General features: G+C 61.9%; 100 protein-coding genes (1 of these 100 cut by a window edge). 69 read left to right on the top strand and 31 right to left on the bottom strand.

Annotated features, from left to right (window positions below):
* Together BCL93_RS07180 and BCL93_RS07175 are read right to left on the bottom strand one after the other, a co-directional pair.
* Positions 1 to 391 carry the 5' portion of a CBS domain-containing protein gene (locus tag BCL93_RS07180; RefSeq protein WP_112054570.1) on the bottom strand. It extends 23 nt beyond the left edge of the window, so only the first 391 of its 414 coding nucleotides appear in the window; the start codon lies at positions 389 to 391; its stop codon lies off the left edge, out of view.
* A gap of 58 nt (positions 392 to 449) precedes the next feature.
* Positions 450 to 1,919: a dihydrolipoyl dehydrogenase gene (locus BCL93_RS07175; RefSeq protein WP_112054569.1), complete on the bottom strand. Its 1,470-nt coding sequence runs from the start codon at positions 1,917 to 1,919 to the stop codon at positions 450 to 452.
* A gap of 341 nt (positions 1,920 to 2,260) precedes the next feature.
* On the opposite strand from BCL93_RS07175, the gene BCL93_RS17625 reads away from it, so the two are divergent.
* Entirely contained in the window at positions 2,261 to 2,617 is a 357-nt protein-coding gene (locus tag BCL93_RS17625; RefSeq protein ID WP_181463052.1) for a hypothetical protein, read from the top strand.
* Positions 2,618 to 2,662: 45 nt separating this feature from the next.
* Here the strand turns inward: BCL93_RS17625 and BCL93_RS17095 are convergent, their stop codons facing one another.
* Complete coding sequence (locus BCL93_RS17095; RefSeq protein WP_146742467.1) at positions 2,663 to 2,950, bottom strand: hypothetical protein; 288 nt, start codon at positions 2,948 to 2,950, stop codon at positions 2,663 to 2,665.
* Between the two features lie 188 nt (positions 2,951 to 3,138).
* Here BCL93_RS17095 and BCL93_RS07165 point away from each other — a divergent pair, with 188 nt between their 5' ends.
* The 8 genes from BCL93_RS07165 (at position 3,139) to BCL93_RS07130 (ending at position 12,643) form a co-directional block, all read left to right on the top strand.
* Entirely contained in the window at positions 3,139 to 4,227 is a 1,089-nt protein-coding gene (locus tag BCL93_RS07165; protein WP_112054567.1) for an ABC transporter ATP-binding protein, read from the top strand.
* A gap of 1 nt (position 4,228) precedes the next feature.
* Positions 4,229 to 5,329, top strand: coding sequence for an ABC transporter ATP-binding protein (locus tag BCL93_RS07160; RefSeq protein ID WP_112054565.1), 1,101 nt, complete (start codon positions 4,229 to 4,231; stop codon positions 5,327 to 5,329).
* A complete protein-coding gene (locus BCL93_RS07155) occupies positions 5,322 to 6,200 on the top strand; it encodes a carbohydrate ABC transporter permease (RefSeq protein ID WP_112054563.1) in 879 nt (292 codons plus the stop codon). Before BCL93_RS07160 ends, BCL93_RS07155 begins: the two co-directional genes overlap by 8 nt.
* Position 6,201: 1 nt before the next feature.
* Positions 6,202 to 7,095 (top strand): carbohydrate ABC transporter permease, encoded by an 894-nt coding sequence (locus tag BCL93_RS07150; protein ID WP_112054561.1) that lies wholly within the window; start codon positions 6,202 to 6,204, stop codon positions 7,093 to 7,095.
* Between the two features lie 12 nt (positions 7,096 to 7,107).
* Positions 7,108 to 7,380 carry a DUF2160 domain-containing protein gene (locus BCL93_RS07145; RefSeq protein WP_112054559.1) on the top strand — a complete coding sequence of 91 codons (273 nt, stop codon included), beginning with the start codon at positions 7,108 to 7,110 and terminating at the stop codon, positions 7,378 to 7,380.
* A 70-nt stretch (positions 7,381 to 7,450) separates the two neighbouring features.
* Entirely contained in the window at positions 7,451 to 9,163 is a 1,713-nt protein-coding gene (locus tag BCL93_RS07140; RefSeq protein WP_369700285.1) for an ABC transporter substrate-binding protein, read from the top strand.
* A 111-nt stretch (positions 9,164 to 9,274) separates the two neighbouring features.
* On the top strand, positions 9,275 to 10,783 hold the full coding sequence (gene glpK, locus BCL93_RS07135) for a glycerol kinase GlpK (RefSeq protein WP_112054556.1): 1,509 nt from the start codon (positions 9,275 to 9,277) through the stop codon (positions 10,781 to 10,783).
* Between the two features lie 177 nt (positions 10,784 to 10,960).
* Complete coding sequence (locus tag BCL93_RS07130) at positions 10,961 to 12,643, top strand: glycerol-3-phosphate dehydrogenase/oxidase (protein ID WP_112054554.1); 1,683 nt, start codon at positions 10,961 to 10,963, stop codon at positions 12,641 to 12,643.
* A gap of 120 nt (positions 12,644 to 12,763) precedes the next feature.
* Here BCL93_RS07130 and BCL93_RS07125 read toward each other — a convergent pair whose 3' ends face one another.
* A complete protein-coding gene (locus BCL93_RS07125; protein ID WP_146742466.1) occupies positions 12,764 to 13,237 on the bottom strand; it encodes a DUF6314 family protein in 474 nt (157 codons plus the stop codon).
* Between the two features lie 25 nt (positions 13,238 to 13,262).
* On the opposite strand from BCL93_RS07125, the gene BCL93_RS07120 reads away from it, so the two are divergent.
* From BCL93_RS07120 to BCL93_RS07095, 6 genes are all read left to right on the top strand, one after another.
* Positions 13,263 to 14,141, top strand: a complete 879-nt coding sequence (locus BCL93_RS07120; protein WP_112054550.1) for a carboxylate/amino acid/amine transporter — start codon at positions 13,263 to 13,265, stop codon at positions 14,139 to 14,141.
* Positions 14,142 to 14,213: 72 nt separating this feature from the next.
* Positions 14,214 to 15,095, top strand: coding sequence for an NAD(+) kinase (locus BCL93_RS07115; RefSeq protein ID WP_112054548.1), 882 nt, complete (start codon positions 14,214 to 14,216; stop codon positions 15,093 to 15,095).
* 1 nt (position 15,096) lies between these two features.
* A complete protein-coding gene (locus BCL93_RS07110) occupies positions 15,097 to 16,092 on the top strand; it encodes a metallophosphoesterase (protein WP_181463051.1) in 996 nt (331 codons plus the stop codon).
* Between the two features lie 245 nt (positions 16,093 to 16,337).
* Positions 16,338 to 17,189, top strand: coding sequence for a rhomboid family intramembrane serine protease (locus BCL93_RS07105; protein WP_112054546.1), 852 nt, complete (start codon positions 16,338 to 16,340; stop codon positions 17,187 to 17,189).
* A 42-nt stretch (positions 17,190 to 17,231) separates the two neighbouring features.
* The gene (locus BCL93_RS07100) at positions 17,232 to 17,543 is read left to right on the top strand and encodes a YeaC family protein (RefSeq protein WP_112054544.1); all 312 of its coding nucleotides are present in this window, start codon (positions 17,232 to 17,234) and stop codon (positions 17,541 to 17,543) included.
* 32 nt (positions 17,544 to 17,575) lie between these two features.
* Positions 17,576 to 18,373, top strand: coding sequence for a DUF2797 domain-containing protein (locus BCL93_RS07095; RefSeq protein ID WP_112054746.1), 798 nt, complete (start codon positions 17,576 to 17,578; stop codon positions 18,371 to 18,373).
* Between the two features lie 97 nt (positions 18,374 to 18,470).
* Here BCL93_RS07095 and BCL93_RS07090 read toward each other — a convergent pair whose 3' ends face one another.
* Together BCL93_RS07090 and BCL93_RS07085 are read right to left on the bottom strand one after the other, a co-directional pair.
* Positions 18,471 to 18,887 carry a hypothetical protein gene (locus tag BCL93_RS07090; protein WP_112054543.1) on the bottom strand — a complete coding sequence of 139 codons (417 nt, stop codon included), beginning with the start codon at positions 18,885 to 18,887 and terminating at the stop codon, positions 18,471 to 18,473.
* 74 nt (positions 18,888 to 18,961) lie between these two features.
* A complete protein-coding gene (locus BCL93_RS07085; RefSeq protein ID WP_112054541.1) occupies positions 18,962 to 20,464 on the bottom strand; it encodes a RimK family protein in 1,503 nt (500 codons plus the stop codon).
* A 171-nt stretch (positions 20,465 to 20,635) separates the two neighbouring features.
* Between BCL93_RS07085 and rimI the strand changes: the two genes are divergently transcribed.
* The 4 genes from rimI to pepN all read left to right on the top strand — a co-directional run bounded on the left by rimI (position 20,636) and on the right by pepN (position 25,029).
* Positions 20,636 to 21,118: a ribosomal protein S18-alanine N-acetyltransferase gene (gene rimI, locus BCL93_RS07080; protein ID WP_112054539.1), complete on the top strand. Its 483-nt coding sequence runs from the start codon at positions 20,636 to 20,638 to the stop codon at positions 21,116 to 21,118.
* 84 nt (positions 21,119 to 21,202) lie between these two features.
* On the top strand, positions 21,203 to 21,688 hold the full coding sequence (locus tag BCL93_RS07075; RefSeq protein WP_112054538.1) for a YajQ family cyclic di-GMP-binding protein: 486 nt from the start codon (positions 21,203 to 21,205) through the stop codon (positions 21,686 to 21,688).
* A 196-nt stretch (positions 21,689 to 21,884) separates the two neighbouring features.
* The gene (locus tag BCL93_RS07070) at positions 21,885 to 22,331 is read left to right on the top strand and encodes a YbaN family protein (RefSeq protein WP_112054536.1); all 447 of its coding nucleotides are present in this window, start codon (positions 21,885 to 21,887) and stop codon (positions 22,329 to 22,331) included.
* A gap of 58 nt (positions 22,332 to 22,389) precedes the next feature.
* Entirely contained in the window at positions 22,390 to 25,029 is a 2,640-nt protein-coding gene (pepN, locus tag BCL93_RS07065; RefSeq protein ID WP_112054535.1) for an aminopeptidase N, read from the top strand.
* A gap of 223 nt (positions 25,030 to 25,252) precedes the next feature.
* Here pepN and BCL93_RS07060 read toward each other — a convergent pair whose 3' ends face one another.
* The gene (locus BCL93_RS07060) at positions 25,253 to 26,854 is read right to left on the bottom strand and encodes a cation:proton antiporter family protein (RefSeq protein WP_181463050.1); all 1,602 of its coding nucleotides are present in this window, start codon (positions 26,852 to 26,854) and stop codon (positions 25,253 to 25,255) included.
* Between the two features lie 153 nt (positions 26,855 to 27,007).
* Here BCL93_RS07060 and yegS point away from each other — a divergent pair, with 153 nt between their 5' ends.
* The 4 genes from yegS (at position 27,008) to BCL93_RS07040 (ending at position 29,630) form a co-directional block, all read left to right on the top strand.
* Complete coding sequence (yegS, locus tag BCL93_RS07055) at positions 27,008 to 27,937, top strand: lipid kinase YegS (protein WP_112054533.1); 930 nt, start codon at positions 27,008 to 27,010, stop codon at positions 27,935 to 27,937.
* Positions 27,938 to 28,037: 100 nt separating this feature from the next.
* Positions 28,038 to 28,457: a VOC family protein gene (locus BCL93_RS07050; RefSeq protein WP_112054531.1), complete on the top strand. Its 420-nt coding sequence runs from the start codon at positions 28,038 to 28,040 to the stop codon at positions 28,455 to 28,457.
* A 40-nt stretch (positions 28,458 to 28,497) separates the two neighbouring features.
* Positions 28,498 to 28,935: a nucleoside deaminase gene (locus tag BCL93_RS07045; RefSeq protein WP_112054529.1), complete on the top strand. Its 438-nt coding sequence runs from the start codon at positions 28,498 to 28,500 to the stop codon at positions 28,933 to 28,935.
* A 68-nt stretch (positions 28,936 to 29,003) separates the two neighbouring features.
* Positions 29,004 to 29,630, top strand: coding sequence for a hypothetical protein (locus tag BCL93_RS07040; protein ID WP_112054527.1), 627 nt, complete (start codon positions 29,004 to 29,006; stop codon positions 29,628 to 29,630).
* A 274-nt stretch (positions 29,631 to 29,904) separates the two neighbouring features.
* On the opposite strand, the gene BCL93_RS07035 is transcribed toward BCL93_RS07040, so the two are convergent.
* Positions 29,905 to 30,111, bottom strand: a complete 207-nt coding sequence (locus tag BCL93_RS07035; protein WP_092522637.1) for a cold-shock protein — start codon at positions 30,109 to 30,111, stop codon at positions 29,905 to 29,907.
* Between the two features lie 253 nt (positions 30,112 to 30,364).
* Between BCL93_RS07035 and BCL93_RS07030 the strand changes: the two genes are divergently transcribed.
* The 3 genes from BCL93_RS07030 to BCL93_RS07020 all read left to right on the top strand — a co-directional run bounded on the left by BCL93_RS07030 (position 30,365) and on the right by BCL93_RS07020 (position 32,424).
* Entirely contained in the window at positions 30,365 to 31,204 is an 840-nt protein-coding gene (locus tag BCL93_RS07030) for an isopenicillin N synthase family dioxygenase (protein ID WP_112054525.1), read from the top strand.
* Positions 31,205 to 31,288: 84 nt separating this feature from the next.
* Entirely contained in the window at positions 31,289 to 31,702 is a 414-nt protein-coding gene (locus BCL93_RS07025; protein WP_112054523.1) for an NINE protein, read from the top strand.
* Positions 31,703 to 31,779: 77 nt separating this feature from the next.
* Positions 31,780 to 32,424, top strand: coding sequence for a LysE family translocator (locus tag BCL93_RS07020; RefSeq protein ID WP_112054521.1), 645 nt, complete (start codon positions 31,780 to 31,782; stop codon positions 32,422 to 32,424).
* Positions 32,425 to 32,599: 175 nt separating this feature from the next.
* Here the strand turns inward: BCL93_RS07020 and BCL93_RS07015 are convergent, their stop codons facing one another.
* A complete protein-coding gene (locus tag BCL93_RS07015; RefSeq protein ID WP_112054519.1) occupies positions 32,600 to 34,570 on the bottom strand; it encodes a transglycosylase SLT domain-containing protein in 1,971 nt (656 codons plus the stop codon).
* A 264-nt stretch (positions 34,571 to 34,834) separates the two neighbouring features.
* Here BCL93_RS07015 and BCL93_RS07010 point away from each other — a divergent pair, with 264 nt between their 5' ends.
* The 9 genes from BCL93_RS07010 (at position 34,835) to BCL93_RS06970 (ending at position 44,865) form a co-directional block, all read left to right on the top strand.
* Positions 34,835 to 35,152 (top strand): YkvA family protein, encoded by a 318-nt coding sequence (locus BCL93_RS07010; RefSeq protein ID WP_112054517.1) that lies wholly within the window; start codon positions 34,835 to 34,837, stop codon positions 35,150 to 35,152.
* Positions 35,153 to 35,338: 186 nt separating this feature from the next.
* On the top strand, positions 35,339 to 37,243 hold the full coding sequence (gene htpG, locus BCL93_RS07005; RefSeq protein WP_112054515.1) for a molecular chaperone HtpG: 1,905 nt from the start codon (positions 35,339 to 35,341) through the stop codon (positions 37,241 to 37,243).
* A 281-nt stretch (positions 37,244 to 37,524) separates the two neighbouring features.
* Entirely contained in the window at positions 37,525 to 38,313 is a 789-nt protein-coding gene (locus BCL93_RS07000) for a glucosaminidase domain-containing protein (RefSeq protein ID WP_112054513.1), read from the top strand.
* A gap of 420 nt (positions 38,314 to 38,733) precedes the next feature.
* A complete protein-coding gene (locus BCL93_RS06995) occupies positions 38,734 to 39,333 on the top strand; it encodes an isochorismatase family protein (RefSeq protein WP_181463049.1) in 600 nt (199 codons plus the stop codon).
* Positions 39,334 to 39,724: 391 nt separating this feature from the next.
* Positions 39,725 to 41,296, top strand: coding sequence for a Re/Si-specific NAD(P)(+) transhydrogenase subunit alpha (locus tag BCL93_RS06990; protein WP_112054509.1), 1,572 nt, complete (start codon positions 39,725 to 39,727; stop codon positions 41,294 to 41,296).
* Positions 41,297 to 41,312: 16 nt separating this feature from the next.
* Positions 41,313 to 42,755 (top strand): NAD(P)(+) transhydrogenase (Re/Si-specific) subunit beta, encoded by a 1,443-nt coding sequence (locus BCL93_RS06985; protein ID WP_112054507.1) that lies wholly within the window; start codon positions 41,313 to 41,315, stop codon positions 42,753 to 42,755.
* 128 nt (positions 42,756 to 42,883) lie between these two features.
* On the top strand, positions 42,884 to 43,939 hold the full coding sequence (locus tag BCL93_RS06980; protein ID WP_112054505.1) for an NAD(P)H-dependent glycerol-3-phosphate dehydrogenase: 1,056 nt from the start codon (positions 42,884 to 42,886) through the stop codon (positions 43,937 to 43,939).
* A gap of 5 nt (positions 43,940 to 43,944) precedes the next feature.
* Positions 43,945 to 44,433, top strand: coding sequence for a phosphohistidine phosphatase SixA (gene sixA / locus BCL93_RS06975; RefSeq protein WP_112054503.1), 489 nt, complete (start codon positions 43,945 to 43,947; stop codon positions 44,431 to 44,433).
* A gap of 120 nt (positions 44,434 to 44,553) precedes the next feature.
* On the top strand, positions 44,554 to 44,865 hold the full coding sequence (locus tag BCL93_RS06970) for an antibiotic biosynthesis monooxygenase family protein (protein ID WP_112054501.1): 312 nt from the start codon (positions 44,554 to 44,556) through the stop codon (positions 44,863 to 44,865).
* 47 nt (positions 44,866 to 44,912) lie between these two features.
* On the opposite strand, the gene BCL93_RS06965 is transcribed toward BCL93_RS06970, so the two are convergent.
* Entirely contained in the window at positions 44,913 to 45,860 is a 948-nt protein-coding gene (locus BCL93_RS06965) for an AEC family transporter (protein WP_112054499.1), read from the bottom strand.
* 284 nt (positions 45,861 to 46,144) lie between these two features.
* Here BCL93_RS06965 and BCL93_RS06960 point away from each other — a divergent pair, with 284 nt between their 5' ends.
* Genes BCL93_RS06960 through BCL93_RS06950 form a run of 3 tightly spaced genes read left to right on the top strand, consistent with a single transcriptional unit; the run spans position 46,145 to position 49,051 of the window.
* Entirely contained in the window at positions 46,145 to 47,002 is an 858-nt protein-coding gene (locus BCL93_RS06960; RefSeq protein ID WP_112054497.1) for an alpha/beta fold hydrolase, read from the top strand.
* A complete protein-coding gene (locus tag BCL93_RS06955) occupies positions 47,002 to 47,886 on the top strand; it encodes an alpha/beta fold hydrolase (protein ID WP_112054496.1) in 885 nt (294 codons plus the stop codon). The genes BCL93_RS06960 and BCL93_RS06955 overlap by 1 nt, the downstream gene beginning before the upstream one ends.
* 37 nt (positions 47,887 to 47,923) lie before the next feature.
* Positions 47,924 to 49,051: a patatin-like phospholipase family protein gene (locus BCL93_RS06950; RefSeq protein WP_112054494.1), complete on the top strand. Its 1,128-nt coding sequence runs from the start codon at positions 47,924 to 47,926 to the stop codon at positions 49,049 to 49,051.
* Positions 49,052 to 49,139: 88 nt separating this feature from the next.
* Here BCL93_RS06950 and BCL93_RS06945 read toward each other — a convergent pair whose 3' ends face one another.
* Entirely contained in the window at positions 49,140 to 49,724 is a 585-nt protein-coding gene (locus BCL93_RS06945) for a Smr/MutS family protein (RefSeq protein WP_112054492.1), read from the bottom strand.
* Positions 49,725 to 49,858: 134 nt separating this feature from the next.
* Between BCL93_RS06945 and prmB the strand changes: the two genes are divergently transcribed.
* From prmB to phaC, 5 genes are all read left to right on the top strand, one after another.
* A complete protein-coding gene (gene prmB / locus BCL93_RS06940) occupies positions 49,859 to 50,812 on the top strand; it encodes a 50S ribosomal protein L3 N(5)-glutamine methyltransferase (protein ID WP_112054490.1) in 954 nt (317 codons plus the stop codon).
* A gap of 31 nt (positions 50,813 to 50,843) precedes the next feature.
* On the top strand, positions 50,844 to 51,929 hold the full coding sequence (gene aroC / locus BCL93_RS06935) for a chorismate synthase (protein ID WP_112054488.1): 1,086 nt from the start codon (positions 50,844 to 50,846) through the stop codon (positions 51,927 to 51,929).
* 70 nt (positions 51,930 to 51,999) lie between these two features.
* Entirely contained in the window at positions 52,000 to 52,398 is a 399-nt protein-coding gene (locus tag BCL93_RS06930; protein ID WP_112054486.1) for a hypothetical protein, read from the top strand.
* 97 nt (positions 52,399 to 52,495) lie between these two features.
* Complete coding sequence (locus tag BCL93_RS17620) at positions 52,496 to 53,113, top strand: phasin family protein (RefSeq protein ID WP_112054744.1); 618 nt, start codon at positions 52,496 to 52,498, stop codon at positions 53,111 to 53,113.
* A gap of 286 nt (positions 53,114 to 53,399) precedes the next feature.
* Entirely contained in the window at positions 53,400 to 55,247 is a 1,848-nt protein-coding gene (phaC, locus tag BCL93_RS06920) for a class I poly(R)-hydroxyalkanoic acid synthase (RefSeq protein WP_112054484.1), read from the top strand.
* A gap of 220 nt (positions 55,248 to 55,467) precedes the next feature.
* On the opposite strand, the gene lnt is transcribed toward phaC, so the two are convergent.
* From lnt to miaB, 5 genes are all read right to left on the bottom strand, one after another.
* Positions 55,468 to 56,946, bottom strand: a complete 1,479-nt coding sequence (gene lnt, locus BCL93_RS06915; RefSeq protein WP_112054482.1) for an apolipoprotein N-acyltransferase — start codon at positions 56,944 to 56,946, stop codon at positions 55,468 to 55,470.
* Positions 56,947 to 57,000: 54 nt separating this feature from the next.
* The gene (locus BCL93_RS06910; RefSeq protein ID WP_112054481.1) at positions 57,001 to 57,882 is read right to left on the bottom strand and encodes an HlyC/CorC family transporter; all 882 of its coding nucleotides are present in this window, start codon (positions 57,880 to 57,882) and stop codon (positions 57,001 to 57,003) included.
* On the bottom strand, positions 57,879 to 58,409 hold the full coding sequence (gene ybeY, locus BCL93_RS06905) for an rRNA maturation RNase YbeY (RefSeq protein ID WP_112054479.1): 531 nt from the start codon (positions 58,407 to 58,409) through the stop codon (positions 57,879 to 57,881). The genes BCL93_RS06910 and ybeY overlap by 4 nt, the downstream gene beginning before the upstream one ends.
* Entirely contained in the window at positions 58,406 to 59,503 is a 1,098-nt protein-coding gene (locus BCL93_RS06900) for a PhoH family protein (protein WP_112054477.1), read from the bottom strand. Before BCL93_RS06900 ends, ybeY begins: the two co-directional genes overlap by 4 nt.
* Positions 59,504 to 59,647: 144 nt before the next feature.
* Positions 59,648 to 60,997 (bottom strand): tRNA (N6-isopentenyl adenosine(37)-C2)-methylthiotransferase MiaB, encoded by a 1,350-nt coding sequence (gene miaB / locus BCL93_RS06895; protein WP_112054475.1) that lies wholly within the window; start codon positions 60,995 to 60,997, stop codon positions 59,648 to 59,650.
* 423 nt (positions 60,998 to 61,420) lie between these two features.
* Between miaB and BCL93_RS06890 the strand changes: the two genes are divergently transcribed.
* Together BCL93_RS06890 and BCL93_RS06885 are read left to right on the top strand one after the other, a co-directional pair.
* Positions 61,421 to 62,044 carry a TIGR04211 family SH3 domain-containing protein gene (locus BCL93_RS06890; protein WP_112054473.1) on the top strand — a complete coding sequence of 208 codons (624 nt, stop codon included), beginning with the start codon at positions 61,421 to 61,423 and terminating at the stop codon, positions 62,042 to 62,044.
* Between the two features lie 72 nt (positions 62,045 to 62,116).
* Positions 62,117 to 62,767 (top strand): thiopurine S-methyltransferase, encoded by a 651-nt coding sequence (locus tag BCL93_RS06885; RefSeq protein WP_112054471.1) that lies wholly within the window; start codon positions 62,117 to 62,119, stop codon positions 62,765 to 62,767.
* Positions 62,768 to 62,959: 192 nt separating this feature from the next.
* On the opposite strand, the gene BCL93_RS06880 is transcribed toward BCL93_RS06885, so the two are convergent.
* From BCL93_RS06880 to BCL93_RS06865, 4 genes are all read right to left on the bottom strand, one after another.
* Positions 62,960 to 63,586 carry a YajG family lipoprotein gene (locus BCL93_RS06880; protein ID WP_112054470.1) on the bottom strand — a complete coding sequence of 209 codons (627 nt, stop codon included), beginning with the start codon at positions 63,584 to 63,586 and terminating at the stop codon, positions 62,960 to 62,962.
* Positions 63,587 to 63,745: 159 nt separating this feature from the next.
* Positions 63,746 to 65,077, bottom strand: coding sequence for a HAMP domain-containing sensor histidine kinase (locus BCL93_RS06875; protein ID WP_112054468.1), 1,332 nt, complete (start codon positions 65,075 to 65,077; stop codon positions 63,746 to 63,748).
* A complete protein-coding gene (locus tag BCL93_RS06870) occupies positions 65,074 to 65,745 on the bottom strand; it encodes a response regulator transcription factor (RefSeq protein ID WP_112054466.1) in 672 nt (223 codons plus the stop codon). Before BCL93_RS06870 ends, BCL93_RS06875 begins: the two co-directional genes overlap by 4 nt.
* Before the next feature lie 354 nt (positions 65,746 to 66,099).
* A complete protein-coding gene (locus tag BCL93_RS06865; protein ID WP_112054464.1) occupies positions 66,100 to 66,384 on the bottom strand; it encodes a hypothetical protein in 285 nt (94 codons plus the stop codon).
* 214 nt (positions 66,385 to 66,598) lie between these two features.
* Here BCL93_RS06865 and BCL93_RS17345 point away from each other — a divergent pair, with 214 nt between their 5' ends.
* The gene (locus BCL93_RS17345) at positions 66,599 to 67,231 is read left to right on the top strand and encodes a hypothetical protein (protein ID WP_112054463.1); all 633 of its coding nucleotides are present in this window, start codon (positions 66,599 to 66,601) and stop codon (positions 67,229 to 67,231) included.
* A 16-nt stretch (positions 67,232 to 67,247) separates the two neighbouring features.
* Positions 67,248 to 68,045: a hypothetical protein gene (locus tag BCL93_RS06855; RefSeq protein ID WP_220086247.1), complete on the top strand. Its 798-nt coding sequence runs from the start codon at positions 67,248 to 67,250 to the stop codon at positions 68,043 to 68,045.
* A gap of 147 nt (positions 68,046 to 68,192) precedes the next feature.
* Here BCL93_RS06855 and BCL93_RS06850 read toward each other — a convergent pair whose 3' ends face one another.
* Complete coding sequence (locus BCL93_RS06850) at positions 68,193 to 69,386, bottom strand: MFS transporter (RefSeq protein WP_112054743.1); 1,194 nt, start codon at positions 69,384 to 69,386, stop codon at positions 68,193 to 68,195.
* Positions 69,387 to 69,480: 94 nt separating this feature from the next.
* Complete coding sequence (gene ggt, locus BCL93_RS06845; protein WP_112054459.1) at positions 69,481 to 71,211, bottom strand: gamma-glutamyltransferase; 1,731 nt, start codon at positions 71,209 to 71,211, stop codon at positions 69,481 to 69,483.
* 217 nt (positions 71,212 to 71,428) lie between these two features.
* Between ggt and rpe the strand changes: the two genes are divergently transcribed.
* The 3 genes from rpe to BCL93_RS06830 all read left to right on the top strand — a co-directional run bounded on the left by rpe (position 71,429) and on the right by BCL93_RS06830 (position 73,387).
* Positions 71,429 to 72,127 carry a ribulose-phosphate 3-epimerase gene (gene rpe, locus BCL93_RS06840; protein WP_112054457.1) on the top strand — a complete coding sequence of 233 codons (699 nt, stop codon included), beginning with the start codon at positions 71,429 to 71,431 and terminating at the stop codon, positions 72,125 to 72,127.
* A 5-nt stretch (positions 72,128 to 72,132) separates the two neighbouring features.
* The gene (locus tag BCL93_RS06835; protein WP_112054456.1) at positions 72,133 to 72,432 is read left to right on the top strand and encodes a GIY-YIG nuclease family protein; all 300 of its coding nucleotides are present in this window, start codon (positions 72,133 to 72,135) and stop codon (positions 72,430 to 72,432) included.
* Positions 72,433 to 72,544: 112 nt separating this feature from the next.
* Positions 72,545 to 73,387 carry a mechanosensitive ion channel family protein gene (locus BCL93_RS06830; protein ID WP_112054454.1) on the top strand — a complete coding sequence of 281 codons (843 nt, stop codon included), beginning with the start codon at positions 72,545 to 72,547 and terminating at the stop codon, positions 73,385 to 73,387.
* Positions 73,388 to 73,549: 162 nt separating this feature from the next.
* Here the strand turns inward: BCL93_RS06830 and BCL93_RS06825 are convergent, their stop codons facing one another.
* Complete coding sequence (locus tag BCL93_RS06825; RefSeq protein WP_112054452.1) at positions 73,550 to 75,211, bottom strand: dihydroxyacetone kinase subunit DhaK; 1,662 nt, start codon at positions 75,209 to 75,211, stop codon at positions 73,550 to 73,552.
* A 105-nt stretch (positions 75,212 to 75,316) separates the two neighbouring features.
* Positions 75,317 to 76,618, bottom strand: coding sequence for an NAD(P)/FAD-dependent oxidoreductase (locus BCL93_RS06820; protein WP_112054451.1), 1,302 nt, complete (start codon positions 76,616 to 76,618; stop codon positions 75,317 to 75,319).
* A 282-nt stretch (positions 76,619 to 76,900) separates the two neighbouring features.
* On the opposite strand from BCL93_RS06820, the gene BCL93_RS06815 reads away from it, so the two are divergent.
* The 7 genes from BCL93_RS06815 (at position 76,901) to trpC (ending at position 86,352) form a co-directional block, all read left to right on the top strand.
* Positions 76,901 to 77,566 carry a phosphoglycolate phosphatase gene (locus BCL93_RS06815; RefSeq protein ID WP_112054449.1) on the top strand — a complete coding sequence of 222 codons (666 nt, stop codon included), beginning with the start codon at positions 76,901 to 76,903 and terminating at the stop codon, positions 77,564 to 77,566.
* 312 nt (positions 77,567 to 77,878) lie between these two features.
* Entirely contained in the window at positions 77,879 to 79,366 is a 1,488-nt protein-coding gene (gene trpE, locus BCL93_RS06810) for an anthranilate synthase component I (RefSeq protein WP_112054742.1), read from the top strand.
* Positions 79,367 to 79,684: 318 nt separating this feature from the next.
* Complete coding sequence (locus BCL93_RS06805) at positions 79,685 to 81,157, top strand: ATPase domain-containing protein (protein WP_112054448.1); 1,473 nt, start codon at positions 79,685 to 79,687, stop codon at positions 81,155 to 81,157.
* Positions 81,147 to 83,465 carry a putative bifunctional diguanylate cyclase/phosphodiesterase gene (locus BCL93_RS06800; RefSeq protein ID WP_112054446.1) on the top strand — a complete coding sequence of 773 codons (2,319 nt, stop codon included), beginning with the start codon at positions 81,147 to 81,149 and terminating at the stop codon, positions 83,463 to 83,465. Before BCL93_RS06805 ends, BCL93_RS06800 begins: the two co-directional genes overlap by 11 nt.
* Positions 83,466 to 83,746: 281 nt before the next feature.
* Positions 83,747 to 84,331, top strand: a complete 585-nt coding sequence (locus tag BCL93_RS06795; RefSeq protein WP_112054444.1) for an anthranilate synthase component II — start codon at positions 83,747 to 83,749, stop codon at positions 84,329 to 84,331.
* A 44-nt stretch (positions 84,332 to 84,375) separates the two neighbouring features.
* Positions 84,376 to 85,395, top strand: a complete 1,020-nt coding sequence (trpD, locus tag BCL93_RS06790) for an anthranilate phosphoribosyltransferase (protein ID WP_112054442.1) — start codon at positions 84,376 to 84,378, stop codon at positions 85,393 to 85,395.
* A 57-nt stretch (positions 85,396 to 85,452) separates the two neighbouring features.
* Positions 85,453 to 86,352: an indole-3-glycerol phosphate synthase TrpC gene (gene trpC / locus BCL93_RS06785; RefSeq protein ID WP_112054440.1), complete on the top strand. Its 900-nt coding sequence runs from the start codon at positions 85,453 to 85,455 to the stop codon at positions 86,350 to 86,352.
* Between the two features lie 168 nt (positions 86,353 to 86,520).
* On the opposite strand, the gene BCL93_RS06780 is transcribed toward trpC, so the two are convergent.
* Entirely contained in the window at positions 86,521 to 87,471 is a 951-nt protein-coding gene (locus BCL93_RS06780; protein ID WP_112054438.1) for a helix-turn-helix domain-containing protein, read from the bottom strand.
* A 205-nt stretch (positions 87,472 to 87,676) separates the two neighbouring features.
* On the opposite strand from BCL93_RS06780, the gene BCL93_RS06775 reads away from it, so the two are divergent.
* The 3 genes from BCL93_RS06775 to eat are packed head-to-tail and all read left to right on the top strand — an operon-like array spanning position 87,677 to position 91,404.
* Positions 87,677 to 89,089, top strand: coding sequence for an ethanolamine ammonia-lyase subunit EutB (locus tag BCL93_RS06775; protein ID WP_112054436.1), 1,413 nt, complete (start codon positions 87,677 to 87,679; stop codon positions 89,087 to 89,089).
* Complete coding sequence (eutC, locus tag BCL93_RS06770; RefSeq protein WP_112054434.1) at positions 89,086 to 89,919, top strand: ethanolamine ammonia-lyase subunit EutC; 834 nt, start codon at positions 89,086 to 89,088, stop codon at positions 89,917 to 89,919. The genes BCL93_RS06775 and eutC overlap by 4 nt, the downstream gene beginning before the upstream one ends.
* Before the next feature lie 57 nt (positions 89,920 to 89,976).
* The gene (gene eat / locus BCL93_RS06765; protein WP_112054432.1) at positions 89,977 to 91,404 is read left to right on the top strand and encodes an ethanolamine permease; all 1,428 of its coding nucleotides are present in this window, start codon (positions 89,977 to 89,979) and stop codon (positions 91,402 to 91,404) included.
* A gap of 121 nt (positions 91,405 to 91,525) precedes the next feature.
* Here eat and BCL93_RS06760 read toward each other — a convergent pair whose 3' ends face one another.
* Both BCL93_RS06760 and BCL93_RS06755 read right to left on the bottom strand, forming a co-directional pair.
* Positions 91,526 to 93,376, bottom strand: a complete 1,851-nt coding sequence (locus BCL93_RS06760) for a cation:proton antiporter (RefSeq protein ID WP_112054430.1) — start codon at positions 93,374 to 93,376, stop codon at positions 91,526 to 91,528.
* A gap of 348 nt (positions 93,377 to 93,724) precedes the next feature.
* Positions 93,725 to 97,057 (bottom strand): FAD-binding and (Fe-S)-binding domain-containing protein, encoded by a 3,333-nt coding sequence (locus tag BCL93_RS06755; protein ID WP_112054428.1) that lies wholly within the window; start codon positions 97,055 to 97,057, stop codon positions 93,725 to 93,727.
* Between the two features lie 212 nt (positions 97,058 to 97,269).
* Between BCL93_RS06755 and serS the strand changes: the two genes are divergently transcribed.
* Complete coding sequence (gene serS, locus BCL93_RS06750; protein WP_112054427.1) at positions 97,270 to 98,547, top strand: serine--tRNA ligase; 1,278 nt, start codon at positions 97,270 to 97,272, stop codon at positions 98,545 to 98,547.
* 185 nt (positions 98,548 to 98,732) lie between these two features.
* Here the strand turns inward: serS and BCL93_RS06745 are convergent, their stop codons facing one another.
* Complete coding sequence (locus tag BCL93_RS06745; protein WP_258396056.1) at positions 98,733 to 99,467, bottom strand: SIMPL domain-containing protein; 735 nt, start codon at positions 99,465 to 99,467, stop codon at positions 98,733 to 98,735.
* 227 nt (positions 99,468 to 99,694) lie between these two features.
* Between BCL93_RS06745 and BCL93_RS06740 the strand changes: the two genes are divergently transcribed.
* Positions 99,695 to 100,792 carry an AI-2E family transporter gene (locus tag BCL93_RS06740; protein ID WP_112054423.1) on the top strand — a complete coding sequence of 366 codons (1,098 nt, stop codon included), beginning with the start codon at positions 99,695 to 99,697 and terminating at the stop codon, positions 100,790 to 100,792.
* Positions 100,793 to 100,890: 98 nt separating this feature from the next.
* On the opposite strand, the gene trxA is transcribed toward BCL93_RS06740, so the two are convergent.
* Complete coding sequence (gene trxA, locus BCL93_RS06735) at positions 100,891 to 101,214, bottom strand: thioredoxin (protein ID WP_112054421.1); 324 nt, start codon at positions 101,212 to 101,214, stop codon at positions 100,891 to 100,893.
* Between the two features lie 311 nt (positions 101,215 to 101,525).
* Between trxA and cysB the strand changes: the two genes are divergently transcribed.
* Positions 101,526 to 102,497 (top strand): HTH-type transcriptional regulator CysB, encoded by a 972-nt coding sequence (gene cysB, locus BCL93_RS06730; protein WP_112054420.1) that lies wholly within the window; start codon positions 101,526 to 101,528, stop codon positions 102,495 to 102,497.
* Positions 102,498 to 102,722: 225 nt separating this feature from the next.
* On the opposite strand, the gene BCL93_RS06725 is transcribed toward cysB, so the two are convergent.
* Both BCL93_RS06725 and pabB read right to left on the bottom strand, forming a co-directional pair.
* Complete coding sequence (locus BCL93_RS06725; protein WP_112054418.1) at positions 102,723 to 103,343, bottom strand: phosphoadenosine phosphosulfate reductase family protein; 621 nt, start codon at positions 103,341 to 103,343, stop codon at positions 102,723 to 102,725.
* Between the two features lie 218 nt (positions 103,344 to 103,561).
* Positions 103,562 to 104,914: an aminodeoxychorismate synthase component I gene (gene pabB, locus BCL93_RS06720; protein WP_112054417.1), complete on the bottom strand. Its 1,353-nt coding sequence runs from the start codon at positions 104,912 to 104,914 to the stop codon at positions 103,562 to 103,564.
* A 258-nt stretch (positions 104,915 to 105,172) separates the two neighbouring features.
* On the opposite strand from pabB, the gene BCL93_RS06715 reads away from it, so the two are divergent.
* The 6 genes from BCL93_RS06715 to prpD all read left to right on the top strand — a co-directional run bounded on the left by BCL93_RS06715 (position 105,173) and on the right by prpD (position 113,646).
* Positions 105,173 to 105,883: a GntR family transcriptional regulator gene (locus tag BCL93_RS06715; RefSeq protein ID WP_112054415.1), complete on the top strand. Its 711-nt coding sequence runs from the start codon at positions 105,173 to 105,175 to the stop codon at positions 105,881 to 105,883.
* 40 nt (positions 105,884 to 105,923) lie between these two features.
* The gene (gene prpB / locus BCL93_RS06710; protein ID WP_112054413.1) at positions 105,924 to 106,811 is read left to right on the top strand and encodes a methylisocitrate lyase; all 888 of its coding nucleotides are present in this window, start codon (positions 105,924 to 105,926) and stop codon (positions 106,809 to 106,811) included.
* A 111-nt stretch (positions 106,812 to 106,922) separates the two neighbouring features.
* The gene (gene prpC / locus BCL93_RS06705) at positions 106,923 to 108,050 is read left to right on the top strand and encodes a bifunctional 2-methylcitrate synthase/citrate synthase (RefSeq protein ID WP_112054411.1); all 1,128 of its coding nucleotides are present in this window, start codon (positions 106,923 to 106,925) and stop codon (positions 108,048 to 108,050) included.
* A 123-nt stretch (positions 108,051 to 108,173) separates the two neighbouring features.
* Positions 108,174 to 110,792, top strand: coding sequence for a Fe/S-dependent 2-methylisocitrate dehydratase AcnD (gene acnD / locus BCL93_RS06700; protein ID WP_112054741.1), 2,619 nt, complete (start codon positions 108,174 to 108,176; stop codon positions 110,790 to 110,792).
* Positions 110,789 to 111,970 carry a 2-methylaconitate cis-trans isomerase PrpF gene (gene prpF, locus BCL93_RS06695; RefSeq protein ID WP_112054409.1) on the top strand — a complete coding sequence of 394 codons (1,182 nt, stop codon included), beginning with the start codon at positions 110,789 to 110,791 and terminating at the stop codon, positions 111,968 to 111,970. The genes acnD and prpF overlap by 4 nt, the downstream gene beginning before the upstream one ends.
* Positions 111,971 to 112,161: 191 nt before the next feature.
* Positions 112,162 to 113,646, top strand: coding sequence for a 2-methylcitrate dehydratase (gene prpD / locus BCL93_RS06690; protein WP_112054407.1), 1,485 nt, complete (start codon positions 112,162 to 112,164; stop codon positions 113,644 to 113,646).
* Positions 113,647 to 114,523 lie beyond the last annotated feature (877 nt).

Here is a 114,523-nt window from a genome sequence, read left to right as displayed (position 1 = left end):
GCAGAATGGCGCTGAGGATGTCGCGACGCGTCACGATACCCACCAGACGCTCCTGTTCCACGACCGGGTAAACCTTTGGCTTGGTGCCGAGCATTTCCTGGGCAAGGTCGGTGATGCTCTTGGCAGGCGCCACCGACAGTACTTCGTGGCGCATCAGTTCCCTGACCAGTGGCGCCTCGTCGTTGAGGTAGGCGCTCTGAAGCAACTTGCCAAGCACGTCCTGCTCGGAGATGAAGCCGATCAGATGATCTCGGTCATCGACAACCGGCACGCCTGGCAGCCGGTGCAGCCCAAGGCCCTTGACCAGTTGGGTGATCGAGGTATTACTGGTCACCCTATAGCAATCGCGGGACATGATATCGCGTACGATACTGGGAGCGGTCTGTGGCATCGTCAGTCTCCTTGCTTCAACGGTAGTGACCCGTTGCGTCGCTTGGCCCCGGGTTGGGTCAGTCGCCCGGTCCGCATTCCATGCAGCGCTCAACGATCCGAGAACCGAGCTGCAGATTGGCGTTCAGGTCGCGAAGGGCGGTACGTAGACCTTCTTCGATGACCGGGTGATAGAACGGCATCTCCAGCATCTGGGCGACCGTCATGCGCTGTTGCTGTGCCCAGGCCAGCAAGTGCGCCAGGTGCTCGGCGCGCGGGCCAAATATCTCAGCGCCAAGGAAGAGCCCGCTGCCCTGCTCGGCATAGACCCGCATCAGCCCCTTGTTGACTCGCATCACTCGTGAGCGGCCTTGGCCTTCGAAAGACACCTCGCCGCTGGCCAGGCAGTCACATCCGCCGTAGCGCCTTTCGAGTTCAGCATAGCTGAGCCCCACCGTTGCCATCTGTGGATCGCTAAACACTACCGCCAACGGTGTGCGGCGCTGGCCGGCGCGCATTTCGGGGTAGCGCCCGGCGTTGTCGCCGGCGATGCGCCCTTCGTCGCTGGCTTCATGCAGCAGAGGCAGGTCCTGGTCGGCGTCTCCAGCGATGAAAATATGACTGGGGCCGCCTTCGGCATTGCGACACTGCAGGGTAAAGGTGTTGTAGGTCGGCACGCCCTTGTCGTTAAGCGTCAGATTGGCGTTCTCGATCGAGAGCCGGTCGACGTTAGGGCGACGCCCGGTGGCGGCGAGCAGGTAGTCGAAGCGCTCGGTCAGGCGCTGGCCACTGTCGCGCTCGAGGAAGGTCACCACCACGCTGTCGCCGTCTCGCTCGATGGCCTCTACTTGGGCATCGGGGTCGACGTAGAACTCCTGGTTGAAGGTGCGATCCGCGACGTCACGCACGGCGTCATCCTGAAGAGGGCCTAGGGCGCCGCCGACGCCAAACACTCTCAGCCGCACGCCGAGGCGGTGCAATGCCTGGCCAAGCTCGAGGCCGATAACGCCGGGGCCGAATACAGCAACCGACTCCGGCAGGTTGTCCCATTCGAAAACGTCGTCGTTGATGATCAGTCTGTCGCCGGCAGCCTCGAAGAAACCGGGGTAGCTGGGCCGTGAACCGCTGGCGATCACTACCCGCTTGGCGTGTACGCGGGTGTGATCATCAACGAGCAGGGTGTTGGGGCCTTCAAAGCGGGCATAGCCGTGTAGCTTGTCGTCGGCGGGAATGCGCTCGACCGATTCGAGCACGAAACCGACGAAACGGTCACGTTCACGTTTCACGCGCGCCATCACCGCTGCACCATTGACTTCGATCTCGCCATTGAGGCGGATGCCGAAGGCCTCGGTATCAGCGGCTTGGTGGGCGGCCTCGGCAGCGGCGATCAAGAGCTTCGAGGGCATGCAGCCCACCCGGGCGCAGGTGGTACCGTAAGGGCCACCCTCGATCATGACCACGGAATCGGTGTGCTGTTTAGCGGCGCGGTAGGCGCCGAGACCGGCGGTACCGGCACCGATGATGGCGACATCAACCTGACGTTCTTGCATATCCAGTTCCATATCCGAATGAGTGAGCGGGCAGCGGCGTGTATGAGACGCGGTCCTGACCGCATTTGCCCAGAGGTATGTCGACAACATCGATGCTATCTCAGACCTAAGGCGACGCTGCCTAGCGTAAAACGCCTACGAGTATCCCGGTACGTCAGTGAGAGAGGAATTTGATTGATTTGAACTCAGCGATAGCTTTCGCTGATGAAACACCCATCACCGACCTGAGTCATGAAGAGTAGAATGGTGATGGAACAGCCGGTTTCGGAGCAGGTTTGGCTAGTTTGCCGGCGCTGGCCCCGAAAGTCGCAACACCGACAAGAGCCTAGAGGAGAGTCCTTATGGATGCTCGCCAATATCTCGCCAAGAAAGGCATCGACCTGGACAAGGAAGAGGAAAAACCGCATACCCTTGAGGAGCTGGCCTGGTCCAGAGCCATCGAGGCAGGACAGCATCGCCCCCGCAGTGGCACGCCCCACGACTGGGAAGACTGGTCTCGCTATCACGAATCCTTGGCCGACGGCGCCGAGCGACTCGAACAGAAAATAGATCCTAAGGCACATGGCGGTAGGGTATCGGCGTGCGACAACCAGTCGAAACCGTCAGGCGACCATGGTGATGAGAAAGCCGGGAGCGGACGTCAGGCCGGTGAAGGTAAGGGTGACGAGCCAAGATCCGGTGAGAAAGGCAATTCCTGAGGCGACGCAATCCAGCGCAATCCACTCGCCTCAATTCAACCCGGTTCAATCCAGCTCGACTAAATCCAACCCCAGCCGCATCCCGCCTTCTTTCCCTGATGTTATGTTCCCCATCAACCCTTCGGCGGCGCTGTGATGTGCCGTCGAATGTTCGGTTGGGCTTTCTTTCCATGATCGAAAGCGAAAATGTCGTGCCGCCTTCCTGTTATTTTCGCATTTTTCGATCATTTTACTGATTTTTAGGGCCTTGTAGACCAAGGTATAAGCTAGAAACGCCCAGTTTGCGTTGCCGCCATACCCCCTCTCGACTAGTCTGAGCACTGAAACGAACATCTGTGAGTGTTCGTATGTTTGCAAGCGAACATCAAGATGCGCTGATGTGCACTTGTCCTCCTGAATCGCTTCTTACAACAACAAACAGGAGCTCGCCTAGTGTTACTGATCTCTCCGCTGCCATGTCGCGCGACGTCTGCTTGCAGGTTGTCTCGCGCTGATTCACCCATGCTGCCCATGAGAACGACATGTCCCTGATCCTTGAGAACATCGACCACGTGGTCAACGGCGCCACCCATATCGAAGGCGTGAATATGGAATTAGCCCCGGGGTCGTTCAACGTGCTGCTGGGGCGCACCCTGGCAGGCAAGACAACGCTGATGCGCCTGATGGCGGGGCTCGAAGTTCCGACCCGTGGGCGCATCATGATGGACGGTCGCGACGTGACCGGCGTTTCGGTGCGTCGTCGCAATGTCTCGATGGTGTACCAGCAGTTCATCAACTATCCGGCGCTGAGCGTCTTTGAGAACATCGCCTCGCCGCTCAGGCTGGCCAAGGTCGCCAGCGCCGATATCGATCGTCGCGTGCGCGAGACCGCCGAGATGCTGCGCATCGACCATCTGCTGGACCGCTTTCCTCTGGAACTGTCCGGTGGCCAGCAGCAGCGAACCGCCATGGGGCGAGCGCTGGTCAAGGAAGCCGACGTCATTCTCTTCGACGAACCGCTGGTCAACCTGGATTACAAGCTGCGTGAAGAGCTGCGCGACGAACTGCGCACCCTGTTCAGCGAGCGCCATTGCATCGCGGTCTATGCCACCACCGAGCCCGGCGAGGCGCTGGCGCTGGGCGGCAATACCGCCGTGCTGCATGAGGGAAGACTGCTGCAGTACGGGCCCACCGAAGAGGTGTATCACCGTCCCCAGGACATCCTTGCCGCCGAGATGTTCTCGGAGCCGCCGATCAATATCGTCGATGGCCGCATCACCGGGCGCGAGGTGCATCTCGATGGTGGCATCCAGTTCCCCCTCAATGATGACCTGCGTCCGCTGGGCGAGGGGGACTTCCGTTTCGGCATCCGCGCCTCGCATATCGCGCTGCACCCTCAGGCGGCGGACGATCTATCGCTCGAGATGCGCGTCGACCTGGCCGAGCTAAGTGGCTCGGAAACCTTCCTTCACGTACATAACGAGCGCTTCGAGATGACGGTGCTGCTGGAAGGCGTTCACGAGTTCGATCCTGACGACCCCGTCACTCTCTACGTGCCGACGCACAAGGTCTATGCCTTCGATCGGCAGGGCGGCGTGGTTCATATTCCGGCGCATTTGGGAGGCCTCTAAGATGGCGGAAATTACCCTGCGGCAACTCGCCCATTCCTATCTGCCGTCGCCGTCCGGGCCAGAAGATTATGCGATTCGCGAGATGGATCATGTCTGGCACCAGGGCGGCGCCTATGCCTTGCTGGGGCCGTCCGGCTGTGGCAAGTCGACCTTGCTCAACATCATCTCCGGGCTGCTGGAGCCCTCAAGCGGGGAAGTGCTGTTCGATGGCGAGCGCGTCAACTCGCTACCTCCCGAGCAGCGCAACATCGCCCAGGTTTTCCAGTTCCCGGTGGTGTACGACACCATGACGGTATTCGACAACCTGGCTTTTCCGCTGCGTAACGCCGGTATGGGCGAGACGCAGATCCGCGAGAAGGTGCTCGAAGTGGCCGACGTGCTGGAGCTGACCCCCCAGCTCAAGCGCAAGGCCAAGAACCTGACCGCCGACGAAAAGCAGAAGGTCTCCATGGGCCGCGGCCTGGTCCGCGAAGACGTCTCGGCGATTCTCTTCGACGAGCCGCTGACCGTGATCGACCCGCAGCTCAAGTGGAAGCTGCGCCGTAAGCTCAAGGAGATCCACCGGCGCTTCAACATCACCATGGTCTATGTGACCCACGATCAGCTGGAAGCCTCGACGTTCGCTGACAAGATCGCGGTCATGTACCAGGGCCAGGTAGTGCAGTTCGGCACCCCTCGTGAGCTTTATGAGCGCCCGGCTCATACCTTCGTAGGCTATTTCATCGGCAGCCCCGGCATGAACCTGCTCGATATCTCGGTGAAAGATGACCAGGTTCGCTGCGGTGAGGTGGTGATTCCGGTCGCGCCCAAGATGCGGGACATGATCGCCCGCAGTTCCTCGGACAACATTCGCCTCGGTATCCGTCCCGACTTCGTGGAGGTCTTCGAGACCGCCGAGGAAGACTCGCTGGCAGTCGATGTGGTGAACGCTCAGGACTTGGGGACCTATTCGATCCTGACGCTGGCGCTTGGCGACGTGACCCTCAAGGCGCGTATCGATGAGGACCAGGTCACGCCCAAGGGCAAGGCCTACATCCGCTTCCCCCAGGGGCGCCTGGGCGTCTATATCGACGAATACCGTGTGGAGACCGACCATGAATAAGGTCTACGACAACAAGGCCTGGCTGCTGATCCTGCCGATGCTGGCGCTGGTGGCCTTCTCGGCGATCATTCCGTTGATGACCGTCGTCAACTATTCGGTGCAGGACGTGTTCGATGCCAACACCCGCTTTTTCACCGGCACCGAATGGTTCGTGCAAATGCTCAACGATCCGACCCTGCAGTCGGCGTTGCTGCGCCAGTTCGCCTTTTCGCTGACGGTGCTCTGCATTCAGGTGCCGCTGGGTATCGGCATTGCCCTGCTGATGCCCAAGAAGGGCTGGCAGGCTTCGGCGGTACTGATCCTGGTGACGCTGCCGCTGCTGATTCCCTGGAACGTGGTGGGCAGCATCTGGCAGATCTTTACCCGTGGCGACATCGGCCTGATGGGCTGGGGGCTTCGCGAGCTGGGCTACGAGTACAACATCACCCGCAGCGCGGTGGATGCGTGGGGCACCATCATCATCATGGACGTCTGGCACTGGACGCCGCTGATCGCGCTTTTGTGCTATAGCGGTCTGCGCTCGATTCCCGAAGCCTACTACCAGGCGGCACGTATCGATCGCGCCTCGCGCTGGGCGGTGTTCCGCTTCATTCAACTGCCCAAGCTGACCAACGTGCTGGTGATCGGGGTGCTGCTGCGCTTCATGCACTCTTTCATGATCTACGCCGAGCCCTTCGTGCTGACCGGTGGCGGGCCAGGCAGTTCGACCACCTTCCTGAGTCAGTCACTGACCACCATGGCAATCGGCCAGCAGGATCTCGGTCCTTCTGCCGCCTTCTCGCTGATCTACTTCCTGATCATCCTGCTGGTCAGTTGGGTGTTCTACACCGCGATCATGAATATGCAGAAAGACAAAGAGGGGGGCGCCTGAGATGAGCCAGTCCAAGCCTACGACTCCCGCAGAAGTGCGCCAGCGGGCAGCCGTCGAAGACAAGCGGCGCCGCCGCAAGGCACGGGCCGTGCCGGGCCGCCTGCGGCCCAAGCTCCTGCTGGGACTCTATTTGCTGTTCGTCCTGCTGCCGATCTACTGGCTGATGAACATGTCGTTCCAGTCCAACACCGAGATTCTCGGTGGCTTAACCCTGTGGCCGGACAACTTCACCCTTGAGCACTACACCAAGATCTTTACCACTGAGACTTGGTATATGGGCTATGTGAACTCGATCACCTATGTGGTGATGAACATGGTGATCAGTATTCTGGTTGCCTTGCCTGCGGCCTATGCGTTCAGTCGCTATCATTTCATTGGCGATAAGCACCTGTTCTTCTGGCTGCTGACCAACCTGATGGCGCCGCCCGCCGTCTTCCTGCTGCCGTACTTCCAGCTCTATTACACCGTGGGGCTGTTCGATACCCATATCGCGGTGGCGCTGGCGCACTGCCTGTTCAATATCCCTCTGGCGATCTGGATTCTCGAGGGCTTCATGAGCAGCGTGCCCAAGGAAATCGACGAGACCGCCTTCATCGATGGCTATAGTTTCCCGCGCTTCTTCGTGCGGATCTTCATCCCGATGATTCGCTCGGGGATCGGCGTGACGCTGTTCTTCCTGTTCATGTTCTCGTGGGTCGAGCTGCTGCTGGCCAGCACCCTGACCTCGACCAATGCGCAGCCGATTGCCTCGGTGATGACCAGTACCTCCACGGCCTCAGGCATCGACTGGGGGACGCTGGCCGCCGCCGGTGTGCTGACCATCGTGCCCGGCATCCTGGTGGTCTACTTCGTTCGCAATCACATCGCCAAGGGCTTCGCCCTGGGCCGCACCTGAGGAGGGCGCGTCATGGAATGGATGGTATGGACGCTGCCGACCACTGTCTTCTTTTCCGTTATTGCGGCGATGCTCGCCGGCATGACGGTCTGGGAGGTCGTGCAGCCAACGGTCGAGCGTAAGGGCTTTCTGCCGATCTCGACCACGCGCGGTGATCGTCTCTTTATCGGGCTGTTGTCCGCCGCCTATCTGCATCTGATGGTGGTGGGCTTCACGCCCCTGAGTATCTGGTGGGCCCTTGCGGGTTCGGTACTGTGGTTGCTGGTACTGATCCGTTGGGGGTGATCTGGGTGGAAGGAGTCACTCCTTCAAGTAAGCACTTCAATAAGAAGAGGTCATTATGATACCGACAAGAATGCGACTCTCTGTGCTGGCGGCTGGCGTGATGCTGGCCAGCGGCTCAGTGCACGCCGACAATCATGACACTCAGGCCGTTATCGACCGGCTGATCGACGAGAACTTCCAGCACTCGACGCTGAGCCGCGAGCAGCAGGCTGCCGAGCTCGAGTGGTTCGCCAAGGCCGCCGAACCCTTCCGTGGCATGGAGATCAACGTGGTCTCCGAAGGCTTGACCACCCACGTCTATGAGCGCGACGTGCTGTCCAAGGCCTTCACAGAGCTGACCGGCATCGAGCTCACCCACAACATCATTGGCGAGGGTGACGTCGTCAACAACATGCAGACCCAGATGCAGTCGGGTCGCAACATCTACGATGGCTACGTCAACGATTCGGACTCCATCGGCACCCATATTCGCTATGGCACCACCATCAACCTGTCCAAAGCGATGAAAAATGAGTGGGCCGACTACACTCTGCCGACTCTGGACCTGGAAGACTTCATCGGCATCCAGTACACCACTGGGCCGGATGGGGATATCTATCAGCTGCCCGACCAGCAGTTCGCCAACCTCTACTGGTTCCGCTATGACTGGTTCCAGCGCGAAGACCTGCAGAAACAGTTCCGCGAGCGCTACGGCTATGATCTGGGCGTGCCGACCAACTGGACTGCCTATCAGGACATCGCTGAGTTCTTCACCAATGATGTAGGTGAACTCGACGGCCAGAAGGTCTACGGCCACATGGACTACGGGCGTCGCGATCCGTCACTTGGCTGGCGTTTCCATGACTCCTGGCTGTCGATGGCCGGTATGGGTAGCCCCGGCGTGCCCTTCGGTAATCCGGTAGATGACTGGGGTATCCGCGTCGACGAAGACAGCCGTCCGGTAGGCGCCAGCGTCAGCCGCGGCGGTGCCACCAATTCGCCGGCCTCGGTGTTCGCCGTCACCAAGATGGTCGACTGGCTGCGTGACTATGCGCCGCCTGAAGCCCAGGGCATGACCTTCGGTGAGGCCGGCCCGGTGCCTGCCCAGGGCCAGATCGCCCAGCAGATGTTCTGGTACACCGCCTTCACCGCCGACATGACCAGCCCCGATGTGCCGGTCACCGATGCCGAGGGCAACCCCAAGTGGCGCATGGCCCCTTCGCCGACCGGTCCTTACTGGGAAGAAGGCATGAAGGTTGGCTATCAGGACGTGGGCTCCTGGACCTTCTTCGATTCCACACCCGAGGATCGTCGCACTGCAGCCTGGCTGTACGCGCAGTTCACCACCTCCAAGACGGTGTCACTTGAGAAGCTGATGGCCGGTCTGACACCAATTCGCCGCTCAGACATCTTCTCCGACGAGATGACCGAGATGGCGCCCAAGCTGGGTGGCCTGGTGGAGTTCTATCGCAGCCCGGATCAGTCCAAGTGGACCCCGTCGAGCACCAACGTGCCTGACTATCCGCGCATGGCTCCGCTGTGGTGGCAGAACCTGGCCCCTGCGGTCAGCGGCGATGTCACCCCCAAGGAAGCCCTGGACAACCTGGCCGGAGATCTCGACAACATCATGTCGCGACTGGCTCGTGCGAAGGTGTTCGCTACCTTCGAACCCAAGCTCAACGAAGAGCGTGACCCGGAGTACTGGCTGAACCAGCCCGGTGCGCCCAAGGCCAAGCTCGACAACGAGATGCCTCAGGGCACCACCGTCCCCTACGACGAACTGATCCAGTCCTGGCAGCAGTAAGGCTTGATCGCCGGAGGGCGGCCGGCAAAACGGCCGCCCAAGGGACTATCGTCAACCGGCATGACGCTTCCTCGTCCCGTTCGCGGGGCGAGGTGGTGCCGAGGTGATTGCATGAACAAGGGTTATATCCTGGCCATCGACCAGGGCACCACGGGCTCGACGGTGCTGGTCTTCGACCATGACGGCATCGCCCGGGGCAGGGCCTACCGGGAGTTTCGTCAGTACTATCCCAAGCCTGGCTGGGTCGAGCACGATGCACAGATGATCTGGAGCGTGACGCATCAGGTCGTCCAGGAGGCGCTCAATCGCGCCGATATTCTTCCCGATCAAATCGTCGGCATCGGCATCGCCAACCAACGCGAGACCACGCTGCTGTGGGACCGCGAGACCGGCGAGCCGGTTCACCGCGCCATTGTCTGGCAGGACCGCCGTGCGGCAGGTATCTGCGAGACGCTACGCGAGGAGGGGCTCGAAGCCACCTTCCGCGCCAAAACCGGGTTGGTCTGCGACCCCTACTTTTCCGGTACCAAGGTGCGCTGGCTGCTCGACAACGTCAGCGGCCTGCGTGAGCGCGCCGAGCGCGGCGAGCTCGCCTTTGGCACCATCGACAGCTGGCTGGTCCACAAGCTGACCGGCGGGCGAGTGCATGCAACCGATGTGTCCAACGCATCGCGCACCCTGATGTACAACATCCATAGCCTCGAATGGGACGAGGAGCTGCTGGACCTGCTCAAGGTGCCGGCGGCCATCCTGCCCGAGGTCAAATCATCGTCTTCGCTCTTCGGTGAGACCGACCCGGAGGCATTTTTCGGTGCTCGCGTGCCGGTGGCCGGTATCGCCGGGGATCAGCAGGCCGCGCTGTTCGGTGAGGCCTGCCACGGCGAGGGCATGGCCAAGAACACCTATGGCACCGGCAGCTTCCTGCTGATGAACACAGGCACCCAGCCGGTGGCAAGCCAGCACGGGTTGCTCTCGACCATCGCCTGGGGCATCGGCGATGAACCGGTGGAATACGCGCTGGAAGGGGCGATCTTCGTCACCGGCGCGGCGGTGCAGTGGCTGCGTGATGAACTCAATATCATCGATGATGCCGCAGACACCGAGCGCATGGCGCTGTCACTGTCAGGCAATGACAACGTCTATTTCGTGCCGGCTCTGACCGGGCTTGGCGCGCCGCATTGGGACCCTTATGCGCGCGGCACGCTGCTTGGCGTGACGCGGGGCACCACCAAGGCGCATATCGCCCGGGCGGTGCTCGAGAGCATTGCCTACCAGACGCGCGACATCGTCGAGATCATGGTTGATGAGTCCGGCATTCCGCTCAAAGAGCTGCGCGCCGATGGCGGCGGGGCGGTGAACACCTTCCTGATGCAGTTCCAGGCCGACACCTTGGGTGTGCCGGTCAAGGTGCCGCGGATCACCGAGACCACGGCGCTTGGCGCCGCCTATCTCGCGGGTCTGGCGACCGGCTTCTGGAAGGATCGCGCCGAGATCGACGCCAAGTGGCAGCTTGCCCAGTGCTATCAGCCGGGCATGCCTGAGGCGGAGCGCGCCGCCCTTTATCGGCGCTGGCATCGGGCGGTGGCGCTCTCCAAGGCTTGGGACACGCCGCTGGAGTAGGCCTGCGTTGCTCGCTATGACGCGTTATTAAAAAAGGGAGGGTTGTTACGAGGGGAGGGCTCTTGCGTCTGCATCGCGTCCTATTGGCCGAGTCATTTCATAAAGTCCATTTCACAAAGGCCACTCCTCAAAGATTACTCGACAAAGACAAAGGCCACTTCACAAAGGCACGGCATCATGCAATTGCGCAAACACAATCTCGACCGCCAGCAGCAAGAGGATTTCGATGTCCTGGTCATCGGGGGCGGCATCAATGGCGCGGCCTCGGCGGCGGCGTTGGCGGGCAAGGGCGTCAAGGTGGCGCTGATTGATCGCGGCGACTTTGCCAGCAGCACCAGCATGCATTCCTCGAATCTGGTGTGGGGCGGCATCAAGTACATGGAGAGCCATGACTTTCCGCTGGTCCGCAAGCTGTGCAAGAGTCGCAACCACCTGATCAAGCACTTTCCGTCGACGGTGAAGGAGATTCGATTCCTGACTACCATCGCCAGCGGTTTCCGCTACCACCCGCGCTATCTGTGGGCGGGTAGCTGGCTCTACTGGTTCATCGGTAATGGCTTCACCAAGATCCCGCACTACCTGTCGCCTGAGGGCATCAAGGCCCGTGAGCCGATCGTCGATATCGCTGGCAGCGTGGGCGGCTTCGAATACTCCGATGCCTACCTGCACGACAATGATGCGCGCTTTGTCTTCAACTTCGTGCGCAGTGCCATGGACCGGGGCTGTGCGGCCACTAACTATGTCGAGTCGCTGGGCGCCAAGCGGGAAGGGCAGCGCTGGATCACCCAGGCCCGCAATGTGATGACCGGCGATACCTTCGAGATTCGCGCCAAGGTGGTGGTCAATGCCGCCGGGCCCTATGTGGATCAGCACAACTCCCTGAGCGGCGAGCGCACCGAGCACCAGCACGTCTATTCCAAGGGCATTCACCTGATCGTGCCGCAGCTCAGCGAGCATCAGCGGGTGCTGGCCTTCTTCGCCGATGACGGCCGGCTATTCTTCGTCATTCCCATGGGGCGGCGCACCTGTATCGGCACCACCGACACCCGGGTAGAGAGCCCCGAGGTGAAGGTCACCGACGATGACATCCGCTTCGTGCTGGACAACATCAACAAGCGACTGACGCTGAATGCGCCGCTGACCCAGGACGACATCATTTCGACCCGCTGCGGCGTGCGTCCGTTGGCGGTCAAGGCGAGCTCGGGGGGCGATCGGGACTTCCTGCAGCTCTCTCGCAAGCACGTCATCGATACCGACGCCGCTACCCATCACCTGAGCATCTTTGGCGGCAAGCTGACCGACTGCCTTAACGTCGGCGACGAGATCGTTGCGGCGGTCAAGGAGCTGGGCGTCGAGGTGCCCTATGCAGACTACGTCTGGTATGGGGAGCCGGGACGAGCGGTGCGCAAGGAATTCTTCCATCAGGCGCGCCTGATGGGGCTGGACGCCATGGCGCCTCATCACCATGAGGCCCTGAGCACACGGCTTTGGCGGCGCTACGGCGCTCAGGCATTGGACATGCTCGAGGAAATCCGCGAAGACCCGCGTCAGGCCGAGGTGTTGATCGAAGGCACCGAGTACCTGCGCTGCGAGATTCGACAGGCACAGCGCCGCGAGATGATTACCCGTCTCGAGGATTTCCTGCGCCGGCGCTCGAAGATCTCGCTGGTGGTCAGTGCCGAAGACATCCGCAAGGCCCCCGGGCTCAGAGAGGCCTGCGAGATCCTGTTTGGCGACGAGGCCGAGGCCAAGCTCGAGGAGTACTTGGCGAGCCCTCAGGCCCAGAGCGTCGGTGAGGTGCTGAGCGCCGACTCCCACGCCGATAACCCGGCGCATTCGGAGTCGCTCAAGTGGCGCTAAGACCATCATAAGAAAACCGGCCAAGAGCGTCGGCCAAGAGAACCGGTCAGGCGGTGAGGGCAGGGCGCAGGAGAGATCCCACCGCCGCCTGATCAATGCCGAGGACGTTGGCAGAAGGGCTCAGCGAATGAAATAGCGGTAGGCGATCGATTCGTCCTTGCGCGGGCCTTGGATGCGCCAGTCGAGCGCGAAGCCATCGCTATTGACCGCTAGTCTTGCCGTGTAGCGATCCTCGCCGCACAGGTGAGGGGCGGCGGCCACCAGCCCGCTGCCATCCTCGGCCTCGATCAGGTCGAACAGCCAGACGGCCGCTTCTCGACCGCGCCGCTCATGGAAGAGGCGCAAGCGGTCCTCTTCCAGCTCCCAACGATAGACGTTGCGAAACGCGACTTCCCGAGATTGTCCTGCGAGCGCGAAGTGGCCCTCCTCATGGAAGCGTACATGGAAGCATCGTACCTGGTCGTCTTCGCTCACCGTGACGCTGCCATATCCTTCGCCGGACCACTCGCACTGCGAGGCAGTGCCGGAACGCGAGGAAAATTTCAGGCGACTGATGGTTGGTAGCAGGGCGCGCACGCGTATAATGCTTGTCAACTTTATTTCCTTGTGGAGTTAACCAATGAGCTATCTTGTGGGCGTCACAGCCTTATGGGCGTTTTCGTTCTCGCTGATCGGCGCCTACCTGTCCGGTCAGGTCGACAGCTACTTCGCGGTGCTGGTGCGCATCGTGTTGGCCACGCTGGTGTTCTTGCCGTTTCTCAAGCCGCGGCTGCTGGCCAATCGTCACAAGCTGGCGCTGATGGCGATCGGCGCCGTGCAGTTGGGGCTGATGTACATCTTCTTCTATCAGTCGTTTCTGCTGCTGTCGGTGCCGGAGGTGCTGCTGTTCACCATCTTCACGCCGCTCTACGTAACGCTGATCGACGACGCCCTGGCCGGGCGGTTCACGCCATTCTACCTGCTCAGTGCATTGCTTGCCGTGATCGGCGCGGCGGTGATTCGCTACCAGGGCGTGGATAGCGGTTTCTGGCTGGGTTTCCTAGTGGTGCAGGGCGCCAACCTGTGCTTTGCGCTGGGTCAGGTGGCCTACCGTCATCTGGCCGTGCGCCTGGAAGATGATGTGCCCCAATACAGCATCTTCGGCTGGTTCTACCTGGGCGCACTGGCGCTGGTGGTCGTGGCCTTCGCGCTGTTCGGCAACCCCGCTAAGCTGCCTTCCTCTGGGCTTCAGTGGGGCGTGCTGGCGTGGCTTGGCCTGGTGGCCTCTGGGCTCGGCTACTTCCTGTGGAACAAGGGAGCGACCCGGGTCGATGCGGGAGCGCTTGCCATCATGAACAATGCGCTGGTGCCGGCGGGGCTTCTGGTCAACCTGGCGCTCTGGAACCGGGATGCCGATCTATCCCGACTGGCGCTGGGCGGTGCCATCCTCGTGGCGTCGCTCGCTATCAACGAGTGGTGGGTGCGCCGTCGCCGCCTGCCGGTCTCGCCGCTGGCTTGAGGGGGCTGCCTGGCGGTTTGCCGCTCCCGGCGGGAGTCCGCATAATGACGGCTCGATGAGGCGGGAGCGCGCATGACAACCTTCAAGAACATTGGCCTGATCGGCCGCATGGGCAGTGCCAAGGTAGTGGATACGCTCAGGCGACTGATCCGCTTCCTCGATGAAGGCGGCTATCACGTCATTCTCGAGGATCGCACTGCAACCGTGATGTTGGATCACGGCCAGCAGGAAGCCAGCCGGCGGATGCTGGGCGAAATCTGTGATCTGGTGATCGTGATCGGAGGTGATGGCAGCCTGCTGGGCGCGGCGCGAGCGCTGTGCAAGAGCGGCACGCCGGTGCTCGGGGTCAACCGTGGCCGGCTGGGCTTTCTGACCGACATCTCGCCGAGCGAGCTCGAGGACAAGGTCGGCGAGGTACTGGCCGGGCGCTTCATGATCGAAGAGCGCTTCCTGCTCGATGCCGAGGTCTATCGCAATGATGCGCTGGTCGGCAGCGCCGAAGCCCTCAACGACGTAGTTATGCATCCCGGTAAGGCGGTGCGCATGATCGAGTTCGAGCTCTTCATCGACGGCCAGTTCGTCTACAGCCAGCGCAGCGATGGACTGATCATTGCCACTCCTACCGGCTCCACCGCCTACGCGCTCTCCGGCGGTGGTCCTATCGTGCATCCCAGCATTGAAGCCATCACCCTGGTGCCGATGTTTCCCCATACCCTGTCGAGCCGTCCCATCGTTGTGGATGCCAGTTCTGAAATCCGCATTCATATCGGCGAGACCAACGAAGCCTATCCCCACGTCAGCTGCGATGGTCAGACTCGGGTCGTATCCAAACCCGACGACATTCTCTATGTACGCAGGAAGCCCGAGCGTTTGAAGCTGGTGCACCCCCTGGGCCACAACTTCTACGAGGTCTGTCGCAGCAAGCTCGGCTGGAGCAGCCGGCTGGGGGATTGAGATGACCATGAGCGATGGCATCGAAGGCTACGACCTGATCGGCGATGTGCACGGCTGTGGCGCCACCCTGGCCGCACTGCTCGAGAAGCTCGGCTATCACCGGCGGCGCGGGGTCTATCGCCATCCGCGGCGGCGGGTGATCTTCCTCGGCGACCTGATCGACCGCGGCCCGCGCATTCGCCTGGCGGTGACCATTGCCCGGCGCATGGTCGAGGCCGGCGAGGCGCATATCGTCATGGGCAATCACGAATACAACGCCCTGGCGTATTGCCGGCGTGACCCGGAAGGGGGCTTCCTGCGGGCCCATACTCCGCGACATAACCGCATCATCAAGGACACCCTCGAGCAGTACAGCGATCACCTGAACGAGTGGGACGATACCCTGGCCTGGTTCATGCAGATTCCGCTGTTTCTAGAGCGAGACGGCCTGCGGGTGGTTCACGCCTGCTGGGATCAGGCGTTGATCGACGCCTTTCGCCTCGACCACCCGGACGGACGCATGGATGAAGCCTTCCTGCGCGAGTCGGCGATGCACGGCACCAAGGCCTTTGCGATCATGGACCGGTTGACCCGTGGCAGCCACCTCGTGCTGCCCGATAACCTGGAGATTCACTCAGGAGACGGTTTCCGGCGCCGCAGCTTTCGCACTCACTTCTGGGCCCGCGACCCGCATACCTACGGCGATGTGGTCTTTCAGCCGGACAACCTGCCCGGCGACCTGGAGCTTCGAGCGTTGAGCGCGAGCGAACGTGCCCGACTGAGCTACTACGGACCCGACGAGCCGCCGCTGTTTATTGGCCACTATTGGTGCGAGGGCATTCCGGCATTGCCGGCGCCCAACGTGGCCTGCCTCGATTACAGCGCGGTCAAGTTTGGCCGCCTGGTGGCCTATCGCTGGAGCGGCGAAACTCGACTGGATGCCAATCACTTCGTCTGGCTCAAGGTGCCTCGCGATGAGCAGGCGATGCCTCGGCCCTGGGAGATCGATTTCGATTGAACGACCGGAATAGGCGGTAAGAACAATCTGTCACGATAAGATAACAAACTTTTACATTATTTTAGGCATCACGCATGAACTTCTTCCCGGCAGGCGCATCTCAAGAGTGTTCCCTTGAATGATCCCTTGCTCTTATCCGGCGGCCCCCTCCGCCGGATTTTTCTTTGTGGAATTCGTTACACTGGCGCATAGACGCCTTTTGCGGCGTATGCCCCCATTCATACTGGCATGAAAAGGAACCCCGCATGTTGAAGGTGCTCATGCTGCCCCGAGACACCGATACCCGTGACCTGCGCCAGGCACTGTGGGCCCACCGCATCGGTCATCGCTTCACTGAGGACGAGGACGGCTACACCCTGTGGCTTGCGGACCCCGCCCAGTTGGATGATCTCACCCGGTTGCTGGAACGCTGGCAGCGCGGCGAGTCGCTGATGCCCAGCGGCCATGCGGCGCGCGCCAAGCTCAATGCGTCGCCGCTGTTGCGCCCCTTCGCCCTGGCGCCGGTGACCGCCAGCTTGCTGGCGGCCTGCCTAGTGGTGTTTGGCCTGATGTGGCTGCTCGGCGATATCGTGGTGGCCATGTTGACCATCGTGCCGGTGGCCGTGGCGGGCGGCAGCCTGAGCCTGGGCACGCTGGCCGATACCCTGAGCTCCGGGCAGGTGTGGCGGCTGTTTTCGCCGGCCCTTTTGCACTTCGGCTGGATGCACCTGATCTTCAATCTGCTGTGGCTGTGGTATTTCGGCCGCCAGATCGAGGCGCTGCGCGGCGGCAAGCTGATGCTGGTCCTGGCCGTCGTCAGTGCCATCGTGGGCAACCTTGCCCAGTACGTCACCGGCACGGTGCTGTTCGGCGGCATGTCCGGCGTGGTCTATGCGCTGCTTGGTTACGTATGGCTGATGTCGCGGCTAGCGCCCAGCAGCGGGTTCTTCGTGCCCCAGATGCTGGTGGTGTTCATGCTGGGCTGGATGGTCTTCACCATGACCGAGATGGCCGGGATGGTCGGGTTCGGCAACGTGGCCAACGAGGCCCACGTGGGCGGCCTGGTCGTGGGCCTGGCACTGGGCTGGTATGATGCGCGCCGTGCCCGAAGGGCCTGATGCGATGGTGATGACACCCCATGTCACTAAAGGAAGACTGAAATGAGCGAGATGACCTTCGACAAGATGGTCCAGCAGATGACGCCGGCCATCTACGATAGCCTCAAGCAGGCGGTGTCGCTGCGCAAATGGCCTGACGGGCGGGTGCTGAGCGCCGAGCAGGTCGAGCTGTGCCTCGAGGCCGTGATCAAGTACGAAGCCGAGCATGGCGTGTCTCCCGACCAGCGGGTCGGCTATCTGGATCGCACCAGCTGTGGCAGCGACGCTGGGAGTGATGTCGGTGGGGGGAGTAGTGGAAATAGTAGTGTAGAGAGTGCCAGCAACGGCGAGGAAAGCCTCAAGTGGGTGAACTGATCGACACCGCCGCTCGCGGTTGCCTGAGCAAGATGGCCATCTCGCCGGGAAAGGCCGGGGAGGCGGCGGATTACGCACTGCGTCTCGATGAAACGCGCCTGCCCCTCAATGCGCGTCTGGGTCAGTCGTTGCGGCTTAGCTGGACCGGTGCCATTGCCTGCACGCACTGCGGCCGGGCCACCAAGAAAAGCTTCGCCCAGGGCCACTGTTACCCCTGCTTCAAGCGCTTGGCCAGCTGCGATACCTGCATCATGAAGCCTGAGACCTGCCACTTCTTCGCCGGCACCTGCCGCGAGCCGGAATGGGGCGAGCGTCACTGCTTCCAGCCCCATGTGGTCTATCTGGCCAACTCATCGGGGCTCAAGGTGGGGATCACCCGACGTACCCAGGTGCCGACTCGCTGGCTCGATCAGGGCGCCATCCAGGCCCTGCCGATTATCGAGGTCGACACCCGACAGCAGTCTGGCTTCGTCGAGATGCTGTTCAAGGAAGAGGTCAGCGATCGCACCAACTGGCGCGCGATGCTCAAGGGCGACGTTGAGCCGATGGATCTGGTCGGCGAGCGTGATCGACTATTGGCCAAGCTCGACGGCGGGCTCAGCAGCCTGCGCGAGCGTTTCGGCGCTGATGCCATCCGCGTGCTGGATGACGCGCCTCGCCACCTCGATTACCCGGTGCTCGAGTTCCCGCGCAAAATCGTTTCTCACAACTTCGACAAGGTCGCCGAGGTAGAAGGCACCCTGATGGGGCTCAAGGGCCAGTACCTGATCCTCGATACCGGTGTCATCAACCTTCGCAAGTTTACCGGCTACGAGGTCGAGGTCGGTTGATGCTGATTCCAGGCCGACCGGGGAGCAATCGGGCTCCGCGGTCTGCCTTCGGCGACCGTCACTGATTGCTCAGCCATGTTGTTTTAATCATGTTGTTTTAACCATAGTGCGCCAGTGCAGCAGCCAGTTCCTGTTCGTGAAAGCGCCTGGCTGCCTCACGTGCTGATTCATTGCCTGCCGCACTTTCCGACCGATTGTCAGATTCCCTTCCCCCATCACCTTTCGCGTCGCTGCCGAAGCGACCCAAACGGCGGGCCGCATCGAAGAAGCCCGGTGCCGGTAGGCCGTGGCGCTCTCTTGACTGGCTGACGACCAGTGCGGCCAGGAAGGGGCGATCGGCCGCGGCGTCATCACCCATGCTGTCTTCCAGCAGCCGCGCCAGAGCCTGAATCATGCCGGGTGGGGATAGCCCCAGGGCTTCACAGGCCTGACGGTAGGTGACGGGCTGGCCCTGGCAAGCGACCTGCGTCAGGTACTGACGCAGGAGAGGCTGGGCGGACGAGGTATTGGTCATGCGGGGCTTTCCTTGGGACGGGCCTGGAGCAGACGCTCCTTGAGCATAAGACGCCCATCTTAGCAGCCGTTGCCTCAACCGCCGACGCGTCGGTTGGCCTCCATACGCTCGAGGAACACCTCGAGGATTCGGCTGTAGAGGGCTCGTCCCAGCAGGGAGTCTTCCACGCCGGCGTCGATATTGGGGTTATCGTTGATCTCGATGACCACCACTCGGTCGCCGATCTGCTTCAGATCGACGCCATACAGGCCGTTGCCGATCAGCCGGGTCGACTTGAGCGCCGCCTTGATGACGGCGGCGGGCACATCCTCGGGAGCGTGCGTGCTGAAGCCGCCGCTTCTGGTCTTGCCCTTGGAGTGGTCGTAGATCTGCCAGTGACCGCGGGCCATGTAGTAGCGGCTGGCGAACAGCGGCTGGCCGTCGAGCACGCCGATGCGCCAGTCGAAGTCGGTGGGCAGCCACTCCTGCAGCAACAGCAGGGCCGAGGAGGCGAACAGCCGCTCGGCTTCGGCCAACAGCGCCTCGGCGGAGGTGATCTTGACGATGCCCCGCGAGAAGGAGCCGTCGGGGATCTTGAGCACCATGGGGAAGCTGAGTCCCGCCGCCTTTTCCGCCAACCGGGGCAGGTCGTTGCGATTCAGCAGTACGCCTTCAGGAGTCGCGATGCCACGTGCCCGCAGCAGGGTGTGCAGATACACCTTGTTGGTGCAGCGCAGGATCGAGCGTGGGTCGTCGATGACCACCAGGCCCTCATGCTCGGCGCGTCGAGCCATGCGATAGGTATGGTGATCGAGGCTCGTGGTCTCCCGGATGAAGAGCCCATCGAACTCGGCCAGCCGACCCGCGTCACGCTTGGTGATCAGCGAGACATCGATACCCAGCTTGCGTCCGGCACGGATGAACTCCTTGAGTGCGGCGCGGTTGCTTGGGGGCAGGGCCTCCTGCGGGTCGACCAGCATGGCCAGGTCGAAGCGATAGCGGCGGCGGGCCTTTGGGGTTCGCCAGACCTTGCGCGAGTGCCGGTTCAAGGCGCTGGCGAACAGGTCCTGCTCTTCTTGAGTGAGCGCGGTGAGCCGCAGTGGCTTGAGCCGTGACAGCCGCCACATGTCCTGGCGTCGCGTGAAGCGCGCCTCGAGCAGCGGGCAGGGCAGGCGTTCGAAGAGTTTGCGGGCCAGCTTGGACAGCGCCGGTTGCAGGCTCTCGCCGAACATCACGCGCAGGGTGATGCTGTCGCCGGTCAGCGAACCGCGCTTGGCCAGCTCATTGAGCAGAGGGCTCAGGGCCTCGAGCTGCAGGTCGACCAGTGCCTTGCGCGACAGTTGATTGAGCGTCTCGACGCTGGGTAGCACTCGCTGGCCGCGGGCCTGCGCCAGCAGCGACACATAGTAGCCGCTCTCCAAGTAGTCGAGTTCACCAGACAGGTTGATGACGTGGGTGGCCGCATCCTGCTCCTGTTCTTTTTCCAGGGCCTGAGCCGGTCGCGCCTCTGCCAGGTAATCATCGGCCGTGATCAGGTCGTCGCTTGGGAAGTAGGGGCGCCAGTCGACAAGTCGGTCGACGACGATTTGCAGGGGCATTGAAAGGCTCTCCTTGAGCGCGGCCGAAGGCAATTCCTGATGGTCAGCATGCGCGTGCAGAGGGATCAAGACAATATGCGGATATGGTGAAATAAATTCATCATCCCAGGCGGTGACACTGGGTTACATGCATCGCAGAATCCTCATTACATACTCAAGGTACCCTTCGACATGACCGCCCTGTTGCGCCCGGCTCAGCCGGGTGACCTCGCAGCACTCTGCCAGCTCGAACAGCTCTGTTTCACGACCGATCATTTCAACCGACGGCAGCTGTCACACTTATTGAACCGTGCTCACGCCATTACCTGGGTGGCCGAGGATGAAGCACGGCGACTGGTGGGCTATGCGACCCTGCTTTTGCGTCGTAACAGCCTCGCGGCGAGGCTCTATTCCTTCTGTGTGCATCCCGACGTCCAGGGCCAGGGAGTCGGGCGGCGCCTGCTGGATACGCTGGAAAGCGAGGTGCGAGAACGTGGCTGCGAGTGGCTGACCCTCGAGGTGCGGGCCGATAACCGGCGCGCCCGGGCACTCTATCGGCGTATGGGCTTCGGGCTGCGGCGCTGGCTCGATGACTACTATGCCGATGGCTGCGCGGCCTGGCAGATGGAGAAGTCGCTGCTCGCCCCGGACACCGGGCGAGTGGTCAACGGTTAATGACTGATGCGAGGCGCGACGGGTGAAATGCCCGTCGCGGTGATCTAGAATCGCACTCCATTTCCACTTCGTCAGGAACGTCTCATGCCCTCCTTCGATATCGTCTCCGAGTTCGACAAACACGAAGCTATGAATGCCGTGGATCAGGCCAATCGCGAAGTGCAGACGCGTTTCGATTTCCGCGGCGTCGAGGCCAGCTTCACTCTTAACGACGACACTGTTGCGCTCGAGGCCGACGCCGACTTCCAGCTCAAGCAGATGGCCGATGTCCTGCGTGCCAAGCTGATCGCACGGGGTATCGATGCCCGCTGCATGGATGAGCAGGACCCGGAGCTGAGTGGCGTCAAGGCTCGCCAGGAGGTCAAGCTGAAACAGGGACTCGAGCAGCCGGACTGCAAGGCCATCGTCAAGCAGATCAAGGATGCCAAGATTAAGGTCCAGGCCCAGATCCAGGGCGACAAGGTGCGCGTGACGGGCAAGAAGCGTGATGACCTGCAACAGGCCATCGCATTGCTCAAGAGCGAGCAGGGGCCGGACCTGGCTCTGCAGTACAACAATTTCCGCGATTGATCGGCGCAGTACGATGGATCGTGGCTTGATTGACCCCAAGGGCGGCGCCATGCGCTCACTGCTTTAAAGACGCCTCATTGAGCGGCGTTAGACGTCAAATAGCGCAAAGCGATTTCCGTTCAATGCGTTGTTGGGGTTCAATGACCTCATGGATGCTAAGCTTCAGCTAGACGCTGCCGTTATCAGGAGAACGGACATGCCTCGAACCACCGTGACCCGCACCGCCTATCGCCTGCTGGCGATGGTGAGCTTCGCGCTCGGTGTGATCGGTGCCTTTCTGCCGCTGATGCCGACCACCTGCTTCATGCTGGTGGCGGTGTGGGCCGCTTCAAAGGGCTCGCCTCGTTTTGCCGCCTGGATTCGCCGGCACCCGCGTTTTGGTCCGCCCTTGGCGGCCTGGGAGCGTGAACGGGCGATTCCGCGTCATGCCAAGCGGCTGGCCGTGCTGATGCTGGCATTCTCTATCGGTGTGTTGGTGTTTAGTCCGATCTCCCTGGGCCTCAAGCTCGTCGTGATCGTGTCGCTGGCATGCCTCGGGGCCTGGATTGTCACTCGACCAGAGCCCCGTGCTTTCCCAATATTCACTCTTACCTCCCAGGCTCTTTCGCCCCGGGCCATGCACTCGAATCACCGCCGACTTTGAGATGGCTGCCACTGGCGCCGTACAATGATCGGCGATTTCAGAACAGGAGCCTTCCTCGATGTCTGCGATGCAGCCGACTTACCTGCATGATTACCAACCGCCCGCGTACCGGGTGACTCATACCGAGCTGAAGTTCGATTTGTCGTCGTCAGCGACCCGCGTCACCGCCCGCCTGCATCTGGAGCGTCATCCCGCGCACCAGGATTCAGACTCGCTGCCGCTGATGCTCAATGGCGAACAGCTCTCGCTTAAGCGTATCGCCATCGACGGTGAGGAGCTCGAAGCCGATGAGTACGCGCAGGACGATGCCTCGCTGACCGTGCATCGCGTGCCGGCAAGCTTCCTGCTCGACACCGAGGTCGAGATCAACCCGGCGGCCAATACCGCCCTGGCAGGCCTCTACCAGTCCAGCGGCATGTTCTGCACCCAGTGCGAGGCGGAAGGCTTTCGCCGCATCACCTTCTATCCGGACCGTCCGGATGTGATGGCGACCTTCTCGACCACGGTGATCGGTGACCGGGCGACGCTGCCGGTGCTGCTGTCCAATGGCAATCCGGTGGAATCCGGCGAACTGCCCGGTGATCGCCACTTCGTCACCTGGGAAGACCCGCACCCCAAGCCCAGCTACCTGTTCGCCCTGGTGGCCGGTGACCTGAAAAAGGTCGAGGATCACTTCACCACCCAGAGTGGTCGCGATGTCACGCTGCAGGTATGGGTCGAGGAAGAGAACCTCTCGAAGACCGATCACGCCATGGCCTCGCTGAAGCGCGCCATGAAGTGGGACGAAGAGACCTATGGGCGCGAGTACGATCTGGACCTGTTCATGATCGTGGCCGTCAACGACTTCAACATGGGCGCCATGGAGAACAAGGGCCTCAACATCTTCAACTCGGCGGCGGTGCTGACGCATCCGCACACCGCCACCGATGCGGCCTTCCAGCGCGTCGAGAGCATCGTTGCCCACGAGTACTTCCACAACTGGTCTGGCAATCGCGTGACCTGTCGCGACTGGTTCCAGCTGTCGCTCAAGGAAGGTTTCACGGTGTTCCGCGACCAGAGCTTCTCGGCGGATACCAACTCGGCGCCGGTCAAGCGCATCGAGGATGTCTCGGTGTTCCGTACCGCTCAGTTCGCCGAAGATGCCGGGCCGACCGCCCATCCGATCCGTCCCGATCACTACATCGAGATTGGCAACTTCTACACCCTGACCATCTATGAGAAGGGTGCCGAAGTGGTTCGCATGCTGCAGAACCTGCTGGGCTGGGAGCTGTTCCGCCGCGGCTCGGATCTGTATTTCGAGCGTCTCGACGGCCAGGCCGCCACCATCGAGGACTTCGTCGGCTGCATGAGCGAGGTGTCGGGTCTCGACCTGAGCCAGTTCATGCACTGGTACTCCCAGGCCGGGACACCGGAGATCGACGCTCACGGCGAGTACGACTATGCCACGTCCGAGTACCACCTGACCCTGCGTCAGCGCACGGCGCCGACCCCGGGGCAGCCGGACAAGGTCGCGCTGCACATCCCGATCCGCATGGGCCTGGTCGGTACCAAGTCCGGCCAGGATCTCAAGATGACCTTCGACGGCGAGGCGGTGGGCACCGACACCGTGATTCATCTGCGCGAATCCGAGCAGCACTTCGTCTTCACCGATCTGGCCGAGGCCCCGGTGCCGTCGCTGCTGCGCGGTTTCTCGGCGCCGGTCAAGCTGCGCTTCCCATACAGCCGTGAAGACCTGGCCTTCCTGCTGCAGCAGGATTCTGACGGCTTCAATCGCTGGGATGCCGGCCAGCGGCTGGCGATGCTGGCCCTCGATGACCTGATCGCGGCACATCGCAATGGCGTCGAGAAGGTCATGGACGTGCGCGTCATCGACGCCTTCCGCACCCTGTTGACCGGCGAAACCGACGACAAGGCGGTGCTCGCCGAGATGCTGACCCTGCCTTCGGAGGCCTACATCGCCGAGCAGCAGCCTGTGGTCGATGTCGATGCCATCCATGCCGCTCGTACTTTCGTCAAGCAGTCGCTGGCGGCTTCCCTGCGCGACGAGTTCATGGCGGTGTATCGTGCCAACCAGCTCGATGAGCCCTATGCGCCGGAGCCCGAGCAGATCGCCGCGCGCAGTCTCAAGAACGTGGCCCTGTCCTATCTGGTGGCGATCGAGGACGAGGAGGCGCTGGAACTTGTGCAGGCCCAGTTCAACGCCGATCACAATATGACCGACGTGCGTGCAGCACTGACGCTGCTCACCCACAGCTCGCGCAATGACCTGGCCGATCCGGCGCTGCGTGCCTTCGGTGACAAGTGGGCCCACGATCCGCTGGTAATGGATCAGTGGTTCAGCATTCAGGTAACCCGGCCGCAGGCCGACGCCCTGGATCGCGTCAAGTTCCTGATGAAGCACCCGAAGTTCTCGTTGAAGAACCCCAACAAGGTGCGTGCCCTGATCGGCGCCTTCGCCAGCAACCGGGTCAACTTCCACCGCATCGACGGCGCCGGCTACCAGCTGCTGAGCGACGTGGTGATCGAACTCAACCGGCTTAACCCGGAAATCGCCGCGCGCCTGGTTACGCCGCTGACGCGCTGGCAGCGCTTCGACGAGGCTCGTCAGGAGCTGATGAAAGCCGAACTCGAGCGCATCCGCGCAGAGGATCTCTCGCCGAACGTCTATGAAGTGATTGAAAAGGCGCTGGCCGATTGACGCCACGACCGGTGACGCTTTTGGTGTCGCCGGTCAGGGTGTGACCTCTTAGGCAGGTGCCAGTCTAAGCGTACTTGTCGATCTTGTGACTAGCATGACGGCAAGAGACGAAACGGGCCGCCCTATCGGGGCGGCCCGTTTTTTTGAGAACGTTTTTTTAGAAAAAGGCGCATTCAAGTGGGGGAGGGGCGAGGAAGGCCAGGCCCGTCAGCATTCGCTAACATCAGCCCAGCTGGTCGACATCGGTGACCAGGCCAGCCTCCTTGGCGGCGCTGTCGGCCAGCGCCCGGCCGGCCTCGTCGTAGATGTGGTAAACGGCGTTCGCCCCCAAGGCCTGGATCGGCTTGATCTCGTCGGGATACTCGACGATGGCGGTGATCTGACCCTTGAACTCATCTCGGTCATGCAACTGCTTGAGGGCGAAGAGGTTGCCTGCATGGTGCGGCATCGCCAGCACCACGAGCTTCAGGGTCGGCGACATCATCAGCTTGTCCCAGAAGTCCGAATCCAGGGCATCGCCCTCCAGCAGGTTATAGCCCTGCTCCTGAAGGCGCTTGACGCTTTGCGGGTTGCTGTCGATGCCCAGCACCTTGAGGCCGTACTGCTTCTGCAGCCGCTTGTAGGTGCTGCGGCCGATACGTCCCATGCCCATTACCACCGCTTCGGCATTGCCGACCTCGATGGAGCGCTCTACTGCGTCCGGTCCCCTGGTCATTCGTACCGGCAGCAGCTCGGCGAAGCGGCGATAGAGGGTCTCGCTGGCGCCATTGAGCAATGAGGAAAGCACGAAGCTGATCGCCACCGCCAGCGACATCACCACCAGCCACTTGTCGTCGAGCCAGCCCTGGCCGGCTGCCAGGGCGCCAACGATAAGGCCGAATTCGGAGTAGTTGGCGAGTCCCAATGAAGCCAGCACCGAAGTGCGCAGGCGTAGCCGAAAGCCCATGAAGATCACCTGATAGAGCAGCGCCTTGAGCGGCACCGCGGCCACCAGCAGCAAAGCCAGGCCGAGCATCTCGGCATCGGGCATGGCGGTCAGGCCGATGGTCAGGAAAAAGCCGACCAGCAGCAGCTCCTTCAGGTTGAACATCGAACGCGCCAAGTTCTGGGCGGCCGGGTGAGGCGCCAGCAGCAGGCCCACGATCAGCGCACCGAGGTCGCCCTTGATACCGACCGCATCGAAGAGGCCGTACCCGAGTACCAGCGCCATCAGCATGCCGCACAGCATCTGCATCTCGCCGTGCCCCATGCGGTCGAGCAGTCGCTGCAGCAGGGGAGCCGCTGGAATCAGCAGCAGCAACAACAGCGCCCAGGGGCTCGGCATCTCGCCGGTGGAGACGGTGAGGAACACCACGGCAAAAATGTCCTGCATGATCAGCACGCCGATCGCCAGGCGGCCATAGGCGGTCTGTGTTTCGCTGCGCTTGTCCAGCACCTTGATCACGAAAACGGTGCTAGAGAACGACAGGGCGAAACCAAGCAGGGCCAGCGTTTGCCAGGGTACACCGTCGAGCAGCTTGAAGCCTGCCAGTGCGAAAAGTCCCAGTGCTGCGCTGAGCAGCAGCGTCGAAACGACCAGGTGCAGGGAGGCCCCGGCCCACACCTCCTTGCGCAGCAGAGTGCGCACATCGAGCTTGAGGCCGATGGTGAACAGCAAGAGCGTCACACCAATATTGGCCAGTGTGGTCAGTAGCGGCGTCTCTTCATAACCCAGTGCGTTGAGCACGAAACCGCCAGCCAGAAAGCCGACCAGTGGTGGAAGCCTGAGTGCGAGGGCGCCCAGGCCTCCTAGAAAAGCGACCAGCAGAAAAGCCGGTTCGATCATGATGTCTCCTCGTCTGTACGTCCTTGTTCGGGGCGGGTGCGCTGCTCGAGCGTAGCGTCTATGCCTAATGGTTTCCTATCGGCCAGCCTTTGCCAACCTTTTGCATCGTCCATGCGTCGCCGATACCCAGTGCAACGGTGTAAGATAAGCGCCATGAATGCTAACCGTTTAATCTTACGCCTGCTGATCAATGGCAAATCGGCCCAATCACCGGCCCTGCGTGAGGCCGTGGAAGCCGTGCGCGAGCAGGGCGTCCGGCTCGAGGTTCAGGTGACCTGGGAAGCCGGGGATGCCGCCATGCTCGCTGAGCGAGCAGGTGAGGATGGGGTGTCGCGGCTGATCGTCGCCGGCGGTGATGGCACCGTGAACGAGGCGGTCAATGGCCTGATGCGCCTGTCACGGGATGCGCGGCCTGCCTTGGGCATGTTGCCGATGGGCACGGCCAATGATCTGGCCACCGGCCTGGGCATCCCCGAAGAGCTCAAGGCAGCACTGGGCCTGGCGCTCACGGCGTCTCCTCGAGCGGTGGATGTGCTGCGAGTCGGCGATCAGTATTTCCTCAACATGCTGTCGGCAGGCTTCGGGGCCGAGATCACGGCCTCTACCCCCAAGACGCTCAAGCGTTTACTCGGCGGCGGTGCCTATTCGCTGATGGGAGCGCTCAAGGCCTGGCGTTTCCACGCCTGCCCGGCCCGGCTCGAGTGGCCGGGGGGCGAGGGGAACCGCGAGCTTTTTCTGCTGGCGATTGGCAATGGCGCCCAGGCCGGCGGGGGACAGCAGCTTAGCCCGATGGCCCGTCTCGATGATGGCCTTTTGGAAGTGCTGGCGGTTCGGCAGTCTTCTTCGCTCTCGGGGATGCGCCAGATGCTCGCCGAACTCAAGCGGCTACCCGCAAACGGCGAGTACGTGGAGTACTGGCAGACCGACCAAATCCGAGTAACGGCCGATACGCCACTGCCACTGACTCTGGATGGCGAGCCGCATCGCCTGGATCACCTGGATGTGGAACTGGCCCCAGGTGCCATCGACTTGCTGGCGCCACACGACTGTCGATTGCTTGAGCATGCCGCGCCGGCACCCTGATGGCGGTTCGTAATAACCACGCACGATGATAATTCATGATCACGACTCATTAGAACGACTCATTAGAACGATTCATGATAACAACAGGGAGCGATGTTCGATGTTGACCCCATTCCATCTGGCCGTGCAGGTCCGGGATCTCGCTGAGGCGCGCGGTTTCTACGCTGATCTGCTGGGCTGCCCGGAGGGCCGCTCGAGCGATACCTGGATCGATTTCAATCTCTTCGGCCATCAGTTCGTCTGTCACCTCAACCCTGACATGACGCCGCAGCGCCATCATAATGCGGTGGACGGTCATGGCGTACCGGTACCGCACTTTGGTGTGGTGCTTGAGATGGCCGAATGGGAAGCGCTTGTCGACCGCCTGACCGAGGCCGGGGTGCGTTTCGAGATCGAGCCCTATGTGCGCTTCCAAGGCCAGCCCGGCGAGCAGGCCACCATGTTTTTCTATGATCCCAGCGGGAATGCGCTGGAGTTCAAGGCCTTTCGCGATATCGACGGTCAGCTGTTCGCGACCTGATCGACGCTTACGTCTACCACAGCCCGACGAGAGACAGACAATGGATGAATTCATGCAGGCGGCGATCGACGAGGCGCGGTTGGGCCTCGAGGAGGGCGGTGTGCCGATCGGCTCGGTGCTGGTGCATCGCGGGCGCATCATCGGGCGTGGTCACAACCAGCGTCAGCAGCGCGGCAGCGTGGTGCTACATGGTGAGATGGATGCCCTCGAGAATGCCGGGCGTCAGCCTGCATCGGTGTACCGTGACTCGGTACTCTATACCACCCTCTCACCCTGTCCAATGTGTAGTGGCGCCATCCTGCTGTATGGCATTCCCAAGGTAGTGATCGGCGAGCACCGCACCTTTCTTGGCGCCGAAGACACCCTGCGTCAGGCCGGCGTCGAACTTGAGGTGCGCGACGATGTCCAGTGCCGTGAGCTGATGAATACCTTCATTGATCGCCACCCCGAGGTCTGGGCCGAAGATATCGGCGAGTGATCCGGCGCCTTGCGTGCGCGTCAGCGCTTTGCTGGAATGACACCACACACGATGCGAGGAAATTCAAGATGATGAAGACGCCATACGGGGCCCTGCTGCTGGCTCTGGTTCTGAGCCTGGGACTGGCCGGATGTGGCAATGGTGACGATCCGGTAGCCGGCGATCCGGCGGCCAATGATCAGACGACCAGTGACCAAGCGGCAAGCGACACTGCGGCGAATGCTCCGGCGGCTGAAGAGGCGCCCGCAGCAGAGAACTCTGATGGCGCGGCGACGGTAGAGCCGAGTGCTGAGGAGGGCGCTGCAGCTTCGATCACCAATGCCCCCGAGACCGCAAGCGATGGCGCGGCCAGTGACAGCACCATGGGCGGCAACGCGTCGCTGAGTGCCGGGTCGATGAGTCAGGACTCCATGACCGACGAGTCCATGCTCAATGAGCCTGTGGGCAGTTCCATCGGTGAAACGACACCCAGCGAGCCGAGCGACTCCGAGATCGACGCCATGATCAGCGCCGACGATAACCTGGAAGTGACGCCTGGCGAGACCAGCAAGTCCGAGATCGAGGCCTTCATGGCGGAGACCGAGCGCCGGTTCGAGGAAGCCCAGCAGGAAATCGATCAGCAGTTCAAGGAAGCGGAGAGCAAGACGCCTGACGAGATGCTGAACGAGGCCGATAAAGAACTTGGTCAGCCCTGAACGTCAACAGCGGACGTAGATGAGTCAGCGCTGTGTCTAGCGCGTGGCGCAGTCCGTGCGTTTAAAAGGTGCCGCAACGGCTAAGGAAAAAGGTCCACCTCGGTGGACCTTTGCTTAGCCATTGAGTGTTCGGGCATACACTTCGCGAACAGCCTATGTGAAAAGTCTATGTGAACACCCGATGCTGTAACCCTCTGCTGCTGTCTGCTGCCTGCTGTCGCAGCGCTAGCAACTGGCGAGGGGCAGCCGCGCCTTTTTATCTGATCGTAGCTGATCAGCTGACGGGCTTGATGTTGGCGGCCTGGAGGCCTTTCTTGCCCTGAGTGACGTCGAAGCTGACCTTCTGACCGTCCTGTAGAGACTTGAAGCCCTCGGCCTGGATCTCGGAGAAGTGGGCGAAGAGATCGTCGCCGCCATCATCCGGAGAAATGAAGCCGTAGCCCTTGGTGTCGTTGAACCACTTGACAGTGCCAGTTGCCATCTTTGTTTTCCTTACCTTACGTAATGATCATGCTGGGGACATCATGCCCGTGTCCGGCGCAAGTCCCCTCTGTATGTGGGTTATGTCGAGAAGAAGAGCGAGAGGAGAATGACAAAGGAATCAATCAACGTCAGGCATCTTGCCACTTGCCAACCCACTTAGCGGATAGATGCATCGGCAGCCGAGTTGGGTCAATATAACCCGCGAAGTGGCATGCCTGAATGCCCGCAAAATCACTTTAGATGGAAATATCATGGCCGTCCAGAACGTCGATTTCACTGCCGCCGACGCCCCTCAACGCTTCGTTGCCTCGCTGCGCGAGACGGGATTCGGCGTGCTGCGCAACCATCCGATTTCATCCGACCTGGTGGAATCCATCTATCGCCAGTGGCAGGCCTTCTTCGAAGGGCAGGACAAGCATGAGTTTCAATTCGATCCTGGGCGCCAGGATGGTTACTTCCCGCCCTCGGTCTCCGAGACCGCCAAAGGCCAGTCGGTCAAGGATCTCAAGGAGTACTACCACGTCTATCCTTGGGGCCGGATTCCCGACGCGCTGGCCGAGGACATCATGGAGTACTATCGTCGCGCCGAGGCACTGGCGGCGACGCTGCTCGGCTGGATCGAGGCCGAAACACCGCCGGAGGTGGCCGAGCGTTACCGGGAGCCGCTGTCGCGGATGATTGCCGATAGCGGCCAGACACTGCTGCGGGTTCTGCACTATCCGCCGCTGTCCGGCGATGAGGTGCCCGGTGCCGTGCGTGCCGCTGCCCATGAAGACATCAATCTGATCACCGTGCTGCCGGCGTCCAATGAGCCCGGACTTGAGGTCAAAAACCGCGAGGGCGAGTGGCTGGCGGTGCCCTGCGATCCGGGCCAACTGATCATTAATGTCGGCGACATGCTGCAGGAGGCCTCGGGCGGGTACTTCCCCTCGACGTCTCATCGGGTGGTCAACCCCAGCGGTCCGGCGCGTTTCCACTCACGGCTGTCGCTGCCGTTGTTTCTGCACCCGCGGCCGGAAGTAGTGCTGTCCGAGCGCCATACGGCTGACAGCTATTTGAAGGAGCGCCTGCGCGAGCTGGGCGTCATCTGAGGTTCAGTACCGGCGGAGCGCTGACGGGGCTCTCCGCTACTCCACTTCGCTACACGTCTAGACGAGGTACCTGATATGGCATCAATGAGCAGTGCGCCCAGCGACACTCACAGTAAGCTGATGGGCTATCTGCTGTGGATCTTCGGCTTCCTCGGCGCCCATCGCTTCTATTATGGCAAGCCGGTCACCGGCACCATCTGGTTCTTCACCCTGGGCCTACTGGGGATTGGCTGGCTGATCGATCTGTTTCTGATTCCCGGCATGGACCGTGACGCGGACTTCCGCTATCAGGCCGGGCCGATCAATTACTCACTGGCCTGGGTGCTGCTGACCTTCCTTGGGGTGTTCGGTCTGCACCGTTTCTATATGGGTAAGTGGCTGACCGGTATTCTTTACTTGCTGACGGGCGGGTTCTTCCTGCTGGGCGTGCTCTATGACTTCTGGACGCTCAATGACCAGATCTCGATGAAGCATGCCAAACGCGGCATCTTCAACTGATCCATGGCCGGGCAGGCCCGGCCTTAGTCCATTCGCTCTGAAAGGGCGATTCTGCACGGCAAGGAGGCCTGCCGCTCATGTTCTTCGATGCCCAGTTCTGGCCCTTTCTCGTTGCCATCACCCTGCTGACGCTGAGCCCCGGGGTGGATACCCTGTTGGTGATTCGCAACACCACGCGCGGCGGTCTGCGCGATGGGGTGCTGACCAGCCTGGCGATCTGTTCGGGGCTCTTCGTGCATGCCACCGTCTCGGCGCTGGGCATCTCGGTCATCCTGCTGCAGTCGGCCTGGGCCTTTTCGGCGTTAAAACTGGTCGGTGCGGCCTATCTGATATGGCTTGGCCTGCAGAGCCTGGCGAGTGCCCGGCGGGGCACGCCGCTGCCGGTTGCCGACTGTTCTGTCGAGCGGCAGGCGGTATCGCACTGGGTGCCGCTGCGCGAGGGTTTTCTTTCCAATGTGCTCAACCCCAAGACGGTCGTGTTCTACATGGCCTTTCTTCCCCAGTTCATCGCCCCGGGCGACCCGGCGCTGGCCAAGTCGCTGTGGCTGGCCGGCGTGCACTTCCTGATTGCCAATCTGTGGCAGATCGGCATCGCGGTGATGCTGGGCCGGGCTGGCCACTGGCTGGCGCGCCGAGCGGTGTCGCGCACTCTGGATGGCGCCACCGGGATGGTGATGGTCGCCTTTGGCCTCAAGCTTGCGCTGTCACAGCGACCTGTCTGAATGCCTTGGCGTCGGCTCCGAGCCGCCCGGTTGCGGGTCTTGGGGAAAGATCAGTCGCGTTTAACGAACTCAGCGTCACAAAAGCCCCTGCCTGAAAGCACCACGGGCCCGCTTGGCGGGCCCGTGGTGTGTCGGTCTCTCTGGTATGGCTTGCCGCAGGTGCGCGGCAAGCGCTCTATTGCTGGGCGAGCAGTGAGGTGTCGTAACGCTCGCGTTGCTCCGCCTGGGTCAGCAGCGACACATCCTGGGTGCTGCCGCCCTTGGCAAGACTCTCGAAGATCACCCGGTAGGCCATTACCGCCTGGACGTACTGGCGGGTCTCGTGGAAGGGAATGCTCTCCACGAACAGGTCGAACTCCCGCGGGGCATCCTTGAGCCAGCGGTCGACCCGGTTCGGTCCGGCGTTGTAGGCGGCGGTGGCGGCCAGCCGATTGCCACGGTAGCGCGCGATCATGTCCTGGATATAGCGGCTTCCCAGACGGATGTTGGTTTCCGGCTGCAGAACGCCATAGAGGCCAGGGTCCTCGAGCCCCAGTTGCCGACTGACATGGCGCGCGGTGGCCGGCATCAGCTGCATCAGGCCTCGGGCACCGGCCGGTGAGACCACCGTTGGGTTGTAGGCACTTTCACGGCGGGCGATGGCCATCAAGAGGTAGGGGTCGACGCCACGGCGATTGCCCCAGTGCAGGAAATCGTCGCGATAGGCCTCGGGGAAGCGCCAGTCCAGTGCATCCCAAAGGCCGGCGGCAATCGTGGTCTGCACCGCGCGCGCATGCCAGCCACGATAAGCGGCGTAGTCCGCCAGTGCCTTGGCCTTGTCAGCATCGGCGCGACCGGCAGCGCTGTACCACTCGCTGTTGGCAAGTCCTGGCTCACCGATGCGAATCAGGGCTTCTGTGCGCTGCACGACCGGCCATTCGGCAATGCGCTCGCGGTAAGCCGCGTTGTAGCTGACTCGCTCCAGATTCAAGGCATAGGGCACATCGAGACGGTCCGCGGCGGCGAAACCGAAGAAGCTGCGGTCGCTGGCGGCAGCGCGGAAGGCGTCGGCGGCTCCGCCGGGATTGCCGAGCTGCTCGAGCGCGCGGCCTACCCAGTATTGCCAGCGGGCCTCGCGGCGCGGCTCGTCCGGCAGGCGATGCACCCAATCGATTACGCCGGACCAGTCACGCTGGGCAAGTGCCCGGCGTATCCTGAGTTCCAATAGATCGGTGTCATGGAAACCGGGGAGGGTGGCATCGACCCAGCCGCGGTTATTAGCGACTTCGCGAACCATCGAGTAGAACATCAGGTCGTGTTCGATATCCCGCCGTGCGGCGGCGCCGAGCTCGACGTGCGAAGCGATCTTGCGCCAGGCTTCCAGGGCCGCCTCGGTATCGGCTCGGGTGAAGCCGTGCATGGCAGCAGCATAGAGTGCATCGGTGCCGCGCCCTTGGGGCCCGATGCGCGTGGGAATCTGGGTGACCGCCGAGAAGTCCTGCTGCAGGCGATCCAGGGCGTCTAGCCCGGACTGCCAGGCGCTGCCTAACTGACGGCCAAGATAGCTCACCATGCCCGTCTCACCGGCCTGCCAGGCAAGGGTGAGGCGCTCCCAGGTTTCGAGGGCGCCGATCTCGCCACGTTTGCTAAGGGTGCGAAACAGCGGATCGCAGGCTTCGGGCTGGGAGTGGCCGACGCGCCATAGCGCCCGTCCACCGTTGGCGGCATCCTGGGGGCGGGTATCCAGCAGGGCGGTATAGTAGTAACAGCGGCGCTGAGTGCCACGAGGCTCGCCGTCGCTGATCTCGCGCAGGCTTTCAAAGCGACCGGCCTTGCCGTAACGGCCTATGGCTTCGCCGCGCATCCAGTCGGCCAGCGGCGAGTCGTCGTATCGGGTCATGAAGTCTTGCACCTGCGATGCCGGCGCATTTGGCAGGCGCGACAGCAGGCGGTGATACTCCACGTAGCCCTCGAGGACATGGCCATCGATGGCCGCCTGGTCAATACGCGAGAATTCCTTTGCCCTGGCGGCCTCCAGGGCATCACGCATGGCCATATCCTGTGTTTCATCGGCCTTGGCCGCATCGACTGTCAGGCCCAGCGGCAGGCTGAGCGCCAGACTTGCCAGCAGGGCCGGCCAATGCCGAGAGGGGAGGAAGCGTCGCATTAGGGGATCTCCAGAGTCGCGCCGTGCATAACCGTTATCTTCGCCGATGCATGACCCGTTGAGTAGTGTCGCCAGCTTTCGACAGGTGGTGAAGGCTCGGTTGTCTCGTGGCATCTTGGCCAGGAGTGGAAGCACTTTGACAGTCCGTCTAACCCTGGCGGCAGTTTAAGCGGGTGACACTCGGGGAGGGCAAGAGGTCTAATGAGCTAGCATTCGCACCAAGTATGCCGCAAAAAGCAACCGGGGCGGTCAGGGGAGAGCAACATGGCAGGATCATCGTCAGGAGGCAAGGGCTGGCTCGGCCGGCGCGGCCAGTCACTTGCGCGGATCGGGCGCGCCTTGCGCTTATTCGTGCCGATGCTTGGCGATGTGCTGGCGGGGCGCTATCGGCCGGTGCCTTGGCGGGCCATCGGTTGCATGACGGCGGCCGTCGCCTATCTGCTGTCACCCCTGGACCTGATTCCAGATTTTATTCTGGTGTTGGGGCTGGCTGACGACGCCCTGATCGTTGGCTGGCTGTTATCTCGGGTCGACCGTCACCTGGCGCCTTATCATGCCTGGCGGGCGGGTCGCGATGACTAGCCATTGGTCTGGCGCGCGAGGATCTGGCGTCACTCGCGCCCTCATTTGCCGAATCAATGTCATCCGGTTGATTCGGCAGGCTTGAAAAGCCCATTCAGAGCCCCATATTTCGATCACATCACCCGATACCGGCGCGTTGCCGTTGGCAACCGCCCCCAATGCTGAGATCGATGAGGGACTCGTTACATGTCTACCGTCACCCATGAAGAAACCCTGGGCTTCCAGACTGAAGTCAAACAGCTGTTGAATCTGATGATTCACTCCCTGTACTCCAACCGGGAGATCTTCCTGCGTGAGATGATTTCCAACGCTGCCGATGCCTGCGACAAGCTGCGCTATCAGGCGCTGGATAACGATGCGCTCTACGAGGGTGACAGCGAGCTGCGGGTCGAGATCGAGCACGATGCCAAGGCCGGCACCGTCACCGTGCGCGACAACGGTATCGGCATGAGCCGTGACGATGTGATCCAGAACCTCGGCACCATCGCCAAGAGCGGCACCGCCGACTTCCTCCAGCAGCTTTCCGGCGAGCAACAGAAAGACGCGCGCCTGATCGGTCAGTTTGGCGTCGGCTTCTATTCCGGCTTCATCGTCGCCGATGAGGTGAGCGTGCGCACCCGCCGTGCCGACCTGCCCCACGATGCCGGCGTCGAGTGGCGCTCCAAGGGGGAGGGCGAATTCACCATCGCCGACATCGACCGCGAGGTACGCGGCACTGAGATCGTCCTGCACCTCAAGGATGACGCTCAGGAATACGCCGACGACTTCCGCCTCAAGAATCTGGTGCGCAAGTATTCCGACCATATCGAAGTGCCGGTGCGCATGCCCAAGGTCGAGACTGCCAAGGACGACGAGGGTAACGAGATCGAAGGCAGCGAGGTCGAGACCTGGGAGACCGTCAACGAGGCGACCGCTCTGTGGGTGCGCCCCAAGGCTGAGATTACCGACGACGAGTACAAGGCGTTCTACAAGCACGTCTCCCATGACTTCAGCGATCCGCTGACCTGGAGCCACAACCGGGTCGAGGGCAAGCTCGATTACACCAGCCTTCTCTATGTGCCGGGTCGCGCGCCCTTTGATCTTTACGAGCGCGACGGTGCCCGCGGCCTCAAGCTCTACGTGCAGCGCGTCTTCATCATGGACGACGCCGAGCAGTTCCTGCCGCTGTATCTGCGCTTCATCAAGGGTGTGGTCGACTCCAAGGATCTGTCGCTGAACGTGTCCCGCGAGTTGCTGCAACAGGACCCGCAGGTCGACAAGATGAAAGCGGCCCTGACCAAGCGCGGCCTGGACATGCTCAAGAAGCTGGCCAAGGACGACGAGCAGTATCAGATCTTCTGGAACACCTTCGGTACCGTGTTGAAGGAAGGCCCGGCCGAGGATCATGCCAACCGCGACAAGATCGCTGCGCTGCTTCGCTTCGCCTCCACTCACACCGACAGCACGACGCAGGATCAGTCGCTGGCGTCTTACGTGGAGCGCATGAAGGAAGGCCAGCAGAAGATCTATTACATCGTTGCCGACAGCTTCAATGCGGCCAAGCACAGCCCGCACCTGGAGATCTTCCGCAAGAAGGGCATCGAGGTACTGCTGCTTTCCGACCGTATCGATGAGTGGCTGATGAGCCACCTTACCGAGTTCGACGGCAAGTCCATGGTCGACGTGGCCAAGGGCGACCTCGATCTGGGCGAGATCGAAGACGAGGATGAGAAGAAGGCGCAGGAAGAGACCGCCAAGTCCAAGGAAGACCTGGTCAAGCGCGTCAAGGAAGCGCTGGGCGAGGAGGTTCAGGAGGTCAAGGTTACCCATCGCCTCACCGACTCCCCGGCCTGCGTGGTACTGCCGGAGCACGAGATGGGCTTTCAGATGCGCCGCATCATGGAGGCCGCCGGTCAGCCGATGCCTGAAGTCAAGCCGATCCTCGAGCTCAACCCCGAGCATGCGCTGGTCGGTCGTCTCGAGGGCGCCGATGGCGAGGCCTTTAGCGACCTGTCGCGCATCCTGCTCGATCAGGCGATCATCGCCGAGGGCGGTCATCTCGACGATCCGGCCGCTTACGTCAAGCGCCTCAACGCGCTGCTGATGGCGTAATAGTCATGCGCTGACATCGACTTCCCGCGCTGCGCGCCGTGAGTGTTAGCAAACCCCGTCAGGTTCGCCTGGCGGGGTTTTCTGTTGTGCAGTGCAAAAAAGCTCGGTGATTCGACCAATGCCTGATAATCTTGCGCGCTGGTTGTCACCGGGCCTTGGGATGCATCTGCCCACTGCCTTTTTCCTGCGCCCCTGACATTGAATGAGGGGCATCTTGTTGAGGAGACGTCTTAACGACGGTCATAGCACGATGGCCCTCAACCACTGTTAGCGGAGTCCTGATGATGCGCTATCTATTTCCCTGGTGTTTCTTGTCGTCGCCCTCGCGTCGTCGGCCCTTGCCGTCGGCGCTACTAGTCCTGAGTCTTGTTCTTGCACTGGTGGCCATGCCGCCGATGGCAGTCTCCCAACCCGCTGAACCTCGTCCCACCCTTAATACAGAACCGGCAGCGGCCGTGACCCTGCCTGACCTGCGGCAACTGCCGGCCGGACCTCGGCGCAAGGATGCTTTCCTCCAGGTGCTGGTGCCGATCGTCGAGGCCGAGAACTCGCGGCTCGCGGCCCGTCGTGAGTGGCTTATGGCGCTCGCCGAGCGTGACACGCCCTGGACCCGCGCCGAGCGTGAACGGGTAACGGCGCTGTGCAAGGAATATGCGCTGGATTGCGAGCCGGGCAAGATCAATGCGCTGCTTCTCAAGCGGGTCGCCCCGGTGCCGCTGGAAATGGTCGCCGTGCAGGCGGTGGAAGAATCCGGGTGGGGAACGTCGCGGCTGGCACGTCAGAACAACAACCTGTTTGGTATGCGCACTAGCGGTGGCCGCTACCAGTCCTTCGACAGTCTGCAGGACGCCGTGCGCGCCTATCTCAAGAACCTGAACACCCATCGTGCCTATGCAGAGCTGCGGGCGCGTCGGGCCCAGTTGTCGGCTCAGGGCGAGGTGCCGCCGGAAGCGCTGATCGCGATGCTCAATGATTACGCCACCCGTGCCGACTATCAGCATGTGCTGCTGTCGCTGCTGCGCACCAATGCGGAGCGCATTCGTCGCTATGCGGGTGATACGCCTGCCTGATTGGACGCTTTGGCGATTAGCCTGATCTTGCCGATACCCGCATGTCGAGCACCTTCAATACGCCTCTCCGGCTTATGCCGCGGGAGGCGTCGTCGTTTTAGCCCCCAGTGCGGTCGAGCGTTGAGAGTCGCGTGCTTTGATGCAGGGCAGCAAGGCGCGCAAGCGCCTATGCTTGCATGAATACTTGCCGGGTGCGTGCCGGATAGCGCCCCTTGGAACGCGCTCACTCGGAGTAGCTTATCCTGTGGTTATTCGGTTCACGGCCGCTTATTCGGTGTCGGGATGGGGGATTCGTCTCGGGGCCGCTTATTCAGTGCAAAGCGGTTCATGCGGTTCATGCGGTTCAGGCGTGTTTGTTCGGCTCAAGGCGGAGCATGCAATTCGGGACTGCTTCTTTCAGGACAGGCGACGGAGGTGGTGATGGTGCGCCAGTCAAGCAATGCACGGTTGCGTCTTTACGATGCCAGGGACGATGCGGCGGCTCTGCTGCTGATCGATCTCCAGAAGGCCATCGATGATGTCGAGCTCAATGGCATGCATAGCAATCCAGCCCTGGATGATCGGGTTGATGAACTGCTGAGTTGCTGGCGGGGCGGCAATGGACACATCGTTCATGTCCGGCATTTCTCCCATACCCCCGGGTCCCTCTATCGCTCCGGCCATGCCGGGGCCGAATTCAAAGCCTCGGCAACGCCTCGTGTCGGGGAGCGTATCGTCACCAAACACGTCGAAAGCCCCTTCATCGGCACTGACCTGGATATCTGGTTGAGGCGTCACGGTGTGTCGCGTCTGGTGGTGGCGGGTGTGTCGACCGGCCATGCCGTGTCGACGGCCGCTCGCCATGCACACTGCCTGGATTTTGGCGTGGTCGTGGTCTCCGATGCCTGCGCGAGTTTTCCTATCGACGATATCGATGGGCAGCGGTGGGCCGCCGAGGATGTGCAGCGCTTCAGCCTGTCGTTGCTGGGCAGCCATTACGCGCGGATCACCTCGACGCAGGAAGTGGTGCATCAGTTTTGATCTGCTCACGTTTTTGCGAACGCATGTTGTTGGTAATGAATCGACGAGCGGTGACAGGCAAGGCAGCAATAATGCTTTCGTTATGACACTCATAACGATTTCGGCAGGTTGGGGATTTCATTTTTTCCATTATTTATCAATTAGTTGACTCGGATCATTAATATAACAAGTAGGTTATGGATGTCATAACTGTATATTTATAAAGGATTTTTTATCGTAAACCCTTGCCTTTGCGCTGCTTTCTCCAAACACTGCGTTATCGCAAAGGATGACCCTGGGCGGGCGAAACAGGCGTGTTACCCCCGGATATTCATGCAGATATCGACTCATTCCCGCCGTTTTTCGGACGGCGGTCGGCTTCGCGGCGAGCGTCGCGACAGGGAGGCATAGAGTGAAGATCGGAGCACCAAAGGAGCAGGCCCCGGGCGAGGCGCGAGTGGCGCTGACCCCGGAGAGCGCGCAGCAGATTCAGAAACTCGGCCATGACTGCCTCATCGAGACCGGGGCCGGCGTGGCCGCGGGCTTTGCCGATGCGGCCTATCGTGATGCCGGCGTCAGCGTGGTCGACGACGCTAAAACGCTCTGGGAGCAGGCCGATACCGTCATCAAGGTACGCGAGCCCAGCGACGAGGAAGCGGACCGGCTGCATGATGGCCAGACGCTGATTTCGTTCTTCTGGCCGGCCCAGAATGAGGCGCTGCTGGAGCGCTGCCGCGCTCAGGGCGCTACCGTCGTCGCCATGGACATGGTGCCGCGTATCTCCAGGGCGCAGAAGATGGATGCCCTGTCGAGTACTGCCAATATCGCCGGGTACCGGGCGGTGATCGAGGCCGGTAACCAGTTCGGCCGCTTCTTCACCGGCCAGGTCACTGCCGCCGGCAAGGTGCCGCCGGCCAAGGTGCTGGTAGTCGGCGCCGGGGTGGCGGGGCTGGCCGCCATCGGCACGGCCACCAGCCTCGGTGCCGTGGTTCGCGCGTTCGATGTGCGCCCCGAAGTGGCTGAGCAGATCGAGTCCATGGGCGCCGAGTTCCTGTTTCTCGATTTTGAGGACAGTCAGGATGGTGCCGAGAGTGGCGGCTATGCGGCACCCTCCAGCCCAGAGTTTCGCGAAAAGCAGCTTGCCTGTTTCCGCGAGCAGGCGCCGGACGTGGACATCGTCATCACCACTGCGCTGATACCCGGCAAGCCGGCTCCCAAGCTGTGGCTCGAGGACATGGTCGAGGCCATGAAACCTGGCTCGGTGATCATCGACCTGGCCGCCGAAAAAGGGGGTAACTGCGACCTGACCGTGCCGGATGAGCGCATTGTCACCGACAACGGTGTGATCGTGGTGGGCTATACCGACTTCCCGTCGCGCATGGCGACGCAGTCCTCGCTGCTCTATGCCACCAATATTCGCCATATGTTGACCGACCTGACCCCCGAGAAGGACGGCGTGGTCAATCACAACATGGAAGATGATGTCATCCGCGGGTCCACCGTGACGCACGACGGAGAGATCACCTTCCCGCCACCGCCGCCCAAGGTGAAGGCGATCGGGGCGGCCAAGCCCAAGCCGAAGGAAAAGGAGCCCACTCACGAGGAGAAGAAGGCCGCCGAGCATGCCGCCTTCGTCGCTCAGACCAAGCGACAGGTGGGAATGCTGGTGGTGGGCGGGGCCCTGATGTGGCTGCTTGGCCAGGTGGCACCGGCCTCCTTCATGCAGCATTTCATCGTCTTCGCGCTGGCCTGCTTCGTCGGTTTCCAGGTGATCTGGAACGTCAGTCACTCGCTGCATACCCCGCTGATGGCGGTGACCAATGCTATCTCCGGCATCGTCATCCTCGGCGCCGTGCTGCAGATCGGCTCGGGCAACTGGCTGGTAGGCCTGCTTGCCGGTATTTCGGTGCTGATCGCTTCTATCAATATCGTGGGTGGCTTCCAGGTGACACGCCGGATGCTGGCCATGTTCCAGAAATCCTGAATCGCGGAGATACGAGATGCTGGGTCAAGAATTCGTTTCTGCCGCGGCGATCGCGGCAAGTGTATTGTTCATCCTCTCGCTGGGGGGCTTGAGCAATCAGGAAAAGGCCAAGCGAGCGGTGTGGTATGGCATCGTCGGCATGGCATTGGGGGTCGGCGCTACCATGTTCGGTCCGGGCATCGGTGGCTATGGCTGGATGATTCCGATGATGCTGATCGGTGCTGCCATTGGCACGGTGGTGGCCAGAAAGGTCGACATGACCGAGATGCCGCAGCTGGTGGCGGCGCTGCACTCCTTCGTCGGCCTGGCGGCGGTGTTCGTCGGCTGGAACGCCGACCTGGAGCGGCGCCGGGTACTGGCGGCACAGCTCGCCGAGTCCGGCGCCGATGGCTTCTCTGCCTTTGCCGCTACTCTGGCGTCGAAAGCGCCGGCCGAGCTGACGTTCCTGCAGGTCGAAGTGGTGCTTGGGGTGTTCATCGGTGCGGTGACCTTTACCGGCTCGGTGATCGCCTTCGGCAAGCTCGCCGGCAAGGTCGACGGCAAGCCCCGCCAGTTCCCGGGCGGCCACTGGCTGAATGCCGGTGCGGCGGTACTGTCGCTGCTGCTGGCCATTGCCTACCTCAATGGAGCCGGCTTCTGGACGCTGCTGCTGCTGGCACTGCTGGCCTTCTTCGTCGGCTGGCACCTGATCATGGGCATCGGCGGCGCCGATATGCCGGTGGTGGTCTCCATGCTCAACAGCTATTCCGGCTGGGCGGCCGCGGCCATCGGCTTTACGCTCTCCAATGATCTGCTGATCGTCACTGGCGCCCTGGTAGGCTCGTCGGGGGCCATTCTGTCCTACATCATGTGCAAGGCGATGAACCGCAACTTCATCAATGTGATCCTGGGCGGTTTCGGCGGAACCAAGGGGGAGGCAGCAGAGATCGAGGGCGAGCAGGTGGCCATCGATACCGGCGGCGTGGCCAGCGCGCTGAACGACGCCGATAGCGTGATCATCGTGCCGGGCTATGGCATGGCGGTGGCCCAGGCGCAGAACGCGGTCAGCGAGCTGACCCGCAAATTGCGCTCAGCCGGCAAGAACGTGCGCTTCGGCATCCATCCGGTGGCCGGACGACTGCCGGGGCACATGAACGTGCTGCTCGCCGAGGCGCGGGTACCCTATGACATCGTCATGGAGATGGACGAGATCAACGATGACTTCGCCGAGACCGACGTGGTGATCGTCATCGGCTCCAACGACATCGTCAATCCTGCGGCACAGGAAGATCCTGCAAGCCCCATCGCCGGCATGCCGGTGCTCAAGGTGTGGGAAGCCAAGCAGGTCTTCGTCTGCAAGCGCGGACAGGGCACCGGCTACTCCGGCATCGAGAACCCGCTGTTCTTCAAGGAGAACACGCGCATGCTGTTTGGCGATGCCCGTTCGAGCATCGACAGCCTGGTGCCGATGATCGACTAAGATATCTGAATCGACTAGGCCATGCGGGGCCTCGTGCCCCGTCTCAGTAGCTCCCGAGCGGAGAGGCATTTCGGCCTCTCCGCTTTTCGTTACAATGAGGGCATCTATCACTCGTCAATGGATCGAGAATGTCTGATGATCGCTTGAAGGTCGCGGTGCTGGGCGGCGGCAGTTTCGGTACCGCGCTTGCCAGCATTGCGGCCGACAATGGGGCCCAGGTACACCAATGGATGCGAGATGCCGCCCTGGCGGATGAGATCAACCGGGACCATCGCAACAGCCATTACCTGCCGGATTACGCCATCAACCCGGCCGTTACCGCTGCAACCGACATGCGCGAGGTGCTTGCCGGCGCGGAGCTGGTGCTGGTGGCGATTCCTTCCCAGGCCTTTCGGTCAGTGGTGCGCCAGGCGCGGCCCTGGCTGTCCTCCGAGCAGATACTGGTCAGCACCACCAAGGGCATTCAGGCAGAAGGTTTCAAGCTGATGAGCCAGATCCTCGAGGAGGAGACGGGCTTTCCCCACATCGGTGTGATCTCCGGCCCCAACCTTGCCTCCGAGGTCGCCGACAAGCAGCTCACGGCCACCGTGATCGCCAGCGACGACCCCTTGACCCGCACCCGGGTCCAGAGCCTGCTGGGCTGCGACTATTTCCGGGTCTATGCCAGCAACGACCGCTTCGGCGTTGAGCTTGGCGGGGCGCTGAAGAACATCTACGCCATTGCCGCCGGCATGGCAGCGGCCCTCGGCATGGGGGAGAACACCCGCAGCATGCTGATGACCCGGGCGCTGGCGGAAATGAGCCGTTTTGCGGTGCATCTAGGGGCCAACCCCATGACCTTCCTCGGCCTGTCCGGCGTCGGCGACCTGATCGTCACCTGTTCATCGAAGCTCTCGCGCAATTACCGTGTCGGCTATGCCCTCGGCGAGGGGCGAACGCTTGATGAGGCCGTTGAGGCGTTGGGGCAGGTCGCCGAGGGCGTTAACACCGTGCACCTGGTACATGACAAGTCTTCAGAGGAGGGCGTCTATATGCCCCTCGCCGAGGGCCTCTATCAGGTACTCTTCAATCAGGTGCCGGCCCGCGACATGGCCAAGCTGCTCATGCAGGGCGAACAGAGTAGCGACGTGGAATTCACCCTGTCCCGTGAGGACGTCAAGGCAGCCCGGCGCCTGGAGGATTGAACAAGATGCACGAGACCCTATGGATCATGCGTCACGGCCAAGCCGCCCCCGGGCGCCCGGATGCCGAGCGCTCGCTCACCGACGAAGGCCACCGTGAAGGCAATTTCATGGCCGAATGGCTGGCGCAGCGCATCGCCGATGAAAGGCTCGCCACCCCTCGGGTGCTGGCGAGTCCTTATCGCCGTGCTCAGCAGACGGCGACGCTGATGGCCGAGCGCCTGGGCGTGGAGGTCGAGACGCTGCCGATCATCACCCCGGACGATCCGGTTGGCCCGATCCTAGACTGGCTGATCGACACTCAGGAACAGTCGCCGGGGCCGCTGCTGCTGGTTAGCCACATGCCGCTGGTCGGCGTGCTGACAGCACAGCTTACCGACGGGCCGCGGGCGCTGGGGCTGGGATTTCCTACTGCCGCCATCGCTCGACTGGAGAGTGATGTCTTCGCGGCTGGCTGCGCACGCCTGATCGGCCTGGAAGCGCCCGGGCATCGCTGAGCTATCCATAGAGAACTATCCATAGCGCTGCCTCCCCAAGGTGGCCGATCTCGCGCGCCGCCTACGGCGGCGCCTCTATCACTGCGTACATATTTTCCCACTTTTTCTCAGGAGCGCCCCATGACGTATATGGTCAACAATCGCATCCACGTGACGCCGGGGTATGAAGAGGAGTTCGAGGCGCGCTTTCGTGCGCGTGCCGGCGAGATCGATCGACAGCCCGGCTTTGTGGCCATGCGGGTTCTACGCCCTCAGGGCAATCAGGCGCCCTACGTAGTAGAAACCGAATGGGACAGCCAGGACGCCTTTCGCGCCTGGGTCGGCAGCGACGACTTCAAACGCGCCCACGCCAACCCCATGCCGAAGGAAGCCTTCGGCGAGGGCGGTGGAATCGAGCAGTTCGAGGTGGTGATTCGCGCGGACGCTAACTAGCCGCGAACCAGAAGTACTTGGCTAGAGGTGTTGCAGGATAAGTTTGGCTAGATCAGTCCGGCGACGCGGAGGCCGAATACGCCACCGGTGATGGTCAGGCTGGCCAGCAGGGTGCTGATAGCGATGATGTTGGCGGCGAGCTTTGCATTCCCGTTCATCGCTTTGACCATCACGAAGCTGGCGGCCGCTGTAGGGCTTGCGAAGAACAGGAATAGCACTCCCAGTTCGCGGCCCGTGAAGCCCACCAGCCAGGCTCCAGATGTGGCGAGCGCCGGCAGGATGGCCATCTTCATCAGGCTGGCGCTGACGGCGGTGGTGCTGTCGTTGCGCAGGGCGCTGACCGATAGCGTGGCCCCCACGCAGATGAGGGCCAGTGGCAGGGTCAGGGAAGCGAAGTAGTCGCCGGTCGTCAGCAGCCAGCCCGGCAGCGTCAGTCCCGAGAGCGCGACCGGCAAGGCGGCCACCACGGCAAGAATCAGTGGATTCTTGGCGATATGCCCAAGGATGCTGCGCCAGTCCGCCGCCTGACCCTCCTGAAAAGTGCTCAGCGCCACCACTGACAGGGCGTTATAGCTGATAATCACCACCCCTAGCAGCAACCCGCCCGCCGAGAGGCCGTAGTCGCCGTACATGCTGGCCGCCAGTGCCAGGCCGACGATGCCGCAATTGCCGCGAAAGGCGCCCTGGATATAGACCCCGCGGTCCGCTCGCGCCACGCGCCAGTTGGCCCAGCCCCAGGCAAGTACGAAGCTTGCCAGGGTGGCGAGAGCGAAAAAAACCAGCATGCCCGGATTCAGGCTCGCCTCGAGATCGGCCTGGACGATGCTCATGAAGACCAGAGTCGGCAATGTGGCCTTGAACACCAGCTTTGATGCGGTGGAAACGAAGGCCGGGTCGATCCAGCCCCAGCGTTTCAGGCCAATGCCGATGAACACCATGGCAAAGACCGGCAGGGTGACGTTGAGGGTGTGCTGGAAGACCGCTAGAAGGTTCATGCCTGTAAGTGCTCCCTAGATCGCCAGCCAGCGGCCGACGACGAACGCCGCGACCACGGCGGTAAAGAAGACGGCATTGCGTAGGCGGGTGTCGCGAGGGGGACGCGGCTTTGACACGGCGGTCTCCAAAATGAGGGAAGTGAGCGGCGAGCGCGCTTGGCTGTCCAGTCATGACTAATGGACGGCTTGAAAGTCAAACAGTCGTTTTATACTGGCTCAGTAGCGGCTAAGCGGGGTATGGTAATCCCGTTAGCCTGCTAGTTTCCACTGACCAGGATGATTTCATGCCCCAGCGTCATGCTTCCGACTGGGCTGGCACTGCCTCTCCCGTCGCCTCCAGTGAGCGCGCCCCCAAGCTCCCGCTGGTCTTCGCCCACGCCAATGGCTTCACCGGGCGCAGCTACCAGAGCCTCTTGGCACCGCTGGGCGAGCGGTTCGCCCTTCACCCTCTAGAGCAGCTTGGCCATCACCCGCACTTTCCGGTAGGGCATAACTGGTTGGCGCTCCGTGATGAGCTGCTGTCACGTCTGCCTGAGGGGGACACCCAGGTGATCGGCGTCGGGCACTCGCTGGGTGGCGTACTGATGGCGATGGCGGCGGAGAAGGCGCCGGAGCGTTTTCGCTGCGTGGTCGCCATGGATCCGCCGTTGATGCTGGGCCTCGATGCGTTGGCCATCAAGGTTGCCAAGCGCACCGGCTTTGTCGATCGCATCACGCCGGCGGGTCGCAGTTTGGGGCGCCGAGCGCACTGGCCGGATCACCAGGCGATGAGTGACGACCTACGGCGTAAGGGCCTTTTCCGGGGCTTTACGCCGGAAGCCTTTAGCGACTACCTGGCCGGTGCTGCGCGCCATTATGACGGTGGCGGCGTCGGCCTGGCCTTTTCCCCCGATACCGAGGTGGCGATCTTTCGCCATCTGCCCGATCACCTGCGGGGGCTACCCAAGCGGTTAAAGGTGCCGCTGGCACTGTTGGCGGGCCGCGAGTCGGACCTGCTCACGGCACGCCGCCGACGGCGGTTTGCACGCCGTGGGGTGCCAGTGGAGTTGGTGCCTGGCGGCCACATGTTTCCCATGGAGCACCCCGAGGCCTGTCGGCGGGCCCTGTGTGCCACTCTTGATCGTCTGCTGGAGTCTTCCTGATGACCCCGACCGAACTGCACCTGGCTGAAGGCCGTCTGGCGGCGTTGGCCTGGGGAAAGCCCGATGCACCGACCTGGCTTGCCTTGCATGGCTGGCTCGACAATGCGGCGAGCTTTTCACGACTGGCGCCCTTGCTGGTCGAGCGACTCGGGATTCGAATCGTAGTGCTGGATTTCGCCGGCCATGGCCGCTCCCGGCGACATCCGCCGGGCGTCGACTATGCGATCTGGGATTACTGCCATGACGTGCTGGATGCGATGGTGAGTCTGGAGCTCGAGTCAGCTCCGCTGCTGGCCCACTCGATGGGCGCAGGGGTGGCCTGTCTGCTGGCGGCGGCGCTTCCTGAACGGGTCGAGCGGCTGATGCTGATCGACGGCTTGGGCACGCTCAGCACGCCGGGAGATGACACCGCACAGCAGCTGCGGCGTGGCCTGCTGGGGCATCGGCGGCGCAGCTCACCGTCACCGCGCTATGCTGATTTAGAGAGTGCTGTGGCGGCCCGGGTTGCGGGCGGCGTCACGCCTATCGATGCCGACTCGGCCTGGCCGCTGGTCGAGCGTAACCTGGAGCCGTTGGAGGATGGCCATGTCCGGCTGCGAACCGATGGCCGTCTGTTGCGCCCTTCGCTGGTGCGCTTTTGCCCCGAACAGGTGGTTGGCATGCTTGCCGCGATTGAGGCGCCTACGCTGCTGATCGAAGGTGACCGGGGCATCCTGGGTGAGCGGGAGGGCGCCAGACAGAATCGGGCGGCGCTGAAGGGACTCGAGCGTCGGGTGTTACAAGGGGGGCATCACCTACATCTTGAGCGCGAAGCGCTGGCCGAAGTGGTCGGCAGCATCGCACAATGGTGGCAGATGGCCGCTACCGGTGTGGTCGAGAAGTAAGGTGTACCAGACGAACGGCTGGTGCAGAGGGGGAGCGATGAGCGGCAAGACGAAAGAAGGTAAACGTGTCGCCCTGGTGCTTGGCAGCGGCGGAGCAAGGGGCTACGCGCATATTGGCGTGATCGAGGCGCTCGAGGCGCGAGGCTACGAGATTGTCGCCATCTCGGGCTGCTCGATGGGCGCGTTGGTAGGCGGTATCTATGCCGCCGGTCAGCTACCGGCCTATCGTGATTGGGTGTGCCAGCTGGATTATTTCGATGTGCTCAAGTTGGTTGACGTCACCTGGAGTCCGATGGGCGCCATGCGTGCCAACAAGGTGATGAGCAAGCTGGCCAGCCTGATCGGCGATACCCTCATCGAGGACCTGCCGCTGCCGGTGACCACCGTGGCTACCGACCTTGTTCGCCAGCGCGAGGTGTGGTTCCAGAGCGGCTCATTGTTGCAGGCCATCCGCGCTTCCATTGCCGTGCCTGGCATCATCACGCCGGTCCATGTCGGTGATCAGGTGCTGGTCGATGGCGGCCTGATGAACCCCTTGCCGATCATTCCCACCGTCTCTGCCCAAGCCGACCTGGTGGTGGCGGTCAACGCCACCGCGCACAGCCCGCGGCCGGTAACCCTTGAAGAGTTGCTGCCGGCGGAGGAAGTGGCTGAAGAACTGGCCCGTGAAGAGGCCCTGGAGGCTGAGGGGCGTGGTTTTTCGGGCTGGGTGGCCGGGGTGCGAGGACGTGCCCAGCGGCTGTTCAATTCAGGCAGCGGAAACGACAACGGGAATGGCCTCGACGAGGCCGAAGAGACTCAGAGCCCCCAGGTCGCCAGCCAGCGGGCCTGGGGCAAGCTCGACATGATGCTGGCCTCCTTCGATATCACCCAGGCTGCATTGGCCAAGTACAAGGTGGCGGGCTATCCGCCGGATGTGCTGATCGAGATACCCAAGACGGTTTGCGGTGCCTATGAGTTTCATCGCGCCGAGGCCCTGATCAAGCTTGGCCAGCATCTGGCGTCTCAGGCAATCGATCGGCTCGAAGGACCCGTGGCGAGCCGAGCCGGGGCCCGCCGCGCATCGCTGCTCGAGACCCCGGTAGTCTCGCCGGTGACCGACCCCACGACGGCTGCCTCGCCGGATCAAACGACACCCGAGACCAGCGAGCCTGCCGCGCCCTAGAGTCCGAATGTCTTCTGGTTCTCGTCTGGCTGGTTCTCATCTGGCCCTCTATTTGTGAAAACTTGTGGAAACAGAGAGGCGCGTACGACTAGAGGCTCTCGCCACGGCGGCGCAGCAGCACATAGACGGCGCCGCTGCCGCCATCCAGTTCCCGCGCCGAGCAGAAGGCCAGCACGCTTGGCCATTCCCGAAGCCAGGCGTTCACGTGGCTCTTGATCACCGGGTAGGCGTCGGGTCCGCTGGCGCTGCGCGCCTTGCCGTGGACCACCAGCACGCAGCGGGCGCGTTGGGCGCGGGCCTCGGCAATGAAGCTTTCGAGCTCTGCGCGCGCTTCGTCGACGGTGTATCCGTGCAGGTCGAGCCCTGCCTCCCAGGCGATGCTGCCGCGCTTCAGTTGGCTACGGGTTCGCTGGGGCAGGTCAGGGACGGTGAAATCGAGCCACTCGGAGGGCCTTACCGGCTCGACCCGGCCATCGCTGGTGCGACTGCTCAACTGATAGCTGTCGGCTTCGAGGGCGGCGGCACGGCGTTCGGCCAGTGCCTCTTGGCGCCGTTGTTTCGGCTTGCCGGGGTCGGCCCGGTTCGAGCGCATCGGCTTCACGCCTGCATCGGCCAGGGCCTGGCGAAACAGCGAAACCTCGTCATCATCCGGGTGTCCGCGGCGCTGGCTCATGTTGCTCCCCGTGGATTACGTTGAATGGGTAAATGACGCGCTAGTATAGCGGCTTGGTGGCGGCTGTGAACCGGGCGTCGGGCCGGGTACAATCAAGGATTTGAATCTCAATCCGATAAACCACAGGACGACGCGTGGCCGCTTCCCGACCCGATGCCGATTCGACCCTGATTCTCGATGATGGAAATATCGCCGAGGACCTACTCACCCTGCGTGATTGCCTGCGCTGGGCAACCAGTGAATTTTACACCCATGGCCTGTTTTTCGGTCATGGCACCGCCTCTCCCTGGGACGAGGCGGTAGCGTTGACGCTGGGTGCCCTGCACTTGCCCTGGGACGTGGATCCCTCCGTGCTAGAAGCACGACTGCTGCCCATGGAGCGGCGACGCATTGTCGGCCTGGTGCGCTCGCGTATCGAGACGCGCCGGCCGTTGCCCTATCTGCTTGGAGAGGCCTTCTTCGCGGGCGCGGCATTCAACGTCGACGAGCGGGTGCTGATTCCCCGCTCGCCGATCGCCGAGCTGATCGAGGACGGTTTCGCCGCCTGGTTCCCCGAGGAGCCGCCGGCGCGGGTGCTGGACCTTTGCTGCGGCTCGGGCTGTATCGGTATCGCCACTGCACTGCACCTGCCTACTGTCGAGGTCGATCTGGCCGATATCAGTGCCGATGCGCTCGAGGTAGCCAAGGCCAATATCACGCGTCACGACGTCGGTGCACGGGTGAGAGCCGTGGCGTCCGATGTGTTCGATAGCCTGGGTGGTCAGCGCTATGACCTGATTGTCTCCAACCCCCCTTATGTGGATGCGCGTGACCTGGCCACCATGCCGGCTGAATTCGGCCATGAGCCGACCCTGGCCTTGGGAGCCGGGGACGATGGCCTGGACATCGTGCGCCGCATCCTGCGCGAGGCGAGAAGCCTGCTCAGCGATGACGGCGTGCTGATCGTCGAGGTCGGTAACTCCGATCACCATCTGGAGGCAGCCTTCCCCGAGGTCCCCTTCCTATGGCTGGAGTTCGAGCGCGGGGGGCAGGGCGTCTTCGTGCTGACCGCCCAGGAACTCGATGCCTACGCGGCATCTTTCGCCTGAACTGCTGCTACCAGAGCCCTGAGGAACGTCAATGTCCGGTAATACCTTCGGCAAGCTGTTTACTGTCACCACCTTCGGCGAGAGCCACGGCCCGGCGCTGGGCGCCATCGTCGACGGCTGCCCGCCGGGTATCCCCCTCAGTGAGGCTGATCTGCAGCGCGATCTCGATCGTCGCCGCCCCGGCACCTCGCGGCACACCACGCAGCGTCGCGAGCCGGACCAGGTGCGGATCCTGTCAGGCGTCTTCGAGGGCGTCACCACCGGCACATCCATCGGCCTGATGATCGAGAATACCGATCAGCGCTCCAAGGACTACTCGAAGATCAAGGACCAGTTTCGCCCGGCCCATGCCGACTATACCTATCATCACAAGTATGGTCGGCGGGACTATCGGGGCGGCGGACGCTCCAGTGCCCGGGAAACCGCGATGCGCGTGGCGGCCGGCGCCATCGCCAAGGCCTATCTGTCGGCTCAGGGCATCAGCGTGCGCGGCTACATGAGCCAGCTCGGTCCGCTGACAATGGAGTTCAAGGACTGGGCGGCGGTCGAAGACAACGCCTTCTTCTGCCCCGACCCTGACCGGGTGCCGGAACTCGAGGCCTACATGGATCAGCTGCGCCGCGATCAGGACTCGGTGGGCGCCAAGATCACCGTGGTGGCTGAGGGTGTGCCGGCCGGGCTCGGCGAGCCGGTTTTTGACCGTCTGGATGCCGAACTCGCCCATGGCCTGATGAGCATCAATGCCGTCAAGGGCGTGGAGATCGGTGATGGCTTTGCGGCAGTCGCCCAGCGGGGCAGCGAGCACCGCGACGAGATGACGCCCGAGGGCTTTCTGTCAAACCATGCCGGTGGCGTGCTGGGTGGTATTTCCTCGGGCCAGACGGTCATCGCCCATCTGGCCCTCAAGCCGACCTCCAGTATCACCCTACCGGGACGCTCCATCGATGTGCACGGCAATCCGGTGGAAGTGGTCACCAAGGGTCGCCATGATCCCTGTGTGGGCATTCGCGCCACTCCGATCGCCGAGGCCATGATGGCGCTGACGCTGATCGATCACCTGCTGCGTCACCGGGCGCAGAATCTTGACGTCAGCGTCGACACGCCTCACCTGCGTTGAGTTCACGGGGGCCGCGTGTTGGCCCCCTGGCTGCTAGACTGAGATCAAATACCTCAGTCTGGCTATGCCCATGAAGATTAACCTCGAATTTGACCTCACGCCTGCCGAATTTCGCCAGTCTCTTGGCCTGCCCGATGTCGAGGCGTTCCATAACGAGCTGATGTCACGCATCCAGCAGCAGATGGACGCTGGCGTCGAGGGCTATGACCCCATGAGCCTGCTCCAGCCCTTCCTCAAGACCCCCTTCATGCCGACGGCTTTCCAGGATTCGCTCAAGGGCAATTTCCAAGACAACCTGTCTCAGAGCATGACCAGCTTCGGTAACTATCAGCAGATGATGCTCGACATGCTTCGTCAGGCTCAGGCTGCATCCAGCAAGTCGCAAAAGACTGACGACGGCGAAAAGACCGGCAAGAGCAAGTCGGCCGATGAACCGGCCAGTGCCAGTTCACGGTCGCACCGCAAGTAGCGCGACCTATTGCATAGGCGTGCGTCCGGGACTACGCTTTGTGCAGTGCAGCAAAGAGGGCTCGCGCCCACATCCATGACCCTTGGAGGGTGATGCCATGCAGGACAAGATGTTTACCGAGTTCACGGAACAGGCCGAGGGCTTCTTCGCGCCGATGCGCAAGCTAAATGGCCTGATGCTCGACAACATGGAGAAGCTGACCCAGTTCCAGCTCGAGTCCATGAAGCGCTACAGCCAGTTGGGTACCGAGCGGCTGCGGGATGCCTCCGAGGCCAAGGACCCTGAGGCCATGCGCGACTTCGGCACTCGTCAGGCGGAGATGATGAACGAGCTCTCCACCCAACTGCTCAAGGACGCCGAGTCCATGACCGAGCTGAGTCTCGAATTCAAGCGCGAGATGGAAAAGGTCATGACCGAGGTCTCCGAGACCGCCAGCAAACAGGCTGCCTCTGCGACCCAGTCCGCCAGCGAACAGATGACGGCCGCCACCGAGCAGGCTATCGCTTCCACTCAGCAGTTCGCTGAGAAGGCCACCGAGCAGGCGACACAGGCCACTCAGCAGGCGGCACAAGCGGCGAAACAGGCCTCTGAGGCCACGCCTCAGGCCGCTGCCAAGCCGTCTTCCAGCGCGACCAGCCGTCGCAGTGCCTCGAGTGCCACCAAGAGTTCGGCAGCCAGCAAGTCAGGCGATACCGGCGGTAGCAAGAGTTCCTGATATGAGCACGCGGCCAGCCCCCGCTGGTTACACATCGCCCATGGCCGGAAGACGCACGCGTTTTCCGGCCATGGGCGTATATGTATAGACCGTATGTCATGTGGCGCCTGTGTTATACAGGCATGAGCCGCGTAAGGTAGAGAAGATGGCTGCCATCGACTGCTCCGTCAGCGGGGCGCTGGCAGCAAGGTGGTTTGACCAGTAGGTTTGGGATCAGACAGGGCTTTGATCACAGAGCTTTGAGCACAGGGCTTTGAGCACAGGGCTTCGATCACAGGAGTGGGCAATGCAGTCAGGTTTTCATACGCCGTCGGCGTCCGAACTTCAGGAATGGACCGAACAGCTGGAAGTGATGGGGCAGGAATATCAGGTGCTGATGCAGGATATGTTGGCGCGGATGTTGCCCGGTGAAGCCGGCAAGACCATTTATGATGACATGCGCGAGAGCTTTCGTGCCGGCGTCGAGGCCCTGGTCAGCGACCCCGAGACGCTCATTAATACGCAAATGCAGCTCGCTCAGGATCAGATGCAGCTCTGGCAGCAGGGCCTGCGTGACCTGAGCGGCGAAGAAACTGAGCTCTTGATCGAGCCTGCCCGCCATGATCGTCGCTTCAAGGACGAGGCCTGGCGCCACGAACCCTTCTATCGAGGACTGCTGGAGCAGTACCTGCTGTTCTCGAGGCTGGTCGAGGACATGGTCGGCAATCTCGACAATATGCCGCCGGACCAGAAGCGCAACCTGGAGTTCTACGCTCGCCAGTACGTGAGCGCCATCTCGCCGTCGAACTTTGCCTCTACCAACCCGGAGGTGATGCGCCTGACCATGGAGACCAAGGGCCAGAACCTTATCGAGGGGCTGGCACAGCTTCGCGAGGATCTGGCCAACTCGGCGGAAGGCATCAACGTCAAGATGACCGATCGCAGTGCCTTCACCATCGGCGAGAATGTGGCCGTGACACCGGGCTCGGTGGTCTTTGAGAACGAGTTGATGCAGCTGATTCAGTATGCGCCGACCACCGAGCAGACGTTCAAGACGCCGCTGCTGATGGTGCCGCCCTGGATCAACAAGTACTACATACTCGACCTGCGCCAGGACAATTCTCTGGTCAAGTGGCTGGTCGATCAGGGGCATACCGTCTTCCTGATTTCCTGGCGCAATCCGGGGCCCGAGCAGCGTGATCTAACCTGGGCCGACTACATGCAGCTGGGCCCCATCGAGGCCATGAGTGCCATTGAGCAGGCGTGCGGTGAGAAGTCGGTAAATCTTCTGAGTTACTGCATCGGGGGCACCCTGACCGCCTCGACGGTGGCCTACCTGACCAGCACACGTCGCGGGCGTAAGGTGCGCTCGGTGACCTATATGGCCACGCTGCAGGACTTCAGCGATCCCGGCGAGATCGGTGTCTTCCTCAACGAGCCAGTGCTGCAGGGCATCGAGCGTCAGTTGGAAGCCGATGGCTATCTGGATGGCCGGGTGATGGCCTTCTCGTTTAATCTGCTGCGCGAAAACGATCTGTTCTGGTCGTTCTATATCAGCAACTACCTGAAAGGCGAGAAGCCGGCGGCCTTCGATCTGCTGTACTGGAACACTGACGGCACCAACCTGCCGGCCGGTACTCATGGCTGGTACCTGCGTAACATGTATCTGGAAAATCGACTGATCGAGCCCGGCGGCATCGAACTGGACGGGGTCAAGATCGACCTGCGCAAGATCTCCACGCCTAGCTACTTCGTGTCCACTCGTGAAGACCATATCGCCAAGTGGAACAGCACCTATGGCGGCACCCAGCTTCCCAAGGGGCCGGTTACCTTCGTGCTCGGTGGCTCAGGGCACATCGCCGGGATCGTCAACCCACCGCACAAGAACAAGTACGGTTTCTGGACCAACGCAGAACTGCCAGTCGACCCGGACGCCTGGTTCGAGGGTGCGACCTTCAATGAGGGCTCCTGGTGGCCGCACTGGCAGGCCTGGATGACCGACAACGGCTATGCGGATACCGTGAAGATGGTGCCGGCAAGACAGCCAGGCGAGGGCGAGCTGTCGATCATCGAGCCGGCGCCGGGGCGTTACGTGTGCCAAACCATCCCTGAAGTGCTGGGGCAGGTGCCCGCTGATGACGGCAGCGATGAATAAGGCCGAGGAAGGATAAGGCCGAGAAGGGTAAGTAAGGGTCAGTCAGAGGAAGGGTAGGTCAGCGATAAGTCCTGAGCGTGCCCACGAAGATGATGGCTGACGCCCAAGAGCCCTTGGCCGATGTCAGAAACCACGAGGCCCGCCATTGGCGGGCCTCGTGGCATTTGGGGCTGTCGTGGCTGAGCAAGAAGGGTGAGAAAGAAAGAGCGGCGAAAGGCGTTTAGGTCGCCAGGCGACGCCGCCCTGACAAGGCCAGCCCCGGCAGCACCAGCAGGGTGGCGGCGAGCCAGGCTGGCCAGCTGCCGGTGCGGGTAAAGGGGGTTGTGCCCTGCATGGCGCGCACCTCGCCGGTGAGGGCGGTGGCGGTGAACTGTGGGGCTTGTGCGGTGATGCGTCCCTGGTCATCGATGATAGCGGTGACGCCGTTGCTGGTCGCGCGCATCACGTAGCGTCCATTCTCCAGCGCCCTGAGCCGTGCCATCTGTAGATGTTGGAGCGGCCCCAGTGAGTCGCCAAACCAGGTGTCATTGGAGACCGTCAGCAGTACCTCGGCGTCTCGGGCGCGTGAAGCCACCAGATCGGCATAGACGATTTCATAGCAGATGGCGCTACCGATCGAGAGGCCGGCGGCCTGGATCGGTGCCTGCGCTCCTTGGGCCGGCGTCATCGTCGGCGCTGGCAGATCGAAGAAGGCGACCACGCCTCTCAACAGGCTCTCCAGTGGCAGGTATTCGCCGAAGGGCACCAGGTGGGCCTTGCGGTAGTGGCCGCTGGCATTGCCGACGCCAATCACGCTGTTGAAATAGCCGCCCGCATCGCGTTGCAGAATGCCGGTGAGTAGCGCCGTGTCGGGGGCGAGCCCGGCCTGGACGCGTTCAAGCAGCGGCATGGCCTGGTCTTCGAACATCGGCAGGGCGGCTTCGGGCCAGACGATCAGGTCGGTATCATCCGCGAGGCCTGAGGTCATGGTGCTATAGGTGTTCCAGGCGTCCCGCTGGCCCTCGGCGCTCCACTTGGTCAGCTGTGGCAGGTTGCCCTGCAGGAGAGCGACAAGGGTAGAATTGTCAGTGGGGCGGGTCCACTGCCCGGGCAGTGCCAGGGGCACCAGCCACAGAACGGCGATGATGGCTGCCGGCGCCAAGCGGCGGCGCAGCGCCTCGACACCCAGGGTGCCGGTCAGGGCGGTGATCAGCGACAGCAGGTAGACGCCGCCCACCGGGGCCCAGGGGGCCAGGGGCGAATCCACCTGCGCGGTGCCGATCAGCAGCCAGGGGAAGCCGGTAAACAGGTAGGTGCGGAGTACCTCGCCCAGTACCCAGGCCCCGGCGAAGCTGAGTGCCGCCAGCCTCGGCCCGGTGAGGCGCCGGTAGAGCCACAGGGTGACGGCAGGGAAGAGTGCCAGCACAGTGACGAACAGGGTAGTGAGCATCGCCGCCACCGGCATGCTGGTGTAGCCGTAGTCATGGATCGAAATGTAGACCCAGGACGCGCCGCTGCCGAACAGGCCAAGGCCGTAGCACCAGCCCTTTAGGGCCGCTTGTCCGGGGCTCAGGGCATGTATGCCAAGATACATCAGGCCAATCGCGACCGGGGCTAGCCACCACAGGGCGAAAGGGGCGGCGGACAGGGTGGTCAGTCCGCCGGCAATCAGCGCGATCAGATAGCCGATCGCCGGGCTCAGGCGTCGTTCATTCATCATCGTTCTCGTGTGGCGTCCATGCGGCGCACCTTCAGGATCGTAGGGCGATCACCGTCAGGCGCGGCTTTCCTCGGCTGGCTGCGTGTCGGCCTGTTCGGCTTGCAGCAAGCGGATGCGACGGTTGTCGGCGTTGAGCACCGTGAAGCGCCAGTCGCCGAGTTCGGCGAATTCACCCCGCCTGGGCAGGTGGCCGAAGCTCTGCATCACCAAGCCGCCGAGGGTGTCGAATTCCTCGTCGGAGAAGTCGGTGTCGAAGCGCTCGTTGAAATCCTCGATCGGGGTCAGGGCGCGGATCGCATAGCAGCCGTCTCCCAGCTCGCGGATATCCTCTTCTTCGTCAGTATCATGCTCGTCTTCGATATCGCCGACGATCTGCTCGAGGATGTCCTCGATGGTCACGATACCGGCGGTGCCGCCGTATTCGTCGACCACCACGGCCATGTGGTTGTGGGTCTCGCGAAATTCCTTGAGCAGGCTGTTCAGGCGCTTGGATTCGGGCACGAACATGGCCGGGCGCAGGATGTTGGTGAGATCGAAGCTGTCGCGATTCTCTTGGCTCTTCATGAGCAGCGGCAGGAGATCCTTGGCCAGCAGGATGCCCTTCACCTCGTCCAGGTTCTCGCCGATCACCGGATAGCGCGAGTGGCCGGTCTCGAGAATCACCGACAGGTAATCCTCCGGCGGCTGATCAGCGGCGATGGCCGTGACCTGGGAGCGGGGAATCAGCACTTCGCGGACCTGCTGATCACTGATCTGCAGGGCGCCCTCGATAATGGTCAGGGCGTCCTGATCGAGACGCATTCGTGGGCCGGCCTCACGGAGGAATTCTCTCAGCTCATCGCGAGAGCTGGGTTCATCGGAGTCGGTGCTGAAAGCGGTGAACAGTTTTTCGAGCCAGGACTTGTTGCTATGACTACTCGATCGATCTTCGCTCATGCGTGGGGTCTCTTTTCCTCGGAACCAAGGTCGAGATGGTGGTCGGCGGCATACGGATCTTGAATAGCGAAACCTGAGAGGATGACCCGTTCCAGGGCCTCCATGTGCTCGGCTTCGTCATCTTCGATATGGTCATGACCCAGCAGATGCAAGGTGCCATGCACCACCATGTGAGCGTAGTGAGCCGCCAGCGACTTTTCCTGCTCATGGGCTTCGCGGACCACTACGGCATGGCAGATGACGAGGTCGCCGAGCAATGGCAGGGTCAGGCCCGGCGGCGACTCGAAGGGAAAGGACAATACATTGGTCGGGCGGTCGCGGTCGCGATAGTTGCGGTTGAGGGTCTGGCTTTCTTCAACCTCGACGAAACGCACCGTCAGTTCCTGGCGCGTTTCGCCTTCATGCTGGGCCAGCGCAGCACTGATCCAGCGCTCCAGCTCGTCCTGAGTGGGCAGCTCCGCGATGGCGTCGGCGGCCTCGAGGGCGACCTGACGATCGACGGTGACTGGCGGAGGTTCACTGATCATGATGATTCACCGTAGTCCGCAGGGCCCTGACGCTTGCGCGCCTGGCGTTCCTCGGCCTGTACTTCACGACGGGCTTCGCGCTGCTCGCGACGCGCGCGCTCGGCGTCTTCCTGCTCGGCCTCGAAATGATCGTAGGCCTCGATGATCCGCTGTACCAGCGGATGGCGCACTACGTCCTTGGCGGCGAAATGAGTCACGCCGATGCCCTGTGTGTCCTTGAGGACGTCGAGCACCTGAATGAGCCCCGAACTCTGCCCTCTGGGCAGGTCAACCTGGGTCACATCGCCGGTGATCACGGCCGTCGAGCCGAAGCCGATGCGGGTCAGGAACATCTTCATCTGCTCGCGAGTGGTGTTCTGGCTCTCGTCGAGGATGATGTAGGCATTGTTCAGGGTGCGGCCGCGCATGTAGGCAAGCGGGGCGATCTCGATAACCTGTCGCTCGATCAGCTTGTTGACCTGCTCGAAGCCGATCATCTCGTACAGGGCGTCATACAGCGGGCGCAGGTAGGGATCGATCTTCTGGGCCAGGTCGCCGGGCAGGAAGCCGAGCTTCTCGCCGGCTTCGACGGCGGGGCGCACCAGCAGAATGCGGCGCACTTCCTGACGATTGAGCGCTTCCACGGCCGCGGCGACGGCAAGATAGGTCTTGCCGGTACCGGCCGGGCCGATGCCAAAGTTGATGTCGTGAGCACGGATGCTGGCGACATAGCTCTGCTGGTTCTGCCCCCGCGGCTTGATCAATGCCTTGGGCGTGCGCATCAGCAGGTCACCATCACCGATGGCGTCCTCTTCTTCCTCGATGGCCTCTAGCCCCGATTCCTGCAGGAAGAGGTGCACCATGTCCGGCGTGAGGTCGCTTGCCTCGGTTTCACGATACAGGCGCTCGAGCACGTTGGCAGCCGCCTTGGACCGAGCGCCGGGGCCGGCCAGTTGGAAGGTGTTGCCGCGGTTGCGCAGGGTCACGCCCAGACGCTCTTCGATCAGTTTGAAGTGTTCGTCACGCTGACCGCTCAAGTTGGCCAGGCGCCGCGGGTCATTGGGCTCGAGGGTCAGGGTGATGATGCGATTGGCCTGAGAGGTTGTCTGGCTCAAGTCGAGAGGATCCCGTGCGTTGGAGATGGATGACGGCAGCTTACTGCCCGGGGCGTGCCGGGGGCAATGCCCGCGACGACGCCTGTTCGAGGCAGGACGTCGTCAGCGGGCAACAATAGGGGCGGAAATAGGAGTGGAATGGGCTCAGTAGCAGGCCGGCGACGCGAGTTCGCCGCGCAGCGAGTTGGGCAGTGCCTCGGTGATTTCCACGTCGACGAAGTGGCCGATCAGCTCGGCCGGGTTGGGCGCGCGGAAGTTGACCACCCGGTTGTTCTCGGTGCGCCCGGTCAGCTGTCCCGGGTCCCGGGGCGAGAAGCCGGTGACCAGGATGCGCTCGACGTTGCCGACCATGCGCCGGCTTATCTGCATCACATTCTGGTTGAGGCGCTCCTGAAGAATCGCCAGGCGCTCTTTCTTGACCGACTGCGGCGTCTCGTCTTCGAGCTCGGTGGCAGGCGTGCCGGGCCGCGCCGAATAGACGAAGCTGAAGGAATGATCGAAGCCGATGCGATGGATCAGATCCATGGTGGCCTCGAAGTCGGCTTCGGTCTCACCCGGGAAGCCGATGATGAAGTCCGAGGAGAAGCTGATCTCCGGACGCAGCGCGCGGATACGTTCAAGCTTGTCGACGTATTCTTCGACCGTATGGCCACGCTTCATGGCGGCAAGGATACGATCCGAGCCCGCCTGCACGGGCAGGTGAAGGTGACTGACCAGTTCCGGAATCTCTGCGTAGGCGTCGATAAGCGAGTCCGAGAACTCCACCGGATGCGACGTGGTGAAGCGGATACGGTCGATACCCTCGACAGCGGCCACGCAGGCGATCAGTTCGGCCAGGTCGATTTCGTCGCCGAGCTGGTTTTCGCCGCGGTAGGCGTTGACGTTCTGCCCCAGCAGGTTGATCTCACGCACGCCCTGGTCGGCGAGGTGGATGACCTCGTCCATTACCGACTCGAAGGGCCGGGAGATTTCTTCACCGCGGGTGAAGGGCACCACGCAGAAGGTGCAGTATTTGGAACAGCCTTCCATGATCGAGACGAAGGCGGTGGCGCCGTCCGAGCTTGGCTTGGGCAGGTGGTCAAACTTCTCGATTTCCGGGAAGGTCACGTCGACCACCGAGATCGGTTCCGCGCTCTTGTTGCGGGCATCGAGCATGGTCGGCAGGCGGTGCAGGGTCTGGGGTCCAAACACCATGTCGACGTAGGGCGCACGCTTGCGCAGCGCCTCGCCTTCCTGGCTGGCCACGCAGCCGCCGACGCCGATCACTAGATCAGGGTTCTTTTCCTTGAGCTTCTTCCAGCGACCGAGCTGGTGAAAGACCTTTTCCTGCGCCTTCTCGCGGATCGAGCAGGTGTTGAGCAGGATGACGTCGGCGTCACGCTCGTCGTCGGTTATTTCCATCTTGTGGGAATCGCCGAGCAGATCCGCCATGCGGGCGGAGTCATACTCGTTCATCTGGCAGCCGTGGGTCTTGATGAAGAGTTTCTTCGTCATAACAATAGGCCGAGACTGCAAGAGCCTCGGCGCGTCCGTCACCGAAATTGGGAATGAGGTCGGGTAAGGCCCGAGGCCGGGCGGCCCTGACCCGGGCGGCCCTATCTGTAGAGGGCTAGATTATACGTATCCAGCGGCGGCGCGGCCAGCGCCCCAAGGCTGTGCTATTCTGGCCGCCGTTGGGAAATCGTGCACGTATCCTTGCATGATAGCTAGGTTAAAAATTGAACAATTCGTGGCAATTCCAGGCCTTGCGCCGATTACCACGCGATCGCCAACGGTTTTCCCAAGACTTATCCACAGAAAGTGTGGATGGGATAAGGTCTCATCGCAGTGCCATCGACACAGGACGTGCGGTGGCCTGAGCAACTCCGCGTGGGCAGGCATCGACGAGCCTCCATCGCCCTGATAGACGGCAGACTTATGCGAACATTCAACTCTGTGATGCTGGGGATTTCCTTGGCCACTCTGACGCTTGGGGCCCAAGCCCAGGAGACCACCGACCCGGATTACTGGGTATCGGACGACCTCACTACCTTCGTGCGCAGCGGACCCACTGACGGCTACCGCATCGTTGGCACCCTGACAGCCGGTGATCCGGTCGAGCTGCTCGATACCAGCGGGGACTACTCGCTGGTCCAGGGCCCGGGGGGCGATCAAGTGTGGATTCTTTCTTCCGATCTTCAGGAGGAAAAAAGCGCTACCGCCCAGTTGCCGGCCCTGCAGGAGCGGGTCAAGACGCTGAGTAACGAGCTCGAAGGCATCAATGAGCAGTGGGAAGGGCGGCTTGCCGCTACTACGGCTGCGCTTGAGCAGCGCGAAGCACGGATCAGCGATCTCGAAAACCGCAACCAAGCGTTGCAGGATCAGTACAGTGAGTCGCAGGAAAACCTGCGCGGCCTCCAGGCCCGGCTGGACACTCAGGAAGAAGACCTGCTGCTGCGCTACTTCATGTACGGTGGCGGCGTGGCCGGGGGTGGCCTGCTGATTGGGTTGATCGTTCCTCACCTGCCCAGGCGTCGCAAGAAAAACGATCGTTGGTTCTAGTAAAGCGCTGATGGAAGGCAGCGGGTTACCAAGCGGGTATCCCATGCCCAGACCGATGCAGCAGGAGCGGGCATGAACAATGAATGGATCTCGCGCTGGCGCGAGGGACGGATCGGCTTTCATCGCGACGCCGAACATCCGGCCTTGGTCCGCCACTGGACAACTCTTGGCGTCGAGCCGGGAACCAAGGTGCTGGTGCCGCTTTGTGGCAAGAGCCTGGATATGCGCTGGCTAGCCGCCGAGGGCCATCCGGTGCTGGGGATCGAGCTTGCCTCGCTTGCCATCGAGCAGTTCGTCGCGGGAGGCGGGGCGTCGTCTCGCTATCGCCAGAGCGATTTCGAGATCTGGCGACAGGGCAGCATCGAGCTCTGGTGTGGCGACTTCTTCCATTTCCACACCCAGCAGGCAGCCGACCTGGGGGCTTTCTACGACCGGGCGGCGCTGATCGCCCTGCCACCGGCGACCCGGCAACGCTATGCCTTCCATCTCGCCCAGCTGATGCCACCCGGCGCCCGAGGGCTTCTGATCAGCCTGACCCGCGCCCCCGGTGACGATGCCGGGCCGCCTTACAGCGTGCCTGCCGATGAAGTGAGAGAGCTGTTTGGCGCTAACTTCGAAGTGAGCCACCTCGAGGATGGCGAGCCGGAAGACAACGGTTGGCAGGAGAGCGTCTGGTCGCTTCAGCGCCGTGGCCCACGAGCAGGCCGGGAGCAGGGCCAGTGACGCTTCGCTACTCTCAGGGCGGGACGCGGCTTCAAGGCGTTCTGCCGACGTTGTCTATCAAAAGCCGCTGACGGACGCCTGATCAGGGCCATCCCTGGTCATTGCGTGCTTGGCCGAATTGCCTACCACTGATCCACACAAGAACGCCCGGCAACTGCCGGGCGTTCTTGTTTCCGTGTGAAAGCCCCCTGTTTAGCGGGCCAGCAGTTGTCCCATCGCCGGATCACCGAAGGCCCTGTCGAGGCCATCGCTTAGCAGCTCGTTGATCATCTGGGTGTTGTCTTCCTGGTTTGGGCGCAATGCATAAGACTGGTTGCGCCTTGAGGTGTAACGGCCAACATAGCTTTCGCTACCATTTTGTGCCTCGGCCTCGAATACCGCCTCGAGCTCTGCCTCGCCGAGCAGCGGCTGGCTGTTGCCGTGGGCATAATCGAGACGCTTGAGTGTCAGGGTAAGCCGTGGACGCTGCGCATCGCGGTCGTCGGCGGGCGTGAAGCCCATCTGACGCAGGGCATATTCGGCCTGGGACTCGAGCTCGGGGAGCACGTCGGCCGTCGGTAGGGTGATCGTGTCGGTCCCCATGACGGCGCCGCTGCGGCTGCCCAATACGTCGCTGTCGCGGCCGTCGATCACGGTCAGCGTGACCGGCTGACCGCTACCGCTTTCAGGCAGGTCGTCGCTTACCTTCGGGTTGGCCTGGATGTATTGAGGACTGCTGGCACAACCGGCCATTGATAGCAGCAGGGCCATCAGCAATAGGCTCAACACCGTCTGCCATGCAGCCTGTTGACGAGCCTTGGTGTTCAAACGTTGTGTCATGATCAAGATCCTTATGAAGAGACGGAAGCCGTGTCTTGCTGCCGAGTATACCCATGCAGGCACCACAGGCCGAGCAGGGGCCCGACAGCAATAGCCAGGAAAGCCAGGGACCGGCGGCCTGCCGGAATTAGGAACAGCAGTGACAGCATGAAGCTCGCATTATTTGCCGAAGGCGACAGTAATGCTCAAGCCTGGCTTTGCATCGCCCAGTGTCAGTGTGGCGTTGTGCAGTTCCGCGATAGCAGCCACTAAGCTCAAGCCGAGCCCGCTTCCTTCACTGGTTCGACTCCTCTCTAGCCGGTAGAGGCGGTGGAGCACTCGGTCTCGCTCCTCTTCAGGGATCCCGGGCCCCTCATCCGATACGGTCAGTACCGGATCGAATTCTCCGTCGATTTGAACCAGGATCCGCCCAGGCGGTGTGTGACGCAAGGCATTCTCGATAAGGTTAGCGATTAACCGGCCAAGGAGAGTGGGGTTGCCTTCGACGATGACTGCGCCGTTGGTTCGTGCCGTCAGTTGGTGGCCGCTTTCTTCGCTTGCGGGCCCGAAGACGTCCGTAAGATTTAATACTAATTCAGATAAATTAACGTCGGTAAAAGTGGAACGCGCCTGGCCACTTTCAAGCTGGGCAATCTGTAGAAGAGCCTGGAAGGTTGTAACGATTTGGGCCGTCTCGTCACGTGCCTGGGTAATGACATTTTGTGCTGACTCAGACAGTGATTCATCATCAAGCTGGTGGAGGAGCACCGAAACACGCTGAATAGGAGTTCTCAAATCATGAGCAATATCAGCGGAGACTTGGCGAAGTGCTTCGATCGATGCTTCTTGTGCGTCCGCCATTCGGTTGATCGCTATGCCTATCTGGCCAAGATCATCTTCGGCATCACCTGAAATGGACACCCGTGCATCTTGGTGGCCAGACGTCAGTTGCGTGAGTGTAAACCTGATGGCTTCCATACGATTGCGGGCCTTGCGGGCAACCAGTGCGCCTATCGTCGTTGCCAGTAACAGAGCCGGTATCAGACTGAACAACAGCACCTTCGCAAACGTCTCTCCAAGCTCATCAAGACTGTCGCGGCCCACGAGCAGGGTCAATTGCCCACCACCGACAGGTCCTTCCCAACCCAGATAGCTGTCGGCTAGCGATTTGTCTTGCAAGGCAAGGCGCGTATGTCGAACGATGTCGTTAGGCTGAAGCTCAACCGGGCTGGGCAGGTTGCCAAGCGCCGCTTCACCCGGCTCGGTATAGCGAAGAAGCAGTTTTCGTGAATTGGCAGCGGCGGCTATTTCCTCAATACGCTCACGAATCTCGTCCTGTTCCACTACCGATTGAATAGCCCCAACGGTCTGATTCAGCTGCGCGGTTAGCTCACGGTTAAGAGAGCTACGAGTGACTAAATAGGCAGTCGCATAACCGGCCAAGGTAAACATGACAAAGACCACGATTAAGGTGCCTGTCAGCCTCAGCGGTGTCGAACGGATGGCCATCATTCTGTAATCCGGTAGCCCACGCCACGCACGGTTTCGATCAAGTCCTGGTCAAAGGGCTTGTCGACTTTACCGCGCAAGCGGCTAACATGAGTCTCGACGACATTGGTTTGGGGGTCGAAATGGATATCCCAGACAGCTTCCAGAAGCATCGTTCGCGTTTGAACCCTTCCCTTGTGGCGAAGGAGGCACTCAAGCAGCGCAAACTCACGAGGCAGTAGACTTATTGTCTTTCCTGCGCGCGTCACCTTGTGGAATATGAGGTCCATCTCGAGATCTCGGGCCCGGAGCGTGGTGGGTTCGGCTGCATGTGGTGGACGCCGCGACAAGGCGGCAATGCGGGCGGAAAGTTCGCCGAAGACAAAAGGCTTGACCAGGTAGTCATCGGCTCCTGCATTAAGGCCCTCAATACGATCTTCGACCCCATCAAGGGCGGTTAGCAACAAGATCGGTACGGGTATTTTAGCCCCTCGTAACGTGCGGACAATGGCCAGCCCATCCACGCTGGGTAACATTCTGTCAATGACAAGTACTTCATAACTGCCAGAAGCTGCCTGAACCAGCCCTTGAGAACCATCCGCAATCAGGTCGACGATATGGCCCTCTTCACGACAGGCATTGGCGATATATTCACCTGTGAGTTTGTCGTCCTCGATCACCAGTATCTTCACCGTTCACTCGTACCTTGTTGTTTTCAAATCAGAAAAGAGGGCCATGGCTTGTAAGGACGCGGTTGATCACTGCGTCTTTTAACGGTCGGGTCCAGCGCTCCATCGCGGGGTCAGGTGGCCGTCTCACCTATTGCGCTTTTTGGTAACGCTGTCACCTGTTCGCCTCCGCCAGAAGGTGGCGTAGCCTTAAGCAAAAGAGCGGCGATGCCATACCGCCGCTCTCCATCCTGATCTCTTGCTTTACCTATCTATCATTAGCGGTGTCTACCTAGCGTCATAGGGTTTCAGTCTTCACCGTCTTCGGCGTCATCCCCTTCATGCCCCTTTGGATTCGCAGCCTTGGTCAACATCCTGCTACTTGGGTGCAACAAGCACAGTCGATACCGTGCCATCAGTCTGGGCAAGTTCTACCTCGAAAGCCATCTTATCCGACCCTTGGGGTTCCCAGGCGACCGACATGGCGGTGCCAGGGTTGCCTTCTTCGGCCTTTGAAGTCGCCTGCGAGATGGTCATCCCTGAGGCGAGAAACGCTTTGGCCTCGGTCGGGTTTTCATTCGCGAGGGCTAGGTTTACCGGAAACGTCAGTGCAAGAGCCATTCCAGCAAGGCTACATGACGAGAATTCTTCAAAAAAGATCATATTGCTATCCTAAATAGATGCAGGATAGTGCGATGCCATCCGGCACATCACGACTCTGATAGGTGCAAGTCACATGGACCTATTCTGGATATTGTAAGCTTGTAATGTTCACTGTAAATGCTGGGAACATTACAGATCTGTATAGTTCGGTACAGTCGAATGTATATGAAGGAAACTATAAATAGCGCCGTCTACCAACGACTCGGAGTTTTCGATGAAACAAATTCTCCTCGCTGTGCTATTAATAGCGCTACCCACCAGCGTGTTTACTGTTGTTGAGATATGGATGTTGCCCGTCCAACATTCGGAAATGACTTCTCACAAAGCGGACCCTCTCGGTGACCTTTCCGGCTACGAAAGCATTGTTAGTGATACCCGATCCCTCGTTGATGCTGGAAAATTGACAGAGGCAGAGCTTCGGGTGACCGATTTTGAGACGAAATGGGATAAGGCCGAGTCCACGCTGCGGCCCAAGGCACCCTCTGCCTGGGGCAATGTTGATACTGCTGCCGATCACGTTTTTGCAGCACTTCGAGAAAAAGCGCCAGACACGTCAAAGGTGGATAACGTGCTTGCAGTCTTATCTACCACGCTGGCGGATCCAGTACAAAGCGGGTCTGCGGGCGGAGTTCGGCGCGTAGCCGGTGTAGCAGTGACAGATGCCAATGGTCACGCGATTCCTTGTGAAACGATGCTCCAAGACGTTCGCCGCGCATTATCCAGTGGCTCCATCTCCGAGCGAGATAAGGCGATGACCCTGCAGTCCAAGGCGATTGAACGCTGTAATGCAGACGATGACACACATTCTGATCAATTTTCGGCACAAGCACTTGCGCTTGCCAAGTAAATAACGGAAGAAAATGATGAAAACTGATGCAGTTACCACTCAAAATGAATCGTCTCCAGGCCTGTATCCAAATCGCGTCCCTCAAGTGACTGCTGGTTTCTGGGTTATAAAACTCATGGCGGTGACGATGGGGGAGACCGCCGCCGATTATATTGCCGTGAATCTGGGGTTAGGGCTTACTGTAACTTCAATCATCATGAGCACTGTGTTGGCCGGTGCACTCCTGCTTCAATTCTCAATGAAGCGCTATGTGCCATGGGCATACTGGCTAGCGGTTGTTCTTATCTCTATCGTCGGCACCTTGGTAACCGATAACCTGGTTGATAATCTCGGTGTCAGTCTCGTGACCTGTACCGCCGTTTTTACTGTGCTCCTTGCACTGACATTCGGGGCCTGGTTCCGGCAAGAGGGCACCCTGTCGATTCACACAATTATCTCCACGCGGCGTGAAGCATTTTACTGGATTACAATACTCTTCACCTTCGCGCTCGGCACCGCTGTGGGCGATCTTGTGTCTGAGCAATTTGGTCTTGGCTACCTGGCCACTGGCATGCTGTTTGGTGCAATCATCATATCCTTGAGCATCGGCTATTTTATGATCGGGCTTGATTCTATATTGGCCTTTTGGCTCGTTTATATCTTTACACGTCCTCTCGGCGCCTCTTTTGGTGACCTCTTGTCGCAGCCGGTCAATTACGGTGGTCTTGGCTTTGGAACCATTGCGACAAGTCTCATCTTCCTTGGCGTAATCATTGCCGTGGTGATGTGGATGAGTGTGACTGGCAAGGATCAGGAAATGATCTCGACACAATAACCAAGCTCTTTCCTGCAATGGCGGAGGCGATGAGCCTCCGCCAAAACGATGGAACGATAACAGGTGGTTGAATGACGACAGGTTTGATGACGATCAACACCCGACACATCATGCACGACGATGCCACGGCCCCTTCCGGTTACTTGATTAGTACCGAGTATACCCATGCAGGCACCACAGGCCGAGCAGTGGTCCTGGCAGCAGCAGCCAGGCAAGCCAGGGGCCGGTGATCTGCCACAGCGGAATCAGAATCAGTAGCGACAGCATGGAGATCGCGAAACCGATGGCGTTCTGCAGTGTGAGTGCGCTGCCCACGATATTGGCCGGGCAAGCCGTGGCCGAAAGAGCCGAAAACTGCGGTGAATCGACCACCGCCAGCGCACTCCACAGCGCGAGAAAGCCAATCAGACCTGCCGCCGGCAGCCCGCTCAGCAGCGGGTAGAGCGCACAGCAAAGGCCTGAGCCCGCCAGGGCGAACTGTGCCACGCGGCGACTGCCCAGGCGTGCGCTAAAGGCACCGCCGATCCAGCAGCAGGGCCCGCCAACGGCGATTAGCGCGAAGGCGGCGAAGGCAAGCTCAGCGGTGGTCAATGAAGGCCAGCGTGCAGCGAGCATCAGGGGCAGCAATGCCCAGAGGGTGTAGAGCTCCCACATGTGGCCGAAGTAGGCACTGGCAGCATGGCGGAAGTTGCTGATCCCGAAGGCCGAGAGGCCGCCCAGGCGCAGGCCATGGCCGGAATTGGGGCCAGGCTTCGTACCAGAATCGGCTCCAGGGGCGGCATCGGCCTGACGCGGTGCTTCCCCGAGCCGCCAGACCATGATGCCGCCCAGCACCGCCAGCAGCGAAGCGCTCCAGATGCCGCCTCGCCAGGATAGGGTGACGTCATCGAGGGCGGTGAAGGCACGCAGACCGTGGGGCAGGGCGGTGCCCAACACCAGCATGCCTACCAGCCAGGCCAGGCCAAGCCCGCTGCGCCCCGGCGTCCAGCCAACCATCAGCTTCATGCCCACTGGGTAGATGCCCGCTAGACACAGGCCGGTGATCATCCTGAGCGTTACCGCACCATCCAGCCCCCCGGCCATCGGCAGCAGGGCGTTGGAGAGCGCGCCGAGCAGGCAGCATGCGGCGAACAGTCGGCTGGCATCGAGACGGTCGGCGAGACCGGTCAGGCCTATGATCAGGGTGCCAAGCAGAAAGCCGCCCTGAACGGCACCGGTCAGCCAGCCCAGATCGGACGGGGCCAATGACCATAACGCCATCAGCTCCGGGAGCACGGCATTGGGAGTGAACCACAGGGCGGTGCCGAACAGCTCGGCGATGGCAAGAATCAGGGTGGGCATGGGCACCTGAGGGAGCGGTGAAATGAAATGGCCCGGCGATGCCGGGCCGTCCATCATAGGGCAAGGTCTCGTGGAATAAAGGTCTCTTGGAATATCAGAGCCCCATGGCCGAGGAGGTCGAGCGCCGCGGGTCGGCGCCGCCGTGATATTCGCCATCGCGGATCAGGATCGACTGGGCCGCGCCCATGGCGTCCTGCTGGCTGATGGTATGACCCTTGGCCTCGAGCAGCGTGATCGTATCCGGGCTGATGCCATCCTCGATGCGAATCTCGTCGGGCAACCACTGGTGGTGAATGCGCGGGGCGCTGACCGCCGACTGGATGTTCATGTGGTGATCGATGACGTTCATCAGCACCTGCAGGGTCGTGGTGATGATCCGTGAACCGCCGGGGCTGCCGGTGATCAGGAAGTTCTTGCCATCCTTCTTGACGATGGTCGGGGTCATCGAGGAAAGCATGCGCTTGCCGGGCTCGACCTTGTTGGCCTCGCCGCCGATCAATCCATAGGCGTTGGGCACGCCGGGCTTGGCCGAGAAATCATCCATTTCGTTGTTGAGCAGAAAGCCGGCCCCGTCGACCACGATCCCCGAGCCGTAGCTGAAGTTGATGGTGTAGGTATTGGAAACCGCCAGGCCATTGTCGTCGACGATCGAGAAGTGGGTGGTCTCGTTGGACTCATAGGGCAGCGGATTGCCCGGCGCCAGGGTGGCGCTTGGTGTGGCCTCGTCCATGCTGATGCCCTGACGCAGTTCGGCGGCGTAGGCCTTCGAGGTGATGCCCTCAAGCGGGACTGAGACGAAGTCGGTATCGCCCAGGTACTCGGAGCGATCGGCATAGGCGCGCTTCATGGCTTCGGCCATTACATGGATGGTGGCGGCGGAGTTGAATCCCATCGCGCCGATATCATAGTCCTCGAGGATATTGAGCATCTGCACGATATGGGCGCCGCCAGAGGAGGGCGGGCTCATGGCATAGATGTCATAGCCGCGATAAGTGCCGTGGCTCGGCTCGCGAATGATCGGCTGGTAGGCGGCCAGGTCCTCCATGGTGATCAGGCCGTCGTGGGCCTGCATCTCGGCGACTATCAGCTGTGCTGTCTCGCCTTCGTAGAATTCCCGGGCGCCCTGATCAGCGATGCGCTTGAGGGTGGCCGCGAGATCCGGCTGACGGAAGATGTCGCCAACCTGATAAGAGCTGCCATCTTCCTTGAAGAACTTGGCTCTCGATGCTTCCCAGGGCTCGAAGTTCATGCGTGAATCGCGGATGCCGTCGACAAAACGCTGGGGCAGCGGAAAGCCGTTTTCTGCAAGATCGATGGCCGGCGCCAGGGCCTCTGCCAGACTCATGGTGCCGTATTGCTCTAGAGCCATGGCCAGGCCGGCGACGGTGCCGGGCACCCCGGCCGCCAGATGAGTGAAGCGAGAACGCTCGGTGACCGCATTGCCGTCGGCGTCCTGGAACATAGTCTCGGTGGCGGCGGATGGCGCCATCTCGCGATAGTCGATGGCGATGACCTCGCCGCTGGTTTCATCCGAAATCAGCATGAAGCCCCCGCCGCCAATGTTGCCCGAGCGGGGTTGGGTGACAGCTAGCGCGAAACCGGCGCTGACCGCCGCATCCACCGCATTGCCGCCCGCCGCCAGCACGTCATGCGACACCTGGGAGGCGAGAAAATGACTGGTGGCGACCATGCCCTGAGTGCCGACTTCCGGATGGAAGCGCTCGCCCTCGAGAATGGCTTCTTGAGCAAAGATGCCGGGTGCGAATGACAGAGTGCCGGCCAGGAGGCCAAAGGCAAGTGAGTATCGCAGGGGGAACTGGGGCATGACCGTCTCCTTGGTGATGTGTCGTTCTCCACTATTGTTGCTATGCGCGAGGGGCGCAAGGAGGGGGCAAGCAAGGCTGCATGAAAAGCCGGCAAGGGGAGACATCAGCACTAGCGCCGGCAGGCCGGGGTTGCAAGGGGCGCCGGCTCGCTGCCTTGCTGCTAGAATGGCGGCTTGTCCTTGCCATTCTTTCGTATTTCAGGAGCCTGCCCTGCCCATGAGCGATGCAACGCCAGACTTCAAGATCGCGCCCTCGATTCTTTCTGCCGACTTCGCCCGCCTCGGCGCAGAGGTCGATGACGTGCTGGCCTCCGGCGCCGACATCGTCCATTTCGACGTCATGGACAACCACTACGTGCCTAACCTGACCATCGGTCCGATGGTCTGCGAAGCGCTGCGCAAGCACGGCGTTACCGCGCCCATCGACGCCCACCTGATGGTGCGGCCGGTGGATCGTCTGATCGGCGACTTCATCGACGCCGGTGCCAGCTATATTACCTTCCACCCGGAAGCCTCAGATCATATCGACCGCTCGCTTGCCATGATCCGCGAGGGTGGCTGCCAGGCCGGCCTGGTGTTCAATCCGGCCACGCCGCTGTCCTATCTCGACTACGTGATGGACAAGGTCGACATAATTCTGCTGATGAGCGTTAATCCGGGCTTCGGCGGCCAGTCGTTCATTCCCGGCACCCTCGACAAACTGCGTGACGTGCGCCGGCGCATCGATGCCAGCGGCCGCAATATTCGCCTGGAGATCGACGGGGGGGTGAAGGTCGACAACATCGCCGAGATCGCCAGGGCAGGGGCCGATACCTTCGTCGCCGGTTCGGCGGTATTCAAGGCACGCAGTGGCGACGACCCGAACCGCTATGACAGCGTGATGCAGGCTTTTCGCGACGAATTGGCAAAGGCCTGAGCAGCATGACGGCATCGCCGTGCTGGCATCTCTACATGCTCAGGACCGCCGCCGGTCATCTCTACACCGGTATTACCACCGACGTGGCAAGGCGCTTCAAGGAGCACCGTGACGGCGTGCGTGGCGCCAAGGCGCTGCGCGGCAAGGGGCCTCTGACTCTATTGCACCACGAGGCCGTCGGCGAGCGGGGCGATGCGCTGCGACTCGAGGCGCAGGTTAAACGCCTGTCGGCGGCGGGAAAGCTCGCCTGGCTCGAGGCGCGTCGCACAGACGGCACTCAGCAAGTGCCGCAAAAGCTGCCATAACCGCTGCGATGCTCTATACAAGGATGAACGGTCGGCAGCGCCGATGTTTGATCACCGATATCTGACCAACCCCGGCGGTTTGCATGCCGCCTGATTTCATCGAGGAACCGCTATGGAAAGGGATGCCCTGTTGACCTACCTGCAGACCACCGGCACTAGCTTTGCTATCGATCTGGTGGCGGCACTCGCCATCTTCGTGATCGGCCGCTGGGTGATTTCACTGGTGCATCGTCTGAGTATCAAGGCCATGGAGCGGGCCAAGGTCGAGCCGCTGTTGATCAAGTTCCTTGGCAACATCCTAAGGACTCTGTTGCTGATCGTGGTGGTCCTGGCCGCCATTAGCCAGCTCGGCATCCAGACCACCTCGCTGATCGCGGTTCTGGGTGCGGCTGGCCTGGCTGTCGGTCTTGCGCTGCAGGGCTCGCTTGCCAACTTCGCCGCCGGGGTGCTGGTGATCATCTTCCGGCCCTACAAGATCGGCGATTACGTCGAGGCTGGCGGCGTTGCCGGGGTGATCGATGACGTGCAGATATTTACCACCGAGCTCAAGACCGGCGACAACCGCAAGATCATCGTGCCCAACGGCCAGATGATGAGCGGCGCCATTACCAACTACTCCTCTCACGACACCCGCCGGGTCGATCTGGTGGCAAGCGTCGGCTATGACGCCGATATCGATGTCGTGCGCCGGGTGCTGGAAGAGGTGGTGGCAAAGGATGCGCGGGTGCTGGAGTCGCCTGCGCCCAATATCCGCATGAACGCGATGCTGGATTCAAGCGTCAACTGGATCGTGCGGCCTTGGGTCAAAGCCAGTGATTACTGGGACGTGTACTGGGAAATGACTGAGGAGATAAAGCGGCGCTTCGATGCCGAGGGCATTAGCATTCCCTTTCCGCAGCGCGACGTGCACGTTTATCACCACGGTGAGCAGAAGGATGAGCAGAGCGGTCTCTGAGGCCCGCGCTGACTCGCCGTCTTAAGCGGGTTAACGACGATTGCACTAACAACGACAATAGCAACGGCAATAGCCATCATCTGGACACTAAAAGGCCGCCGAGGGTACTCGGCGGCCTTTGTTATTGCTGGCGTTGCACCATGCGATAACCGTCAGGTGCTATTAAGCGGCCAGCGCCTCGAAAACGCGTGCGACCGCTTCTGCACCGGGGTCAACCACGCCCTTGAGGGCGCTTTCCGGCACATACGCAGAGCGCCCGGCATTGGCCTGGGTCAGGGCTGCCGTGGCCTGTGCGCCGTCGCGGGCCGCTTGCGCTGCCTGTTGGAGCGATTCGCCACGCCTCAGGGCCTCGATCGCCGGCACCAACGCATCCACCATGGTGCGGTCGCCGGGCTTGGCGCCGCCGTAGGCCTGCATCTTCTCGACACCATCGGCGAGGGCTGTGCCGAGCTCGCCCCGCTGATCCAGTGCGGCGCCGGCGGCGGTGAACAGGATCGACAGCAGCACGCCGCTTGAGCCGCCCATGTCGCGAGCCAGGAGCTGTCCGATGCCGGCAAACAGCGACGGCAGCGCCTGCGTATTGAGCCGACTTGCCTCGAGTGCCGCGGCGATCGAGTCAGCGCCACTGCGCATGCTGGCGCCAGCGTCACCGTCGCCACTCTTGGCATCCAGAGCGTCCAGTTCCTCGCGCGCCTGGCGCAGGGTGTCGATTACGCGCTGAAGCGAGGCGGTAACGCCTTTGTCCTGAGGGGCATCGTCGCTCAACGCGTCTCGGTCCTGACGGGTGTCCGGCGTGAAATGTTCGGGACGTGCGACGGCCTTCATCCCCGGCCAGGCAGGTGCCTTGGTCGGTGCGGTAAGCGCAGTCACGAACGCGTCTTGCGCCGACAGCAGCGTGACGGAAAACCCGTGCATGTCCAGCGACGTCATCAGCGGTGCCGGCCCGATCAAGTGAGCGACCTGATCGATACCCAACTGACGCAACAGGCTATCGGCCAGCACCCCGAGCTCCTGCGTCGAGCAACTGCCCAGGTCGTTGAGCATGACGATCCACGGCCCGGCGAGGTTGTGCCCAGTAAGCTTGCGCGCCGCCAGTGCATTGCGTAGGGGCTCAAGCACTAAGCTCATGGCTTCGTCGGCGCTCTGCGGGTCCACTTCGCGGGTGCCGGTCTCGTTGTGGATACCCAGCCCCAGTTCCGGTGAGTGCGACGCCAATGCGTGTCCCGGCTGAGCCGCCGGGCGCAATGCCATGCCCATCGAGCCCATGTGGGCGCACAGCGATTCGGCCTGGGCGCGAATCTCGTCGAGGGGGGTCTGCTTGCTTGCCAGATAGCCCGCTAGCTTGTGGACCAGCAGGGTGCCGGCAATGCCTCGGGGCTGGGGTGCCTCGCCGATCGCCACATCGTCGGCAACGATGACCATGGCGACATCCAGCCCCTCGCTGCGGGCGCGTTCGGCGGCGAGGCCAAAGTTGAGGCGATCGCCGGTATAGTTCTTGACCACCAGCAGGCAACCGGCGTCGCCACAGACCTCACGTATCGCGGCGAGCACCGCCTCGACGCTGGGGGAGGCGAACAGGCTGCCGGAAATTACCCCGGTCAGCATGCCTTCGCCGACAAAACCCGCGTGGGCAGGTTCGTGGCCGGCGCCCCCGCCGGAGAGCACCGCGACCTGTTCGCGGCCTTGCTGCTGCCTGTCCCACTCCTTGCGAATGAGGATGCGAAGGCCGCTTTCCGGTTCGGCAATGCGCAGCGGCGCCGACGTCGCGACGCCGCATAGTATCTCATCGACGACGTTTTCCGGCGCGTTGTAGAAACGATCCATGCCTTACCCCCGGCATTCCTGTTCATGGCGTAATCGAGTATTCAAGATGTCATCTCAGGCTCAGGCTCAGGCTCAGGCTCAGGCCGGCTGTGCCTGTTTAGGCCGTCAATGCAGCTTCATCTTCGGCTTGAGGAAGCGATTGAGGCCGTCGACAACTACTGTCATGCCGGTCTTCACGGTGCCGTGGATGGCGAGCTGGTGCATGCGATACAGCGATGCATAGAAGACCTTGGCCAGGCGCCCTTCGATAAACAGTGAGCGCGCGGAGGCGCCGCGCATCAGCGAACCCACGGCGTCGAAGTGGGCAAGCGAGATAAGAGAGCCACGGTCGTGGAAGGTGAAATCCTTGAGCGGCTTGCCATCGAGGGTGGCGACCAGATTGTGAAAGAGGGTGCCCGCCTGTTGGTGAGCGGCCTGAGCCCGCGGAGGAACCGTCTTGCCATCTTCCTGAGGGCAGCTGGCGCAGTCGCCAAAGGCGAAGATATGCGGATCATCAATGCTCTGCAGGGTCCGCTCGACCTTGAGCTGGTGATTGCGCTGGGTAGACAGCCCCAGCTCGGAGAGAAAGGCCGGCGCCTTGATGCCGGCCGCCCAGACGTTGAGGTCGGTCTCGATGCGGGTGCCGTCGGCGGTCATGAAGCCTTCTTCATCGGCGCAGGTCACCTTGGTGTCCACGTGCACATTGACGCCCAGTTTTTCGAGCTCCTTATGCACCGCCTGACTGATGCGCTCGGGCAGGGCCGGCAGAATGCGTGGCGCGGCCTCGATCAGGTGAACTTCAAGCTGTGTGCTCTCAAGCGAGGTGAAACCGTAGCTGTTGAGCATCTTCGAAGCGCCGTAGAGCTCGGCTGCCAGCTCCACGCCGGTGGCGCCGGCCCCAACGATACCCACCGCCAGCTTGGGGTGGATGCGGCGTTCGGGATCGCTGTAGCGCAGGAAGGTGTTGAGCATGTCGTGGCGGAAGGCTTCCGCCTGGTGCGGACTATCGAGGAAGTGGGCATGTTCGGCGACGCCAGGCGTGCCGAAATCGTTGGATACGCTACCCAGTGCCATTACCAGGTAGTCGTAGTCCAACTCACGGGAGGGCAGCACCACCGTCTGGCCGTCGTCATCGATAATCGGCGCCAGGGTAAGCTTCTGTGTATCGCGGTCCAGATCACTCAGGGTGCCACGTTGGAAGCGATAGCCGTGGGCCTTGGAATGGCCTTGGTAGGAGACTTCGTCGAGGCCAGAGTCGAGGACCCCGGTGGCGACTTCATGGAGCAGCGGCTTCCAGATATGGGTAGGGTTCCGGTCGACGAGCACGATTTCAGCCCGTTGGCGTTTACCCAGCTTGCGGCCCAGCCGTGTCACGAGTTCGAGCCCGCCGGCGCCACCGCCGACCACCACAATGCGTGGTAGAGACATGAGACACTCCGTTGATGAATGTGAAGATTGAGAAACGCGAGAATCGCCTGAGTCAGGCAGGGCGTCTCTTGAGGGGCGCTGGGCGCGGCGATGCGCTTACGTCGATCCCCGAGGGCTCTCCACCTGGTAGCGGCGACGGCTGATGTCTAGGATATGCCTCTGCTCGACGAATGCCTATGGGCAAAGGCTAGTTTTGATCATGTTTTTTCGTAATATTACATGCATGAAATGGATGTTGATCGACTATATGTGCAAAACACATTGATTAGAAAGGAATTTGCTATGCATGACCTGGTTCGCGACATGCGTATGGTGGCCTTTGACCTCGATGGTACCTTGATCGATTCGGTTCCCGATCTGGCCGCGGCGCTCGATGCCGCCCTGGAGGATCAGGGCATGCCCCCGGCCGGTGAAGTGCGGGTGCGGGACTGGGTCGGTAACGGCTCCCGGCGTCTGGTCGAGCGAGCCCTTGGCGATGTGCTGAAGCGTCCGGTCGATGAGGATGAGATAGAGGCCTGCCATGCACGCTTTCTCGCGCACTACCATGCCTCGCCGGTGGCGCTCACTAAGCTGTATCCCGGTGTGCGGGAGGCCATTGATGGCCTCATTGCCAGCGGCCTGTCACTGGCGCTGATTACCAACAAGCCCAAGGCCTTCATTGCCCCGATCCTTGAGCACTTTGATCTGGCAGACTGCTTCGGCCTGTGTTTGGGCGGCGATTCTCTGGACGAGAAGAAGCCCGATCCCGCCCCCTTGCTGCACGCGGCGGCGCATTTCGGGGTGTCGCCAGAGGTCTGCCTGATGGTCGGCGATTCGCGCCATGACATCGAAGCAGGCAAGCGCGCGGGCTTTCGAACGCTGGCCGTGCCTTACGGGTATAATCACGGCGAATCGGTGACCGCCAGTCGCCCCGATGCGGTAGTTGAATCGCTTTCCGAACTCGTTTAGTGTGAAATTGAATATGGCGGTATAAAAACCGCCGAATCAATAAGATCCTGCTATAACGGATTCCCTCATGACGCCGGACACCCGTCATTCCCCTCAAGATGTACGTTGCCATGGCACCGCAGGACTGATGCGTGACGTCAAGCGTTGGCGATGGTGATGCCGGCCTAGTGCGTTAACACGCCCGTATACCGATCCGTACCGTGCGTGAGACGTGCGCAAGCATGCTTCAGTGCAATGCGATAGCCACGCCCCCCTGTTAAGCATAAGCGTCCCCGCTTAAGTGATTCATTCTTGAAGGAACTGCCGGGCATGATGACCCCCGAACACTTCGAAGAGCTGGCCGATGCCGGCTATAACCGTATTCCGGTAACCCGCGAGGTTCTCGCCGATCTCGATACCCCGCTTTCCACTTACCTGAAGCTGGCCAATGCACCCTGGACCTTCCTGCTCGAGTCGGTGCAGGGCGGAGAGAAGTGGGGCCGCTACTCGATCATCGGGCTGCCCAGCCGCGAACGTATCGAAGTACGCGGTTACGAAGTGCGCCACCTGAAGGATGACGAGGTACTGGGCGCGAGCCGGGTCGAGGATCCTCTGGACTGGATCGAACAGTTCCAGCAGCGCTTCAAGGTGCCACGACTCGACGATCAGCCGCGCTTCGACGGTGGCCTGGTCGGCTACTTCGGCTATGATACCGTGCGCTATGCCGAGCCACGCCTTGCCGGCGTCGACAAGCCCGATCCCCTGGGCGTGCCGGACATTCTGCTGATGGTCTGTGATGACCTGGTGGTGTTCGACAATCTCTCTGGTCGCCTGACTCTGTGGACGCATCCCGATCCGGCTGTCGAGGGGGCCTATGCCATGGCGCGTGAGCGCCTCGAGCGCCTCGAGATTCAGCTGCGCACTGCCACTATTACCACCCAGAGTCCCGGCACGGGCAGGCGAGCCGTCGAGGAAGGCCACTTCAACTCCGGCTTCACCGAAGAAGGCTTCAAGGCCGCGGTCGAGAAGATCAAGGAATACGTGCTGGCCGGCGATGTCATGCAATGTGTGCCCTCGCAGCGCATGTCGATTCCCTATCAGGCGCCGCCGCTCGATCTGTATCGAGCGCTGCGCAGCCTTAACCCTTCGCCGTACATGTTTTTCTTCAACCTCGATGATCATCATGTGGTGGGCTCGTCGCCGGAGATCCTGACGCGCCTGGAAGAAGGCGAGGTCACCGTGCGTCCGATCGCCGGCACCCGTGTACGTGGTGCTACCGAGGCCGAGGACCAGGCGCTGGAAGCCGACCTGATGGCCGATCCCAAGGAGATTGCTGAGCACCTGATGCTGATCGATCTGGGCCGCAACGACGTCGGCCGCATCAGCGAAACGGGTACCGTCAAGGTCACCGATCAGATGGCGGTGGAGCGCTATTCCCACGTCATGCATATCGTTTCCAACGTCACTGGCAAGCTGAAGCCGGGATTGACGGCCATGGACGTGCTGCGCGCCACCTTCCCGGCGGGCACGCTGTCAGGGGCCCCCAAAATCCGTGCCATGGAAATCATCGACGAGCTGGAGCCGGTCAAGCGCGGCATCTACTCCGGCGCCGTGGGCTATCTCTCCTGGCACGGCAACATGGATACCGCCATCGCCATCCGGACCGCCGTCATCAAGGACGGTCAGCTGCACGTTCAAGCGGGTGCCGGGGTCGTTGCCGACTCGGTGCCCGAACTCGAGTGGCAGGAGACTCTCAACAAGGGGCGTGCCCTGTTCCGCGCCGTGGCCATGGCCGAGCGCGGCCTGGACAACCTGGAGTAAGGGCAGACATACCCCTTCACCACTTAATTGACGATCGACACGTTTTGGCTCGCCCTTCAAACCCCGCCAGTGGCGGGGTTTTGGTTCATGGGGCCAAGCAGAACGAAGACCGTCGTTGCGCATCTTGTTGAGCGTGACGCTAGCCAAGTTGCTTTCCCTAGCCGCTTGGGTATGGTTAGGGCTCTCACCGGAGAAGGTCCGGCTGCCTGGCTGACATCGCTTCGCCAAGGCCTCCAGGGTCGTATCAGCCTGAGCGATACAAGGTGCCGCCGGTCGAGCAGCTTTTATCGAGGCGAAGAGATCACGCTAGGGAGAATCATGAAAAGCAATCCGTCGCCACGCATCACGACAGATGTTCCGGGACTGGAGAAAATTCTTCACGGAGGCTTCCTGCCTGGCCGGTCATACCTGGTGTCAGGTGGCCCCGGTACGGGCAAGACGACGCTGGGCCTGCATTTTCTTGCCGCCAAGCCGGAAGGCGAGCGGGCATTACTGGTCAGTCTCGGCGAGGCAGACCGCAATATTCGCAATGATGCGGCGAGCATTGGCATGGCGCTCGAGGGGGTAGTCACCATTGATCTTTCGCCCACTGCGCAAGCCAGTGGGCAATCGACCTATACCCTGTTCGAACCCTGGGAAGCGGAGCCACCCGACATCCGCTCGCGTATCGAAGAGGCGTTTCCGGAAGGGCCTCCGGCGCGCGTCTTCATCGATGCGCTCAGCCAGTTTCGTCACCTGGTGCCCGATACCTTTCAGTTCCGCAAGCAGGTGATGTCGCTGCTTGAGTTCCTGACGAATGCCGGCTCGACCCTGCTGTTTACCTCGGAGCGCGGCTCGGAAGCCGACGAAGACCTGCAGTACCTCGGCGATGGCATCCTGCAGCTTGACCGCACGGAGTCGGGTCGATCGCTGTCCGTCGTGAAGTTTCGCGGTTCCGGCTTCGCCGAAGGCCGGCATACCGTTCGCTTGAGCGATCAGGGCATGAGTGTCTTTGAGCGCCTGGTGCCGGGGGAGCATGGTCAACCCTTCGTTGCCGAGTCGATTCCTTCTGGAGTGGCCGAGCTGGATACTCTCTCCGGAGGTGGCATCGGGCGAGGCACGGTCACGATCATCTCTGGCCCGACTGGGGTGGGCAAGACATCGCTCGGTGTCCAGTTCATGCGTGAGGCGGCGAGCCGCGGAGAGCGTTCGGTCATCTTCAGCTTCGAGGAAAGCCTCGCGACGATCCGGCATCGCTGTGAGCATGTCGGCATACCGCTGGGTGAGATGATGCATGACGATTCACTCGCGGTGGAGTCGGTCGAGCCACTGCGCTATACACCAGATGAATTCGCCTGGCGTGTCCGCCGTGAAGTAGAGGAGCGGGGGGCCACGATGGTCATGATCGATAGCCTCTCGGGGTATCGGCAGTCAGTGCGCGGCGAAGACGTGGTCTCCCACGCCCACGCTCTTTGCCGCTACCTGGGCAATATGGGAGTGACCGTGCTGCTCGTCAACGAGGTTGGCTCGATTGCCGGCGGGGAAATGAGAGTTAGCGAACTCGGCATCAGCTACCTGGCCGATGCTGTGCTGATATTGCGCTACATCGAACTCGATGGCGAGATCCGCAAGACCATCGGCATGTTGAAGAAACGCACGGGTGACTTCGAGAAGACGCTCCGTGAATTCGATATCACTTGGGATGGGCTGAAGGTAGGTAAGCCCTTGACCGGCCTACGCGGCATCCTGCGGGGCGACCCTGAAATGGGCTCCGGCAGGGCTTTCCGAGGATCGGCGGATAATGGTGGATAGCGCACTGCAAGGCCAGCCTTGGCGAGTCGAGATCGCCCTTCAATCCAATGCGGATTGTAATCTCCTGATCCAGACTCTCGGCGGGGATGAAGATCTGGAGTCCGTCGGACTCGAGCATGGAAGGCCATTCAGCGGCGCAGCGGACCTTCTCATCCTCGACCCCTCGACACTGCAGCATCAACGCAAGCATGTCGCCCAATTACGTGCCGATGCCCACCCGGTGGTATTGCCGGTTCTCTTGCTGGCACCGGGGCAGCGCGTCTCGCCCGGCGCGCTCAAGCAAGAGCTTGGGCAAGCCGTGGAAGACGTGCTGCGCCTGCCGACGACAGGTCCGGAAATTCGCGCCCGGATCCGAAATTTACTGCGCCTGCGAGACTTGTCGCACCATCAGTCTCAAGAGCATGACCTCACTCGCCAGGCCCTCGCCGGGGTGAGTCGCGCCTTGAAGACGCTGCATGCATGCAACGAGGTGATGCTGCGGGAATCGGATGAGGACGGTCTGGTCAGCGCCGTGTGCCGGATGATCACCCAATCCGAGGGGTATGAGCTGGCTTGGGTGGGGTTCGCTCAAGAAGGGACCTCGACCATCACCATTTCCGAGGTGTCGGGCCCGGCGACAGGCTACACCGACAACCTCGAGGTGCGCTGGGAGGACAGCCCACCAGGCAGTACTGTCGTTGGTATGGCACTCTCGAGCGGTCACACTCAAGTCGTCCCCGACTTGATGTCGGATCATCGCATGGCGCCCTGGTGGCCGCAGATTGACGCCTGGGGGTTGAGAAGTGCCATCTTGTTGCCGCTGCGAACCCAGTCAACTCCGAGTGGCATTCTGGTCGTGTACTCCCGGGACTGGGGCGACTTTGAAGACGAGGAGAATGAGCTTCTCGAGCGCCTGTCAGACAACCTCTCCTTCGGGTTGGACAAGCTGCGGATGCGACGTGAGCGTGAACGCCAGGGTCAGGAAATACGGCGCCTCGCCTACAACGACACCCTGACCTCCTTGCCGAATCGGCGTTCTCTCCTCCACCTCCTCAAACGGGTCGCGGCCGACGATGGGCATGATCGCATCGCGGCAGTACTGTTCATCGATCTCAATGATTTCAAGCTGATCAATGACGCGCTTGGCCATGCGGCGGGCGATGAAGTGCTCAAGCATGTGGCCCAGCGCATCCAGCATACTCTTCGGCAGGGTGACCTGGTGGGCCGACAGGGAGGCGATGAGTTCATCGTCGTCATGGTCGATGATCCGCGTCAGCCATCGCATGAAGAAGATGACGGCATCGAGCGTCTTTGCCGAGGCGCCGAGGCCTTGGCCGGCAGAATTCATGAAGCTCTGAAACAGCCGTTCGATATTCAGGGCTACCGGCATCACCTCGGTGCGAGCATCGGCGTCAGTCTGTTTCCCTACTTTGGTTCCGAGGTCGAGACCGTGGTCGAGCAGGCCGACATGGCGATGTACCAGGCCAAGTCTTCCGGGTTGCCGCTGGTGTTCTACTCCGATGATCTGGGAAGTGAACGTCAGAAACGTTTGACCCTGGAGGCTGAGCTCTATCATGCGCTCGAGGCCCACCAGTTCCTCCTCCACTACCAGCCGATCTGGGAGATCGACGGTGGAAACATCGTGGGGGTCGAAGCGCTGATTCGGTGGAAAAAGCCGGACGGACAGATGGTCTCACCGGGTACCTTTATCCCGCTGGCCGAAGAGCTTGGGTTGATCGACGCCATTGGAGACTGGGTCCTGGTGACGGCTGCGCGGCAGATAGCCGCCTGGCGCCGAGATGGCGTCGATATCTGGATGGGGGTCAACCTGTCGGTTAGCCAGTTGCAGGGCAAACAGGCGGCGATGCATATTCGCGACATGGTGACGGGGGAAGGCACGGATCCAGGCTGGTGGTCGCTGGAACTGACCGAGGACACCCTGATGCATGCGCCAAATGAAGTGTCTGAGGCGATGCGCTGGTTAAGCGAGGCAGGATTCCGCCTTTCATTGGATGACTTCGGCCAGGGATATTCATCATTGGCTCGCTTGCAGTCGATGCCGTTGGATACCCTCAAGATCGACAAGATGTTTATCGATCGCTTGGAAGAAGAGGGCGCTGGCGGGCGCATTGTCAGCGCGATCACAGAGCCTGGGCGGCACCTGTCGTTGAAAACGGTGGCGGAAGGGATCGAAACCGAGGCACAGCATAAGCAGCTTGGCGATATCGGCTGCCATTTTGGGCAGGGGTTCTTGTTGAGTGCCGCACGCCCGGCCGAGGAGATTCCCGACCTGGTTCGGCAGGGCAAGCCGGCTCCGTGCCTTTCGTGAGGCGTCACACCCGCGTTGCGCCTTGACAGGGGCGACGCCTGCCCAGCACTATTGCTTCATGAATACACCAGATCACACACATCCGAACCAGCAGTGGTGGCAGTCCTAAACAGGGGGCGGCGCGCTGACGTTTTGGAGAAAATGCCGCCGTCAGGGCGGCATTTTTGTGTCTGCTGTTTCCTGCACGGCGGATATGAGCACTTGCTTCATCACGAGTAAGCATCTGGGTACCGAAGGCTGATAGCCACACTGACGACGAGTAGAAACAGGATCTTATAGCCATGTCCGTGCTGATGATCGATAACTACGACAGCTTTACCTACAACGTGGTGCAGTATCTCGCCGAGCTGGGGGCGAAAGTCGATACCCACCGCAACGACGCCATCACGATCGAAGAGATCGAGGCCATGGCGCCGAGCCATATCGTGATTTCACCGGGGCCCTGCACGCCCAGTGAAGCCGGTATTTCGCTTGAGGTGATTCGCCATTTCGCCGGGCGCGTGCCGATCCTCGGCGTTTGCCTCGGTCACCAGGCCATCGGTCAGGTATTCGGCGGCGAGGTGGTGCGCGCCCCCCAGGTGATGCATGGCAAGACCTCCAAGGTCCGTCACCTGAATACCGGCGTGTTCACTGGCCTTGAGAACCCGCTGGAGGTGACCCGCTATCATTCGCTGGTGGTGGACGCGGACAGTGTGCCGGACTGCCTCGAGGTCACCGCCTGGGTGGATGACGACGATGTCACCCCGGGGCTGATCATGGGCCTGCGGCACAAGACACTGGATATCGAAGGGGTGCAGTTCCACCCCGAATCGATTCTCACCCGTCAGGGCCACGAGTTGCTGGCCACCTTTCTGCAACGTGGTTGAACGTTGATCGCCATACCACGACATGGATCGCAAGGAGAGACAAGATGCAGATGCGAGAGGCGATCGACGCCGTGATGCGCGGCCAGAGCCTGAGCTATGAACAGACCCACAGCGTGATGCATGCCATCATGACCGGCGAAGCCACCGACGCTCAGATCGGCGGTTTCCTGGTGGGGCTTTCCGTGAAAGGCGAGACCGCCGAAGAGATCAGCGCCGCCGCCCAGGTGATGCGTGAGCTGATGATTCCGGTAACGGTGCATGGCGAAAATGTCGTCGATATCGTTGGCACCGGCGGTGACGGTGCCAACCTGTTCAACATCTCGACGGCCTCGAGCTTTGTGGTCGCGGCGGCGGGAGCCCATGTCGCCAAGCACGGCAACCGCGGCGTGTCTTCCTCGTCGGGCAGTGCTGATCTGTTCAGCGTCGCCGGGATCAATCTCGACCTGGCCGCCGATCAGGTGGCGCGCTGTATCGACCAGGTCGGGGTCGGCTTCATGTTTGCCCCCCACCACCACACCGCGATGCGCTATGCGGTGGGGCCGCGCCGCGAGATGGGCGTGCGTACCCTGTTCAATATCCTGGGGCCGCTGACCAACCCGGCCAGTGCGCCGAATCAGCTGCTGGGCGTCTATTCGGCGAAGCTGCTGCCGCTGATGGCCGAGGTGCTCAGGCGGCTGGGCAGCGAACACGTGCTGGTGGTCCACGCCGAAGACGGGCTCGACGAGATCTCGCTTGCGGCGCCGACCCATGTGGCCGAGCTCAAGGATGGCGAGATCACCCAGTACACGATCGCCCCCGAGGACTTCGGCATCGAGCGTCAGTCGCTTAGCGCCCTCAAGGTGTCGACCGCGGAAGAGAGCCTTGCGCTGGTCAAGCAGTCGCTGGTTGGCGAGGGACCGGCGGCGGATATCGTCGCCCTGAATGCCGGTGCCGCTCTGTATGCCTCGGGTGTTGCCGATACCCTCAAGGAAGGCGTCCTGATGGCCCAGGACTCTCAGGCCTCGAAGCTGCCCGCGGAGAAGCTCAAGGAGCTTGCCGATTTCACCCGAGTCTTTGCAGTCTGACTGCGGCCTCTGGGCACGGCTCTTGAATATGGCCTTTGGAAACTAGGAACGTCTGACATGACTCAAGCGCAAGATACGCATTCTCAAGGCACTCACTCACCAGGCACCCACTCTCCAGGCTCTTCGTCTCAAGGCGCTCAGTCTCAAGGCCGTTCGTCTAAAGATCGCCTGCCGACTATTCTGGCCCGCATCCTGGCGCGCAAGGACGAGGAAGTCGCCGAGCGCCGCCAGGCGGTCAGCGAGGACGAACTTCACGATCTCGCCGCTCGCCAGGCGCCGCCGCGGGGCTTCGTCGCCGCGTTGGAAGCGCGCATCGCTGCCGGTGATCCGGCGGTGATCGCCGAGGTCAAGAAAGCTTCGCCCTCGAAGGGCGTCATGCGTGAGGACTTTCGCCCCGCCGACATCGCCCGCGCCTACGAGCGTGGTGGGGCAGCCTGCCTGTCGGTGCTCACCGATGCCGACTTCTTCCAGGGCCACGAGGATTACCTGATCGAAGCGCAGGATGCCTGTGGGCTGCCGGTGATCCGCAAGGACTTCATCACCCATGGCTACCAGGTCGTCGAGGCCCGGGCCATCGGCGCCGACTGCATCCTGCTGATCGTTGCCGCTCTGGATGACGCCCATCTGAAGGCGCTGCATGACCAGGCCGTGGCGCTGGGCATGGATGTGCTGGTGGAAGTGCACGATGCCAAGGAGTTGGAGCGGGCGCTGGCGCTGGATCTGACTCTGGTCGGCATCAACAACCGCGACCTGCACACCTTCGAGACCCGTCTCGAGACTACCTTCGAGCTGCTCGAACGGATACCTAAGGGCGTGACGGTAATCACCGAGTCGGGTATCCATGGCCGCGAGGATGTGGCGCGGATGCGCGAGCGTGGCGTGCATGGTTTTCTGGTCGGTGAGGCCTTTATGCGCGTGGACGACCCCGGCGCGGCGCTGGAGGCGATGTTCTACTGAGCGGGCCAGTGGCGCTTCACGCTTCATGGCACCTGTTCAGAGTGCATCTAGCGTTCAGGTAGGCAGCTTCCACACGCAGCAGAGATCGGGCCCCGGTGAGCCAACGCTGGGGCCTCGTTGTGTGAGCGATGAATTATCCCTCGGCGGGCGTTTAGGGCAGGGCGGCCCTCAGGCCGCATGGCGGTAAAGCGTCACGGAGGGAGCTTCCCCGAACAGCTGACGATAGTCCTGGGCGAACTGTCCCAGGTGATAAAACCCCCAGTCGGCGGCTACCTGGCTGACCGTAGTGCCGGTATCCGGTGCGCTCAGGCGACGGCGGACCCGGTTGAGCCGTGTCAGGCGCAGGAACTGAATGGGGCTGATACCCAGAATGCTGTTGAAGCTGTACTGCAGGGTGCGCTGGCTGACGTGGGCGATCTCGCACAGCTCGCTCAAGGCCACCGGCGGCGCCTCGCAGGCGTTCAGATGCGCCTTGATGCGATCCACCACCTGCTTGCGATGGCCATAGCTGGGCGGCATCTCGGTATTCGGCGTTTCCTCGCGCAGGATCTCGGCAAGCGCCAGGCTCAGGATGTCCTGATGGACCTTGACCGACAGCTGCTCGCGCTGCGTGCCCAGCAGGCGCTCGATTAGAAAGCCGGTCGCCTGCCGGGTATGGTCGGGCAGCTGCAGGCGCATCAGGCGCTCGGGGTCCGCCGCCAGTAGGTCATCGGCGGCGCCGGCCCGGGTCAGCCATTGCCGGCTGACCACCAGGCCATAGATGCCGAAACGATCCGGCGTCACCAGCTCGAAGTCATGGCCGCCCGGCTGACACATCACCTCCTGCGCCCCTACCTGATGCCCGTTGATGCGGCAGCTCTGGCCATCGACGGGAATGCCGATCCACAGCGATTCCGGCCACACGTTGCACTGCTGGCCAAGAGCATTGCTGGTGTACTCCTTGAAGACCTGCATCTCGCTCAGTCGGACTTCGTCGATACGCCCGTAGAAGGCGCCCCTGCTAAATTGATCGTACTCCTGCGACCAGTCGGTCAGGTTGTGGGCGTGCTCGTTGGCGTCCCATGCCTCCCAAGTGCACCTCCATGGTGCATTTTGCGATGCTTGGCGATCTAGCGACACGGTATTTCACTCCCCCTCATGGGGCATGTTGTCCCTTCCCATAAGATAACTGCTTGTTGGCATTGATATATTTCGTTTTGCCGGAAAGCGATAACGCTCGTTGAAGCGTCGTCGATACTCTTTATACAAGCAAGTTTCATTCCGCCGGGGGCCGCGATCTGGTTGTTCCGGTCGCCGGCGGACGGGTTCACCCTGGGAGACGATCATGGCCAAGGCCTATCATTACACGCTGGGTAGTCAATGCCATCGCTTCAAGAACCTGGCCGAAGTGATGGCTAAGGCCACGCCGGCGCGTTCCGGTGACCGCCTGGCAGGCGTCATCGCTGACTCCGCTGAAGAGCGTGTGGTGGCGCAGATGGCGCTGGCGGAGTTGCCGCTGCGCACCTTCCTCGAAGACCACCTTATCCCCTATGAGGAAGATGAGATCACGCGGCTGATCATCGACACTCACGATAAAGAGGCCTTCGCTCCCATCAGCCATCTCACCGTTGGCGACTTTCGCAACTGGCTGTTGAGCGATCTTGCCACCCCCGAGATGCTGACACGCGTTCAGGCCGGCATCACGCCGGAGATGGCCGCGGCGGTCAGCAAGCTGATGCGCAATCAGGACCTGATTCTGGTCGCCAAGAAGTGCAGGGTGACCACCGCCTTTCGCAATACCATCGGCCTGCCCGGAAGATTGTCGACCCGCCTGCAGCCCAACCATCCGACCGATGATGTGACCGGCATTGCCGCGAGCATCCTCGATGGCCTGCTCTACGGCAACGGTGATGCGGTGATCGGCATCAATCCGGCGACCGACAACGTCGCCCAGAGCATCAAGCTGATGAAGCTGATGGATGAGGTGATTCGTAAGTACCAGATTCCGACCCAGTCCTGTGTGCTGACCCACGTCACCAACACCCTGGAGGCGATCGAGCAGGGGGCGCCGGTGGACCTGGTGTTCCAGTCGATCGGCGGCACCCAGGCCACCAACGAAAGCTTCGGGTTCAACCTCGGGGTACTCGCCGAGGCCCGTGATGCGGCAAGAAGCCTCAAGCGCGGCACCGTGGGTGACAACGTCATGTATTTCGAGACCGGCCAGGGCAGTGCGTTGTCGGCCAATGCCCACCATGGGCTCGATCAGCAGACCTGCGAGGTGCGCGCCTACGCGGTAGCGCGCCACTTCGAACCGCTGCTGGTCAACACCGTGGTCGGCTTCATCGGCCCGGAGTACCTGTTCGATGGCAAGCAGATCATTCGCGCCGGACTCGAGGATCATTTCTGCGGCAAGTTGCTCGGCGTGCCGATGGGCTGTGACATCTGCTACACCAACCACGCCGATGCAGACCAGAACGACATGGACAACCTGCTCACGCTGCTCGGAGTGGCGGGCTGCACCTTCATCATGGGCATCCCGGGCTCTGATGACATCATGCTCAACTACCAGACCACATCCTTCCACGATGCTCTCTATGCACGTCGGGCGCTGGATCTGTCGCCGGCCCCGGAGTTCGAGCGCTGGCTTAGCGAGATGGCGATCTTCGATGACGTCGCCAAGCACTCTCCCAGTGCTGTCTTGCCGGACTCCTTTGCCCGATCGCTTGCCAACCTGCCCGCCGCAGGAGTCGATCAATGACCGATAAAGCCCTCGACCACGGCGTGACGGACAACCCCTGGCATCACCTGCGCCAGTTCACCGATGCGCGCATTGGCCTTGGCCGTGCCGGCATTAGCCTGCCTACCGCGCGCTCGCTGGAGTTCCAGCTGGCTCATGCTCGCGCCCAGGATGCCGTGCATCTGCCGCTGGATGTAGAAGCGCTTTGCCAAAACCTCGAAGCGCTTGACGGACTCAAGGCGAGTCTGCCGATAAAGCGCCTGCACAGTCGTGTTCCCGACCGCTTGACGTACCTGCAGCGCCCGGACTGGGGCCGGCGTCTCGATGAGGCGTCTTTGCAGCGGCTTCGTGCGGCGGACGACGCGCCGCAGCCTGCCTATGACCTGGCCATTACCGTGGTCGACGGTCTGTCGTCGCTTGCCGTACAGCAAAATGCGGCGCCCTTTCTGGACGCGCTGACCCAGACCTTCGCCGATGACGACCAGGCATGGTTGCTGGCGCCGCTCTCGGTGGTCGAGCAGGGGCGGGTCGCGATTGGTGATGAGGTCGGCGAGTTGCTCAACGCCCGAGCGGTGCTGGTACTGATCGGCGAGCGCCCCGGGCTTAGCTCGCCGGATAGCCTCGGGCTCTACATGACCTGGGGACCGGCGGTCGGACTCACCGATGCCTATCGCAACTGCATTTCCAACGTACGCCCGGCAGGGCTTTCCTTCGCCGATGCCAGTCGGCGGCTTCTCTACTTGCTGCGTGAATCACGGGCCAAGGGACTGTCCGGCGTCAATCTCAAGGATCGGACACAGGATGATGTCATCGAGTCTGCGGAGGGCATTCGCAACTTTCTGATTTCCTGACGATGGCCTGATGTGTCACCCGCTTTATCCCCAATAACAATGATGAGAGGTATTGCCATGAACGACTCGAGCCTTGACCAGGATTACCTGGCCAAAAGACAGCTGAAGAAAGGCACCGCCGGCTGGATTCTGCTGGCCGGTCTAGGGGTGTCCTACGTGATCTCCGGCGACTTTGCCGGCTGGAACTTCGGCATCGCCGAGGCAGGCTGGGGCGGCTTCGTCATCGCCGCCACCCTGATGGGGCTGATGTACTTTGCCCTTGTGCTGTCGCTTGCCGAGATGTCGGCGGCGATTCCTGCCGCCGGGGGCGGCTACAGCTTCGCGCGCCAGGCCATGGGGCCGGCGGGCGGCTATCTGACCGGCCTTGCGGTGCTGATCGAGTATGCCCTGGCGCCGGCGGCGATCGTGATTTTCATCGGCTCAGCGGTCGAGGAACTGTTGGGCATTAATGGCCCCGTGGTCTACGCGCTCTTCTATGCGGTCTTTATCGGCATTCACCTGGCCGGCGTCGGTGAGGCGCTGAAGGTGATGATGGTGATCAGCGGCCTTGCCGTGTTCGCCATCATCGCCACGGCGCTTGCGCTGATCGGTGTGTTTGATGCCAGCCGCCTGTTCGACATCAGCCCGACCGATGCCGCTGGCGCCAATGCCTTCATGCCCTTCGGCTGGGCTGGCGTCTGGGCCGCGCTGCCCTTCGGCATGTGGCTGTTCCTTGCCGTTGAAGGCGTGCCGCTGGCCGCTGAGGAAGCCAAGAATCCTGCTCGCGATGTGCCCAAGGGGATCATCGGCGCAATGCTCTTTCTGGTGGTGACGGCACTGCTGGTGGTGGTGCTGCTGGCCGGTGCCGCCGGTGCCGGTATGATCGGCAGCAGCGGCGTGCCGCTGGTGGATGCCCTCAAGGCCGCGGACTATGCCACCCTGGCCACGCTGGTCAATGTGCTGGGGCTTGCCGGCCTGATTGCGTCCTTCTTCTCGATCATCTACGGCTACAGCCGTCTGGTATTCGCTCTGTCCCGGGCCGGCTATCTGCCCAAGATGCTCTCGCTGACCAGCCGCCGCAAGGCGCCGACCTGGGCGCTGGTGGTGCCGGGCGTGTTCGGCTTCCTGGTATCGCTGAGCGGCCAAGGCGACCTGATATTGGGCATGGCCGTGGTGGGGGCCACCCTGTCCTATGCGCTGATGGCGCTGAGCCATATCCTACTGCGCCTGAAGCGTCCGGAACTGGCGCGTCCTTACAGGACGCCCGGCGGCATCATCACCTCGGGCGTTGCCCTTGTGCTGTCATTGGTGGCCCTGTCCGGCGTCTATGCCTTCGACCCGCGTGCCTTCAACTACACCCTGATCCTGTTCGTGCTCGGTGCGGCCTACTACTTCCTCTACAGCAAGAACAAGCTGGTGGCGAAGACCGCCGACGAGGAATTTGCGCTGGTAGCCGATGCCGAGAGCAGCCTGGAAGCTGCCGATACAGCGACCGCCAACGGCTAGTTTGTCTTGCCATCAAGACGGCAAGTGTCGCTATCGCGCGCATCATGAATAAGCAAAAGGGCTGCCATCTGGCAGCCCTTTTGCGTTTGGCGGGGATGAATAGGCCGCGTGAGCCGGCCCTTCACGTGATGGGACGACGGCGCTCAGTGCGCTGTGCTTCCATGACCTCGCTGCCGGTTTCGGCGTAGGTTAGACCGATCAGGGTCTCACCGCTGCGCGGCACGAAGCTCTCCTCGGCGGTGGCGATGCGGATGCGCCCACCGGGGGTGAAGGCAAACAGCGGCAGCAGGCGATCCCGGTGCCTGGTGCGGTAGTCCTCGATCTTCATGGTGGTGGAGATCGGCATGCACTGGATGGCCGCGCCGCGGGCGATCAGGCTCGACAGGCGGGCAAAGGTCACGTCTTCGCCGAAGGCCACCGGCAGGTGGCCCAGCGCCTGGTCGTGGCGGGGCTGTGGCTTCTTGCCGGCCTTGACGGCCAGCCGGTAGACCTTGCCTTCGCCGACCTGGGGCTCGAAGTGCAGGGCCGCCAGGTTGTTGAGTTCGCGATAGGGCGACAGCGGCAGCAGGTGGCCGATACCGGTCAGCTCCAGGTGCTGGGCGGCATGCTCGGAAAGCGGATCGCCATAGTAGACCGGCAGCCCCACGGTCCGCGCCTCCTGGACGGCATCCCAGCTGTTGTCGGTGAGCAATACCTTGAAGCCGTTTTCCTGCAGCGTACCGGCTACTGCCCGGGCCACGGGGTTGGCGCCAATGATCAGGAAACCACGCGGCGTGGGACGGCTCAGGTTCAGCAGGCCGGCCAGTGGACGAGCCATCAGGCTCTGCATCACCACCGTGCTGATGATCACCAGGAAGGTTACCGGCACCAGCAGCTCTGCGCCGGGCATGTTCATGCTTGTCAGGCGCAGCGAGAACAGCGAGGCGACGGCGGCGGCAACGATACCGCGAGGCGAGATGAAGGCCAGTAGCGTCTTCTCGCGCCAGTCGAGTCCACTGCCCAGGGTGCATAGCCAGACCGTCAGCGGGCGTGCCACCGCCACCAGGACGGCCAGGAAAGCCCAGGCCGGCCAGGTCAGCAGCGACAGCTGGTCGGTGGTAAGGCGTGCGGCGAGCAGGATGAACAGCCCCGAGATCAGCAGGATCGAGAGGGTTTCCTTGAACTCGATGATCGGCTGGGTCGGCACGCCGCGCATGTTGGCCAGCCACACGCCCATCACGGTGACGGTCAGCAGCCCCGACTCGTGGAAAAGGGTGTTGGAAATCGAGTACAGCGTCAGCATCATCATCAGCGTGCCGAAGCTGTGAAGCTTGCGCGGCAGCCAGTTGTGGCGAAGCACCAGGCCCCACAGATAGCCACCGGCGATGCCCAGCCCGAATCCGATCAGTGCCGTCTTGCCGAACAGCATAAGCGTATGCGCCGCGGCGTTGCCGGCGTTGACCGAGCCCCCTAGCGCTACGAACTCGTAGACCAGTACCGCGCCGATAGCGCCCACTGGATCGATCAGGATGCCTTCCCAGCGCAGAATCTGGGTCAGGTTCTCCTTGGCCCGCAGCGTCTGCAGCAGCGGCAGCACCACGGTGGGCCCGGTGACCACCAGCAGCGCGCCGAGCACGCTGGCCATCTGCCAGGACAGATCCAGCAGCAGGTAGGCGGCTCCGGTGCCGATCAGCCCGGTTATCAGTACGCCCCAGGTCACCAGCCGTCGCACGGTGCGGCCGTGGCCGCCCAGTTCGCGAAAGCTCAGGGTCAGAGCACCCTCGAAGAGGATCACCGCCACCGCTAGTGAAACCAGCGGAAACAGCAGCTCGCCGAGCAGAGCGTCCGGGGCGAGTACGCCGGTGACGGGGCCCGCGGCGATGCCGGCGACCAGCAGCGTGAGGATGGCCGGCAGCCGCAGCTGCCAAGCGACCCATTGGCAGATCAGGGCTAGCAGGCCGATTCCCGCCAGTTGGAGGGCTGCATGCTCCATGAGGATGCTCCGGTGAGTGTCAGAAAGCCGCGAAGCCTATCTTCGCAGCAGGCCACATGCAAACCCTAAACGGTGTCGATGTGTTCCCGATGACACCGGGGCTGTCGACGCGCTCAGTGGCCAGCCATGACGCCCGGCATTAAGCGGCTCGTGTGTCGATGAATGCGGCCAGCAAGGAAAGGAAAAGGAGGGGGACAAGAGTGAGAGGGTTAGAGGACGCCGGAGCAGTGCTTGGATTCAGGTGAGCAGGTTTGCCAGTCGCTATCAGCCTGGATACTTCCAACGCCTGCCCGGCCTTGTGCACCCGACCTTGTTCGGCCGGGCGCGTTTCATGGCAGGGTGGCCTGATCAGGCGCCGCGCAGCGTCTCCAGCAGCCCCTGCAGGGGATGGGGCAGCGAGGTGTCGGAGAGCCGCTTGGCCTGGCTGCGGCAGGAATAGCCGGTGGCCAGCAGGCGGCCGGTGTTGGCGGGGTCTTCCACCTTGGGCTGCCAGGACTGGGCATAGATGGTTTTCGAGGTTTCGAGGTTGCGTGCCTCGTGGCCGTAGGTGCCGGACATCCCGCAGCAGCCGCTGGCGAGTACCTCGAGCTCCAGGCCGAAAGCGCTGAAGACTTGCTGCCAGGCCTTGGGAGAGCCCGGCGCGTTGGTCTTCTCGGTGCAGTGGGCGAGCAGCTTGAAGCCCGGATCGCTGAGCGTAACGCCGCGGGGTTTGAGGCGCTTGCCCAGCGACACCAGCCATTCCTGCAGCATCAGCACCTCGGGCACGGCATCGGGTCCCAGGGCCTTCACGTACTCCTGGCGGTAGGTCAGGGTCATCGCCGGGTCAATACCGACCAGCGGCACGCCGAAGCCCGCAAGGCTCTGGAGCCTCTTGGCCTGGCGTTCTGCCGTGCGCTCGAACGCGCCGAGGAAGCCCTGAACGTTGAGCGGCTTGCCGTTGGGCGAGAAGGGCGCGACGAAGACCTTGATATCCAGCCGCGAGAGCAGCTCGACCACGTCCATGACCAGCTTGGATTCGAAGTAGCTGGTGAAGGCGTCCTGGACCAGGATCACGCTGTTGGCTTTCTGGGTCTCGGTCAGCAGACCAAGCGCCGTTGGGGTCGCCTCGGCAACCCCCCAGGCCTTGAGCTGTTTCTTGAGGCTTGCTCGCGAGAGTTTGGGGCTGTCGACCATGCCGACGGGACCGGCGAGCAGGCGCTCGACCAGGCGGTTGTCGAGCGCCGCGTTGTAGAGCGGCGCCAGCGGGGCGAGATAAGGCACCATGAACTCCAGGCCGCCGATAACGTAATCCCGTGGCGCGCGCAGGTAGCGGCCGTGGTAGACCTCGAGGAACTGGGAGCGAAACTCCGGCACGTTGACCTTGATCGGGCACTGGCCGGCGCAGGACTTGCAGGCCAGACAGCCCGCCATGGCGTCATAGACCTCATGAGAGAAGTCCTCCTGACCGCGGCGTTTGGCCCAGGTGTTGCGGGCGCGGGCGGGAAAGTCGCGCACGAAGCCCCAGACGCCCTCGGCCTTCTTCTGCTTCGATTCCTCGACCACGTCGGTGCCGGCCTGACCCTGCAGGCGCAGCCATTCCCGCATCAGGCTGGCGCGGCCCTTGGGCGACTGGACCCGCTCGCGGGTCGCCTTCCAGGACGGGCACATGGCGTCATCGGGGTCGTAGTTGTAGCAGGCGCCATTGCCGTTGCAGTAGACCGCTGCGGCGTGGGACTGCCAGACCCGCTCGTCGATCTGGCGATCGTGCTGGCCCCGGGTCGGCACGCCGTCGATGGTCAAGAGCCCCGGATCGACCCATTTTAGCGTCTGTTCGGCGCCGTTGTTCGGCGTTTCTTGCGTCTCTTTATCCGCTGAGGGCGCTTCACTCGCGGTGACGGGCGGGGGAGAGGGTTCCGCCTCGTCGGGCGCGCTTCCCGAGGTTCCGGGCGAGGTAGAGGATTCCGCGGCGTCGGGCGGAGTAGAGGATTCCGCATCTTCGGGCGGGATAGAGAGCGGCGTGGCGATCTTGCCCGGATTCAGCTGGTTATGCGGATCGAAGGCCGCCTTCAGCCGTTGCAGGCTAGGATAGAGTTCGCCGAAGAACTTGGGCGCGTATTCGGAACGCACGCCCTTGCCATGTTCGCCCCACAACAGGCCGTGATACTTGTGGGTCAGCTCGGCGACCTCATCCGAGATCTCGCGGATCAGTGCCTCCTGGGCCGGGTCCTTCATGTCGATGGCCGGCCGCACATGCAGTACGCCGGCATCGACGTGGCCGAACATGCCGTAGGCAAGCCCGCGGGCATCCAGGGCGGCGCGGAACTCGGCGATGTAGTCGGCCAGGTGCTCGGGGGGCACCGCGGTGTCCTCGACGAAGGGAATCGGGCGCTTCTCGCCCTTGGCGTTGCCGAGCAGGCCCACTGCGCGCTTGCGCATCGCATAGACGCGCTGGATCTGCTCGCGGCCCTCGGCCAGGGTGTAGCCCAGGCGCTCGACGCTGCTGTCCGCCGCCAGGTGGCGGGTGAAATCGGCGATGCGAGCCTTCAGCGCTTCGGGGTCATCGGCGTTGAATTCGATCAGGTTGATGCCGCGAATCGCCGTCTCGGTGCGCGCCGCCACCGCCGTATCGTCTTCGGCTTCGGCTTGGTCTTCGCTATGGCCTGCCTGGGGCGCGCTGGTGGTAGCCGGGAAGAATTCCGCCACGCTGTCCCACACGAAGTCCTGCATGGCGAGCCCGAGGACTTTGTCATCCACCGTCTCGATGGACGTGGGGGCGGCGGCGCTCGCCATCAGCGCCTTGGCATCCCGCAGGGCGTCCATGAAACTGGCGTAGCGCACATTGACCAGGGTGGAGTGCTTCGGGATCGGCAGCACGTTAAGTACCGCTTCGTTGAGCAGCCCAAGCGAGCCCTCCGAACCGCACAGCGCGCTGTTCAGATCGAACTGCCGTTCGTCGTTATAAAGATGCGCCAGGTCATAGCCGGTCAGGCAGCGGTTGAGCTTGGGAAACTTGGCCTCGATCAGCCCGGCCTGGGTGTCGATGATGGCGCGGGCGGTGCGGTGGGTCTCGCCGATCCGGTCATCGCGGGCGCAGGTCGCCTCGAGGGCATCGGCGTCAAGTGGCCGGCTGGTGAGGCGCTCGCCGCCCAGCAACACGCTGTCCAGCTCAAGCACGTGATCCCGGGTCTTGCCGTACTCGCAGCTGCCCTGGCCGCTGGCATCGGTCGAGATCATGCCGCCGATGGTCGCGCGGTTGGAGGTCGACAGTTCCGGGGCGAAGAATAGCCCGTGCGGCTTGAGTGCGGCGTTGAGCTGATCCTTGACCACCCCGGCCTGGACACGCACCCGACGCCGCTCGACATCGATGTCGATGATGGCATTCATGTGTTTGGAGACATCGACCACCAGGCCGTCGGTCAGCGACTGGCCGTTGGTGCCGGTGCCGCCGCCGCGCGGCGTGAGTACCACTTTGCGATGCGTCTCCTGGCCAGCGAGACGGGCGATGAGCTCGAGATCCTCGGCGTTACGCGGATAGAGCACCGCCTGGGGCAGGCGCTGGTAGATCGAGTTGTCGGTGGCCAGCACGGTGCGGTTGGCATAGTCAGGCGCGATCTCGCCGTTGAACCCGTCGGCCCGCAGGGCCTCGAGGAAGCGCAGGTAGTCGGCGTCAAGCCGGGCGAGGGTGTCCAGTTGTGCAATCATGAGTCGCTATCAGACCGTGGGTCGCTGCCCTGGCCGGCGGTCATCGCCATCGATGTCCTGGCGTGGGCAGGAAAAAAGGAATATGACCCACTTTACCGGAGCATGACGGACGGTGCACGCCGGCAGCGGCGTGGTGAAAGCAGCGGCTTTTCCCTACAATGAGCGCCTGCTGGCGACATTGCCCTTTCATTGACTGTGACGGACAGGATTCCATGCTCGATCCAAAACTGCTGCGTGGTGACCTCGACCAGGTTGCCCAACGACTGGCCAAGCGTGGCTTCACTCTCGATACCGCTCAACTCGAGTCGCTGGAGTCTAAGCGCCGCGAACTGCAGACCCAGACCGAACAGCTACAGAGCGAACGCAACACGCGCTCCAAGGCGATCGGCAAGGCCAAGGCCGAGGGTCAGGACATCGAGCCGCTGCTGGCCGAAGTAAGTGACCTGGGTGATCGCCTGGATGCCGCCAAGAAGGCGCTGGCGGGTCTGCAGGAGGAGTGGGACGCCCTGGTTTCGGCGCTGCCCAACCTGCCCCACGACAGCGTGCCGGAAGGTGAAAGCGAAGACGATAACGTCGAGCTGCACCGTTGGGGCACACCGCGCGATTTCGATTTCGAGGTCAAGGACCACGTCGATCTCGGCGCCAAGCACGGCTGTCTGGACTTCGACATGGCGTCCAAGCTGACCGGCTCGCGCTTCGCGGTGATGCGCGGCCCGATTGCTCGGCTGCACCGGGCGCTCGCTCAGTTCATGCTCGACACTCAGACCGAGGCGCATGGCTATGAAGAGTGCTATGTGCCCTACATGGTCAATGCCGACTCGCTGACCGGCACCGGCCAGTTGCCCAAGTTCGGTGAAGACCTGTTCCGCCTCGAGGGCGATCAGGACTATTACCTGATCCCCACCGCCGAGGTACCGCTGACCAACTTCGCCCGGGATGAAATTCTCGAGTACAAGTCCCTGCCGATGCGCCTGACCGCGCATACCCCCTGCTTTCGCAGCGAGGCCGGTTCTCACGGGCGCGATACGCGCGGCATGATCCGTCAGCACCAGTTCGACAAGGTCGAGATGGTGCAGATGGTCGAGCCCGACAAGAGCTATGACGCTCTCGAGGAGATGCGTGGTCACGCCGAGGCGCTGCTGCAGGCACTGCGTCTGCCGTATCGCGTCGTCACCCTGTGCACCGGAGACATCGGCTTCGGGGCGACCAAGACCTATGACCTGGAAGTCTGGCTGCCGAGCCAGGACACCTACCGGGAAATCTCTTCGATTTCCAACTGCGAGGACTTCCAGGCTCGTCGCATGCAGGCCCGCTTCCGCCATCCGGATCACAAGAAGCCGCAGCTCCTGCATACCCTCAATGGGTCGGGGCTCGCGGTGGGCCGCTGCCTGCTGGCGGTGCTCGAGAATCATCAGCAGGCTGACGGTTCGATTGTCGTACCCGAGGCGCTGCGCCCCTATATGGGGGGTCTTGAGGTGATCAACGGCTGAGGGCGTTTAGATCGCTCTCGTTGGAATTGTTGCGATACTCAGGTGTTTCCTTGGTCGCGTCGGATCCTCGCGAGCCGCGACCGCCTGACGTAACAGGAAATAGCAAGGCCCCGACGGCAGCGCCGTCGGGGCCTTGTGCATTGGGCGAGCAGGCGCCGGGGTTTGAACGCTGCTCTATCAGCACGTTATTCGTCGGCGATGGCCCATTGAACCGCGACTTCAGCATCGATCTCGATTTGGCCCGGGCGATACTCTGAGGCCATCTCCTTGGTCGATGCATCGCCTGCACGCATCATCATCTGTGGCTGGAAGCTTGGCACCTGGGTCTCCTGCACCTGCAGCACACGGCCGAGGGTGATATTGAGGCGCTCGGCCATCAGCGTGGCTTTTGCCTTGGCCCGATCGATGGCAAGGCCCAGGGCCTCATCGCTTGCCGCGCTGCGATCCTTGAGGTCGTAGCTGACACCGTCCAGAGAGTCGACACCGGCGACGGTCAGGGCGTCGAGGAGACCGGGCAGAGCCTCGAGGTCATCAAGGGTCAGGGTGATCGGCCGGGTCAGCTGGGTCCGCACCCGCTGCTCTGGCTGTCCCTCGGCGTTGATGGGGCCCTGTACATAGTTTGGTTGTACCGACAACGAGCCGGCCTGAATGGCGTCTCGTGGCAAGCCTTTGCCTTCGAGGGTGCGGATCAGCTCGCCCATGCGGCCCTCGAGCCGGGTGCGTGCCTCACTCAGGGCCTCGGGGCTTGCCTCCCGCGCCGAGTCGACGGCTCGTGCCGGAGTGCGCTCCCATAGGCGGGCAGTTAGCGTCGCCATATCGGGCGCCACCTCCAGCGTGTGTTGGGCCGACACCTCGAGCCGCCCCGGCGTTTGCTCTTGAGTGGCCGGCTGCTGGGCCACGGCGGCGGCACTGATCGTCATGCAGGCCGCCAGCAGGAGGCCGAGCCTAATGCCCATGCGTGGGCCTCTGCCTTGAAGTAGGCGACGAGTGAGCGGTGGGTGGTCTGTCAGGACCCGTTGGGCAGTATGAGAAAGCATGCAACCTCCGTGCAGTTTGGTCGATATATCGTCCGATGATTGTGTACAGGCAGTGGCGAGTCGGTAAACTTCTTTCATCATCCAGCATAAGCGATTCCCGGGAAGGACTCATGAACGAAGAGGATATCGACGAGGCGGCAAGGACCATTCCGCTTAATCTGACCCTGGCGTTGGCCGCCCTGGTGGTCATCATCGGTGGCATGAAGCTTGGGGCCAGCCTGCTGGTGCCTCTGCTGCTGTCGCTGTTCATCGCCGTGATCTGCACTTCGCCGGTGCATTGGCTGCATCGCCATGGCGTGGGGCTGCGGATGTCGGTATGGATCACGCTGCTGGTGATTGGCCTGCTGCTAAGCCTGCTGGGCCTGCTGCTGGTCAATAGCGTTAATACCTTTGCCGAGGAGCTACCGGGGCTCGAGTCGCAACTATATGATCATTACCTGAGCATTCTCAACTGGCTAGCGGGCATGGGCGTATCGATTCGTCCGGAGCGCTTCTCGGAATGGCTGGACCCGACCCAGGCCACCCAACTGATTCCGGCACTGCTGGGTGAGGTCGGCAACGTGCTGATGCAGAGCCTGATCGTAGCGCTGTTGGTGGTCTTTCTGCTCTTTGAAACACTCAACTTCAGGGAGAAGATCTCCCAGGCTCTTTTGAATCCGGTGCCGAGCCTTCAGCGCTTCAATGAGTTCAGCCTGACCCTCAAGCGTTACCTGGCGGTGAAAACGCTGATCAGCCTGGTAACCGGCGTGCTGGTGTGGGTTTCCTGCAAGATATTGGGCGTCGATTTCCCGCTGCTGTGGGCGACACTTGCCTTCGGGCTGAACTACATACCCAACATCGGGTCGGTGCTAGCGGCAATTCCGCCGGTGCTGCTGCTGCTGGTCTCGCCCCAGGGCGGGGTCTTTCCGGCGATGCTGCTGGCGGGGAGCTATCTGGGCATCAACTTCGTGCTGGGCAACCTGGTCGAGCCCCGGGTGATGGGGCGGGCACTGGGTCTATCGACCTTCGTGGCCTTCCTGTCACTGGTGGTATGGGGCTGGATATTAGGAACCGCTGGGCTGCTATTGTCCGTGCTGTTGACGATGACCCTGAAGATCGCCCTGGACAGTCATCCGCAGACGCGCTGGATGGCCCGTTTGCTAGGACCGGCCCATGAGCGACCGGTAACGGTGCCTGGGAAAGAGCGGACACCGTCGGCAGACGCCTGAGCATGGCGCTGCGACACGGCAACTCTGGATACTGAAACGACGACGCCCCGGCAGGGCCGAGGCGTCGGAGCGAACGTGATGGGGGGTGAGGCCCGCTATCAGGCGTTCTGGTCGAGGAACTGCGCGAGCTGCGACTTGGACTGGGCACCGACCAGTGAGGCCACCTTGGCACCAGACTTGAACAGCATCACGGTCGGCACACCGCGTACGCCGTGTTCGGCGGCAATGTCCGGCGCGTCGTCGACGTTTACGCTCACGACCTTCACATTGTCGGCACGCTCGTCGGCGACTTCGTCCACCACCGGCGCCATCATCTTGCAGGGGCCGCACCAGGGCGCCCAGAACTTCAGCAGGACCGGCTTGTCGGCCTTGAGGACTTCCTGCTCGAAGTTGGCAGTGGTGACATCGACGTTGTTGGCCATGTAATTCTCCCGTTGCATTACGCGTTTAACGCGCGCTTTTTCAGCGTAGTCGGCTGATGGTAGCGGCCGCCGGGGCCGCTGGCAAATGCCTGTTCCCCAATAAGATCGATAGCCAGCCGTAATGATGGTGGCATCGGCGCTGCACTCTCGTGGAACTTTTTTGTATGCTATTCTTATAGCATAAAGTAATCATGCTACATTATGTTATTGCCTTGCGGTATTAAAACCGTGAGCCGGCGGCCCGGCAATACCAGGCAGACGGCCCATTAAAAGGCATGGCTAACGGCATGGGAATAAGGAGTGTTTCGGGGATGAAGCTGCAGCAACTGCGTTATATCTGGGAGGTCACGCGCCACAATCTCAATGTCTCGGCCACGGCGCAGAGCCTCTTTACTTCGCAGCCGGGCATTTCCAAGCAGATCCGTCTGTTGGAGGACGAGCTAGGCGTCGAGATCTTTGCCCGCAGCGGCAAGCACCTGACCCGGGTGACGCCCGCCGGTCGCGCGATCATCGACCTGGCGGGGCAGGTGCTGCGCACCACCGACAACATCAAGCAGGTGGCCCAGGAGCACAGCAACGAGCGCCGCGGCAGCCTGTCGATCGCCACCACCCATACCCAGGCGCGCTATGCGCTGCCGCCGGTGATCGGCGAGTTCACTCGCAAGTATCCGGAGGTGGCGCTGCATATGCAGCAGGGCACGCCCAAGCAGATTGCCGAAATGGTCAGCGAAGGGCAGGCCGATTTCGCTATCTGTACCGAGTCGCTGGAACTCTTTAATGATTTGGTGCTGTTACCCTGCTATCGCTGGAATCGCTGCGTGTTGGTGCCCAAGGGGCATCCGCTGGCCGAGGCCGGCAAGCTGACCCTCGAGGGGCTGGCCGAGTATCCGCTGGTCACCTATGTATTCGGCTTCACCGGCCGCTCGCAGCTCGATGACGCTTTCCGTGCCCAGGATCTCACCCCCAATGTGGTGCTCACCGCCGCGGATGCCGATGTCATCAAGACCTATGTGCGCCTCGGTCTGGGGGTAGGCATCGTCGCGCATATGGCGGTCGATCCCGAGACCGACGGAGACCTGGTGGCACTGGATGCCAGCCACCTGTTCGAGAGTTCCACCACCAAGATCGGCATTCGTCGGGGCACCTTCATGCGCGGCTTCATGTTCGATTTTGTGCAGGGCTTCGCACCGCATCTCCAACGTGATCTGGTCGAGGCCGCTCTGGCGGCCGGCCCGCGCCATGAGCAGGAACTGTTCTCGCAGATAGAACTACCGGTGCGCTGAATGGATTGTCAGGCAAGACAAGACAGCCATATGACTCGTTACACGGACGGTCACATCGCCATTCACCTAGACAACCGAATGGTCAGCACATAGCTCGTCACATAGACAGTCATATAGCCCGTCATATAGATAGACAGCCATGCAGTGACGAAGAAGGCCCCGATAGCGTTCGCTATCGGGGCCTTTTCGTGTTCTGTCAGTACCTAGCCTGCGACAGTCAGGCGATCAATGCTGCAGATGCAGGCCGCACTCGCGCTTGTCTTCCACCTTGGTGGGGTCGAAGTAGTCGAAGTTGTTGGGCAGGTCGTGCTTGACCAGGTACTCGTACATGTCCTTGGCGCTCCAGTGCAGTACCGGTGCGACCTTGATCAGGCCGTCGTCGTTGATCGACACCGGCTGCATCTTGGCCCGCTCTGGGGTGTCCTCGGCGCGCAGGGCGGTCAGCCAGACCTGGGGGGCCATTTCGCGCAGGGCACGGGTGAAGGGTTCCAGCTTGACCTCCTCGGTGAAGGCGGTATGTCGCGGGTCGTCGATGGTCGGCGTGGCGCCTTCCAGCGCCTCGCGGTGAGCCCGGGTGCGCTTGGGCAGGTAGCTCACCAGGTTCAGGTTGAGCCGCTTGATGACGTCGTCGGCGAAGCGATAGGTGGCATCGGTATTGTAGCCCGAGTCCATCCACACCACCGGGATGTCCGGCTGAACCTGGGTAACCATGTGCAGGATCACCGCTTCAAAGGGGCGGAAGTTGGTGGTGCAGATGGCATGCTTGCCAAGGGTCAGCGCCCAGCGCGTCAGGGCTTCGGGGTCCTGGCCGAGGTCGCGATTGATGGCGTCGATGTCAAAGTCCATGGGGCCTCCTGAAATAATGAGGAACCTGAATGCGTTCCGATAATGGCGCCACCCTAGCAAATCGTCTGCCCCCGGCCCCAATACTTATTGGTTCGGTTCTTATATAGCGAAATGATCGCACGACAGGGTGCCGTTAGAATGGCCGGTGCTATCGGGGCGGACCTTTTTAGCGGGTTTGCACGGATCGCGCTGGAACACGCGCATGCTCAATCCGGCTCTTAGTCGCTATCGCTAAGCGCCGTCAGGAGATGTCGGATCTTGTCCAGGGTCTCGAGGTATTCGGCATCTTCTTCCGAGTCCGCGACCAGACCGCCGCCGCCCCACAGATGCAGCTGCCCACCACTGGCAACGACGGTACGGATGGCGATCGAGGTGTCCATATGCCCACGCTGGTCGATATAGCCAAGGCTTCCGCAGTAGACGCTGCGACGGCTGGGTTCCAGTTCGTCGATGATCTGCATGGCGCGGATCTTCGGTGCGCCGGTGATTGACCCGCCGGGGAAGGCGGCCGCCAGAATATCCAGTGGCGCCTGATCATCGGCAAGCCGGCCCTCGACCACGCTGACCAGGTGGTGGACGTTGGCATAGCTCTCAAGACCGCACAGCTGTGGCACCCTGACGCTCCCCGGTGCGCAGGCCCGCCCCAGGTCGTTGCGCAGCAGATCGACAATCATCACGTTTTCTGCGCGGTCCTTGGCGCTGGCCTTGAGCGCCTGTGCCAGCGCCGCATCCTGCTCGGGCGTGTCGCCCCGCGGTCTTGTGCCCTTGATGGGGCGTGCCTCGACACGGCCGGCATGACATTGCAGGAAACGCTCCGGTGACAGCGACAGCACGGCCTTGTCTTCCCATGCCATGTAGCCGGCGAAAGGCGTGGGCGTCGCCTTGCGCAGCCGCAAGTAGGCCTGCCAGAGGTCGCCCTGGTAGGGGGCGCTAAAGCGCTGGGTCAGATTGATCTGGTAGCAGTCGCCGGCATGAATGTAGCGCTGGACGGCACGAAAGCGCTCGCCATAGCCCATCCGGTCCTGCTCGCCCGCGAAAGGGGCGGTGATTGCGAAGGGGGTGGTGCTCGGTGCCTCGGTGGCCAGCCAGGTTTCCACCTGGACGCGCCGACGCTGATCGGCCACCAGGAAGCTCTCGCCCCGGGCATGATCCTGGATGATCGCCCAGTCATAGAGACCGATCCGGCTCCAGGGCAGCTCGACGGCGTCCTTGGCCTTGCCGTTGATCGGCTCAAGGCAGCGGCCGAAGTCGTAGCTCCAATACCCGATCAGGCCGCCGAGGAAGGGCAGGTCGCTCTCAGGTGCTTCGACATCGAGCCGTGACAGCAGCGCCTTCTGGGCGGCGATGGGCTCCTCGGGAAGCGGTGTATCGCTGTCGCCGCTGACCTGGCCCGCGGGATTGACGCTCATCAGCGCGATCGGCTCGGCACTGATGATGTCATAGCGCCCTCCGGGGCCATGAGGGCGCCCGCTGTCCAGTAATACGGCGCCGCGACGCTCGCGTAGCGGCGCAAAATAGCCGAGCGGATCCGTCCGGTAGGGCAGCGGCGTGATTTCCAGTCGTGAACTCATGGGATGTGCTTTTCCTCAACGAGCGCCACATTCTAGGGGCCGTGACGCCATTTGTCCCTTCTGCGTTATCCACGCTTCAGCCGCGCCATCAGGAGCTCGGCGTTACGCCGGCATCTCTGGTAATATTGTCGACAACAAATTTGGCGCCCACCTTTAGCCGTACGCCAAAAGGTGTAGTCAATGCGGGCCGAATGCATATTGACCCCATCCCGGCGGCTGGCTAAAGTTCATTTCATCATTTAATTGTCGACAATTACTATGACAACCTCTTCACCCGATCTCGCGACCCCGGAAGTGCGCACCCTGGCAGAGCGGGTCTTCAACCAGTTGCAGAGCGCCATCGTGCGCGGTGACCTGGCGCCGGGCAGCAAGATCACCGAGCCGGGCCTTTCCAAGACCTACGGCATTTCCCGTGGTCCGCTGCGCGAAGCCATGCGCAGGCTTGAAACGCATCGCCTGATCGAGCGAGTGCCTCATGTTGGCGCACGGGTGGTCAAGCTCTCAATGAAAGAGCTGATCGAGTTGTTCGATGTGCGCGAGGCGTTGGAAAGCATGGCCGCGAGGCTTGCCGCCGAGCACATGACCGCCGATGAGATTGCCGGCCTGCGCGAGGTGCTGGCCGTGCACGAGCGTCAGGCCGACCTTCGCCGCGGCGAGGCTTACTTTCAGCGGGAAGGGGATCTCGATTTTCATTATCGGATCGTGCAGGGCAGTCACAATCGCATGCTGATGACGATTCTCTGCGACGACCTTTATTACCTAGTACGGCTCTATCGTACCCAGTTCAGCGCCAGTGGCAGCCGCCCGCAGCGTGCCTTCGTCGAGCACCATCGCATCGTCGATGCCATCGAGGCCGGTGACGCAGAGCTATCCGAACTGCTGATGCGTCGCCACGTCAGCGCCTCGAGAGCCAACGTCGCCGAGCGCTATGCGGCCATTCTCGACCAGGAATCCACTCAGTCCCAGTGACGAACGTTGCCCGGGGCGCTTTCCCAGACAGGAGAACATCATGACCACCCTCACTCCCGGTGCACGCTTTCGTGCCGCCCTCGAGGCCCAACAGCCCCTGCCGATCCTGGGCACCATCAACGCCTACACTGCGCTGATGGCTCAGCGGGTCGGCCATCAGGCCATCTACCTGTCCGGTGGTGGGGTGGCTAACGCCTCCTTCGGTCTGCCCGATCTTGGCATGACCACCATGAACGACGTGGTCGAGGACGCGCGGCGGATCACCGCTGCCACTGATCTGCCGCTGCTGGTGGATATCGATACCGGCTGGGGGGGCGCCTTCAACATCGAGCGCACCGTCAAGGAGATGCAGCGCGCCGGGGTGGCGGCCGTGCATCTTGAAGATCAGGTGGCACAGAAGCGCTGCGGCCATCGGCCCAACAAGGCCATCGTGTCCAGGGAAGAGATGGTCGACCGCATCAAGGCCGCCGCCGACGCCCGCCTGGATCCAGACTTCTACCTGATTGCGCGTACCGATGCCTTCCAGAAGGAAGGACTCGAGGCAGCCATCGACCGGGCCAATGCCTGCGTCGAGGCCGGCGCCGATGCGATCTTCGCCGAGGCGGTGCACAGTCTCGATGACTATCGGGCCTTCTGCGACAGGGTGAAGGCGCCGATCCTTGCCAACATCACCGAGTTCGGTGCCACGCCACTGTTCAGCCAGCAGGAGCTCGCCGAGGTCGGCTGCCGCATGGTGCTGTATCCGCTGTCGGCATTCCGCGCCATGAATGCCGCGGCGCTCAAGGTTTATCAGAGCATCGCCGACAACGGGCATCAGCGTGACGTGGTCGACATCATGCAGACCCGCGACGAACTCTACGATTTTCTCGACTATCACAGCTTCGAGCAGAAGTTGGATGCGCTCTTCACAGACAAGCGTCAGGACTGACCCGGTGACCAGTCACCAGGACGACTAGCCCCGTCACGACTGCATTCATCACGACTGCATTTAATACGACAACAACCACAACATCGATTACACGCCAGTAGGAGACACGTCATGGCAGAACAACCCAAGGCAGGCGCGGGTCTGCGCGGCCAGAGCGCGGGCAGTACCGCTCTGTGCACTGTCGGCAAGAGCGGTTCCGGGCTGACCTATCGCGGTTACGATATCCACGATCTGGCGGAGCATGCACGCTTCGAGGAAGTCGCCTACCTGCTGCTCAAGGGCAAGCTGCCGAATCAGGCTGAGCTCGATGCCTATATCACCAAGCTCAAGGGGCTACGCGCCCTGCCTGATGCGCTGAAAAAGGTCCTCGAGCAGATTCCCGCCGACGCCCATCCGATGGATGTGATGCGCACCGGGGCATCGATGCTTGGCAACCTGGAAACCGAGCAGAGCTTCGATGAGCAGCAGGACGTGGCGGATCGACTGCTGGCGGCGCTGCCATCGATCATCTGCTACTGGTATCGCTTCACTCATGAGGGAGTGCGCATCGATACCGTGACCGATGATGCTTCGGTGGGCGGGCACTTCCTGCATCTGTTGCGCGACGAACCAGCCTCCGAGCTGCATGCCCGGGTCATGAACGTGTCATTGATCCTGTATGCCGAGCACGAATTCAATGCCTCGACCTTCAATGCCCGGGTCTGCGCCTCGACGCTGTCGGATATGCACTCTTGCGTGACCGGCGCTATCGGCACCCTGAGAGGTCCGCTACATGGCGGTGCCAACGAAGCGGCGATGGCGATGATCGAGGGCTGGCAGAGCCCGGAAGAGGCCGAGCGCGAGGTCATGGGCATGCTGGCGCGTAAGGACAAGATCATGGGCTTTGGCCATGCCATCTACCGTGACTCCGACCCGCGCAATGCCCTGATCAAGCAGTGGTCCAAGAAGCTCGCCGAGGATGTCGGTGACAGCGTCCTCTATCCGGTGTCCGAGCGTGTCGAGTCGGTGATGTGGCGCGAGAAGAAGCTGTTCTGCAACGCCGACTTCTTCCATGCCAGCGCTTATCATTTCATGGGCATCCCGACCAAGCTATTCACCCCGATCTTCGTCTGCTCACGGGTTACCGGCTGGTGCGCCCACGTTTTCGAGCAGCGCGACAACAATCGCATCATCCGCCCCAGTGCTGATTACAGTGGCCCTGAGCCTCAGGCATGGGTGCCCGTCGAGCAGCGTGACTGATCTACCCCCTGAGATCGAGCGTGTCGGCCGCTGGGTCGCCACGCTCGTCTCTCTCGTGTGCTCTGATCTCGCCTGCCTTGCTCTTCCTGCCTTTGAGCCCACTGAAAAAAGATGCCCGACGCCATGAACACTGACTACCGCAAACCCTTACCCGGCACGTCGCTTGAGTATTTTGATACCCGTGCGGCCGTCGAGGACATTAAGCCCGGGGCCTACGACACGCTTCCCTATACCTCGCGCGTGCTGGCCGAACAGTTGGTGCGCCGCTGCGAGCCGGCCGTGTTGACCGATTCGCTCAAGCAGCTGATCGAACGTCGGCGTGATCTGGACTTCCCCTGGTACCCGGCCCGCGTGGTGTGTCACGACATCCTCGGCCAGACGGCCCTGGTCGATCTGGCTGGCCTGCGCGATGCCATCGCCGAGAAGGGCGGGGACCCGGCCAAGGTCAACCCGGTAGTGCCGACCCAGTTGATCGTCGATCATTCGCTGGCCGTCGAGCATGCCGGATTCGAGAAGGATGCCTTCGCGCAGAATCGCGCCATCGAGGACCGTCGCAACGACGACCGCTTCCACTTCATCAATTGGACCAAGACCGCGTTCGAGAACGTCGATGTCATCCCCCCCGGCAACGGCATCATGCACCAGATCAATCTGGAGAAGATGTCTCCGGTGGTGCAGAAGCGCGATGGCGTGGCGTTCCCGGATACCTGCGTGGGCACCGACAGCCACACGCCGATGGTCGACGCGCTGGGGGTGATCTCCGTCGGCGTGGGCGGCCTCGAGGCCGAGAGCGTGATGCTGGGTCGCGCCTCCATGATGCGCCTGCCGGACATCGTCGGCGTGAAGCTTACTGGCAAGCTGCAGCCCGGGATTACCAGTACGGACATGGTGCTGGCGCTAACCGAGTTCCTGCGCCAGGAGCGCGTGGTGGGGGCCTACCTGGAGTTCTTCGGTGAGGGGGCCGAGGCGCTGACCGTAGGCGATCGGGCCACCATCTCCAACATGACGCCAGAGTATGGGGCCACGGCGGCGATGTTCTACATCGACGATCAGACTATCGACTATCTGAAACTCACCGGTCGCGACGATGATCAGGTGGCGCTGGTCGAACGGTATGCGAAGGAAGCGGGCTTATGGGGCGACAGCCTCAAGGCTGCCGAATATGAGCGCATGCTGACCTTCGATCTGTCTTCGGTTACTCGGACCCTGGCGGGCCCGTCCAACCCCCATGCCCATCTGCCGACCTCTGAACTCGCCAAGCGCGGTATCGCCGTTGACCTGGACAAGGCGCAGGCGGAGGAGAAAGCGGGCAAGATACCCGATGGCGCAGTGATCATCGCCGCCATCACCAGCTGCACGAATACCAGTAATCCGCGCAACATGGTGGCCGCGGGTCTGATCGCCCGCAATGCCAACAAGCTGGGCCTGACCCGCAAACCCTGGGTGAAGAGCTCCCTGGCGCCGGGCTCCAAGACGGTGAAGATGTATCTGGAGGAGGCCAACCTGCTGCCCGAGCTCGAAGATCTTGGCTTCGGTGTGGTGGCCTTCGCCTGCACCACCTGCAACGGCATGTCCGGCGCCCTGGACCCGAAGATCCAGCAGGAGATCGTCGAGCGGGACCTTTATTCCACGGCGGTGCTGTCCGGTAACCGCAACTTCGATGGCCGCATCCACCCTTATGCCAAGCAGGCCTTCCTCGCCTCGCCGCCGCTGGTGGTGGCCTACGCCATCGCGGGGACCATCCGCTTCGACATCGAGAAGGATGTCCTGGGCTACGATCACAACGGCAACCCGGTCACCCTGAAGGATATCTGGCCCGCGGACGAGGAGATCGATTCCATCGTCAAGCAGAGCGTCAAGCCGGAGCAGTTTCGGGCGACCTATATCCCGATGTTCGATGTGGACAAGGGCGCTCGTGCCCAGGTCAATCCGCTCTACGAATGGCGTCCCCAGAGCACCTATATCCGTCGCCCGCCCTATTGGGAAGGTGGCATGGTTGGCGAGAAAACCCTCAAGGGCATGCGGCCGTTGGCGGTGTTGCCGGACAACATCACCACCGATCATCTGTCACCGTCCAACGCCATCATGCTGGACAGTGCGGCGGGCGAGTACCTGGCGAAGATGGGTTTGCCGGAGGAGGACTTCAACTCCTACGCCACCCACCGCGGCGATCACTTGACCGCACAGCGGGCCACCTTTGCCAATCCCAAGCTCTACAACGAGATGGTGCGCGACGAGAGCGGCAAGGTGCGGCAGGGCTCGCTGGCGCGCATCGAGCCGGAGGGCAAGGTCACGCGCATGTGGGAGGCCATCGAGACCTACATGGAGCGCAAGCAGCCGTTGATCATCGTCGCCGGCGCCGACTACGGCCAGGGCTCGTCGCGTGACTGGGCGGCCAAGGGCGTGGCGCTCGCCGGGGTCGAGGCCATCGTCGCCGAGGGCTTCGAGCGCATCCACCGCACTAACCTGATCGGCATGGGCGTGATGCCCCTGCAGTTCGAGGAGGGCACCACACGCCACACCCTCAAGCTCGACGGCACCGAGACCTATGACGTCGAGGGCACGCCGTCACCGCAAGCCACGCTCGAGCTCAAGATCCACCGCCAGAGCGGCGAGATCGACAGGGTGCCGGTGACCTGTCGCCTGGATACCGCCGAGGAGGTCTCCATCTACTCAGCTGGCGGCGTGCTGCAGCGCTTCGCTCAGGACTTCCTGGAAACCGCGGAGGCAGACAACGTATGAACCAGATCCGGATTCCCGCGACCTATATGCGTGGCGGCACCAGCAAGGGGGTCTTCTTCCGCCTTCAGGACCTGCCCGAGGCGGCTCGCCAGCCGGGCGAGGTCCGTGATCGTCTGTTGCTACGGGTAATCGGCAGCCCCGACCCCTATCAGAAGCAGATTGACGGCATGGGCGGGGCGACCTCCAGCACCAGCAAGACGGTGATCTTGTCGAAGAGCGACAGCCCCGAGCATGACGTGGATTATCTGTTCGGCCAGGTGGCGATCGACAAGCCGTTCGTCGACTGGAGCGGTAACTGCGGCAACCTGTCTGCCGCCGTGGGCCCCTTCGCTATCAGCAACGGCCTCATCGATTCCGCGCGTATCCCCGAGAACGGGGTGGTCGAGGTGCGTATCTGGCAGGTCAATATCGGCAAGACCATTGTCTCCCGGGTGCCGATCACCGATGGCCAGGTGCAGGAGGTCGGTGACTTCGAGCTCGACGGTGTGACTTTTCCGGCAGCCGAAGTGCCGGTGGCCTTCAAGGATCCCGCAGACGGTGAGGGTGCCATCTTCCCCACCGGCCATCTGATCGATGAACTGGAGGTACCGGATGATGTAGTGCCGGGAGGTCGCCTCAAGGCGACGATGATCAACGCCGGCATTCCGACTGTGTTTATCAACGCCTCTGACCTTGGCTACTCCGGCAGCGAGCTGCAGGAAGCGATCAACGGCGATACCGAGGCGCTCGAAAAGTTCGAGTCCATCCGCGCCCATGGGGCCCTGCGTATGGGGCTGATCAAGGAACTTGGCGAGGCTGCCAATCGACAGCACACGCCCAAGGTGGCCTTCGTGGCGCCACCGGCGAGCTACACCGCGTCGAGTGGTAAATCGGTTGAGGCCGACGACATCGACCTGAGGGTACGAGCGCTCTCCATGGGCAAACTCCATCACGCCATGATGGGCACCGCGGCGGTGGCCATCGCTTCGGCAGCGGCCATCGAAGGGACCCTGGTCAACCTGGCAGCCGGCGGCGGCAAGCATACGGCTGTGACCTTCGGCCACCCGTCCGGCACCCTGAGGGTTGGTGCGGAAGCAAGCCTTGTGGACGGCCGTTGGGTCATCGATCAGGCGGTAATGAGCCGCAGCGCCCGGGTGTTGATGGAGGGCTTCGTTCGAGTGCCTGGCGACAGTTTCTGAGCTGTCTTTCTCGACCGTCACGTTGTGCTGATTCGTGTTGCTGGTGAGTGCGTTTCGAGCTGTAGTGCCTTGAGGTAAGTGGTCCGGCGTATCGCCTTTTCGCTAGCCTCTCGTTTCTTATAGCGTGTCGTTTCCTATAGTGAAGTGGCCGGCAATAATCTCTGACCCGCCATTGATGAGGAGGAGCTGCCATGGATGCCACCGCAGAAGCCAATGTTCGTCCGGACTATGACAGCGAGCTTCAACGGATCGCCGACTACGTCCTGGACTATCGCATCGACAGCGCCGAGGCCCTGGATACGGCACGCAACTGTCTGATGGATACACTGGGCTGTGGCCTGCTGGCGCTGCGCTTTCCGGAATGCACCAAGCATTTGGGGCCGTTGGTCGAGGGCACGATAGTGCCCCATGGCGCGCGGGTGCCTGGCACATCCTTCCGCCTTGATCCGGTCAAGGCCGCCTGGGATATCGGCTGCGTCATCCGCTGGCTCGACTATAACGACACCTGGCTGGCCGCCGAATGGGGGCATCCTTCAGATAATCTGGGTGGGATTCTCGCCATCGCCGACCATCTGTCGCAGCAGCGTGTTGCCGATGATCGCACGCCGCTGACCATGCGCGAGGTGCTCGAGGCCATGATCATGGCCCACGAAATCCAGGGCGTGATTGCGTTGGAGAACTCTTTCAACCGTGTGGGGCTCGACCACGTGGTACTGGTCAAGGTGGCCTCCACTGCGGTGATCGCCAAGCTGATGGGGGCCGATCGTGAGCAGCTGCTGTCGGCGCTGTCGCATGCCTTCGTCGACGGTCAGAGCCTGCGCACCTATCGTCATGCGCCGAACGCCGGCTCGCGCAAGTCCTGGGCCGCAGGTGATGCGACTTCCCGTGCCGTGCGCTTGGCCGATATCGCCATGCGCGGCGAGATGGGGATTCCCGGGGTCCTCAGCGCGCCGCAGTGGGGCTTCTATGATGTGCTGTTCGCAAAGACCAACAAGGACCAGCAAATCAAGCCGGAGGGTCAGCGCCAGTTCTCCTTGAGCCAGGACTATGGCAGCTATGTGATGGAGAACGTGCTGTTCAAGATATCCTTCCCGGCGGAGTTTCACGCCCAAACCGCCTGCGAAGCCGCCGTGACCCTGCATCCGCAGGTCAAGGATCGGCTCGACGAGATCGACAGGATCGTGATTACCACCCATGAGTCGGCGATTCGCATCATCTCCAAGGTGGGGGCTCTCGCCAATCCGGCCGACCGCGATCACTGCCTGCAGTACATGACCGCCGTGCCGCTGGCCTTCGGCTGGCTGACCGCCGAGCACTATGAGGATGCCTTCCATCGCGACCACCCAATCATCGACCAACTGCGCGACAAGATGGAGATCATCGAGGACGCTCGCTATACCCGCGAGTATCTCGAGGCCGACAAGCGCTCCATCGCCAACGCCATCCAAGTGTTCTTCAAGGATGGCAGCAAGACCGAGCAGGTCGCCGTTGAATACCCGATCGGTCACCGTCGGCGTCGTGAGGAGGGTATCCCGCTGCTCGAGGAAAAGTTCAAGGCCAACCTGGCAACCCGCTTCGCGCCGCGACGCTGCAACGACATCTTTGCCTTGTGCAAGGACCAGGCTCTGCTCGAGGCCACGCCGGTTCATCGCTTCGTAGACCTTTTCGTGATCTGAGCCTTTAGATTGCACACACGCTATACGGATCAAAATGGAGGAGGGCGCCTGAGTCAGGTGGCGATGCCAGTTATGCGATAGCTATCTACCGCCGAGAAGAGGGCATGAGTGAAGTTGAAGCTGGTTGGATGAGCGGATTGGATGAGTTGAAAGCATGCCGCTCTTTAATCATGTCGTCTTTTACTATGAAAGAAGCCCGCCAATATCTGGATGCTGAGTAGCAGGGGGCTCATTGTTAGGTTGGCACTGATCTTCCATCTGGTGGGGACGCTAGGCCTGGACTACTGTTAGGGATTGGAAACGCTTTTGCGGCAGTTACGCGGTCTTTTAAGGGGTGTCAGGCTGTTTTTGAAGTTAGTGGTCGAAAAGCCCTTGCGTGGGTCCGCGATAATCCGTAAAGTACGCATCCGCTGCCGCCGACGAGCAAACGTCGGAAGCGGTGTAGGGTGTTGGAAGCACTTGTTTTCGTTAAGGTTTTTCGATCAGGTTTGATCGACAGGCATTGACAAAACAGCCGGAAACGGTAGAATGCTCCTCCGCTCGATCGGCGCTCAACTCGCCGCTGGTTCACTCGGTCATCTAGAGTGAGCAATAACAGCAAGGGTTGACATTCACTGCCGATTCAGTAGAATACGCCTTCCTCGCAGGGCGCCGGCCGAACGGCCAGGCAAATGCGAGATGCTCCTCTCTTAAGAGTTCGGAGCTGCTCTTTAACAATCGATCAGATAATTCATGTGGGCGCTTGTCGATGAAGGGGTGATCAGTCACCGATACTTCAAGGCAAGCGACTCGTCAAAGCAAGCCATATCGGCTTCGTTTTTTGAGACGTTTGAACCTTGAGCCAAGTTTGGTCTGCTTCTTTCTTCGGAAAGGTAAG

The organism is Onishia taeanensis (assembly GCF_003268885.1).
Taxonomy (GTDB): domain Bacteria; phylum Pseudomonadota; class Gammaproteobacteria; order Pseudomonadales; family Halomonadaceae; genus Onishia; species Onishia taeanensis_A.
Note: the sequence above shows the minus strand (reverse complement) of the source record. Positions and strands in the feature narration are given on the sequence as shown.

Excerpts from the sequence above, each read along its gene's own strand:
- htpG (WP_112054515.1), top strand. The coding sequence starts at position 35,339 with ATGTCTACCGTCACCCATGAAGAAACCCTGGGCTTCCAGACTGAAGTC.
- BCL93_RS07015 (WP_112054519.1), bottom strand. The coding sequence starts at position 34,570 with ATGCGACGCTTCCTCCCCTCTCGGCATTGGCCGGCCCTGCTGGCAAGT.
- prpF (WP_112054409.1), top strand. The coding sequence starts at position 110,789 with ATGAACCAGATCCGGATTCCCGCGACCTATATGCGTGGCGGCACCAGC.
- BCL93_RS17345 (WP_112054463.1), top strand. The coding sequence starts at position 66,599 with ATGAAACAAATTCTCCTCGCTGTGCTATTAATAGCGCTACCCACCAGC.
- BCL93_RS06850 (WP_112054743.1), bottom strand. The coding sequence starts at position 69,386 with ATGCCCACCCTGATTCTTGCCATCGCCGAGCTGTTCGGCACCGCCCTG.
- cysB (WP_112054420.1), top strand. The coding sequence starts at position 101,526 with ATGAAGCTGCAGCAACTGCGTTATATCTGGGAGGTCACGCGCCACAAT.
- eat (WP_112054432.1), top strand. The coding sequence starts at position 89,977 with ATGAACGACTCGAGCCTTGACCAGGATTACCTGGCCAAAAGACAGCTG.
- trxA (WP_112054421.1), bottom strand. The coding sequence starts at position 101,214 with ATGGCCAACAACGTCGATGTCACCACTGCCAACTTCGAGCAGGAAGTC.
- BCL93_RS07175 (WP_112054569.1), bottom strand. The coding sequence starts at position 1,919 with ATGCAAGAACGTCAGGTTGATGTCGCCATCATCGGTGCCGGTACCGCC.
- aroC (WP_112054488.1), top strand. The coding sequence starts at position 50,844 with ATGTCCGGTAATACCTTCGGCAAGCTGTTTACTGTCACCACCTTCGGC.
- BCL93_RS06755 (WP_112054428.1), bottom strand. The coding sequence starts at position 97,057 with ATGATTGCACAACTGGACACCCTCGCCCGGCTTGACGCCGACTACCTG.
- BCL93_RS06855 (WP_220086247.1), top strand. The coding sequence starts at position 67,248 with ATGAAAACTGATGCAGTTACCACTCAAAATGAATCGTCTCCAGGCCTG.
- BCL93_RS07110 (WP_181463051.1), top strand. The coding sequence starts at position 15,097 with ATGACCATGAGCGATGGCATCGAAGGCTACGACCTGATCGGCGATGTG.
- BCL93_RS07150 (WP_112054561.1), top strand. The coding sequence starts at position 6,202 with ATGAGCCAGTCCAAGCCTACGACTCCCGCAGAAGTGCGCCAGCGGGCA.
- BCL93_RS06865 (WP_112054464.1), bottom strand. The coding sequence starts at position 66,384 with ATGATCTTTTTTGAAGAATTCTCGTCATGTAGCCTTGCTGGAATGGCT.
- trpC (WP_112054440.1), top strand. The coding sequence starts at position 85,453 with ATGACTCAAGCGCAAGATACGCATTCTCAAGGCACTCACTCACCAGGC.
- BCL93_RS07020 (WP_112054521.1), top strand. The coding sequence starts at position 31,780 with ATGTTCTTCGATGCCCAGTTCTGGCCCTTTCTCGTTGCCATCACCCTG.
- sixA (WP_112054503.1), top strand. The coding sequence starts at position 43,945 with ATGCACGAGACCCTATGGATCATGCGTCACGGCCAAGCCGCCCCCGGG.
- BCL93_RS06800 (WP_112054446.1), top strand. The coding sequence starts at position 81,147 with ATGGTGGATAGCGCACTGCAAGGCCAGCCTTGGCGAGTCGAGATCGCC.
- prpD (WP_112054407.1), top strand. The coding sequence starts at position 112,162 with ATGGATGCCACCGCAGAAGCCAATGTTCGTCCGGACTATGACAGCGAG.
- BCL93_RS07100 (WP_112054544.1), top strand. The coding sequence starts at position 17,232 with ATGAGCGAGATGACCTTCGACAAGATGGTCCAGCAGATGACGCCGGCC.
- trpE (WP_112054742.1), top strand. The coding sequence starts at position 77,879 with ATGACCCCCGAACACTTCGAAGAGCTGGCCGATGCCGGCTATAACCGT.
- BCL93_RS06815 (WP_112054449.1), top strand. The coding sequence starts at position 76,901 with ATGCATGACCTGGTTCGCGACATGCGTATGGTGGCCTTTGACCTCGAT.
- rpe (WP_112054457.1), top strand. The coding sequence starts at position 71,429 with ATGAGCGATGCAACGCCAGACTTCAAGATCGCGCCCTCGATTCTTTCT.
- BCL93_RS07010 (WP_112054517.1), top strand. The coding sequence starts at position 34,835 with ATGGCAGGATCATCGTCAGGAGGCAAGGGCTGGCTCGGCCGGCGCGGC.
- BCL93_RS06885 (WP_112054471.1), top strand. The coding sequence starts at position 62,117 with ATGAACAATGAATGGATCTCGCGCTGGCGCGAGGGACGGATCGGCTTT.
- BCL93_RS07030 (WP_112054525.1), top strand. The coding sequence starts at position 30,365 with ATGGCCGTCCAGAACGTCGATTTCACTGCCGCCGACGCCCCTCAACGC.
- BCL93_RS06880 (WP_112054470.1), bottom strand. The coding sequence starts at position 63,586 with ATGACACAACGTTTGAACACCAAGGCTCGTCAACAGGCTGCATGGCAG.
- BCL93_RS07140 (WP_369700285.1), top strand. The coding sequence starts at position 7,451 with ATGCGACTCTCTGTGCTGGCGGCTGGCGTGATGCTGGCCAGCGGCTCA.
- BCL93_RS07115 (WP_112054548.1), top strand. The coding sequence starts at position 14,214 with ATGACAACCTTCAAGAACATTGGCCTGATCGGCCGCATGGGCAGTGCC.
- prpB (WP_112054413.1), top strand. The coding sequence starts at position 105,924 with ATGACCACCCTCACTCCCGGTGCACGCTTTCGTGCCGCCCTCGAGGCC.
- BCL93_RS06725 (WP_112054418.1), bottom strand. The coding sequence starts at position 103,343 with ATGGACTTTGACATCGACGCCATCAATCGCGACCTCGGCCAGGACCCC.
- ggt (WP_112054459.1), bottom strand. The coding sequence starts at position 71,211 with ATGCCCCAGTTCCCCCTGCGATACTCACTTGCCTTTGGCCTCCTGGCC.
- rimI (WP_112054539.1), top strand. The coding sequence starts at position 20,636 with ATGACCGCCCTGTTGCGCCCGGCTCAGCCGGGTGACCTCGCAGCACTC.
- BCL93_RS06805 (WP_112054448.1), top strand. The coding sequence starts at position 79,685 with ATGAAAAGCAATCCGTCGCCACGCATCACGACAGATGTTCCGGGACTG.
- BCL93_RS06945 (WP_112054492.1), bottom strand. The coding sequence starts at position 49,724 with ATGAGCCAGCGCCGCGGACACCCGGATGATGACGAGGTTTCGCTGTTT.
- BCL93_RS07045 (WP_112054529.1), top strand. The coding sequence starts at position 28,498 with ATGGATGAATTCATGCAGGCGGCGATCGACGAGGCGCGGTTGGGCCTC.
- BCL93_RS06745 (WP_258396056.1), bottom strand. The coding sequence starts at position 99,467 with ATGACGATCAGTGCCGCCGCCGTGGCCCAGCAGCCGGCCACTCAAGAG.
- pabB (WP_112054417.1), bottom strand. The coding sequence starts at position 104,914 with ATGAGTTCACGACTGGAAATCACGCCGCTGCCCTACCGGACGGATCCG.
- BCL93_RS07040 (WP_112054527.1), top strand. The coding sequence starts at position 29,004 with ATGATGAAGACGCCATACGGGGCCCTGCTGCTGGCTCTGGTTCTGAGC.
- lnt (WP_112054482.1), bottom strand. The coding sequence starts at position 56,946 with ATGATGAATGAACGACGCCTGAGCCCGGCGATCGGCTATCTGATCGCG.
- BCL93_RS17625 (WP_181463052.1), top strand. The coding sequence starts at position 2,261 with ATGGATGCTCGCCAATATCTCGCCAAGAAAGGCATCGACCTGGACAAG.
- BCL93_RS06980 (WP_112054505.1), top strand. The coding sequence starts at position 42,884 with ATGTCTGATGATCGCTTGAAGGTCGCGGTGCTGGGCGGCGGCAGTTTC.
- yegS (WP_112054533.1), top strand. The coding sequence starts at position 27,008 with ATGAATGCTAACCGTTTAATCTTACGCCTGCTGATCAATGGCAAATCG.
- BCL93_RS07095 (WP_112054746.1), top strand. The coding sequence starts at position 17,576 with ATGGCCATCTCGCCGGGAAAGGCCGGGGAGGCGGCGGATTACGCACTG.
- BCL93_RS07090 (WP_112054543.1), bottom strand. The coding sequence starts at position 18,887 with ATGACCAATACCTCGTCCGCCCAGCCTCTCCTGCGTCAGTACCTGACG.
- BCL93_RS06890 (WP_112054473.1), top strand. The coding sequence starts at position 61,421 with ATGCGAACATTCAACTCTGTGATGCTGGGGATTTCCTTGGCCACTCTG.
- pepN (WP_112054535.1), top strand. The coding sequence starts at position 22,390 with ATGTCTGCGATGCAGCCGACTTACCTGCATGATTACCAACCGCCCGCG.
- BCL93_RS06950 (WP_112054494.1), top strand. The coding sequence starts at position 47,924 with ATGAGCGGCAAGACGAAAGAAGGTAAACGTGTCGCCCTGGTGCTTGGC.
- serS (WP_112054427.1), top strand. The coding sequence starts at position 97,270 with ATGCTCGATCCAAAACTGCTGCGTGGTGACCTCGACCAGGTTGCCCAA.
- BCL93_RS07000 (WP_112054513.1), top strand. The coding sequence starts at position 37,525 with ATGATGCGCTATCTATTTCCCTGGTGTTTCTTGTCGTCGCCCTCGCGT.
- BCL93_RS07160 (WP_112054565.1), top strand. The coding sequence starts at position 4,229 with ATGGCGGAAATTACCCTGCGGCAACTCGCCCATTCCTATCTGCCGTCG.
- prpC (WP_112054411.1), top strand. The coding sequence starts at position 106,923 with ATGGCAGAACAACCCAAGGCAGGCGCGGGTCTGCGCGGCCAGAGCGCG.
- BCL93_RS07070 (WP_112054536.1), top strand. The coding sequence starts at position 21,885 with ATGCCTCGAACCACCGTGACCCGCACCGCCTATCGCCTGCTGGCGATG.
- phaC (WP_112054484.1), top strand. The coding sequence starts at position 53,400 with ATGCAGTCAGGTTTTCATACGCCGTCGGCGTCCGAACTTCAGGAATGG.
- eutC (WP_112054434.1), top strand. The coding sequence starts at position 89,086 with ATGACCGATAAAGCCCTCGACCACGGCGTGACGGACAACCCCTGGCAT.
- BCL93_RS07130 (WP_112054554.1), top strand. The coding sequence starts at position 10,961 with ATGCAATTGCGCAAACACAATCTCGACCGCCAGCAGCAAGAGGATTTC.
- BCL93_RS07105 (WP_112054546.1), top strand. The coding sequence starts at position 16,338 with ATGTTGAAGGTGCTCATGCTGCCCCGAGACACCGATACCCGTGACCTG.
- BCL93_RS17095 (WP_146742467.1), bottom strand. The coding sequence starts at position 2,950 with ATGTTCGTTTCAGTGCTCAGACTAGTCGAGAGGGGGTATGGCGGCAAC.
- BCL93_RS07085 (WP_112054541.1), bottom strand. The coding sequence starts at position 20,464 with ATGCCCCTGCAAATCGTCGTCGACCGACTTGTCGACTGGCGCCCCTAC.
- glpK (WP_112054556.1), top strand. The coding sequence starts at position 9,275 with ATGAACAAGGGTTATATCCTGGCCATCGACCAGGGCACCACGGGCTCG.
- BCL93_RS06985 (WP_112054507.1), top strand. The coding sequence starts at position 41,313 with ATGCTGGGTCAAGAATTCGTTTCTGCCGCGGCGATCGCGGCAAGTGTA.
- BCL93_RS06930 (WP_112054486.1), top strand. The coding sequence starts at position 52,000 with ATGAAGATTAACCTCGAATTTGACCTCACGCCTGCCGAATTTCGCCAG.
- BCL93_RS17620 (WP_112054744.1), top strand. The coding sequence starts at position 52,496 with ATGCAGGACAAGATGTTTACCGAGTTCACGGAACAGGCCGAGGGCTTC.
- BCL93_RS07060 (WP_181463050.1), bottom strand. The coding sequence starts at position 26,854 with ATGATCGAACCGGCTTTTCTGCTGGTCGCTTTTCTAGGAGGCCTGGGC.
- BCL93_RS06820 (WP_112054451.1), bottom strand. The coding sequence starts at position 76,618 with ATGTCTCTACCACGCATTGTGGTGGTCGGCGGTGGCGCCGGCGGGCTC.
- BCL93_RS06740 (WP_112054423.1), top strand. The coding sequence starts at position 99,695 with ATGAACGAAGAGGATATCGACGAGGCGGCAAGGACCATTCCGCTTAAT.
- BCL93_RS06910 (WP_112054481.1), bottom strand. The coding sequence starts at position 57,882 with ATGAGCGAAGATCGATCGAGTAGTCATAGCAACAAGTCCTGGCTCGAA.
- BCL93_RS07025 (WP_112054523.1), top strand. The coding sequence starts at position 31,289 with ATGAGCAGTGCGCCCAGCGACACTCACAGTAAGCTGATGGGCTATCTG.
- BCL93_RS06775 (WP_112054436.1), top strand. The coding sequence starts at position 87,677 with ATGGCCAAGGCCTATCATTACACGCTGGGTAGTCAATGCCATCGCTTC.
- BCL93_RS07075 (WP_112054538.1), top strand. The coding sequence starts at position 21,203 with ATGCCCTCCTTCGATATCGTCTCCGAGTTCGACAAACACGAAGCTATG.
- BCL93_RS06830 (WP_112054454.1), top strand. The coding sequence starts at position 72,545 with ATGGAAAGGGATGCCCTGTTGACCTACCTGCAGACCACCGGCACTAGC.
- BCL93_RS07120 (WP_112054550.1), top strand. The coding sequence starts at position 13,263 with ATGAGCTATCTTGTGGGCGTCACAGCCTTATGGGCGTTTTCGTTCTCG.
- trpD (WP_112054442.1), top strand. The coding sequence starts at position 84,376 with ATGCAGATGCGAGAGGCGATCGACGCCGTGATGCGCGGCCAGAGCCTG.
- BCL93_RS06795 (WP_112054444.1), top strand. The coding sequence starts at position 83,747 with ATGTCCGTGCTGATGATCGATAACTACGACAGCTTTACCTACAACGTG.
- BCL93_RS06825 (WP_112054452.1), bottom strand. The coding sequence starts at position 75,211 with ATGGATCGTTTCTACAACGCGCCGGAAAACGTCGTCGATGAGATACTA.
- BCL93_RS07155 (WP_112054563.1), top strand. The coding sequence starts at position 5,322 with ATGAATAAGGTCTACGACAACAAGGCCTGGCTGCTGATCCTGCCGATG.
- ybeY (WP_112054479.1), bottom strand. The coding sequence starts at position 58,409 with ATGATCAGTGAACCTCCGCCAGTCACCGTCGATCGTCAGGTCGCCCTC.
- BCL93_RS07050 (WP_112054531.1), top strand. The coding sequence starts at position 28,038 with ATGTTGACCCCATTCCATCTGGCCGTGCAGGTCCGGGATCTCGCTGAG.
- BCL93_RS06960 (WP_112054497.1), top strand. The coding sequence starts at position 46,145 with ATGCCCCAGCGTCATGCTTCCGACTGGGCTGGCACTGCCTCTCCCGTC.
- BCL93_RS07035 (WP_092522637.1), bottom strand. The coding sequence starts at position 30,111 with ATGGCAACTGGCACTGTCAAGTGGTTCAACGACACCAAGGGCTACGGC.
- BCL93_RS06995 (WP_181463049.1), top strand. The coding sequence starts at position 38,734 with ATGGTGCGCCAGTCAAGCAATGCACGGTTGCGTCTTTACGATGCCAGG.
- BCL93_RS06875 (WP_112054468.1), bottom strand. The coding sequence starts at position 65,077 with ATGATGGCCATCCGTTCGACACCGCTGAGGCTGACAGGCACCTTAATC.
- acnD (WP_112054741.1), top strand. The coding sequence starts at position 108,174 with ATGAACACTGACTACCGCAAACCCTTACCCGGCACGTCGCTTGAGTAT.
- BCL93_RS06965 (WP_112054499.1), bottom strand. The coding sequence starts at position 45,860 with ATGAACCTTCTAGCGGTCTTCCAGCACACCCTCAACGTCACCCTGCCG.
- BCL93_RS06760 (WP_112054430.1), bottom strand. The coding sequence starts at position 93,376 with ATGGAGCATGCAGCCCTCCAACTGGCGGGAATCGGCCTGCTAGCCCTG.
- BCL93_RS06715 (WP_112054415.1), top strand. The coding sequence starts at position 105,173 with ATGACAACCTCTTCACCCGATCTCGCGACCCCGGAAGTGCGCACCCTG.
- BCL93_RS06970 (WP_112054501.1), top strand. The coding sequence starts at position 44,554 with ATGACGTATATGGTCAACAATCGCATCCACGTGACGCCGGGGTATGAA.
- BCL93_RS07165 (WP_112054567.1), top strand. The coding sequence starts at position 3,139 with ATGTCCCTGATCCTTGAGAACATCGACCACGTGGTCAACGGCGCCACC.
- BCL93_RS06955 (WP_112054496.1), top strand. The coding sequence starts at position 47,002 with ATGACCCCGACCGAACTGCACCTGGCTGAAGGCCGTCTGGCGGCGTTG.
- BCL93_RS07145 (WP_112054559.1), top strand. The coding sequence starts at position 7,108 with ATGGAATGGATGGTATGGACGCTGCCGACCACTGTCTTCTTTTCCGTT.
- BCL93_RS06835 (WP_112054456.1), top strand. The coding sequence starts at position 72,133 with ATGACGGCATCGCCGTGCTGGCATCTCTACATGCTCAGGACCGCCGCC.
- miaB (WP_112054475.1), bottom strand. The coding sequence starts at position 60,997 with ATGACGAAGAAACTCTTCATCAAGACCCACGGCTGCCAGATGAACGAG.